This is a genomic window from Paenarthrobacter ilicis (assembly GCF_016907545.1).
Taxonomy (GTDB): Bacteria; Actinomycetota; Actinomycetes; order Actinomycetales; family Micrococcaceae; genus Arthrobacter; species Arthrobacter ilicis.
This window is the reverse complement of record NZ_JAFBCD010000001.1, coordinates 1,488,201-1,603,543: the sequence shown is the minus strand read 5'-3', so window position 1 is coordinate 1,603,543 and position 115,343 is coordinate 1,488,201. Positions and strand designations below refer to the sequence as shown.

Annotated in this window: 101 protein-coding genes, 1 tRNA gene, 3 rRNA genes and 1 pseudogene (1 of these 106 only partly in view); 25 read left to right on the top strand and 81 right to left on the bottom strand. The window is 63.1% G+C overall.

All coding sequences use genetic code 11. From position 1 onward, the window contains the following. Nucleotides 1–221, top strand: partial view of a MarR family winged helix-turn-helix transcriptional regulator gene (locus JOE60_RS07360; protein WP_167269466.1) — the 3' portion only. 226 nt of this gene lie to the left of the window's left edge; the window shows 221 of its 447 coding nt (coding positions 227–447); its start codon lies off the left edge, out of view; it ends in the stop codon at nt 219–221. Nucleotides 222–345: 124 nt separating this feature from the next. On the opposite strand, the gene JOE60_RS07355 is transcribed toward JOE60_RS07360, so the two are convergent. The 10 genes and pseudogenes from JOE60_RS07355 to JOE60_RS07310 all read right to left on the bottom strand — a co-directional run bounded on the left by JOE60_RS07355 (nt 346) and on the right by JOE60_RS07310 (nt 9,990). Next, nucleotides 346–422, bottom strand: a tRNA-Pro gene (locus tag JOE60_RS07355). Between the two features lie 140 nt (nt 423–562). Continuing rightward, nucleotides 563–2,113, bottom strand: coding sequence for a ribosome biogenesis GTPase Der (gene der, locus JOE60_RS07350; protein ID WP_167269357.1), 1,551 nt, complete (start codon nt 2,111–2,113; stop codon nt 563–565). Nucleotides 2,114–2,123: 10 nt separating this feature from the next. Then, nucleotides 2,124–2,859, bottom strand: a pseudogene (locus JOE60_RS07345) (lysophospholipid acyltransferase family protein). Beyond that, nucleotides 2,849–3,562: a (d)CMP kinase gene (gene cmk / locus JOE60_RS07340; RefSeq protein WP_167269355.1), complete on the bottom strand. Its 714-nt coding sequence runs from the start codon at nt 3,560–3,562 to the stop codon at nt 2,849–2,851. The pseudogene JOE60_RS07345 and the gene cmk overlap by 11 nt, the downstream one beginning before the upstream one ends. After that, nucleotides 3,562–4,668 (bottom strand): prephenate dehydrogenase, encoded by a 1,107-nt coding sequence (locus JOE60_RS07335; protein WP_167269353.1) that lies wholly within the window; start codon nt 4,666–4,668, stop codon nt 3,562–3,564. The genes cmk and JOE60_RS07335 overlap by 1 nt, the downstream gene beginning before the upstream one ends. 3 nt (nt 4,669–4,671) lie before the next feature. Continuing rightward, nucleotides 4,672–5,883: a pseudouridine synthase gene (locus JOE60_RS07330; protein ID WP_167269351.1), complete on the bottom strand. Its 1,212-nt coding sequence runs from the start codon at nt 5,881–5,883 to the stop codon at nt 4,672–4,674. 54 nt (nt 5,884–5,937) lie between these two features. Then, the gene (gene scpB, locus JOE60_RS07325; protein ID WP_167269348.1) at nt 5,938–6,594 is read right to left on the bottom strand and encodes an SMC-Scp complex subunit ScpB; all 657 of its coding nucleotides are present in this window, start codon (nt 6,592–6,594) and stop codon (nt 5,938–5,940) included. After that, nucleotides 6,587–7,492, bottom strand: coding sequence for a segregation and condensation protein A (locus tag JOE60_RS07320; RefSeq protein WP_167269464.1), 906 nt, complete (start codon nt 7,490–7,492; stop codon nt 6,587–6,589). Before JOE60_RS07320 ends, scpB begins: the two co-directional genes overlap by 8 nt. 1 nt (nt 7,493) lies before the next feature. Continuing rightward, nucleotides 7,494–8,393 (bottom strand): ParA family protein, encoded by a 900-nt coding sequence (locus tag JOE60_RS07315; protein ID WP_167269346.1) that lies wholly within the window; start codon nt 8,391–8,393, stop codon nt 7,494–7,496. Nucleotides 8,394–8,646: 253 nt separating this feature from the next. Next, nucleotides 8,647–9,990 (bottom strand): cation:dicarboxylate symporter family transporter, encoded by a 1,344-nt coding sequence (locus tag JOE60_RS07310; RefSeq protein WP_167269344.1) that lies wholly within the window; start codon nt 9,988–9,990, stop codon nt 8,647–8,649. Between the two features lie 139 nt (nt 9,991–10,129). Between JOE60_RS07310 and JOE60_RS07305 the strand changes: the two genes are divergently transcribed. From JOE60_RS07305 to JOE60_RS07280, 6 genes are all read left to right on the top strand, one after another. Then, on the top strand, nt 10,130–11,812 hold the full coding sequence (locus JOE60_RS07305) for an ATP-binding protein (protein ID WP_204814865.1): 1,683 nt from the start codon (nt 10,130–10,132) through the stop codon (nt 11,810–11,812). Continuing rightward, nucleotides 11,809–12,522: a response regulator gene (locus JOE60_RS07300; protein ID WP_167269340.1), complete on the top strand. Its 714-nt coding sequence runs from the start codon at nt 11,809–11,811 to the stop codon at nt 12,520–12,522. Before JOE60_RS07305 ends, JOE60_RS07300 begins: the two co-directional genes overlap by 4 nt. Nucleotides 12,523–12,618: 96 nt before the next feature. Then, nucleotides 12,619–13,260 carry a GntR family transcriptional regulator gene (locus tag JOE60_RS07295; protein ID WP_167269338.1) on the top strand — a complete coding sequence of 214 codons (642 nt, stop codon included), beginning with the start codon at nt 12,619–12,621 and terminating at the stop codon, nt 13,258–13,260. Between the two features lie 24 nt (nt 13,261–13,284). Continuing rightward, nucleotides 13,285–14,805: an MmgE/PrpD family protein gene (locus tag JOE60_RS07290; protein WP_167269336.1), complete on the top strand. Its 1,521-nt coding sequence runs from the start codon at nt 13,285–13,287 to the stop codon at nt 14,803–14,805. Next, nucleotides 14,806–15,711, top strand: coding sequence for a methylisocitrate lyase (gene prpB, locus JOE60_RS07285; RefSeq protein WP_167269334.1), 906 nt, complete (start codon nt 14,806–14,808; stop codon nt 15,709–15,711). A 77-nt stretch (nt 15,712–15,788) separates the two neighbouring features. Next, nucleotides 15,789–16,928: a bifunctional 2-methylcitrate synthase/citrate synthase gene (locus JOE60_RS07280; protein ID WP_167269332.1), complete on the top strand. Its 1,140-nt coding sequence runs from the start codon at nt 15,789–15,791 to the stop codon at nt 16,926–16,928. A gap of 76 nt (nt 16,929–17,004) precedes the next feature. Here JOE60_RS07280 and JOE60_RS07275 read toward each other — a convergent pair whose 3' ends face one another. Continuing rightward, nucleotides 17,005–17,517, bottom strand: coding sequence for an 8-oxo-dGTP diphosphatase (locus tag JOE60_RS07275; protein ID WP_167269330.1), 513 nt, complete (start codon nt 17,515–17,517; stop codon nt 17,005–17,007). Nucleotides 17,518–17,582: 65 nt separating this feature from the next. On the opposite strand from JOE60_RS07275, the gene JOE60_RS07270 reads away from it, so the two are divergent. Next, on the top strand, nt 17,583–18,344 hold the full coding sequence (locus JOE60_RS07270; protein WP_239528836.1) for a hypothetical protein: 762 nt from the start codon (nt 17,583–17,585) through the stop codon (nt 18,342–18,344). A gap of 39 nt (nt 18,345–18,383) precedes the next feature. Here the strand turns inward: JOE60_RS07270 and xerD are convergent, their stop codons facing one another. From xerD to JOE60_RS18320, 9 genes are all read right to left on the bottom strand, one after another. Then, nucleotides 18,384–19,343: a site-specific tyrosine recombinase XerD gene (xerD, locus tag JOE60_RS07265; RefSeq protein WP_167269328.1), complete on the bottom strand. Its 960-nt coding sequence runs from the start codon at nt 19,341–19,343 to the stop codon at nt 18,384–18,386. A 2-nt stretch (nt 19,344–19,345) separates the two neighbouring features. Next, nucleotides 19,346–20,008: an NUDIX domain-containing protein gene (locus JOE60_RS07260; protein WP_167269326.1), complete on the bottom strand. Its 663-nt coding sequence runs from the start codon at nt 20,006–20,008 to the stop codon at nt 19,346–19,348. Between the two features lie 26 nt (nt 20,009–20,034). Then, entirely contained in the window at nt 20,035–21,780 is a 1,746-nt protein-coding gene (locus tag JOE60_RS07255; RefSeq protein WP_167269324.1) for a CTP synthase, read from the bottom strand. Nucleotides 21,781–21,906: 126 nt separating this feature from the next. Next, nucleotides 21,907–23,646: a DNA repair protein RecN gene (gene recN, locus JOE60_RS07250; RefSeq protein WP_167269322.1), complete on the bottom strand. Its 1,740-nt coding sequence runs from the start codon at nt 23,644–23,646 to the stop codon at nt 21,907–21,909. Nucleotides 23,647–23,649: 3 nt separating this feature from the next. After that, nucleotides 23,650–24,687 carry an NAD kinase gene (locus tag JOE60_RS07245; protein ID WP_167269320.1) on the bottom strand — a complete coding sequence of 346 codons (1,038 nt, stop codon included), beginning with the start codon at nt 24,685–24,687 and terminating at the stop codon, nt 23,650–23,652. A gap of 13 nt (nt 24,688–24,700) precedes the next feature. Continuing rightward, nucleotides 24,701–25,513, bottom strand: coding sequence for a TlyA family RNA methyltransferase (locus JOE60_RS07240; protein ID WP_167269318.1), 813 nt, complete (start codon nt 25,511–25,513; stop codon nt 24,701–24,703). Nucleotides 25,514–25,516: 3 nt separating this feature from the next. Then, on the bottom strand, nt 25,517–25,780 hold the full coding sequence (locus tag JOE60_RS07235) for a hypothetical protein (protein ID WP_167269316.1): 264 nt from the start codon (nt 25,778–25,780) through the stop codon (nt 25,517–25,519). 9 nt (nt 25,781–25,789) lie between these two features. Continuing rightward, on the bottom strand, nt 25,790–26,827 hold the full coding sequence (locus JOE60_RS07230) for an HAD-IIA family hydrolase (RefSeq protein WP_167269314.1): 1,038 nt from the start codon (nt 26,825–26,827) through the stop codon (nt 25,790–25,792). Then, on the bottom strand, nt 26,820–27,653 hold the full coding sequence (locus JOE60_RS18320; RefSeq protein ID WP_167269311.1) for a tetratricopeptide repeat protein: 834 nt from the start codon (nt 27,651–27,653) through the stop codon (nt 26,820–26,822). Before JOE60_RS18320 ends, JOE60_RS07230 begins: the two co-directional genes overlap by 8 nt. A 6-nt stretch (nt 27,654–27,659) precedes the next feature. Here JOE60_RS18320 and JOE60_RS18315 point away from each other — a divergent pair, with 6 nt between their 5' ends. After that, nucleotides 27,660–28,670: a hypothetical protein gene (locus JOE60_RS18315; RefSeq protein WP_239528835.1), complete on the top strand. Its 1,011-nt coding sequence runs from the start codon at nt 27,660–27,662 to the stop codon at nt 28,668–28,670. A gap of 377 nt (nt 28,671–29,047) precedes the next feature. On the opposite strand, the gene rrf is transcribed toward JOE60_RS18315, so the two are convergent. The 6 genes from rrf to JOE60_RS07195 form a co-directional block, all read right to left on the bottom strand. Beyond that, nucleotides 29,048–29,164: ribosomal RNA gene (rrf, locus tag JOE60_RS07220) — 5S ribosomal RNA — on the bottom strand. Nucleotides 29,165–29,319: 155 nt separating this feature from the next. Then, nucleotides 29,320–32,459, bottom strand: a 23S ribosomal RNA gene (locus JOE60_RS07215). A 517-nt stretch (nt 32,460–32,976) separates the two neighbouring features. Continuing rightward, nucleotides 32,977–34,498 (bottom strand): 16S ribosomal RNA (locus JOE60_RS07210). The 16S, 23S and 5S rRNA genes sit together here, the layout of an rRNA operon. Before the next feature lie 773 nt (nt 34,499–35,271). Then, a complete protein-coding gene (gene tyrS / locus JOE60_RS07205) occupies nt 35,272–36,582 on the bottom strand; it encodes a tyrosine--tRNA ligase (protein WP_167264934.1) in 1,311 nt (436 codons plus the stop codon). Nucleotides 36,583–36,619: 37 nt separating this feature from the next. Continuing rightward, nucleotides 36,620–38,848, bottom strand: a complete 2,229-nt coding sequence (locus JOE60_RS07200; RefSeq protein ID WP_167264933.1) for a HelD family protein — start codon at nt 38,846–38,848, stop codon at nt 36,620–36,622. A gap of 39 nt (nt 38,849–38,887) precedes the next feature. After that, the gene (locus JOE60_RS07195) at nt 38,888–39,607 is read right to left on the bottom strand and encodes a DNA-3-methyladenine glycosylase (RefSeq protein ID WP_167264932.1); all 720 of its coding nucleotides are present in this window, start codon (nt 39,605–39,607) and stop codon (nt 38,888–38,890) included. Nucleotides 39,608–39,688: 81 nt separating this feature from the next. Here JOE60_RS07195 and JOE60_RS07190 point away from each other — a divergent pair, with 81 nt between their 5' ends. Then, nucleotides 39,689–41,206, top strand: coding sequence for an AlkA N-terminal domain-containing protein (locus JOE60_RS07190; protein WP_167264931.1), 1,518 nt, complete (start codon nt 39,689–39,691; stop codon nt 41,204–41,206). A gap of 42 nt (nt 41,207–41,248) precedes the next feature. On the opposite strand, the gene JOE60_RS07185 is transcribed toward JOE60_RS07190, so the two are convergent. The 9 genes from JOE60_RS07185 to argC all read right to left on the bottom strand — a co-directional run bounded on the left by JOE60_RS07185 (nt 41,249) and on the right by argC (nt 50,786). Next, a complete protein-coding gene (locus tag JOE60_RS07185; RefSeq protein WP_167264930.1) occupies nt 41,249–42,022 on the bottom strand; it encodes a maleylpyruvate isomerase family mycothiol-dependent enzyme in 774 nt (257 codons plus the stop codon). A 93-nt stretch (nt 42,023–42,115) separates the two neighbouring features. Next, nucleotides 42,116–43,531, bottom strand: coding sequence for an argininosuccinate lyase (argH, locus tag JOE60_RS07180; protein WP_167264929.1), 1,416 nt, complete (start codon nt 43,529–43,531; stop codon nt 42,116–42,118). Further along, nucleotides 43,528–44,733: an argininosuccinate synthase gene (locus JOE60_RS07175; protein WP_159734867.1), complete on the bottom strand. Its 1,206-nt coding sequence runs from the start codon at nt 44,731–44,733 to the stop codon at nt 43,528–43,530. The genes argH and JOE60_RS07175 overlap by 4 nt, the downstream gene beginning before the upstream one ends. Nucleotides 44,734–44,803: 70 nt before the next feature. Continuing rightward, on the bottom strand, nt 44,804–45,340 hold the full coding sequence (locus tag JOE60_RS07170) for an arginine repressor (RefSeq protein WP_167264928.1): 537 nt from the start codon (nt 45,338–45,340) through the stop codon (nt 44,804–44,806). After that, nucleotides 45,340–46,347, bottom strand: a complete 1,008-nt coding sequence (gene argF, locus JOE60_RS07165; RefSeq protein ID WP_167264927.1) for an ornithine carbamoyltransferase — start codon at nt 46,345–46,347, stop codon at nt 45,340–45,342. The genes JOE60_RS07170 and argF overlap by 1 nt, the downstream gene beginning before the upstream one ends. Then, nucleotides 46,344–47,603, bottom strand: a complete 1,260-nt coding sequence (locus JOE60_RS07160) for an acetylornithine transaminase (protein WP_167264926.1) — start codon at nt 47,601–47,603, stop codon at nt 46,344–46,346. Before JOE60_RS07160 ends, argF begins: the two co-directional genes overlap by 4 nt. Continuing rightward, complete coding sequence (gene argB / locus JOE60_RS07155; RefSeq protein WP_239528834.1) at nt 47,600–48,580, bottom strand: acetylglutamate kinase; 981 nt, start codon at nt 48,578–48,580, stop codon at nt 47,600–47,602. The genes JOE60_RS07160 and argB overlap by 4 nt, the downstream gene beginning before the upstream one ends. 11 nt (nt 48,581–48,591) lie before the next feature. Continuing rightward, nucleotides 48,592–49,758 (bottom strand): bifunctional glutamate N-acetyltransferase/amino-acid acetyltransferase ArgJ, encoded by a 1,167-nt coding sequence (gene argJ / locus JOE60_RS07150; protein ID WP_167264925.1) that lies wholly within the window; start codon nt 49,756–49,758, stop codon nt 48,592–48,594. Continuing rightward, nucleotides 49,755–50,786 (bottom strand): N-acetyl-gamma-glutamyl-phosphate reductase, encoded by a 1,032-nt coding sequence (gene argC, locus JOE60_RS07145; RefSeq protein ID WP_167264924.1) that lies wholly within the window; start codon nt 50,784–50,786, stop codon nt 49,755–49,757. The genes argJ and argC overlap by 4 nt, the downstream gene beginning before the upstream one ends. A gap of 165 nt (nt 50,787–50,951) precedes the next feature. Here argC and JOE60_RS07140 point away from each other — a divergent pair, with 165 nt between their 5' ends. The 4 genes from JOE60_RS07140 to JOE60_RS07125 all read left to right on the top strand — a co-directional run bounded on the left by JOE60_RS07140 (nt 50,952) and on the right by JOE60_RS07125 (nt 58,534). Continuing rightward, nucleotides 50,952–52,040: a fatty acid desaturase family protein gene (locus JOE60_RS07140; RefSeq protein ID WP_167264923.1), complete on the top strand. Its 1,089-nt coding sequence runs from the start codon at nt 50,952–50,954 to the stop codon at nt 52,038–52,040. A gap of 85 nt (nt 52,041–52,125) precedes the next feature. Next, entirely contained in the window at nt 52,126–53,091 is a 966-nt protein-coding gene (locus JOE60_RS07135) for a quinone oxidoreductase family protein (RefSeq protein WP_167264922.1), read from the top strand. A 118-nt stretch (nt 53,092–53,209) separates the two neighbouring features. Next, nucleotides 53,210–57,178: a Pls/PosA family non-ribosomal peptide synthetase gene (locus JOE60_RS07130; protein ID WP_204814863.1), complete on the top strand. Its 3,969-nt coding sequence runs from the start codon at nt 53,210–53,212 to the stop codon at nt 57,176–57,178. Nucleotides 57,179–57,190: 12 nt separating this feature from the next. Further along, nucleotides 57,191–58,534, top strand: a complete 1,344-nt coding sequence (locus JOE60_RS07125) for a M1 family metallopeptidase (protein ID WP_167264921.1) — start codon at nt 57,191–57,193, stop codon at nt 58,532–58,534. On the opposite strand, the gene JOE60_RS07120 is transcribed toward JOE60_RS07125, so the two are convergent. The 5 genes from JOE60_RS07120 to JOE60_RS07100 all read right to left on the bottom strand — a co-directional run bounded on the left by JOE60_RS07120 (nt 58,531) and on the right by JOE60_RS07100 (nt 65,020). Then, nucleotides 58,531–59,169 carry a 4'-phosphopantetheinyl transferase family protein gene (locus JOE60_RS07120; RefSeq protein WP_167264920.1) on the bottom strand — a complete coding sequence of 213 codons (639 nt, stop codon included), beginning with the start codon at nt 59,167–59,169 and terminating at the stop codon, nt 58,531–58,533. The two genes, JOE60_RS07125 and JOE60_RS07120, sit on opposite strands and share 4 nt — an antisense overlap. A gap of 227 nt (nt 59,170–59,396) precedes the next feature. Continuing rightward, nucleotides 59,397–60,263, bottom strand: a complete 867-nt coding sequence (locus tag JOE60_RS07115; protein ID WP_167264919.1) for a trypsin-like serine peptidase — start codon at nt 60,261–60,263, stop codon at nt 59,397–59,399. A 183-nt stretch (nt 60,264–60,446) separates the two neighbouring features. After that, on the bottom strand, nt 60,447–62,990 hold the full coding sequence (gene pheT, locus JOE60_RS07110; RefSeq protein WP_167264918.1) for a phenylalanine--tRNA ligase subunit beta: 2,544 nt from the start codon (nt 62,988–62,990) through the stop codon (nt 60,447–60,449). Between the two features lie 2 nt (nt 62,991–62,992). Further along, nucleotides 62,993–64,054: a phenylalanine--tRNA ligase subunit alpha gene (gene pheS / locus JOE60_RS07105; protein WP_167264917.1), complete on the bottom strand. Its 1,062-nt coding sequence runs from the start codon at nt 64,052–64,054 to the stop codon at nt 62,993–62,995. Nucleotides 64,055–64,174: 120 nt separating this feature from the next. Next, nucleotides 64,175–65,020, bottom strand: a complete 846-nt coding sequence (locus JOE60_RS07100; RefSeq protein WP_239528833.1) for an LppM family (lipo)protein — start codon at nt 65,018–65,020, stop codon at nt 64,175–64,177. A gap of 114 nt (nt 65,021–65,134) precedes the next feature. Here JOE60_RS07100 and JOE60_RS07095 point away from each other — a divergent pair, with 114 nt between their 5' ends. From JOE60_RS07095 to JOE60_RS07085, 3 genes are read left to right on the top strand one after another with little or no spacing between them, the layout of a single operon-like run. Further along, on the top strand, nt 65,135–65,575 hold the full coding sequence (locus JOE60_RS07095) for a hypothetical protein (RefSeq protein ID WP_167264916.1): 441 nt from the start codon (nt 65,135–65,137) through the stop codon (nt 65,573–65,575). A gap of 8 nt (nt 65,576–65,583) precedes the next feature. Beyond that, on the top strand, nt 65,584–66,213 hold the full coding sequence (locus tag JOE60_RS07090) for an SIMPL domain-containing protein (RefSeq protein ID WP_167264915.1): 630 nt from the start codon (nt 65,584–65,586) through the stop codon (nt 66,211–66,213). 43 nt (nt 66,214–66,256) lie between these two features. Further along, a complete protein-coding gene (locus JOE60_RS07085; protein ID WP_167264914.1) occupies nt 66,257–67,357 on the top strand; it encodes an Rv2578c family radical SAM protein in 1,101 nt (366 codons plus the stop codon). Between the two features lie 12 nt (nt 67,358–67,369). Here the strand turns inward: JOE60_RS07085 and JOE60_RS07080 are convergent, their stop codons facing one another. Then, complete coding sequence (locus JOE60_RS07080) at nt 67,370–67,810, bottom strand: (deoxy)nucleoside triphosphate pyrophosphohydrolase (protein ID WP_167264913.1); 441 nt, start codon at nt 67,808–67,810, stop codon at nt 67,370–67,372. 135 nt (nt 67,811–67,945) lie between these two features. Here JOE60_RS07080 and JOE60_RS07075 point away from each other — a divergent pair, with 135 nt between their 5' ends. Next, nucleotides 67,946–69,154, top strand: a complete 1,209-nt coding sequence (locus JOE60_RS07075) for an MFS transporter (protein WP_167264912.1) — start codon at nt 67,946–67,948, stop codon at nt 69,152–69,154. A 28-nt stretch (nt 69,155–69,182) separates the two neighbouring features. Here the strand turns inward: JOE60_RS07075 and JOE60_RS07070 are convergent, their stop codons facing one another. The 5 genes from JOE60_RS07070 to infC all read right to left on the bottom strand — a co-directional run bounded on the left by JOE60_RS07070 (nt 69,183) and on the right by infC (nt 73,214). Continuing rightward, complete coding sequence (locus JOE60_RS07070; RefSeq protein WP_167264911.1) at nt 69,183–70,109, bottom strand: cation diffusion facilitator family transporter; 927 nt, start codon at nt 70,107–70,109, stop codon at nt 69,183–69,185. 6 nt (nt 70,110–70,115) lie between these two features. After that, a complete protein-coding gene (locus tag JOE60_RS07065) occupies nt 70,116–71,039 on the bottom strand; it encodes a TrmH family RNA methyltransferase (protein WP_167264910.1) in 924 nt (307 codons plus the stop codon). Between the two features lie 25 nt (nt 71,040–71,064). Beyond that, nucleotides 71,065–71,736 (bottom strand): 50S ribosomal protein L20, sunset domain variant, encoded by a 672-nt coding sequence (gene rplT / locus JOE60_RS07060; protein ID WP_167264909.1) that lies wholly within the window; start codon nt 71,734–71,736, stop codon nt 71,065–71,067. A 119-nt stretch (nt 71,737–71,855) separates the two neighbouring features. Continuing rightward, nucleotides 71,856–72,050: a 50S ribosomal protein L35 gene (gene rpmI, locus JOE60_RS07055; RefSeq protein WP_059387794.1), complete on the bottom strand. Its 195-nt coding sequence runs from the start codon at nt 72,048–72,050 to the stop codon at nt 71,856–71,858. A gap of 117 nt (nt 72,051–72,167) precedes the next feature. Next, nucleotides 72,168–73,214, bottom strand: a complete 1,047-nt coding sequence (infC, locus tag JOE60_RS07050) for a translation initiation factor IF-3 (protein WP_405475432.1) — start codon at nt 73,212–73,214, stop codon at nt 72,168–72,170. Between the two features lie 416 nt (nt 73,215–73,630). Between infC and JOE60_RS07045 the strand changes: the two genes are divergently transcribed. Beyond that, the gene (locus JOE60_RS07045; protein WP_167264908.1) at nt 73,631–74,029 is read left to right on the top strand and encodes a DUF1844 domain-containing protein; all 399 of its coding nucleotides are present in this window, start codon (nt 73,631–73,633) and stop codon (nt 74,027–74,029) included. Nucleotides 74,030–74,125: 96 nt separating this feature from the next. On the opposite strand, the gene JOE60_RS07040 is transcribed toward JOE60_RS07045, so the two are convergent. The 8 genes from JOE60_RS07040 to JOE60_RS07005 form a co-directional block, all read right to left on the bottom strand. After that, nucleotides 74,126–75,430 (bottom strand): MFS transporter, encoded by a 1,305-nt coding sequence (locus tag JOE60_RS07040; protein WP_167264907.1) that lies wholly within the window; start codon nt 75,428–75,430, stop codon nt 74,126–74,128. A gap of 53 nt (nt 75,431–75,483) precedes the next feature. After that, the gene (locus tag JOE60_RS07035) at nt 75,484–76,371 is read right to left on the bottom strand and encodes an SseB family protein (RefSeq protein ID WP_167264906.1); all 888 of its coding nucleotides are present in this window, start codon (nt 76,369–76,371) and stop codon (nt 75,484–75,486) included. Next, on the bottom strand, nt 76,371–77,114 hold the full coding sequence (gene priA, locus JOE60_RS07030; RefSeq protein WP_167264905.1) for a bifunctional 1-(5-phosphoribosyl)-5-((5-phosphoribosylamino)methylideneamino)imidazole-4-carboxamide isomerase/phosphoribosylanthranilate isomerase PriA: 744 nt from the start codon (nt 77,112–77,114) through the stop codon (nt 76,371–76,373). The genes JOE60_RS07035 and priA overlap by 1 nt, the downstream gene beginning before the upstream one ends. A 28-nt stretch (nt 77,115–77,142) precedes the next feature. After that, nucleotides 77,143–77,301 (bottom strand): hypothetical protein, encoded by a 159-nt coding sequence (locus JOE60_RS07025; RefSeq protein ID WP_167264904.1) that lies wholly within the window; start codon nt 77,299–77,301, stop codon nt 77,143–77,145. Further along, nucleotides 77,302–78,051 carry an imidazole glycerol phosphate synthase subunit HisH gene (gene hisH / locus JOE60_RS07020; RefSeq protein WP_167264903.1) on the bottom strand — a complete coding sequence of 250 codons (750 nt, stop codon included), beginning with the start codon at nt 78,049–78,051 and terminating at the stop codon, nt 77,302–77,304. Further along, nucleotides 78,048–78,674, bottom strand: a complete 627-nt coding sequence (gene hisB / locus JOE60_RS07015) for an imidazoleglycerol-phosphate dehydratase HisB (protein ID WP_167264902.1) — start codon at nt 78,672–78,674, stop codon at nt 78,048–78,050. Before hisB ends, hisH begins: the two co-directional genes overlap by 4 nt. A 46-nt stretch (nt 78,675–78,720) precedes the next feature. Then, entirely contained in the window at nt 78,721–79,839 is a 1,119-nt protein-coding gene (locus tag JOE60_RS07010; RefSeq protein ID WP_167264901.1) for a histidinol-phosphate transaminase, read from the bottom strand. A 74-nt stretch (nt 79,840–79,913) separates the two neighbouring features. Further along, a complete protein-coding gene (locus JOE60_RS07005; protein WP_167264900.1) occupies nt 79,914–80,273 on the bottom strand; it encodes a LysM peptidoglycan-binding domain-containing protein in 360 nt (119 codons plus the stop codon). Between the two features lie 356 nt (nt 80,274–80,629). Here JOE60_RS07005 and lexA point away from each other — a divergent pair, with 356 nt between their 5' ends. Then, a complete protein-coding gene (lexA, locus tag JOE60_RS07000; RefSeq protein WP_167264899.1) occupies nt 80,630–81,373 on the top strand; it encodes a transcriptional repressor LexA in 744 nt (247 codons plus the stop codon). Between the two features lie 60 nt (nt 81,374–81,433). On the opposite strand, the gene JOE60_RS06995 is transcribed toward lexA, so the two are convergent. Both JOE60_RS06995 and hflX read right to left on the bottom strand, forming a co-directional pair. Beyond that, on the bottom strand, nt 81,434–83,494 hold the full coding sequence (locus JOE60_RS06995) for an ATP-dependent DNA helicase (protein ID WP_167264898.1): 2,061 nt from the start codon (nt 83,492–83,494) through the stop codon (nt 81,434–81,436). Then, nucleotides 83,487–85,049, bottom strand: a complete 1,563-nt coding sequence (gene hflX / locus JOE60_RS06990) for a GTPase HflX (RefSeq protein ID WP_167264897.1) — start codon at nt 85,047–85,049, stop codon at nt 83,487–83,489. The genes JOE60_RS06995 and hflX overlap by 8 nt, the downstream gene beginning before the upstream one ends. A 502-nt stretch (nt 85,050–85,551) precedes the next feature. Here hflX and JOE60_RS06985 point away from each other — a divergent pair. Beyond that, the gene (locus tag JOE60_RS06985) at nt 85,552–86,166 is read left to right on the top strand and encodes a class I SAM-dependent methyltransferase (RefSeq protein ID WP_167264896.1); all 615 of its coding nucleotides are present in this window, start codon (nt 85,552–85,554) and stop codon (nt 86,164–86,166) included. On the opposite strand, the gene dapF is transcribed toward JOE60_RS06985, so the two are convergent. The 6 genes from dapF to JOE60_RS06955 form a co-directional block, all read right to left on the bottom strand. Beyond that, nucleotides 86,147–87,115, bottom strand: a complete 969-nt coding sequence (gene dapF / locus JOE60_RS06980; RefSeq protein WP_239528832.1) for a diaminopimelate epimerase — start codon at nt 87,113–87,115, stop codon at nt 86,147–86,149. The two genes, JOE60_RS06985 and dapF, sit on opposite strands and share 20 nt — an antisense overlap. Nucleotides 87,116–87,148: 33 nt before the next feature. Next, a complete protein-coding gene (miaA, locus tag JOE60_RS06975; protein WP_167264895.1) occupies nt 87,149–88,120 on the bottom strand; it encodes a tRNA (adenosine(37)-N6)-dimethylallyltransferase MiaA in 972 nt (323 codons plus the stop codon). Between the two features lie 18 nt (nt 88,121–88,138). Continuing rightward, on the bottom strand, nt 88,139–89,668 hold the full coding sequence (gene miaB / locus JOE60_RS06970; protein WP_167264894.1) for a tRNA (N6-isopentenyl adenosine(37)-C2)-methylthiotransferase MiaB: 1,530 nt from the start codon (nt 89,666–89,668) through the stop codon (nt 88,139–88,141). Then, nucleotides 89,668–90,141 (bottom strand): regulatory protein RecX, encoded by a 474-nt coding sequence (locus JOE60_RS06965; protein ID WP_204814991.1) that lies wholly within the window; start codon nt 90,139–90,141, stop codon nt 89,668–89,670. Before JOE60_RS06965 ends, miaB begins: the two co-directional genes overlap by 1 nt. A gap of 58 nt (nt 90,142–90,199) precedes the next feature. Then, nucleotides 90,200–91,240, bottom strand: a complete 1,041-nt coding sequence (gene recA, locus JOE60_RS06960) for a recombinase RecA (RefSeq protein WP_167264892.1) — start codon at nt 91,238–91,240, stop codon at nt 90,200–90,202. Nucleotides 91,241–91,489: 249 nt separating this feature from the next. Further along, the gene (locus JOE60_RS06955) at nt 91,490–91,714 is read right to left on the bottom strand and encodes a DUF3046 domain-containing protein (protein WP_167264891.1); all 225 of its coding nucleotides are present in this window, start codon (nt 91,712–91,714) and stop codon (nt 91,490–91,492) included. Between the two features lie 41 nt (nt 91,715–91,755). On the opposite strand from JOE60_RS06955, the gene JOE60_RS06950 reads away from it, so the two are divergent. After that, nucleotides 91,756–92,319 (top strand): MarR family winged helix-turn-helix transcriptional regulator, encoded by a 564-nt coding sequence (locus JOE60_RS06950; protein ID WP_239528831.1) that lies wholly within the window; start codon nt 91,756–91,758, stop codon nt 92,317–92,319. 82 nt (nt 92,320–92,401) lie between these two features. Here JOE60_RS06950 and JOE60_RS06945 read toward each other — a convergent pair whose 3' ends face one another. The 8 genes from JOE60_RS06945 to JOE60_RS06910 form a co-directional block, all read right to left on the bottom strand. After that, on the bottom strand, nt 92,402–92,836 hold the full coding sequence (locus tag JOE60_RS06945; protein WP_167264890.1) for a helix-turn-helix domain-containing protein: 435 nt from the start codon (nt 92,834–92,836) through the stop codon (nt 92,402–92,404). Nucleotides 92,837–92,971: 135 nt separating this feature from the next. Further along, nucleotides 92,972–93,496 (bottom strand): CinA family protein, encoded by a 525-nt coding sequence (locus JOE60_RS06940; protein WP_167264889.1) that lies wholly within the window; start codon nt 93,494–93,496, stop codon nt 92,972–92,974. Continuing rightward, nucleotides 93,493–94,092 (bottom strand): CDP-diacylglycerol--glycerol-3-phosphate 3-phosphatidyltransferase, encoded by a 600-nt coding sequence (gene pgsA, locus JOE60_RS06935; RefSeq protein WP_167264888.1) that lies wholly within the window; start codon nt 94,090–94,092, stop codon nt 93,493–93,495. The genes JOE60_RS06940 and pgsA overlap by 4 nt, the downstream gene beginning before the upstream one ends. Nucleotides 94,093–94,138: 46 nt before the next feature. Next, entirely contained in the window at nt 94,139–97,024 is a 2,886-nt protein-coding gene (locus JOE60_RS06930; protein ID WP_167264887.1) for an FtsK/SpoIIIE family DNA translocase, read from the bottom strand. A gap of 82 nt (nt 97,025–97,106) precedes the next feature. Further along, the gene (locus tag JOE60_RS06925) at nt 97,107–98,798 is read right to left on the bottom strand and encodes a ribonuclease J (protein WP_167264886.1); all 1,692 of its coding nucleotides are present in this window, start codon (nt 98,796–98,798) and stop codon (nt 97,107–97,109) included. 26 nt (nt 98,799–98,824) lie between these two features. Continuing rightward, nucleotides 98,825–99,736 carry a 4-hydroxy-tetrahydrodipicolinate synthase gene (dapA, locus tag JOE60_RS06920; RefSeq protein WP_167264885.1) on the bottom strand — a complete coding sequence of 304 codons (912 nt, stop codon included), beginning with the start codon at nt 99,734–99,736 and terminating at the stop codon, nt 98,825–98,827. A 90-nt stretch (nt 99,737–99,826) separates the two neighbouring features. Further along, nucleotides 99,827–100,162, bottom strand: coding sequence for a hypothetical protein (locus tag JOE60_RS06915; protein ID WP_167264884.1), 336 nt, complete (start codon nt 100,160–100,162; stop codon nt 99,827–99,829). A 108-nt stretch (nt 100,163–100,270) separates the two neighbouring features. Continuing rightward, the gene (locus JOE60_RS06910) at nt 100,271–101,260 is read right to left on the bottom strand and encodes an SGNH/GDSL hydrolase family protein (protein ID WP_167264883.1); all 990 of its coding nucleotides are present in this window, start codon (nt 101,258–101,260) and stop codon (nt 100,271–100,273) included. A 51-nt stretch (nt 101,261–101,311) separates the two neighbouring features. Between JOE60_RS06910 and JOE60_RS06905 the strand changes: the two genes are divergently transcribed. Next, the gene (locus JOE60_RS06905) at nt 101,312–102,547 is read left to right on the top strand and encodes a heparan-alpha-glucosaminide N-acetyltransferase domain-containing protein (RefSeq protein WP_167264882.1); all 1,236 of its coding nucleotides are present in this window, start codon (nt 101,312–101,314) and stop codon (nt 102,545–102,547) included. Here JOE60_RS06905 and JOE60_RS06900 read toward each other — a convergent pair. The 9 genes from JOE60_RS06900 to JOE60_RS06860 form a co-directional block, all read right to left on the bottom strand. Continuing rightward, complete coding sequence (locus tag JOE60_RS06900; protein ID WP_167264881.1) at nt 102,523–103,011, bottom strand: hypothetical protein; 489 nt, start codon at nt 103,009–103,011, stop codon at nt 102,523–102,525. The genes JOE60_RS06905 and JOE60_RS06900 overlap by 25 nt on opposite strands. A 4-nt stretch (nt 103,012–103,015) precedes the next feature. Beyond that, nucleotides 103,016–103,774 (bottom strand): 4-hydroxy-tetrahydrodipicolinate reductase, encoded by a 759-nt coding sequence (gene dapB / locus JOE60_RS06895; RefSeq protein WP_167264880.1) that lies wholly within the window; start codon nt 103,772–103,774, stop codon nt 103,016–103,018. A 51-nt stretch (nt 103,775–103,825) separates the two neighbouring features. After that, nucleotides 103,826–104,281: a molybdenum cofactor biosynthesis protein MoaE gene (locus tag JOE60_RS06890; protein WP_167264879.1), complete on the bottom strand. Its 456-nt coding sequence runs from the start codon at nt 104,279–104,281 to the stop codon at nt 103,826–103,828. Next, on the bottom strand, nt 104,271–104,771 hold the full coding sequence (locus tag JOE60_RS06885) for a MogA/MoaB family molybdenum cofactor biosynthesis protein (RefSeq protein ID WP_167264878.1): 501 nt from the start codon (nt 104,769–104,771) through the stop codon (nt 104,271–104,273). The genes JOE60_RS06890 and JOE60_RS06885 overlap by 11 nt, the downstream gene beginning before the upstream one ends. Continuing rightward, nucleotides 104,768–105,340 (bottom strand): cyclic pyranopterin monophosphate synthase MoaC, encoded by a 573-nt coding sequence (gene moaC / locus JOE60_RS06880; protein ID WP_167264877.1) that lies wholly within the window; start codon nt 105,338–105,340, stop codon nt 104,768–104,770. The genes JOE60_RS06885 and moaC overlap by 4 nt, the downstream gene beginning before the upstream one ends. Next, nucleotides 105,328–106,548 carry a molybdenum cofactor synthesis domain-containing protein gene (locus tag JOE60_RS06875; protein ID WP_167264876.1) on the bottom strand — a complete coding sequence of 407 codons (1,221 nt, stop codon included), beginning with the start codon at nt 106,546–106,548 and terminating at the stop codon, nt 105,328–105,330. Before JOE60_RS06875 ends, moaC begins: the two co-directional genes overlap by 13 nt. A 79-nt stretch (nt 106,549–106,627) precedes the next feature. Then, the gene (locus JOE60_RS06870) at nt 106,628–108,208 is read right to left on the bottom strand and encodes a molybdopterin-dependent oxidoreductase (RefSeq protein ID WP_167264875.1); all 1,581 of its coding nucleotides are present in this window, start codon (nt 108,206–108,208) and stop codon (nt 106,628–106,630) included. Beyond that, nucleotides 108,205–109,368: a sensor histidine kinase gene (locus JOE60_RS06865; RefSeq protein WP_167264874.1), complete on the bottom strand. Its 1,164-nt coding sequence runs from the start codon at nt 109,366–109,368 to the stop codon at nt 108,205–108,207. The genes JOE60_RS06870 and JOE60_RS06865 overlap by 4 nt, the downstream gene beginning before the upstream one ends. Further along, nucleotides 109,355–110,077 carry a response regulator transcription factor gene (locus tag JOE60_RS06860; protein WP_167264977.1) on the bottom strand — a complete coding sequence of 241 codons (723 nt, stop codon included), beginning with the start codon at nt 110,075–110,077 and terminating at the stop codon, nt 109,355–109,357. The genes JOE60_RS06865 and JOE60_RS06860 overlap by 14 nt, the downstream gene beginning before the upstream one ends. A 145-nt stretch (nt 110,078–110,222) precedes the next feature. On the opposite strand from JOE60_RS06860, the gene moaA reads away from it, so the two are divergent. Next, nucleotides 110,223–111,344 (top strand): GTP 3',8-cyclase MoaA, encoded by a 1,122-nt coding sequence (moaA, locus tag JOE60_RS06855; protein WP_167264873.1) that lies wholly within the window; start codon nt 110,223–110,225, stop codon nt 111,342–111,344. Nucleotides 111,345–111,348: 4 nt separating this feature from the next. Continuing rightward, the gene (locus JOE60_RS06850; RefSeq protein WP_167264872.1) at nt 111,349–111,615 is read left to right on the top strand and encodes a MoaD/ThiS family protein; all 267 of its coding nucleotides are present in this window, start codon (nt 111,349–111,351) and stop codon (nt 111,613–111,615) included. A 13-nt stretch (nt 111,616–111,628) separates the two neighbouring features. Here the strand turns inward: JOE60_RS06850 and JOE60_RS06845 are convergent, their stop codons facing one another. Together JOE60_RS06845 and JOE60_RS06840 are read right to left on the bottom strand one after the other, a co-directional pair. After that, nucleotides 111,629–112,972 carry a M16 family metallopeptidase gene (locus tag JOE60_RS06845; RefSeq protein ID WP_167264871.1) on the bottom strand — a complete coding sequence of 448 codons (1,344 nt, stop codon included), beginning with the start codon at nt 112,970–112,972 and terminating at the stop codon, nt 111,629–111,631. Nucleotides 112,973–113,053: 81 nt separating this feature from the next. Next, on the bottom strand, nt 113,054–115,306 hold the full coding sequence (locus JOE60_RS06840; protein WP_167264870.1) for a polyribonucleotide nucleotidyltransferase: 2,253 nt from the start codon (nt 115,304–115,306) through the stop codon (nt 113,054–113,056). Between the last annotated feature and the right edge of the window lie 37 nt (nt 115,307–115,343).

The window sequence follows — 115,343 nt, the reverse complement described above, 5'->3', positions numbered from 1 at the left end:
GGCTGGTCAATCGCCTGGAAGATCGCGGCCTGCTGACGCGGATTCTCTGCGCGGACGACAGGCGTGGGATCTATACGGAGCTCACCACTGCGGGCCAGGAATTGCTCGAGGCAGCCAAGCCTGTGCATGATGCCACGCTGGCCGCAGCATTGGAGGCTGCGGAGGCCGTACCTGAACTCCAACCGCTGGTCAGGGCCCTCGGGGCCCTGCAGTCAGCCTGAGGAGCACTGCAGGGGCCCCGCTGCCATGCGGCTGCGGGGCGGCCCTTTCTTCTTAAGAATGAGCAAGACCGCGCTTAACGACCAAAGGCCGGAACCACGCGTTTCCGCGTGATTCCGGCCTTTATGGTCGGGCTGACAGGATTTGAACCTGCGACCCCTTGACCCCCAGTCAAGTGCGCTACCAAGCTGCGCTACAGCCCGCTGGTTCCACCGTTCTCCGCCCAGGTTTTCCTCCGAAGAGTCCCACCTAAGCAGTCCGGCCGAACCACCTCCAAAAGCTTACACGAAGTTGGAGGGTGCCAACGCCATCAGAGCCATTCCTGACTGTGATGCCCGTCTCATCAGCGCTTCTTGCCCCGCTTTTCGCGGACACGCATGTTGACCTCGATGGGCGTACCCTCGAAGCCGAACGTTTCGCGCAGGCGGCGGGTGATGAAGCGACGGTATCCGGGGTCCAGGAACCCGGTGGTGAAGAGGACAAACTTCGGCGGGCGGCTGGAGGCCTGTGTGCCGAAGAGAATACGTGGCTGCTTGCCGCCGCGCACGGGGTGCGGATGCGCTGCAACAAGTTCGCCGAGGAACGCGTTCAAGCGTCCCGTCGGAATACGGCGGTCCCAGCTCTCCAGGGCGATGTCCAGGGCAGGGACCAGGCGGTCCTTGTGCCAACCGGTTTTCGCCGAGATGTTCACCCGGGGCGCCCATTCAACGTGCGCCAGGTCCTGCTCGATCTCACGCTCAAGGTACTTGCGGCGCTCGTCGTCCAGCAGGTCCCATTTGTTGAAAGCAAGCACCAGTGCACGTCCGGACTCGATCGCCAGCTGGAGGATACGGACATCCTGTTCGCTCAGGACTTCGTCCACGGCGAGAAGCACGACGGCGACCTCCGCCTTCTCGAGCGCAGCCTGGGTACGGAGCGAGGCGTAGAAGTCCGCGCCCTGGGCCATGTGCTGGCGGCGGCGGATACCGGCAGTATCCACGAAACGCCAGGTACGGTCACCCAACTCGATGAATTCGTCAACGGGGTCACGCGTGGTCCCGGCCAGAGGATCCACCACCACACGTTCGGAACCCGCGAGCTTGTTCAGCAGCGAGGACTTGCCAACGTTCGGACGGCCGATCAGGGCGATCCGGCGCGGTCCGCCTGAGCGGTCCACACCTTCCACTTGCGAGTACTCCGGCAGGGTGTCCATGACGTGGTCCAGGAGATCGGCCACACCACGGCCGTGCAGGGCCGATACAGGGTACGGTTCGCCGAAACCAAGACCCCACAGGGCGGCGGAGTCGGCTTCCTGTGCGAAGTCGTCCACTTTGTTGGCCACCATGATGACCGGCTTCTTGCTCTTGCGGAGCATCTTCATGACGCCCTCGTCGGTTGCTGTCGCACCCACGGCGGAGTCCACCACAAAGAGCACTGCATCGGCGAGTTCAACAGCCATTTCAGCTTGTTCTGCCACGCGTGCGTGAATGCCCTTGGCATCATGTTCCCAGCCACCGGTGTCAACCAGGGTGAAGTTGCGGCCGTTCCAATCGGCCGAGTACATCACTCGGTCACGGGTGACACCCGGGGTGTCCTCCACCACAGCCTCGCGACGGCCAAGGATACGGTTCACCAAGGTGGACTTGCCCACGTTGGGGCGTCCAATGATGGCAAGGACCGGATCCAGCTTGAGCTCACCCTCGTCGCCCTCGTCGCCGTATTCACCGCTCAGGAGCGCGGCATCGTCCTCGTCGAGCTCGTAGTCATCCAGGCCCGCGCGGAGCGATGCGGCGCGGAGTTCGGCCTCATCATCATCAAGGGCAGCCAGGTTCTCCGCCACCTGGTCGGTGCCGGTGGGCGTGTATTCGTCGTCGCCGGCTCCATGGAGGCCGGATTTTTGAGTCGTATCGCTCATTGCACTTTCCTTAGTGGTGGTCTGCCGGCGTCCCGGCTACTGCTGATGGGCGGTGCTGCGTGGTCACCGGGCCCGGGCGCGTTGGGCAAGCCCTGGCCCGTTGCCCGGATGGCGCCCTGAACGTGTTCGGCCAGGGCATCGCGGATGTCCGCAGCCGCCCTGTCCATTGAAACACGCCCCGGTTCGCCTTTCCGGCGCTTCACCGTGACGGATTCGCCGAAGCTCACGTAGAGCGTCCGGCGCATCCTCGGAATATGGTCCCGATGCTCGTCTCCCTGGCGGGTGCCAAGGATGGCAACGGGTATGACTGTTGCCGCGGAGTTCAAGGCCAGCCAGGCTACTCCGCTGCTGATGTTTTCGGCTGAGCCGCTCCCCCGCGAACCTTCGGGGAGAATCCCGACGCAACGGCCGGCGTCGAGCAGTTTTTTGGCGGTGTGCAAAGCGGCACGGTCACCGCTGCGATCCACGGGTATCTGCCCCGAACCGGAGAGGACCCTGCCCAGGAAACCCTTGAACATCTCCTTCTTGACCAGAAGATGCATGGGCCTGGGAGAGGCTCCAAACAGGACGGGACCGTCAAGGAAGCTGATGTGGTTGGCGGCGAAAACCACCGGCCCCGCAGCCGGGACGTTGCTCTTGCCCGTCACCACGGTCCGGTAGAGGACGTGGTCCAGGATCCAGCCGACGGGCCTGGTCCACAGCCGGGACCACGCAGCGGGAAGGGAGACGGCATTGTCAATCGCCATAGATGACCTTGCTGACAATTGCCAAGGCAGTGTCCACGGTTTCGTCGAAATCAAGGTCCGAGGAATCCAGCGTCACTACGCCGTTGGCAGCCTGCATGAAGTTGACCACCGTGGAATCCTTCGCATCGCGTTGGGTTACCTGGGCGGCCAGTTGTTCTTTGGTCTGCGTCCCGCCGAGCTGGATTCCACGACGCCGCAGCCGCGCTTCCTCACTGGCGGTCAGGAGCATGCGTACCTCCGCATTGGGGACGACGACGGTGGTGATGTCGCGTCCTTCCACCACCATTCGGCGGTGGTGCTGGTCGATCAATTCACGCTGGCGCCTGATCAACTCGGTACGGGCTCCCAGAGTGGTGGCAACGGCACTCACGGAAGAAGAAATCCGGGGGTCCCGGATCTCCTCGGTGATGTCGGTCCCGTCAACAGCCACATACTCCGTGTCCGTCGATGTGCTGATTTCCAAGGGAATCTTCTTGGAGGCTTCCTCGACGGCGGCGCCGTCCTGCAGGTCCACTCCGGTTTTGAGGCAGTACCAAGTGAGGGCACGGTACATTGCACCGGTGTCCAGGTAGGCAAGCTTCAAGCGCCTGGCCACCTCCTTGCTGACGCTCGACTTGCCGGACCCGGACGGGCCATCAATGGCAATGACCAACGGCTTGCCGGGACGGGCGACCGTCTCAGGGCCAAAAAATTCACGTGTCATTACTGCAGTACCCGCCATCCACGGTCAGTCAAAGCTTCAACAAGGAGGTCGTGCTTACTGGGGAGAACCGACAATTCCACCATGCCCACGTTCTGGCCGGAGGAGTGGTCAAGACGCAGGTCTTCGACGTTGACGCCGATCTCACCGATCTCGGTCAGCAAGTGGGCGATCTGGCCGGGCCGGTCATCCACCAGGATGGTCAGCCACGAGTACGCCTGCGGTGGTCCGCCGTGCTTGCCCGGAATCCGCGCTTGCCCGGCATTTCCCTCACTGATGAGCTGTGCCAGATCAAGCCTCGCGCCGGGGGCCGTGGGTTCTTCCAGGGTGCCGATCAACCTGTTCAGGTCCTCGCGCACGCCGTGCAGGATCTGCACCACCTTCTCCGCGTTGCCGCCCAGGATCTGGACCCACAGGGTGGGATCGCTGGCTGCTATGCGCGTGGTGTCCCGCAGGCCGTTGCCGGCCAGCGAAAGAGCATGGAGTGGCGTTCCCTGCAGCCGGCTGGCCAGCAAGGAGGACATTACCTGCGGAAGGTGCGACACCAAAGCCACAGCCTCGTCGTGCTCGTCCGCGCTGAACTGGGAAACGATCGCACCCAGGTCACCGGCCAGTGAACGGGCAGTCTGCAGAGCCTCACTTCCGGTCTGCTCCGACGGGCAAACAACCCACGGCATGGACGTGAAAAGCTCTCCCCTGGCAGCAACCGGCCCGGACTTCTCCCTGCCGGCCATGGGGTGTGTGCCCACGTACCGGGTGAGGTCCACCCCGCGTTCGCGCAGTTGCGTACCGATAGTGGCCTTGACGCTGGCAATGTCCACCACCACGGCTGTGGGGTAGTCAGCCAGGGCCTTCTCCACGACGTCGGCAGTAACGTCCGGCGGGGCAGCCACCACTACCAGTTGCGGCTGCCCGTCCAATTCGGTCAGTGGCCGGCCCGCTCCGATATCCACCGCAACGGCTTGGTTGGTGGGGGAAGGATCGAACAAGAAGACAGGAACTCCCCTGCCTCGCAGGCCAAGGCCAATGCTGGCTCCGAGAAGACCCGTGCCCAGAACGACGACGGGGCCCATGAGGTGGCCCCGGCCGTGGGTACCGAAAGCGGACATGTCCTAGAGCCCTACTGATGCCAGAAGGTGCCCGACTTCCTGCCTGCCGAGGTTGCGGATGCTGCCCTGGCGCTGGTCGCCCAGGCCGATGGGACCAACCTTGACGCGGACCAGACGCTCCACGGGGAACCCGACAGCGTCAAACATGCGGCGCACAATGCGGTTCTTGCCGGAGTGCAGCACAACCTCAATGAGCACGTGGCCCGGAGTGGAGTCCACCAGTTTGAAGGAGTCCACTGCGGCAAAGCCGTCTTCGAGCTCCACACCGCTCTTGAGTTTCGCTCCCACGCCCTGGGGGAACGGGCCGCGCACCTGTACCAGGTACGTCTTGGGCACCTCATAGGAAGGGTGGGTAAGGCGGTTGGCAAGTTCGCCGTCGTTGGTCAGCAGCAGCAGACCCTCGGTGGCGACGTCGAGGCGGCCTACGTGGAACAGGCGTTCGCCCTTGTTCTTGTTGTTCTTGAGGAAGTCGCTGACGCAAGGACGGCCCTCGGGATCCTCCATGGTGGAAACAACACCCTTGGGCTTGTTGAAGACCATGTACACCAAGGTCTCGTCAAGCTGGATGCGGATGCCATCAACGTGGATCACAGCGGCCGTGGGATCCACGCGGACACCGAGCTCGGTGGTTACCTGTCCATCAACCTCGACGCGTCCTTCAAGGATCATTTCCTCGCACACGCGGCGGGAAGCCACGCCCGCCTGGGCCATGACTTTCTGGAGCCGCACGCCATCGGCGTCGTGGAGCTCGGACTGCGGGACATCCCGCTGCGGGCCGCGGTTGCGCGCCGGCTTCCGGATGGGTCCCAGACTCTGGCCAAAGCGTTCGCTGCCGAACGCCTTGGAACCGAACTGCTTGGTCTGCTTGGTTTTGGGCTTGATGGCCCCGGGAGTGCCGGGGGCCTTGCCGAAGCCGGGCTTGTTGGAGCCGGGTTTGCGGAAAGGCTTTGCGGACTGCGCGGCCTGTCGGCGCTCGAAATCCGAAGCTGATGTGGGGTTGTCGGGATCGAAGGGCGCTGCTTCGCGGGGCTTTGAAGCCTTGAAAGGGCGGCCCTCGCCCTGGGGGAAGGTGCGCTTTCCTGCGCCGGCACCTCCGCTGCGGCCCGAGAAGCCGCCGGCAGAGGAGCGGCCGCTGCCGCCCTTGCCTTCATTGCGCCCGGAGCCGTTGCGACCCGAACCGTTACGTGGTGAACTCTGGCGTCCCGCCTGTGTCATGACCCGTCCTTGTGTAGTAAATCAAAATTCTCTCTGCGCCGCTGCAGCCACTGGCTACATCCGGCTGGCGTCGTAGTACTCATCGATCCCCTCCAGGCCTGGAAGGTGGGGCGAAAGCTGTGGCAGTTCAGCCACTGAACCAATGCCCATCCGTTCCAGGAAATACGAGGTTGTCCTGTAGAGGACAGCCCCCGACTCGGGATCATTTCCGCAGTCTTCAATCAGCCCCCGTTGGATGAGGGTCCTGACCACGGAATCGACGTTGACGCCTCGAATTGCGGAAACCCGGGCCCTGGAGACCGGCTGCCTGTAGGCAACCACCGCCAGCGTCTCAAGCGCAGCCTGAGTCAACCTGGTGGTCTGCCCCTCAAGGACGAACCTCCCCACGATCCCGGCAAAATCGGACCGCGAATAGATGCGCCACCCGCCGGCAACGTTCCGCAATTCAAAACCCCGGGGTGCGGTGCTGGCATTGGCAAAGCCAACAGCATCCACGTCCGGGGCTTTAACAGTATAGCCGCTATACTCCCGCTGCAGGTCATGCAGCAAATTCTCGACGACGGCCACCGTCACGTTGAGCCCGGCCGCCAACTCCTCCGGGCTGGCCGGCTCGTCGATGACCATGAGCACAGCCTCCAGTGCGGCCTTGGCACCACCGGGCAGCGCCTCAAGTTCACTCAGGCCATCCTGCTCCGCTGCCTGCTCACTCATCGGTGGCTCTCCCGCCTTCATGTGCTTTAGTCTCCAGGGGTGTCTCCGGCGCCGTTTGGTACTCCTCGCTCAATTTCGAGCTGTCCCATTCCAGGTCATCGCCGGTCCAACGCACCACCAGTTCGGCCAGGGGTCCGGATTGGTCGAAGTCCACCACCCGGTCCCTGAACATCTCCAGCAGGGCCAGGAAGCGGGCCACCACCACCAAGGTGGTTCCGGCGTCGGCAATCAGTGCGTGGAAGGAAAGAGGCGGGCCCAGCCGCAACAGGTGGCCGATCAATTCGGCCTGCTCCTTGACGCTGACCGGAGGCGCGTGCAGGTGATCCAAGCCAACTTCCGCAGGCGAGGTGTCCTTGGGGGTGAGCGCTTTGGCAGCAAGTTCCGCAAATTGTTCGGGCGTGTGCCTCCACACCAGTTCCGGCAGGAGCGCCGCGAAGTGGCTCTCCAGGGATACCTGCCGGGGGTAGCGTTTGGCTTCCTCTTCCAGGGTTTGCCCCAGCATGCCCGCTACTTGCTTGAAGGCCTTGTATTGCAGCAGGCGGGCAAAGAGAAGGTCCCGCGCTTCCAACAGGGCAACATCTTCCGCGTCTTCCACTTCCCCGGCGGGAAGCAGCCTGGCCGCCTTGAGGTCCAGCAAGGTGGCAGCTATCACCAGGAACTCGCTGGCCTCATCCAGGGCCCAATCCCCGCCCAGTTTTTGCAGGCCGCGGATGTATTTGATGAATTCATCGGTGACAGTGGCCAACGCCACTTCGGTGATGTCCAGTTTGTGTTTGGAAATCAGGCCCAGCAGCAGATCAAAGGGGCCGGTGAAGTTGGCCAACCGGACCTCAAACCCCTGCTTGCGGGAATCGGAGGCAACGGCGTCGGATGCTGTTTCCAGGGGTGATGCCACCAGATCAGGGGGCGCCGCCGCGCGAGATCAGCTCCTTGGCCAAGCGGCGGTACGCATCAGCACCAATGTGGTTGCCGGCGTAGCTGGTGATCGGCTCCGCCGCAACGGTCGCGTCAGCAAATTTGATGGACCGCTTGATGACCGTTTCGAAGACCTTGTCCCCAAAAGCTTCCACCAGGCGGGTGATGACTTCGCGGCTGTGCAGGGTGCGGGCGTCGTACATGGTGGCCAGCACGCCATCCACCTGAAGGCGTGGGTTGAGGCGGTCCTGGACCTTCTCGATGGTTTCAACCAGAAGGGCCACTGCACGCAGGGCGAAGAACTCGCAGATCAGCGGGATGATCACGCCATGCGCTGCGGTCAGGGCATTGACGGTCAAAAGGCCCAGCGACGGCTGGCAGTCGATGAGGACGACGTCGTAATCGTCTTCAACGCTCTTCAGTGCGCGGTCCAGGACTTGCTCGCGAGCCACTTCATTGACCAACTGGACTTCGGCCGCGGAGAGATCGATGTTGGCGGGCAGCAGGTCCACGCCTTCAACGCCGGTGTGCTGGATGGCATCGCGGATGTCCACCTTGCGGTCCATCAGCACGTTGTAGACCGTGAGGTCCAGTTCATGGGGGTTGGCTCCCAGGCCGGCAGACAGTGCACCCTGGGGGTCGAAGTCCACCAACAGGACACGCCTGCCGAATTCAGCAAGCGCCGCTGCAAGGTTGATGGTTGATGTCGTTTTGCCCACTCCGCCTTTTTGGTTGACCATGGCGATGACCCTGGCCGGCCCGTGGGAAGCAAGCGGAGCAGGTTCCGGAAACTCGCGGTAAGGGCGGCCCGTGGGCCCCATGATGGCGTCTTCCAGATCGAGCCCGGTACCTTCCAGCGTTGCGGAACCCCGTTCGTTGCTCACGTATCTAACCACTCTTTCGACGACGATCTTCCCTGCCGCTGCGCCCCCGGCTGCAGCGCTGCTACCCCTTTAGGCTACAGGCCCCGACACGGTAATTCGGGGAACTTGACTTTGTCCCCCGAGTGAGCCTTGACCTTCTGGTTGAGGTCGAAGGTTGCTGCGGCGTTCCTTGCCCCCGGCCGCAGGACAGCGAAGGCCGGCACCTTGACGGTACCGGCCTTCGCTGAATCAGGACTGGGTGGAGAGTTTGCTGCTAGACAGTTGCCTTCTCGCGCGGCTCACCTTCGGCGGCAACCTCGTTGTCACCGTGGGCGATCATGGTCTGCTCGTCGAACGGTTCGTTTCCGGACAGAACCCGCTCAACCCGGCCGTTGTCGATTTCCTTGACCCAAGTACCGATCAGGACCGTAGCCACGGCGTTGCCCGTGAAGTTGGTCAAGGCGCGAGCCTCGGACATGAAGCGGTCGATTCCAACGATCATGCCCACGCCGCCCAGCAGTTCCGGCTTGTGGGCCTGGAGGCCTGCGGCCAGGGTTGCCAGGCCGGCACCGGTGACGCCGGCCGCACCCTTGGAGGCGATGATCATGAAGATCAGGAGTGAGATCTGGGCACCGAGGTCAAGCGGGGTGCCCATGGCGTTGGCCACGAACAGGGAAGCCATGGTCAGGTAGATGGCGGTTCCGTCAAGGTTGAACGAGTAACCCGTAGGTACCGTCACGCCAACCACCGGCTTGGAAACACCCAAGTGTTCCATCTTTGCAATGAGGCGGGGAAGCGCGGCCTCGGAGGACGAGGTGGAGAAGATGAGGAGGTACTCGCGGGCCAGGTACTTCATGAGCTTGAAGATGTTGACGCCGGCCACAACGCGGAGCAGCGTACCCAGGATGACCACGATGAAGAGTGCGCAGGTGATGTAGAAGGCCAGCATCAGGGTGAACATGCTGAAGATCGCCTGCGCGCCGGTGGCACCAACCACAGCGGCGATAGCGCCGAAGGCACCCACGGGGGCGAGCCACATGATCATGATGAGGATGCGGAAAACGAGTCGCTGGCCGTGGCCGATGGCCTTCAGGATGGGAGCGCCGTCCTTGCCCATCTTCTGGAGCGCGAAGCCCACCAGGATGGCCGCCAGGAGCGTGGGCAGTACAGGGATGTCGCTGGGGATGATTCCCAGGAGGAAGTCAGCGGTGCTGTCCGTTGCAGCCTTCTTGTTGGGGTCATAAGGCGTCAGTTTGAGTCCCTCACCCGGGTGGATGAGGTTTCCCACCACAAGGCCGATGGCCAAGGCGAAGGTGGACATCGCCACGAAGTAGCCAAGGGCCAGTCCGCCGACCTTGCCGACAGTTGCCGCCTTGGCGATGGAGCCAATACCAAGGACGATGGTGCAGAAGATCACTGGGGCGATCATCATCTTGATGAGCTTGATGAACCCGTCACCCAGGGGCTTCAGCGACTTGCCGACTTCGGGGAACAACAGGCCTACGACGGCACCCAGCACAACTGCCAGGATCACGGCGATGTACAGGTAGTGGGACTTATCAAGTCCCTTGCGGCCACGTTTGACAGCGACTGCCGACTCTCCACGTTGAGAGGTCATGGGATTCTCCTTCTGGATACTGTGTAAGGCGCTGCGGTCCTGCACTGATGTCCACTCCGCTGCCCTTGTGTGATATCCATCATTGAGCCGTTGGTGATATACATCACCGTTGCGGTCATATTGGTCATGGGAGGACCACGTGTTTCACAGTTGGAGTATTGCCCGACGCTTGTTTGCGGCGAATCTGCTCTTCGTGGTGCTGCTCACCGCCGCCTTTGGTGCGTTCTCAGTGCTGGAAGCCCGGGACCGTGCCTACGGTGATGCCGGAAGCCGCATGCTCGCCATCTCGACCTCCATTGCGGACAGCCCCATGGTGCTCCAAGCGGCCTCCGCGGCAGATCCCTCGGCCATACTTCAGCCCTACGCCCTCAAGGTAATGGGTGATGCAGATGCCGACTTCATCACCATCATGGCCCCGGACAGGACCCGATGGACCCACCCCCGGGCCGAAGAGCTGGGCAAGCCGTACATAGGAACCATCGATCCGGCGCTCAACGGTGAGACGTTCACGGAAGTCACTGCAGGCACCTTGGGCCCCTCCGTGAGGACCATTTCCCCCGTCAAAGACTCGAGTGGAGCTGTCAAAGCCTTGGTGGCAGCCGGCGTGACTGTCCGCACCGTGGACACCGACGTTGCAGAGCGTTTGGGAGTGATCGGCGGAATAGCCGTGGTGGTCCTGGCTTTCGGATCCTTGGCCTCCTGGCTTCTGGGCAGGTACCTGCGGTCCGTGACCAGGGGCTGGCGCCCGGAGCAACTGGCGCAGCTGTTCGCCTACTACGAATCCGTGCTGCACTCCGTCCGTGAAGGACTCATCCTCATCGACACCCACGGGCGGGCGGTGATGTACAACGACCAAGCCGCGGACCTCCTGGGCCTGGAGCCGTCCAATGCAGACCGCTCCCCCGCCGCTGCCCCCACCCTGGACCAGCTCCCTGTGGACGGAAGCCTCCGTGCCCTGTTCCAATCCGGCAGGCACGCACATGATGAAATCCACCTGACCGGATCACGCATCCTGGTGGTGAACCAGGCCCCCGCAGTGGGACCCGTGCCTGCGAGAAGCCGCCAGAAGCCTGCCGTCTACGGGACCGTGGCCACCATCCGGGACCGCACTGAAATTGAGTCCTTGGGCACGGAACTGCAAACAATGAAGACCCTCTCCGATGCCCTGCGCGCCCAAACACATGAACACGCCAACCGGCTGCACATGATTGTTTCCTTGCTGGAACTGGGACGCACCCCCCAGGCGTTGGAGTTCGCCACCAAGGACCTGGAGCTCAGCCAACAGCTCACCGATGACATGGTGTCCTCTGTTGATGAGCCGGTGATGAGTGCCCTGGTGATGGGCAAAGCCGCCGAAGCCCACGAGCGCGGTGTGGAATTGGTGGTGAGAACGTCCGGAAGCGGGGGTGTCCGGGGACTGGAAATACAGGACCTGGTAACCATCCTGGGAAACCTGCTGGACAACGCCATTGACGCCGCTGCGGCCGGCGACCACCCCCGGCTGGTGGAACTGGAAGTCGACGCCGGCGAAGCCGCCGTTGAATTTGTGGTGCGTGATTCCGGGGGCGGCATCGATCCAGGCTCCATCGACGACGTGCTGCAGTACGGTTTCAGCACCAAAACGCCCGACGGAACGGCCCGGGGCGCCCACGGGCGCGGCGTTGGCCTGGCCTTGGTGCGCCAGGCCGTCCAGCGCCTGAACGGTACTATGTCCATCAGCAACCCCGGGTCCACCAGCAACACTGGGTCCACCGGTAACACTGGTGGTGCACAGTTCCATGTGGTGTTGCCCGCGCCCGTTTTCAAGGAAGAGAAGGCATGACAGACATCCGTGTCCTGGTGGTGGAGGACGAACCGATCGCATCGGACGCCCACTCCGTGTACATCAGCCGACTGGAGGGCTTCGTGCTGGCAGGAACCGCGCCGGACGGCCAGTCCGCCCTGCGGATCCTGGGCGAATTCGCGGCTTCGGCCACACCGGTGGACCTGGTCCTCCTGGACATGAACCTGCCGGACCTGCACGGTTTGGACGTTGCCCGGCGGATGCGCTCCGCCGGGGTGTACGCAGACATCATTGCCATCACCGCCGTCCGCGAGCTGGGCATTGTGCGCAGTGCCGTGTCCATCGGCGTGGTGCAGTACCTCATCAAGCCCTTCACCTACGCCACCTTTGCGGACAAGCTCCGCAGCTACCGCACCTTCCGCGATCAATTGGCTGGTTCCCTGTCCGGCCTGTCCAAAGCGGGTGCCTCCCAGAGCGATGTGGACCAGGCGTTCGCAAGCCTGCGAGCGCCCACTGAGCTTCCGCTGCCCAAGGGTCTCTCGGCCTCCACCCTGGAGTCCGTGAAGGATTTGGTGCGGGGGCGCCACGAGCCGGTTTCGGCCAGCGAGGTCATGGACGCCTTGGGCATGTCCCGCGTGACGGCACGGCGGTATCTGGAGTACCTGGCCGACGCCGGAACTGTCACCAGGGCGCCGCGCTACGGAACGCCCGGCCGGCCGGAAAACGAATATGGGTGGAACCGGGCCTGACCGTTCGGAAACCCCTCCAGCCATCTTATGTATACATTGGCGAACATTTGCAACTGAAAGCTAGGCGCAAGAGGCCTCCGTGTATACACTGAGGGAATGCGCGCCAGTGACCGGGCTTACCAGGCTCTTCGTGAGGACATCATTGAGTGGCGCCTGCGTCCCGGTTCCATGCTGGCTGAAGTCGAGCAGTCCGAACGCCTGGGTGTATCCCGCACTCCCCTCCGGGAGGCACTGAGCCGCCTCACGGCGGAAGGACTGACGACGGCGGCGGGCGGGCGCGGCGTCGTCGTCACCGATATCTCGCTGGAGAGCATCGACGACCTGTTTGAGCTGCGCGAAACCCTGGAAGTCCGCGCGGCGGCCCTCGCCGCCGAACGGGGCGAGCCGGAAGTCTTCGCCGAATTGCACCGGCAACTGTTGCTGGCTCCAGAACTGCTGCACCACGATGATCCCGCCCGCCACGAGTACTACGCACTGGTAAGCCGGCTTGATGAAGCCATTGATGCCGCGGCGTCCAACTCCTACCTGGCCAACGCCATGCGAAGCCTGCGGGTCCATCTGGTCCGTGTCCGCCGCCTCGCAGCCGATGACACTGCCCGGCTTCGCGCCGCGGCCCAGGAGCACGCCGCCATTGCAGAGGCAATAGCAAGCGGCAACCCTCGGTTGGCGGAAGCCGCCACTACTGTCCACCTCCATAGAAGTCTTTCCCACGTCAAAGCTGCCCACAGGGCAGAGTGAAAACCCTCACCAGAAGGAGCACCATTGGTCAAGAACCATCACGTCCGTGTGTACAAGTCCGAAGAGAACCTGCCCCGTGAAGAGCAGCTGGCGCACAAGATTGCTGTGGTGGCGGCCGATCCCGTGGACGTGGCCCCCGAGGTCACGGACATGGTGATCAACCGCATCATCGACAACGCTTCGGTGGCCATCGCCTCCCTGAACAGGCCGCCGATCGTGGCGGCCCGGGCGCAGGCGTTGACGCATGCTCCCTCCGCGAACGGCAAGGGCGCCTCGGTGTTCGGTATCCAGGACCAGGTGTCGCCGGAGTGGGCTGCCTGGGCCAACGGTGTGGCCGTGCGCGAACTCGATTACCACGACACATTCCTGGCTGCTGACTACTCCCACCCCGGGGACAACATCCCGCCGATCCTTGCGGTGGCCCAGCACGTGGGTTCCCCCGGCGCTGACCTGGTCCGAGCCATCGCAACGGGCTATGAGATCCAGGTCAACCTGGTCAAGGCGATCTGCCTGCACAAGCACAAGATCGACCACGTGGCCCACTTGGGCCCGTCCGCCGCTGCCGGTATCGGGACGTTGTTGGGGTTGGACGTTGAGACGATCTTCCAGTCCGTGGGCCAGGCACTGCACACCACCACGGCCACCAGGCAGTCCCGCAAGGGCGAAATCTCCACGTGGAAGGCCCATGCCCCTGCATTCGCAGGCAAGATGGCTGTGGAAGCCGTGGACCGCTCCATGCGCGGTCAGACCTCCCCCGTACCGATCTACGAAGGCGAAGACGGTGTCATCGCCTGGATGCTGGACGGCCCGGAGGCCTCGTACGAGGTTCCCCTGCCACTGCCCGGCGAAGCCAAGCGCGCCATCCTGGACACCTACACCAAGGAACATTCCGCGGAATACCAGGCACAGGCCTGGATCGATCTGGCCCGCAAACTCCACCGTGAGCACCCCGAGACCACGGACCCGGCCAACGTAGCCTCCGTCCTGATCAAGACGAGCCACCACACCCACTATGTGATCGGCTCCGGCGCCAACGATCCCCAGAAGTACTCCCCCACAGCCTCACGCGAAACCCTGGACCACTCCATCCCCTACATTTTCACCGTGGCCCTCCAGGACGGCGCTTGGCACCACGTTGACTCCTACGCCCCCGAACGTGCCACCCGCCCGGACACCGTGGAACTCTGGCACAAAGTCAGCACGGTGGAGGACCCGGAGTGGACACGGCGCTACCACTCCCTGGACATCGCCGAGAAAGCCTTCGGCGGATCCGTGGAGATCACCCTCACCGATGGCACCGTGATCACCGATCAGATCGCCGTGGCAGACGCGCACCCGCTCGGCGCCCGGCCGTTCGCCCGCGCACAGTACATCAACAAATTCCGTACGCTCGCAGCAGGACTCGTTGAGGAGGCCGAGATCGAAAGGTTCCTGGCCGCCGTCGAGCGCGTTACCGAACTCGGCGCCGGTGAACTGGACCAACTCAACATCACCGCCGCCCCAGGAGTCATCAACCTGGACGCAGCACCGAAGGGATTGTTCTAAATGCTGTACTCAGCTGTCACTCCCGAACAGAAGCGGGTGAAGCTGCGGGAACTCCTGGCCTCAGGAACAGTGCAACAGTTCCCGGGCGCTTTCAACCCGCTCTCGGCCAGGCTGATCGAGGAAAAGGGCTTTGCCGGTGTGTACATTTCCGGTGCAGTCCTGGCCAACGATCTCGGCCTGCCGGACATCGGCCTGACCACCCTCACAGAAGTGGCAACCAGGGCGGGTCAGATCGCCCGCATGACGGACCTGCCGGCCCTGGTGGATGCCGACACCGGCTTCGGCGAGCCCATGAACGTGGCCCGGACAGTCCAGGAACTCGAAAACGCCGGACTGGCCGGAATGCACATCGAGGACCAGTTCAACCCGAAACGGTGTGGGCACCTGGACGGCAAGAACGTGGTGGACCTTGATACGGCCACCAAACGCATCCGCGCCGCAGCCGACGCCCGCCGGGACAAGAACTTCCTCATCATGGCCCGCACGGACATCCGCGCCGTGGACGGCCTTGATGCAGCCACAGATCGCGCCCGTGCACTGGTGGATGCCGGCGCTGACGCCATCTTCCCGGAAGCGATGCGGGACCTTGGCGAGTTTCAGGCCATCCGCGATGCAGTGGACGTGCCCATTCTGGCCAACATGACGGAGTTCGGCAAAAGCGAACTCTTCACCGTGGACCAACTCCAAAGCGTTGGCGTGAATATGGTCATCTACCCCGTGACGCTGCTCCGCATTGCCATGGGCGCTGCAGAGCGTACTCTGGAATCGATCAAGGCTGCGGGGACCCAGGAAGCGCATGTGGACACCATGCTCACACGTGCGCGTCTTTACGACCTCGTCGACTACGAGGCATACAACCAGTTCGATACCGGCGTTTTCAACTTCCAGGTGCCTGGCCTCCGCTAGGTCCCGGATCCATCAAGGGGAACGCAAGCCCGCCCGCCCAGTCCGGTGCGCTTGCCTTATGAACGAAGGAGTTCAGCATGACAGCTGAAGACATCAAAAAGGGCCTGGCCGGCGTCGTGGTGGACTACACCGCCGTTTCCAAGGTCAACCCGGAGACCAACTCACTTTTGTACCGCGGATATCCGGTCCAGGAATTGGCCGCCAAGTGCAGCTTCGAGGAAGTGGCATACCTGCTCTGGAACGGCGAACTGCCTGACGAAGCCCAACTGGCTGGGTTCAGCGCCCGCGAACGCGCCGGCCGCGCCTTGGACCCCGTGGTGAAATCAGTCATCGATGCCCTGCCCACCACGGCACACCCCATGGACGTCTGCCGCACGGCGACGTCCGTCCTGGGGGCCCGGCACGAACTGGCCGAAGACTCCTCGCCGGAAGCCAACATGAAGAAGGCGATCGATCTGTGGGCCGCCATGCCCGCAGTGGTGGCCTACGATCAGCGGCGCCGGCGGGGCGAGGACGTGGTGGAACCGCGCGAGGACCTGGACTACTCGGCGAACTTCCTGTGGATGACGTTCGGCGAAGATCCGGTGGACGAGGTCGTTGAGGCCTTCAACGTCTCCATGATCCTTTACGCCGAACACTCCTTCAACGCCTCCACGTTCACAGCCCGTGTGATCACCTCAACCCTCGCTGACCTCCACTCGGCCGTTACCGGGGCCATCGGCGCCCTCAAGGGTCCCCTGCACGGCGGCGCGAATGAGGCCGTGATGCACACCTTTGATGAGATCGGCATCCGCACGGAAGAGTCCCTCGACGAAGCGGCCAGCCGCGCGAAAACCTGGATGGAAGACGCACTCGCCCACAAAAAGAAGGTCATGGGCTTTGGACACCGTGTCTACAAGCACGGCGACTCGCGGGTGCCCACCATGAAGGCCGCCCTGGACAAGATGATTGCCCACTATGGCCGTCCCGAGCTCCTGGGCCTCTACAACGGGCTCGAACAAGCCATGGACGAAGCCAAGGCCATCAAGCCCAACCTCGACTACCCGGCCGGCCCCACGTACCACCTCATGGGCTTCGACACCCAGACGTTCACGCCGCTGTTCGTCGCAAGCCGCATCACCGGCTGGACAGCCCACGTCATGGAGCAGGTAGCCTCCAACTCACTGATCCGGCCCCTCAGCGAGTACAACGGACCAGACGAGCGGCACGTCCCGTAACGGCGCTGTTCCCTCCGCCTTAAGTACGACGGCGGCCCCGTCACCTTGGGTGACCGGGCCGCCGTCGACGTCTCTGCTACTGGGTGGGTTCATGCTGGGTGGGTTCCTGCCAGGAACCAGTGACGACGTCAGCCACGTTCTCGTTGTCCGCCGCAAGCTCCACCCGGACAGCGATCCGCTGCCCGGACATCATGGACGGCAGCCAGTGCTCGGCATCAGCCCACATGCGCTCCACTGGCAAAGCGGCTACAGGGAACCACTCCGGTGCTATTTCGTCGCTCTCCGACGGTTCCCCGTCCCAGACCCGGGTAAGGAAGACGGTAGTGGCCATGTCCCATTCCGGCCTGGCGGGAAAAACAAAATCCACGGTTCCGGCAGGAATCAGGTCCCCGGGTGAAACCACCACATTGATTTCTTCCATCACTTCCCTGCAGGCAGCCTGGACAGCAGTTTCACCGTCTTCCACGTGGCCACCCACGCCCACCACCTTCCCCAGGCCAAAGCCTGTTTTCTTGGTGCCCAGGAGCACTTGCCCGCCCTCCGGGCTGTCACGGAGAAGGAAGCACAACGTCACATGGGCTGCAGTCATGCTGACAACAGTAACTGCACGGGCCCACGTTCATTCGTGGGCAGCACCGTTGCTACAGTGAGCCCATGAATGAACGTGGGGGCGATGCGAGCGTGACGGCCGGCGGCGCAAGCGACGTGGATCAGGTTGCCTCCGAAAACGACCAGGCACGTGGCCAGGTTGCCAACACGCCAGCCAAAGCGGGGCAGGACGCGTGGATCCCATCCTGGCTGGTGGCCCACCCCCTCCTTGCCGGATGGGCCTGGACATTCCTGTGGGCAGGCCTGATCGTCCTCGATGAAGTGCTGGACCTTGCCGGATGGACCTGGTACCTGCTGGTCCTGGTGGCCGCGCTGCCGACCCTCGTATCAACGCTGGTGGTATTGCACGCCACTCCGCGAAGCCATTTGAAGGCCGTGGACGCCACCGTCCTGGGGCACTTCTTTGTCCGGTTCCTCGGTTTGGTGGCTGCGTTCATGGTGTGGGCAGTCTCTGTGGTGATGAGTGCTTCCATTTCCACCACCGTCCAGTCGGTGATTGGTGACTCCGAAAAAGAAGTCACGGCCCTGGGTTTCAACTTGATGGTGGCCGCCGTTCCCCTGGTCCTCACGGTGCTGTGGATGGCCTTCATCGTCCGCTGCGCCTGGTTCCTCCGGCGGCTCCGCGGCTGGCGGCAAATCCCGGTCAAGACCCGCGTGCCCAAGAAGTTCCTCCGTGGACGGCCCCGGCTTAAGCGCGTCGTGGTGGGCCTGGCACATCCGGGGCTCCTTTTGGTGGCCGGCCTGGGGACCTCGCTGCTGGGATTGTTTGTCGACGCAGCTGAACTGACCTTGGAAGTCCTCCGCTAGCAGTGTTGCTCCATCGACTCCGAGGGAACCGTGTGATTCTTATCCGAGGGCCCGTGGATGGGCTGCTGCGTAAACTTCACGCAGGGTGTCTGCAGTAACCAGCGTGTACACCTGGGTGGTGGTGACCGAGGCGTGTCCCAGAAGTTCCTGAACCACCCTTACGTCCGCTCCACCTTCCAAAAGATGCGTGGCAAAAGAGTGACGGAGGGTGTGCGGTGAAACATCCTTGGTGATGTTGGCCTTTTCGGCCGCTGTTTTGAGGATGGTCCACGCGCTTTGGCGGCTGATCCGTCCACCGCGGGCATTGAGGAACAGGGCCGGATTTCCTTTGCCCTTGGATGCCAGGAGGGGCCGGCCGCGGACGACGTAGGATTCAACTGCCCGCGCGCCGTAGGACCCCAGCGGCACCAATCGCTCCTTGGATCCCTTTCCGAACAACCTGACGATCGCCGGTCCCCCGCCGGTGTGGTCCAGGGAGACATCATCAACATCCAGTCCCACGGCCTCGCTGATGCGGGCACCGGTGGAGTAGAGGAATTCAAGCAGGGCGCGGTCCCGCAAGCCGGTGGCGGTATCGGATCCTGCTGCTTCCAGGATCCGCGTTACTTCATCCACGGTGATGGCCTTGGGCAGCCGCTTCCCCGGCATGGGCGGGTGGACATCGCCGGCGGGGTCCGCCGTCGTGGTTCCTTCCAAAGCCCAGAACTTATGCAGGCCCCGGACCGCCACCACTGTGCGTGCTGCCGATCGGACACCCAGGGCTGCTGCACCATCGCTGCCGTCCGATAGAGCCTGGGCAAATCCAGTGACGTGGTGCCGGGTGATGTCCCCCGGCCGCTCCACGCCGCTTGCTGCCAGGAAATTGGAATACCTGGCCAGATCGCGGCGGTAGGCAGCCAACGTGTTGGTAGCCAGGCCGCGCTCCACCCCCACGTGCTGCAGGTAATCGGTGACAGCGCGGTCAATCGGTGTGATATTCCGGGTGGCTGCCTCAGCCATGCTCAGCGCTGGCTCGGGTGCGCCGGCCACGGCGCGTTGGCCGGACGCAGCTTGGTGAAGCCATCAGCCTTGGCAGCGGCCGCGGCCAGGATACCCAACACAGCAGAAGGATTGTGCAGGCGGCCCTCCAAGACAGCCTTTACAGCATCGTCCAGGGACACCCATTCAAGCTCAATCTCTGCTTCCTCGTCGGTCCGGACATGCCGATCGGCCTCGGGCACGTCCGAGATACCACGGGCCAGGTAGATGCGAACTGCTTCGCTGGATGAACCCGGTGAATTGAAGAAGTCCACCAGGACGTTCCATGTAGCCGCTTGCAGGTCCGCTTCTTCAGCCAGTTCCCGCGCAGCACCCACCACGAAGTCTTCGCCTTCAACGTCCAGGAGCCCGGCCGGGATTTCCCAGAGATCCATGCCCACCGGATGCCTGTACTGCTTCAAAAGAAGAATCTCGCCATCGACGTTCATGGGAAGCACCGCTACGGCCCCCGGGTGGTCAATGTAGTCACGCACCAGAGTGCCAGTGTCCTCAGCGAGCTGGAAGGAATCACTCACCACGTCCCAGATGCGGCCCTCGTAAACCTTGCTGGTAGACAAAAGACGGCGCGGGCTCGGCACGTCCGAAACCTGCCTCGAAGTGCGTGGGGTTCCAGAAATACCGGGCATCGCGCCGTCCTTTTTCTCGTTTGGCTTTACTTGGCAGCCACTGCGCGGGCGCCGGTCTTGGTGTCGGCCGGGGCGCCTTCGCGACGCTCCAAGGCAGCCTTTACCAGACCTGCAAACAGCGGGTGCGGGCGCGTGGGCCGTGAGCTCAGCTCAGGGTGCGCCTGCGTTGCCACGTAGTACGGGTGCACATCGCGGGGAAGTTCAACGAACTCCACGAGCTTGCCATCAGGCGAAGTGCCGGAGAAGACCAGGCCTTCGGCCGCAATCTGCTCGCGGTACTTGTTGTTCACCTCGTAGCGGTGGCGGTGACGTTCGCTGACGGTGGTGGTGCCATAGGTCTCCGCAATCACGGAGCCCTCATCGAGCTTGGCTTCGTAAAGGCCCAGGCGCATGGTGCCACCGAGGTCTCCCTTGCCGTCCACAATGTCCAGCTGCTCTTCCATGGTGGCGATGACCGGGTACTTGGAGTCCGGCTCGAATTCGCTGGAGGACGCACCTTCCAGACCCACCACGTTGCGTGCATATTCGATCACCATGCACTGCAGGCCCAGGCACAGGCCCAGCACGGGGAGCTTGGATTCGCGGGCGAACTTCAGCGCGCCCAGCTTTCCTTCGAGTCCACGGATACCGAATCCACCCGGGACGCAGATGGCGTCAACACCGGACAGGGCCTTGGTGGCCCCGGCCAGGGTTTCGCACTCGTCCGACGGTACCCAGCGGATCTTAACCTTGGCTTCGTTGGCGAACCCACCTGCACGGAGCGCCTCCGTCACGGACAGGTAAGCGTCCGGAAGGTCTATGTACTTGCCTACCAGGGCAACCTCGACCTCGTGCTTTGGATTGTGGACAGCCTCGAGGAGCTTGTCCCACTTGGTCCAGTCCACGTCCTTGAACGGCAGGTCCAGGGCACGGACGATGTACGAGTCAAGCCCCTGGGAGTGCAGGGTCTTGGGGATGTCGTAGATGCTGGGGGCATCAGCGGCGTTGACCACGGCGTCGATGTCGACGTCGCACATGCGGCCGATCTTCTCGCGCATGGCGTCGGGAACTTCGCGGTCCGAACGGATCACGATTGCTTCGGGCTGGATGCCGATGGAACGGAGTGCCGCTACGGAGTGCTGCGTCGGCTTCGTCTTCAGTTCCTGTGACGGCCCGATGTAGGGAACCAGCGAAACGTGGAGGAAGAACACGTTGTTGCGGCCAACATCCTGGCGGACCTGGCGTGCGGACTCCAGGAAGGGCTGCGACTCGATGTCGCCTACGGTACCGCCGATTTCGGTGATGATGACGTCCGGAGCGTTCTTGCCCTCAGCAGGCAGTCGCATGCGGCGCTTGATCTCATCAGTGATGTGCGGGATGACCTGAACGGTGTCACCCAGGTACTCACCACGGCGTTCCTTGGCAATCACTGTGGAGTAGACCTGGCCGGTTGTTACGTTGGCCGACCCCTCGAGGTTCTCGTCCAGGAAGCGCTCATAGTGTCCGATGTCGAGATCGGTCTCTGCGCCGTCATCCGTCACGAATACTTCGCCGTGCTGGAAGGGATTCATCGTACCCGGATCCACATTCAAGTAGGGATCGAGCTTCTGCATAGTTACAGACAAACCGCGTGCCCGCAGCAGGTGGCCGAGGCTTGAAGCCGTCAGACCCTTACCGAGCGAGGACGCCACACCACCGGTGACGAAGATGTGTTTGGTCGTCTTGGACGAGCCCGGGAACCGGGAATTTACACGGGAATTTGATCGCTGCACCACGGAATTCGAGCTTATCATCAATTACGCCTTCCCAGCGTCTGTTCGGCTTCCCCAAATGGTCAATGGTTGCCCACTACGGCGTCCCAATCAAGAGCACAGCCGGATCCCGGGGACCCAATGTGATTGTGCTCATGCCACGCGCAGCTACGCCCGCTGGGGAAGCAACTTGGCGTCGTCCAGCAACTCCTGGGCGTGGGCCTGTGCGGATTCGGAATCTTCCTGTCCGGCCAGCATCCGGGCCAGTTCCTTCACCCGCTGATCCCCGTCAAGCAGCTGGACGTCGCTGGACGTGAATCCTGTGCTGGTTTTCCCATCGGAGCCCCTCACGGACGTCTTGGTCACCCGGATGTGCTGGTCGGCGAACGCCGCTACTTGGGGCAAGTGCGTCACCACCAGGACCTGGACGTGTTGTGCCAGCATCGCCAGCCTGCGGCCGATTTCGACGGCGGCCCGGCCACCCACGCCGGCGTCCACCTCGTCGAACACAAAGGTTGGGACGGGATCCACGGCAGCGAGCACCACTTCGATGGCCAACATGACCCGGGAGAGTTCACCGCCGGACGCGCCTTTGCCCAACGGCCGGGCAGGTGCGCCGGAGTGTGGCTGGAGCAGGAAGGCGATCTCATCGGTCCCCCACGGGCCCAAGGTCCCACTGCTGTCCAGTTCAATGACCAAGGTGGCGTCCGCCATGGCCAAGGCCTTCAACTCGGCACTCACGCGTGTGGACAGGTCCTTGGCTGCCTTGGAGCGGGCCTTGCTGATGGACGCCGCCTGCTTCCGGAGCGTCGCTTCGGTGGAAGCAACTTCGGCATCCAGTGACTCGATGCGGCTGGAGTCATCCTGCAGTTCATCCAAACGCACGCGCGCCTCCGCAGCCCAGTCCAGGACTTCGTTGATGCTGGGCGCGTACTTGCGGATCAACGTGGCCAATGCAGCCCTGCGTCCCTCAATTTCGGAAAGCCGTTCAGGGCCCTCTGTATCCAAGGAAGCCTGGTAGCTGGAGAGTTCCGCGGCAATGTCATTGAGAAGGAAGCCCACTTCAGCAAGCCTGGTGGCGGCGGAGCGCAGCTCTTCATCGTGCTCGGCCACGTGTTCCAAGGTCCGCTTTGCAGCGTCCACCATGGACGTCGCGTCCCCGGCATCCCCGAATTCCTCAGCTATCAGGGACTCGTGGGCCGCTGCAGCTGCAAGCCTTAGTTCTTCGACGTTGGCGAGCTTCACGGCTTCGGCCTTGAGGGTCTCGTCCTCGCCTGGCTGGGGATCCACGGCATCGATTTCCTGAAGGGCCGCATCCAGCGATTCGGCTTCACGGAGCCGCTCACGGGCTTCCCGCCGCAGGGTTTCCAGCTCAGTCTGGATGGCCTTCCAGTGGTTGTACAACTCTTGGTAACCGCCCAAAACCTTCGCCAGCGGTGCGCCGGCAAATCTATCCAGGGCCTGACGTTGCGCAGTGGCACTCTTGAGCCGGATTTGGTCCGACTGACCGTGCACCACAACAAGGCTTTCACCCAGCTCTGCCAAGACACCAACAGGTGCTGCCCGCCCACCCACGTAAGCCCGGCTTCGGCCGTCCGCGCCCACGGTGCGGGCCAGCAACAGTTCAGCAACGCCGTCGAACTCTTCGGCGTCCCCGCCGGCTTCCTTGGCACGTTCAATGGCGCTGTGATCCGGCGCGAGTTTCAACACGGCCTCGGCAGAGGCCGACTTCGCACCGCTGCGCACGGCACCGGCGTCGGAGCGGGCACCCAACAGCAGTCCGACGGCGGTCACCACCATGGTTTTACCGGCACCGGTTTCGCCGGTCACTACGCTGAGGCCTGGTCCCAACGGCAGGGCGGCATCGGTGATGACGCCCAGATCGCGGATCCGGAGTTCTTCAAGCATGTTTCACTTCGCCTTTGTGGAGTCGAAAGGTTCACCGTGCCCGGGTTCGGGCGCTGGCGCGTCCAGGGGGCTGGGCAAAGGTGCCGGCGCCAGGGTCCTGACCACCGGAATGGGGCCGGTGTGGACCTCACCTGTGCGTGGCGCCGGACCCCTCCAGCCGTGGATCGGCAACTCAAACTTGCGGACAAGCCTGGCAGAGAAAGGTGTTTTATGTGTCCGGGCCAACCGCACCGGCCTGCTGGAGCGTGTCACTTCAACGCGGGCACCCGGCGGCAGGTCAACGGACCGGCGGCCGTCGCACCACAGCACACCCAGGGCATCGGTCCGGTTCATGATCTCCACGGCAAGCTTGGACCGCGGCGAGACCACCAACGGCTTGGCAAACAGGGCATGGGCACTGATGGGGACGATCACCAGGGCCTCCACCTCGGGCCACACCACGGGGCCCCCGGACGAGAAAGCGTAAGCGGTGGAACCCGTGGGGGTAGCCATGACCACGCCATCGCAGCCGTAAGACGTCAACGGGCGTTCATCCACTTCCGTGACAACTTCCAGCATCCGCTCACGGTTGGCTTTTTCGATTGCGGCCTCGTTCAGCGCCCAGGTGTGCCAAATCTTCTGGCCCTTGACCCACACCTGCACATCGATGGTCATGCGCTCTTCCACCGTGTACTGGCGGCTGGCGATCCACTCCACCGTCTGGGCAAGGTCGGCGCGTTCACTCTCGGCCAAGAACCCCACATGACCCAGGTTCACGCCCAGGAGCGGGACGTCCACCTCACGGACAAGCTCGGCCGCGCGGAGGATGGTTCCGTCCCCGCCAAGGACCATCACCAGTTCCACATCCTCCAGGTTCACCTGGTCATTGAGGATTTCCACGGGTGTGTCCAAGGCGCCGAAGAAACGCTCAATATCGGCGAGCTCGGATTTTTGAAGTACTGGAACCAAGCCGGACGAATGCAGTTGCGTCACGGCATCCCACGCTGCGCGGAGCGATTCCTCCCGCCCTGTGTGGGCAAGGACAAGTACACGCCTGCTCATCGGGTTCTGCTTTCTACTGGTTTGGCCAGAGTTTGTTGATCAACGCAGCAACGTCCTCGTCCCGCTCTTCGATCTTAGGCAACAGCTCGGACATCCGGCGTCTCATCCACAGGAAGTATTCAACATTTCCGTCCTGGCCCGGCAGCGGACTCATGGCCAGATCCATCAGCTCAAGCCCGGCATCCACCGAAGCCCGGGCCACCTGCGCCACCGCCCGGCGTCGTTCCTGCTCCGAGGACACCACGCCAGTCCGGCTCAGACGGTCCTTCCCCACCTCGAACTGCGGTTTGACCATCAGGACCACATCTCCGCCGGGCTCAGTGCACTGGGCCAGGGAATAGGCCACCAGCGTCAGGGAGATGAAGGACAAATCCCCCACGGTCAGCTGAACGCGGCCGCCGATGTCTTCCGGTTTCATATACCGGACGTTGAGCCCCTCGTGCACCGAGACGTCGGGATGCCCGCGGAGTTGAGGCACCAGTTGTCCGTGGCCAACGTCAACTGCCACCACGTGCGAGGCTCCACGCCGCAACAGCACGTCGGTGAAGCCGCCCGTGGACGCTCCGGCGTCGAGGCACCGCTTCCCGGAAGGTTCGACGCCGGGGAAGGCTTCCAGCGCGCCGGCCAGTTTATGTCCGGCCCGGCTGACGTAAATGTCCTCAAGATGGGCCTCAACCGCCAGGTCCGTCGACTCGTCCACCTGAAGGGACGCCTTGGCCACCACCGCGCCGCCGGCGCTGACCTTGCCATCGCTGATGAGCTTCGCCGCGTGGGTGCGGGACCTCGCCAGCCCGCGGGTGACGAGTTCCTGATCAAGTCGTGTCATGCGTCAGCTGTTGCCTTCCGGGCTGATGGTGGCTGGTGCCGTGGGCATGCCCGGCTCCGTTTCAAGTGCTGCCAGCAAGGAATCATGAATGTCCGAATAGAGCCCGCCGTGATGGTGAACCGGAGAATCCGGGACGTCGTCCAGGGCCGCCATGGCGCCATCCACCAAGGCATCACCAGAGGCTGGCGGAGATCCGGGCCAGAGGGCGCCGGACCTGATCGGGGCCACGCCGGAATCGGGATCCAGTGGGTCATTCGGCTCGGTCATCGCACCAGTCTAGTGAGTTTGCCAGTGCTGGGGGTCTTCAGTAGTGGGGGTCTTCAGTGCTGGGGGGGTTTGCCAGTCAAGCTCCGGTGTCCGGGCCACGTCGGTCTCGGGCACTGCGGCCCACCAGGCCGCGCAAGCAGCCCGCCATGCGTCCAGATCGTTGCTGTCCCCTACCACCACCAGAAGACCGTCCTTGGCTGTTGCCTCGGCCTGCCCACAACGGAACGTCCCGCCCTCATCCACTATTTCGGGATAGGGGGCGTAGAGCCCTTCAAGATCCGCCAACAGATACGTGGGACGCTCAGCTGTCCTTGCCGCCAGAATGGAGTGGGTGGTATCCACCCCGGTGAGGACTGCCGCCGTCGCAAATCCTGCGCGGTTACCGCCCAGGATGTCCGTGTCCAGGCGATCGCCCACCACCAGTGGACGGTCTGAGCCAAGACGCTTCGCTGCTGTGTGGAACAACGGGGCCTCTGGCTTTCCCGCAACCATTGGCTTCTTGCCGGTGGCGGCCGCAACTGCGGCCACCAAGGTCCCGTTGCCCGGTGCGATGCCCCGGGCCTGGGGAATCGACATATCCGTATTCGTTGCGAACCAGCTGGCTCCCCCGGCCACCACATACGATGCCTCGGCCAGGTCCTTCCACCCGATTTCCGGGTTGAAGCCCTGAACCACAGCAACCGGGTTCTCCTCGGCGCTGTGGACAGGAGTCAAGCCGGCCAACTCGATTTCCTGGGCAAGCGCCGCACTGCCCGTGATGAGCACACGGGCACCGGACGGCAGCATGGAAGCCAGCAACTCACCCGCAGCTTGCGACGAGCTCACCACCTGGTGGTCCTCCGCCGGTGCGCCGAGTTCCCTGAGGTGCTCGGCCACCTGGGCGGGGGTCCTGGAGGCATTGTTGGTGACGTAACCCAACCCCACGCCAAAGGTGGAGAGCCTGCGCAGAGACTCAACAGCTCCAGGGATGGCGTGGGGTCCCGCGTAGACCACCCCGTCCAGATCGGACAGGACGGCATCGAAGGAGGAGATCAGAGCATCAGTCATTCCGGGAATCGGCATCCTGGTCTGCTGACTCTGCAGCAGCCTCTGCTGCTTCCTGACGGTCTGCGTCGTCCTCAACGGAATCCATGTCCGATTCCGCATCATCCGACTCGAAGAAGTCAGACTCGACGTCATCGAGTTCAACGTCGGCTTCGGCCTCGGCGTCTGACGCAGCAGCTTCAACGATCACGGTCTCGGTGTCCCGAGCCACCACAGCGGTGTCCCGGGCAGGCTTCTCAAAGCGTGGCTTGCGCGCGGCTTCCTCTTCCTGCTCGTCCCAGCCCAGATCCATGATCTCGGGCTCAGCGAAGTCACCCACGCCAAGGGCGTTTTCGGCAACCAGCGCCTGACGCGCCCACTTGTCAGCTTCCTCGGTGCGACCAACGGCGGAAAGAGCCTCGGCGTAGGCCCGGAAAAGGCGCGGGCTGTAGGAGAACGCCCGGTTCAAGTCCAACTGGGGAATCTCCAGCTCGGACACGGCAGCGTCGAACTGCTCCAGGTCAGAGCGTGCACCAGAGGCGACAATGGCCAATTCAACCTTGCCCGGTGCGTCCAGATCCTGGGCTTCCGGGGATCGAACCATGTCCAGCGCGCGGTCGGGGCGGCCCAGTCCACGCTCGCAGTCGGCCATGACCGGAAGATGGACATTCGAGCCACTGATGCGCCGGTATGTCCGGAATTCACGAAGAGCCTCGCCATAGTGGCCCGCGGCGTACGCGGTCAGGCCAACGGCTTCGCGAACCACCGAAAGACGGCCACCACGGCGGCTGGCAGCCAATGCGTGCTGGAAAGCCAGCTCAGGCTCAATGTCGATCAACCGGCCTGCCATCACGAGGTGCTTGGCTACCCAACCGGCACTCTGCTCCTCAAGCGTCTTGATCTGGTGGCCCGTGGCGCGGTCCAGCTCTTTACCCGTAACATCATCGTCGATCTCGGGCGAACGTTCGCGGTCAGGACGGTTGGAACTGCGGATGTCCTTGGCGTTCGGGACGCGCGCAGGGCGCTCTTCCCAGGAGTTGCCACGGTCGTTGTTGAAGGAGCGGCGGTCATCGCCGTCACGACGGGGACCATCGAAATTGCGGGGACCACGCTGCGGGCGGTCACCACGATCGTTCCGGTCACCGAACGGCTTACGGTCACCACGGTCGTTGTTGAACGGACGACGCTCACCATCACGAGCCGGACGATCATTCCGGTCGCCGAACGGCTTACGGTCACCACGGTCGTTGTTGAACGGACGACGCTCACCATCACGAGCCGGACGATCACCGAAGGAGCGGCGGTCATCGCCATCACGACGGGGACCATCGAAATTGCGGGGACCACGCTGCGGGCGGTCACCACGATCGTTCCGGTCGCCGAACGGCTTACGGTCACCACGGTCGTTGTTGAACGGACGACGCTCACCATCACGAGCCGGACGATCACCGAAGGAGCGGCGGTCATCGCCATCACGACGGGGACCATCGAAATTGCGGGGACCACGCTGCGGGCGGTCACCACGATCGTTCCGGTCACCGAACGGCTTGCGATCTCCGCGGTCGTTGTTGAACGGACGACGCTCACCATCACGAGCCGGACGATCACCGAAGGAGCGGCGGTCATCGCCATCACGACGGGGACCATCGAAATTGCGGGGACCGCGCTGCGGGCGGTCACCACGATCGTTCCGGTCGCCAAACGGCTTGCGATCTCCGCGGTCGTTGTTGAACGGACGACGCTCACCATCACGAGCCGGACGATCATTCCGGTCACCAAAAGGCTTACGGTCACCGCGGTCGTTGTTGAACGGACGACGCTCACCATCACGAGCCGGACGATCGCTGCCGCCGCGGCCCTCGTTTGAGCGGAACCCGCGTGAATCTCCGCTGGAGTTGTTGTTGGGACGGTACGAACCGCGATCATCGCGTCCCCCGCCGAAGTTGCCGCGATTACCGCCGCGGTTGCCGCCGTTGTGCTCAGCCATGGTGGATTCCTCCTGTTGCGAGCCGACCACTGGCGCGTGCGTAGTCGCTCATAACCCTTATTTCGTTGTCACGCCGCCACATGCTGAAAGCTCATGGCTCGTATATCTGATCCAATTCTATTCGACCCCATCACGGCCGCCGAACTGCAGCAATGAAATCGGGGCGTCCCGTGGCAAGTCTCACAGGCCGCTTGTTTTTGGTTGTTAAGTGCGGAAGGCCCCGAACCGGGTGGTTCGGGGCCTTCTCGTGAATGGTTGTCCGGCGGTGTCCTACTCTCCCACACCCTCCCGGGTGCAGTACCATCGGCGCTGTGGGTCTTAGCTTCCGGGTTCGGAATGGGACCGGGCGTTTCCCCCACGCTATGACCGCCGTAACTCTGTTACCCGTCCCGCCCCCGTGGTGGTGGGGGTGGGTGGGAAATCTTTGGTTACAACTGTGGTGCTTGGTTGTTATGTAGTTGTTTGTTGGTTCCTGGAACGGTTGTTGTTCGGGAACCACATAGTGGACGCGTGCAGTGTTTTTTTGTGTGTGGTGTAAGTTGTTGGCCTATTAGTACCGGTCAGCTTCACGAGTCTTTAGTCCTCGCTTCCACATCCGGCCTATCAACCCAGTGGTCTGGCTGGGGGCCTCTCACACAAATTGTGTATGGAAATCTCATCTTGAAGCGAGCTTCCCGCTTAGATGCTTTCAGCGGTTATCCCATCCGAACGTAGCTAATCAGCGATGCACTTGGCAGTACAACTGACACACCAGAGGTTCGTCCGTCCCGGTCCTCTCGTACTAAGGACAGCCCTTCTCAAATTTCCTGCGCGCGCAGCGGATAGGGACCGAACTGTCTCACGACGTTCTAAACCCAGCTCGCGTACCGCTTTAATGGGCGAACAGCCCAACCCTTGGGACCTACTCCAGCCCCAGGATGCGACGAGCCGACATCGAGGTGCCAAACCATGCCGTCGATATGGACTCTTGGGCAAGATCAGCCTGTTATCCCCGAGGTACCTTTTATCCGTTGAGCGACGGCCATTCCACAATGTACCGCCGGATCACTAGTCCCGACTTTCGTCCCTGCTTGAGATGTCTCTCTCACAGTCAAGCTCCCTTGTGCACTTACACTCGACACCTGATTGCCAACCAGGCTGAGGGAACCTTTGGGCGCCTCCGTTACTTTTTAGGAGGCAACCGCCCCAGTTAAACTACCCATCAGGCACTGTCCCTGACCCGGATCACGGGCCGAAGTTAGATGTCCAAAGTGACCAGAGTGGTATTTCAACGATGACTCCACCCGAACTGGCGTCCGGGTTTCAACGTCTCCCACCTATCCTACACAAGCCACTCCGAACACCAATACCAAACTATAGTAAAGGTCTCGGGGTCTTTCCGTCCTGCTGCGCGTAACGAGCATCTTTACTCGTACTGCAATTTCGCCGAGTTTATGGTTGAGACAGCGGGGAAGTCGTTACTCCATTCGTGCAGGTCGGAACTTACCCGACAAGGAATTTCGCTACCTTAGGATGGTTATAGTTACCACCGCCGTTTACTGGGGCTTAAATTCTCAGCTTCGCCCGTAAGGGCTAACCGGTCCTCTTAACCTTCCAGCACCGGGCAGGAGTCAGTCCGTATACATCGTCTTGCGACTTCGCACGGACCTGTGTTTTTAGTAAACAGTCGCTTCCCCCTGGTCTCTGCGGCCCACACCCGCTCCACAGAGCAAGTCTGTATCACGGGGCAGGCCCCCCTTCTCCCGAAGTTACGGGGGCATTTTGCCGAGTTCCTTAACCATAATTCTCTCGATCGCCTTGGTATTCTCTACCTGATCACCTGTGTCGGTTTGGGGTACGGGCAGCTAGAACCTCGCGTCGATGCTTTTCTCGGCAGCATAGGATCACCGGATCCCCCCTTACGGGAGTCCCATCAGATCTCAGGATCGTGCTCGAAGCACACAGGAACGGATTTGCCTATCCCTGACCCTACATCCTTAGACCGGGGCAACCATCGCCCGGCCCGGCTACCTTCCTGCGTCACACCTGTTAATACGCTTACCTCCCGGGATCAGGTCCCGCGCTCGGCCAAAACCCACACACCACAAGGGTGCTAGGGCAGGCTCCGGGCGGTTAGTATCCCCCGCTTGGCATGGGCGGTTCTTCGCCGGTACGGGAATATCAACCCGTTGTCCATCGACTACGCCTGTCGGCCTCGCCTTAGGTCCCGACTTACCCAGGGCAGATTAGCTTGACCCTGGAACCCTTGATCATTCGGCGGACGGGTTTCTCACCCGTCTTTCGCTACTCATGCCTGCATTCTCACTCGTGTAGGCTCCACCGCTGGTTTCCACCGCGACTTCACTGCCCACACGACGCTCCCCTACCACTCCACACCCCTGAACCACGAAGGCTAGGGTACTGTGTGAAATCCACAACTTCGGCGGTGTACTTGAGCCCCGCTACATTGTCGGCGCGGAATCACTTGACCAGTGAGCTATTACGCACTCTTTCAAGGATGGCTGCTTCTAAGCCAACCTCCTGGTTGTCTTCGCAACTCCACATCCTTTCCCACTTAGCACACGCTTAGGGGCCTTAGTTGGTGGTCTGGGCTGTTTCCCTCTCGACTATGAAGCTTATCCCCCACAGTCTCACTGCTGCGCTCTGACTTACCGGCATTCGGAGTTTGGCTGACGTCAGTAACCTTGTAGGGCCCATCGGCCATCCAGTAGCTCTACCTCCGGCAAGAAACACGCAACGCTGCACCTAAATGCATTTCGGGGAGAACCAGCTATCACGGAGTTTGATTGGCCTTTCACCCCTACCCACAGCTCATCCCCTCCATTTTCAACTGAAGTGGGTTCGGTCCTCCACGACGTCTTACCGTCGCTTCAACCTGGCCATGGGTAGATCACTCCGCTTCGGGTCTAGATCACGCCACTACACTCGCCCTATTCAGACTCGCTTTCGCTACGGCTACCCCACACGGGTTAACCTCGCGACGTAACACTAACTCGCAGGCTCATTCTTCAAAAGGCACGCCGTCACAGTAACCAAGACTGCTCCGACGGATTGTAAGCACACGGTTTCAGGTACTGTTTCACTCCCCTCCCGGGGTACTTTTCACCTTTCCCTCACGGTACTGGTCCGCTATCGGTCATTAGGAAGTATTTAGGCTTATCAGGTGGTCCTGACAGATTCGCACGGGATTTCTCGGGCCCCGTGCTACTTGGGATACTCTCCAGGCTGCACACAACATTACGGTTACGGGGCTCACACCCTCTCTGGCCGGCCTTTCAAGACCGTTCACCTATGCACGCACATCACCTCACTGGTCCGGCAGAACCAGAACGGAAAGTCCCACAACCCCGCCCATGCAACGCCCGCCGGCTATCACACATGAAACGGTTTAGCCTGATCCGCGTTCGCTCGCCACTACTAACGGAATCACTATTGTTTTCTCTTCCTGCGGGTACTGAGATGTTTCACTTCCCCGCGTTCCCCCCACGCACCCTATGTGTTCAGATGCGGGTCACACAATCACCTTGCAGCGTTGTGCGGGGTTTCCCCATTCGGACATCCTGGGATCAACGCTCGGTTATCAACTCCCCCAGGCTTATCGCAGATTCCTACGTCCTTCTTCGGCTCCTAATGCCAAGGCATCCACCGTGTGCCCTTAAAAACTTGACCACACAAAGATCAAAAACATACTCGAGAGAACCACGAGCCACTTGGGCCCAGGGTTCATTCATAAGAAATTGCTGTATAAGAACACCCACACCACAGGCATGTGTGTTCTTAGATGCTCGCGTCCACTATGTAGTTCTCAAACAACAACCCCATCAACCAGACCACCCCCACACACACGTGCAAGAACAGAACCAGAAGCAGGAAACACAGAAACAACCGTCCCATGCATTGCTGCACAAGGTCCTGTTGCCTCAGAACCCCAACAGTGCGCCAAACACAACCCCCACACACCACACCCCGGAACGCTTTCCCAACAACACCACACCCCCCACAAAGGAAGACGCACGTTGCCGTACTCACACCAGGACACAGCACAGAAGACCATGCCAAAAAAATGATTCGTTGATATTCCACCCATGAGCACCCACCGCAGAACAGACGCCTGCGCAATGGGCAACACTGACAACCACCACCACACCCATACAGGCACAGCAACCAGTTGCTAGCAGCTCCTTAGAAAGGAGGTGATCCAGCCGCACCTTCCGGTACGGCTACCTTGTTACGACTTAGTCCCAATCGCCGGTCCCACCTTCGACGGCTCCCCCCACAAGGGTTAGGCCACCGGCTTCGGGTGTTACCAACTTTCGTGACTTGACGGGCGGTGTGTACAAGGCCCGGGAACGTATTCACCGCAGCGTTGCTGATCTGCGATTACTAGCGACTCCGACTTCATGGGGTCGAGTTGCAGACCCCAATCCGAACTGAGACCGGCTTTTTGGGATTAGCTCCACCTCACAGTATCGCAACCCTTTGTACCGGCCATTGTAGCATGCGTGAAGCCCAAGACATAAGGGGCATGATGATTTGACGTCGTCCCCACCTTCCTCCGAGTTGACCCCGGCAGTCTCCTATGAGTCCCCGGCCGAACCGCTGGCAACATAGAACGAGGGTTGCGCTCGTTGCGGGACTTAACCCAACATCTCACGACACGAGCTGACGACAACCATGCACCACCTGTAAACCGACCGCAAGCGGGGCACCTGTTTCCAGGTATTACCGGTTCATGTCAAGCCTTGGTAAGGTTCTTCGCGTTGCATCGAATTAATCCGCATGCTCCGCCGCTTGTGCGGGCCCCCGTCAATTCCTTTGAGTTTTAGCCTTGCGGCCGTACTCCCCAGGCGGGGCACTTAATGCGTTAGCTACGGCGCGGAAAACGTGGAATGTCCCCCACACCTAGTGCCCAACGTTTACGGCATGGACTACCAGGGTATCTAATCCTGTTCGCTCCCCATGCTTTCGCTCCTCAGCGTCAGTTACAGCCCAGAGACCTGCCTTCGCCATCGGTGTTCCTCCTGATATCTGCGCATTTCACCGCTACACCAGGAATTCCAGTCTCCCCTACTGCACTCTAGTCTGCCCGTACCCACTGCAGAACCGGAGTTGAGCCCCGGTCTTTCACAGCAGACGCGACAAACCGCCTACGAGCTCTTTACGCCCAATAATTCCGGATAACGCTTGCGCCCTACGTATTACCGCGGCTGCTGGCACGTAGTTAGCCGGCGCTTCTTCTGCAGGTACCGTCACCTTACGGCTTCTTCCCTACTGAAAGAGGTTTACAACCCGAAGGCCGTCATCCCTCACGCGGCGTCGCTGCATCAGGCTTGCGCCCATTGTGCAATATTCCCCACTGCTGCCTCCCGTAGGAGTCTGGGCCGTGTCTCAGTCCCAGTGTGGCCGGTCACCCTCTCAGGCCGGCTACCCGTCGTCGCCTTGGTAGGCCATTACCCCACCAACAAGCTGATAGGCCGCGAGTCCATCCAAAACCACAAAAGCTTTCCACCACCATGACATGCGCCAGATGGTCGTATCCGGTATTAGACCCAGTTTCCCAGGCTTATCCCAGAGTCAAGGGCAGGTTACTCACGTGTTACTCACCCGTTCGCCACTAATCCCCCAGCAAGCTGGGATCATCGTTCGACTTGCATGTGTTAAGCACGCCGCCAGCGTTCATCCTGAGCCAGGATCAAACTCTCCGTTGAAAAATAACAGACACAACCACACCCACCGGAAATAACGGCAAAACGCGGCTGCACAAAATTCGAAACCAGCTGAAAACCAGACCACCACACACGGGGGTGCGCAATGATCCAGCCATAATTTCAACCAATCAATAAAACAATCGGTATCAACAAACTTGGCACACTATTGAGTTCTCAAACAACAGACACTAACCGGCACCACCCACACCCAACAGGGTCCAAGATCGCTCCGGAGCAACTTTTCAAACTTACCCGAACCAGCCGCACAAAGCAAACCAGAACCCGGGCCCCCACACCACCCAGCAGCACACAAAAGCACCACCGAAACCGGCAATTTGAAAGGGAGTCTGTCACCATTTCCCCGCAACAGCGGCGGCAACTCGAATAACTTTACACGCGCACCAGCCACCCACCAAATCCACCCCAACACCACCCAAAAACCCCGCAAACACAAGCCAAACACCACCACCCACCCACCAAAACACCCCCAAAACCCCACAACCACCACCCGTGAACCCCATCACACCACCCAACCCACCGCCGTCGAACACCGACAGGACGTGAGAGAGCAACCCCCGAAACCCCGCGGGACGTGAGAGAGCAACCCCCGAAACCCGGCAGGACGTGAGAGAGCAACCCCAGAAACCCCGCGGGACGTGAGAGAGCAACCCCCGAAACCCCGACAGGACGTGAGAGAGGGACGCAAAGGGGGTGGGGTCAAACGCAGAAAGGCCGGCAACCGTAACGGTTGCCGGCCCTTCCTTCAGCAAAATTCAGGCTGAGACCTTAATGGTGGCCAGGTTCTTCTTGCCGCGACGGAGCAGCAGGTACTTCCCGTGCAGAAGATCGTCCTGGGCAATCACGGCGTCGGGATCGGTGACCTTGGCGTTGTTCACGTAGGCGCCGCCTTCGCCGACAGTCCGCCTGGCAGCGGATTTGCTGTCCGAAAGGCCGGAAGCAACCAGAAGATCGATGATTCCAAGACCGTCGGAGCCAACGGTGGCGGAGGGCAGCTCGGACGTTGCGGCTTCCAGTGTGCGTTCATCCAGCACGGAAAGATCGCCATTGCCGAACAACGCAGCCGATGCCGCTATGACTTTCTCGGTCGCTTCCTCACCGTGCACCAGCGATGTCACTTCGAAGGCGAGCCTCTTTTGGCCTTCGCGGGCGAACGGGCGCTCGGCAACGGACTGTCCGATTTCCTCGATCTCAGCACGCGAAAGGAAGGTGAAGACCTTCAAACGATCAACCACGTCAGCGTCGGCGGTGTTCAGCCAGAACTGGTAGAAGGCGTACGGGCTGCACATCTCCGGGTCCAGCCAAATGGCGTTGCCCTCGCTCTTGCCGAACTTGGTTCCGTCGGAGTTGGTGATCAGCGGAGTACCCAACGCGTGAACGCTCTTGCCCTCAACCTTCCGGATCAGCTCGGTGCCGCTGGTGAGGTTGCCCCACTGGTCCGATCCCCCGGTCTGCAGGGCACAGCCGTAGTCGCGGAACAGCTGCAGGTAATCCATGCCCTGGAGGATCTGGTAGCTGAATTCCGTGTAGCTGATGCCCTCGTCGGAGTTCAAGCGCGAGGCCACTGCGTCCTTGCGGAGCATGGTGCCCACACGGAAATGCTTACCGATCTCACGCAGGAAATCGATGGCGCTGAGCGGAGCGGTCCAATCAAGGTTGTTGACCATCCGGGCAGGGTTGCCACCCTCAAAGCTGAGGAAGCGCCGCACCTGTCCCTGAAGGTAGCCGACCCACTCGGCGACGGTGTCCTTGGTGTTCAAGGTGCGTTCCGCCGTCGGACGTGGATCACCGATCAGGCCCGTGGAGCCGCCCACCAGACCCAGCGGGTGGTGGCCGGCAAGTTGCAGGCGCCGCATCACCAGCAACTGGACCAGGTTGCCCAAGTGCAGCGACGGAGCCGTCGGATCGAAGCCACAGTAATACGTGATCGGGTCCCCGGCGAGCAGTTTTTCCAGTTCCGTTTCATCAGTGGAAACGTGAACCAGACCGCGCCATTTGAGCTCCTGCCAGACGTTGGCAAAGGCGGGATCGTTGTGTTGGGACTCGAGGTTGTTTACGTGTGACACGAGATCTAAGTTAGCAGGATTGCAGCCCGGGAATTTCCTAACGCTCAATACCGGCCGGAACCGGCGCCGCCGCAATCAGCCGGAGGCGTTGCGTGGCACGGGTCATGGCCACGTAGAGATCGCCCACCTTGCCGTGCTCGTGGTTCAGCATGTCTGCCGGCTCGAGCACCACCACACCGTCGAATTCCAAGCCCTTGGCTTCCTTCGGGCTGATCACCACAATGTCCTGCTCGTAACTTCCGGCACCGCTGCCAATACGTTTGCCGTAGATTTCCCGAAGGGCAGCCGTGGCCTGGGGAAGCAAGGCGCCATCGGCAATTACTGCCAGCAGGCCGCCGTCGAGCGCGTCCACTTCCTCCGGCAGCACCTCAACCAGACGACGCACAATGCCGCCCTCCTCAACACGGTCCACCACCGGCGACCATTTGCCTTCACGGACCGCCTTGGGCGCGGACACCACCAGGCCGGCCCGGTTGGCCATGCGCACGGCAGCCTCAGCGATCTGTGACGGCGTGCGGTAATTGACCGTCAGTTCCTCAAGGGTCCAGCGGTCACCGAACGACGGCGCCAGGGCACTTTGCCACGAATTCGCACCGGCCGCGGCACTGGTTTGAGCGATGTCGCCCACGATGGTGAAGGACTTCAGGGGGCAACGCCGCACCAGAAGCCGCCACTGCATGGGCGAAAGTTCCTGGGCCTCGTCCACCACGATGTGCCCGAAAGCCCACGAGCGATCACTGGTGGCACGCTCTGCCGCACTCAGGCGGGCCTCGCGTTCCTGGTTTTGGTCCGCCAACTCCTCGGCCGTCATGAGGACGTCGACGCCCATCGATTCCATATTGGCCAAGGTCTGCTTGGCGTTGGCGACGTCGCGGGCGCGATCCGCTTCCTGCTGGGCCAGTCCCCTGCCCGCTGCGGCGTCAAGCTCGCCCAGCAACTCGGCAGCCTCGTCCAGGAGCGGCACGTCGGCTTCGGTCCACGGGGCATCCACAGGGCGCTGCAGGAGCGCGCGCTGATCCGGGGTGAGGTGCGGCGTGCACGCCTCCAGGATGGCCGGCTTGCTGAAGAGCTCCGAAATGAGCTTTTCAGGGGTCATGGGCATCCAGCACAGGTTGAGCGCAATACGGACATCCCTGGCGGAACGGACGTCTTCCGCCAGATAGGCGCGATCGGCGTTGTTGCCGATATTGGCTTCCTCCACCATGTCCGTCAACTGCTCCGTGAGCTCCCGGAGAAGGATCTTGACGAATGTCAGCCGTGCCTCATTGTGAGGCTTCCCCGTTGCCCGGGCCTTTTCACGTGCACGGCGCACCTGACGGACCGTCAACGTCAGCTTCCTCGAGTCAACTTCCAGCACACGGTCCTCGGCGGGAGTACGTTGGCGGTTGGCTACGGCGTTGGCCACCACCTTGGCCATGTCCAGCTTGCCCTTGAGCGCCGCAACATCGGCGTTGTCCTCAGGGATCGCATGGATGCCCGGCATCAGGCGTCCCAGGCTGGCCATGACCACACCTGTTTCACCCAGAGACGGCAACACGCGTTCGATGTAGTGCATGAACGAGGACGAAGGACCCACCAAAAGGACGCCGGCGCTCTTGAGCCGTTCCCTGTGCGTATACAGCAGGTAGGCAGCGCGGTGCAGGGCGACTGCCGTCTTGCCGGTACCTGGACCACCCTGAACCACCAGTGCCCCGGAAATCGAGGAACGGATGATCCTGTCCTGCTCCGACTGGATGGTTCCCACGATGTCGGACATGCGGCCCGTGCGCTTGGAGTTCAGCGCTGCCAGAAGAGCGCCCTCGCCCTGGAGGGATTCGTCATCGGCCAGGAGACCGGCGTCCAGGACGTCGTCCTCGATCGCCTTGACGTCACGGCCCTGCAGGATCAGGTGGCGACGGCGGCGCACACCTTGACGGTCGAACGCGGTGGCCTGGTAGAAGTGGCCTGCTTCCGGGGCGCGCCAATCGACCATGAGCCTCTGGAGGTCAGCCGTGGACAGGCCAATGCGGCCAATGTACTGGGCTTCCCCTGAGTCGAGATCCAGGCGGCCGAACACCAAGCGGTCGTCGACGGCGTCGAGTTGGGCGAGGCGGTCTTCGTACAGTGCCGCGAACGCGTCACGTTCGGAAACGTTCTGCATGGTTCCGACCGCACCGGACTTGCGCACCTGGGCCAACTGGGCGCGCTTCTCTGCGCGCAGCTCATCCAGCCGGGCATACAGCCCCGCCACATATTCCTGCTCGTGGACCAAATCAGCGTCGTGCATCGAACCATTACCCCTATCGCAAAAGACAGACCTACCATTCTACAGCGATTTTGGTGAACTGGTGGGGTGGGGGTCATCTGCCGGGAAGGCTTGGACGGCGGGATCGCGTTTCCGTGGTTTTGCTGCTTTGTACCGGGAGACGGTCGGGTCATCTTCAACCCAGAATCTCCAGGGATAGTCCGTGCTGCCGCCGGGGCCGGCTACCCCCACCCGCGGGCCGCTTGCTACAGCGGGCGCGGGCCGCTGGGGCAACCACAAACTGAAGGGTTCTGCGAGCGCGTCACGGCCGGTGTCCGCCGTCGTGAGCCCCAACGCGGAAGCGAGCTTGGCCGGACCGCTTGCCAGGTCCTTGCTGGTTTTCGCAGCCGGCCTCCGCAGTGCCGCGAGTCCTTCGCCCTCCAGAATTTTGCCCGCACGCAGAAGGAGGGCCGATGCCGAACCTGCGGGGCCGCAAACGATGTTGGCGCAGTAATGCATCCCGTAGGTGAAGTACACGTAGAGGTATCCCGGCGGTCCGAACATGGGCGCATTGCGCGGCGTAGGGCCGCCGTAGGTGTGCGAACCCGGATCCGGCGTGACGGAGTCGCGGGGTCCCATGTACGCCTCAACCTCTGTGAGCCGCACCGACACCGTGCCTGCTGCAGAATGGTGGGTCAACACAGCACCAAGGAAAGCAGGGCCCAGGATCCTCGGATCGCCGGACAGGTACTCACGGATTTCCCCGGGTTCCCGGATGTAGTCCCCTTCGATCAGATCCATGACCCCGACCCTAACAAAAGCCCTGACGGCGATGTCCGATTTCCGCTAGAAGCGCCTCTGTCCTGCTGCAAGGATAGGGAGATGGACTTTTTGCAGCGGTACCGGGCGATCGATGCGCGCGACACCCGCTTTGACGGGCAGTTCTTCACGGCCGTGAGTTCAACAGGGATTTACTGCCGGCCGTCATGTCCGGCGCGGACCCCGAAAGCTGCGAATGTCACCTTTTACGAGACCTCGGCGGCTGCCCACGAAGCAGGGTACCGGGCGTGCAAGCGGTGTTTGCCAGAGGCGGTCCCAGGGACGCCGGCCTGGAACATCCGGTCCGATGTGGCCGGGCGTGCCATGAGGCTCATCAACGACGGAGTCATTAACCGGGAGGGCGTGGCGGGACTTGCGCAACGGCTGGGATATTCCGTCCGGCAGATCAACCGCATCCTGACGCAGGAGGTGGGAGCCAGTCCCCTGTCATTGGCACGGGCCGGGAGGGCGCAGACGGCCAGGACACTCCTGGTATCCACCAATATGCTCCTGGCCGACGTCGCGTTCGCGGCGGGCTTCAACAGCGTCCGGCAATTCAACGAAACCATTGGCGGGGTATTTGCCATGACGCCCAGCGCGGTGCGCGCCACGGCAGCGCGACGAAGCGGGGATGCGGACCACCGGGGCGGGCAACCTGCAACCCTGACGTTGAGCCTGCCATACCGCGAGCCTTTCGACCCGGGAATCTTCGACTTCCTTACCGTCCGGGCGGTACCCGGTATCGAGGCCGGCACCGCCGGCGCAGACGGATCGCGGAGCTACGCCCGCACACTTCGCCTCCCGAGCGGCGACTCGGTCTTCGCTGTGACGTACACGCCGGGAGCGGCAGGCAAGCCACTGCTGTTGAAGGCGACCATGACCGATCTTCAGGATCTTCCCGCACTCTTGAGCCGCGTCCGGCGACTGCTCGACCTCGACGCCGATCCCCAGGCAATCGATGCCGCGCTTGGAGCTGACCCCCGGCTCAGTGACAGCGTTGCCGCCCTCCCCGGGATGCGGTTGCCCGGCGCCATGGACCCCCAGGAATTGCTGATCCGCGCAATGATCGGCCAGCAGATCACCGTGGCAGCAGCTCGAACGGCCCTGACGCAGCTCTCTGCGGCCGGTTCCGCGTCGGAAGTCGATGGAGATCTGCGGCGCCGCTTCCCGACGCCGGCAGAAATTGCCTCCAACGGGGGCGGGCTGCTTCGCGGCCCGCGGCGAAGGATCGAATCCATTCTCTCCGCGGCCGAAGCCATGGCCACAGGCGCCCTGGACTTTGGCTACGGCGACGACGTCAGGCACCTCGAGGAGAAACTACTGCCCCTGCCCGGAGTGGGGCCCTGGACGGTGGGGTACGTTGCCATGCGCGTCCTGGGTGCGCCGGATGTCTACCTGGCCAACGATGCCGCTGTCCGGAACGGGCTGAAAGAACTCCCCTCCGGCATGGAGCTGAATTCCGATTTCCGGGAAGTCAGCCCATGGCGCTCCTATGCCACCATGCACCTGTGGCGTGCGGCCACCCGCCGCCAAAGGCAGCGGGATGTGAGAGAGAAACCCGCAGGAAGCAGCGGGATGTGAGAGAGGAACCTGCAGGAAGCATCGGGATGTGAGAGAGGGACGTTAGCGGGTGGTGGTGGGTTGGTTCGTGGTGGTGGGTTGGTTCGTGGTGGGTTGTGCGGCGGGCCAGGGCAGGAGCGCGGGGAGCTCCACGCCGTCGGCAGCTGCGGTGGCCCGGAGGCTGCCCAGGCTGGGTTCGCGTCCCGCGAGCCAGGCAGCAATGTCGGTAAGCATGCCCGTGATGGCGATGGATGTTCCCCCGGTCCCCACGGTCATCTGGGGAAGACCTGTCGGCTGCAGAACAAGCTTGTACGGCCCGGGAACCCGCGCCGCAAGGAACGAGATCAGGTGCTCACAGAAAGGGCGGCTCCATGTCTCGGCTCCAAAACCCACATCCAGGTCCGAGCCATGGATGGTGAGCTCGCGCCAGAGTGCCAGCCCGCCGTCGAACACCGTACCGTCGCGGTAGGCGATGGGAGCCTGCCAGTCGCCACCGGACACTTCGTCCACTGCGGCGAGGGCCCTGGCGACCGCAGCGCCCAGGTCTTCGCGGTGCTCGGCGAGGCTGTGCCCGGCGGCCAGTTCGATTGCCTTGGTACGGCCTTCCATGCCGCCGTCGTAGAGTTCCACCGTTTCGCCACGCCTCGCGTACTCGAGCTGGCGGGCCATGGCATGGGAGATTCCTTCGATGTGGGCGAGGACGTGACCGCGGGTCCAGCCGGGCAGCGTTGACTGGTCCTTGACGGTGGTTTCGTCCAGTTTGGCCAGGAGGCGTGTGAGAGTGCCGGCGGCTTTGTGAAGCTCTGCGGGCAGCGTCCCAGGGGTGATCTGAGTCATATCGCCATGCTAACGCACGGCTGGGACCCGCAACCGTGGCTTAAAGCACTGCGGGACGGCACGTGTGTGCCGTCCCGCAGTTGCCCGAGGAACTCAGCCGGCGTAGTGACGCGCCGACTCAAGTTCCGCTTCGAGCGCTGCCATTTGGCGTTCGACGGCGGCCGGTGCGGTGCCGCCCTGCGAATTGCGGCTGTTCAGCGAACCTTCGGTGCTGAGTACACTCCGGACCGCTGGAGTCAGGTGCTCCGAGATAGCTGCGTACTCTTCGTCGGTCAGATCCCACAGCTCCACGCCACGGCTTTCGGCCTGCTTGACGGCAGCGCCGGAAAGCTCGTGGGCTTCGCGGAAGGGAACGCCTTGGCGGACAAGCCACTCGGCAATGTCCGTTGCCAACGCGAAGCCCTGCGGCGCCAACGACTCCATGCGTTCCGTGTTGAACGTCAGCGTGGCGATCATCCCTGACACGGCCGGAAGAAGGACTTCCAGGGTGTCTGCTGCGTCGAAGACCGGCTCCTTGTCTTCCTGAAGGTCCCGGTTATATGCAAGCGGGAGGCCCTTCAGGGTTGCCAGGAGGCCGGTGAGGTTGCCGATGAGGCGGCCGGCCTTGCCGCGGGCAAGCTCGGCAACGTCCGGGTTCTTCTTCTGCGGCATGATGGATGACCCTGTGGAGTAGGAGTCATGGAGGGTCACGAAGGAGAACTCCTTGGTGGCCCAGAAGATGACTTCCTCGGAGATCCGGGACAGGTCCACGCCGATCATGGAGCAAACCCAGGCGAACTCGGCGAAAACATCGCGCGAGGCGGTGCCGTCGATCGAGTTGTGCACGGCCGAGTAGAAGCCAAGATCCGCAGCAACGGCCTCAGGATCAAGGCCCAGCGATGAACCCGCCAGCGCACCCGAACCATACGGCGAAACACCGGCGCGCTTGTCCCAGTCCTGGAGCCTCTGCACATCGCGGAGCAAGGCCCACGCGTGTGCCAGCAAGTGATGGCTCAGAAGGACCGGCTGGGCGTGCTGCAAGTGGGTGCGCCCTGGCATGGCAACGCCGTGATGGGCCTTTGCCTGGTCCAGGAGGGCATCAACGGTTGCCAGGACACCCTTGGCAATGATGCGCGCGTGGTCCCGCAGGAACATGCGCCCCAGGGTTGCCACTTGGTCGTTCCGTGAACGGCCGGCGCGGAGCTTTCCACCCAGTTGGGTTCCAGCCCGCTCGATCAGCCCACGTTCCAAGGAGCCGTGGACGTCCTCGTCGCTCTCTGCAGGCAGGTAGGCGCCACTGGCGACGTCCTCGTCCAATTGCGTGAGGGCGGCGAGCATGCCTTCCAACTCAGCATCGTCAAGCAGCCCGGCTTTGGCCAGCACGCGTGCGTGCGCCATGGAACCGGCGATGTCGTAGCGGGCCAGGCGCCAGTCAAAGTGCGTCGACTTACTGAGCGCGGCCAGCGCGTCTGCGGGGCCGCCGGCGAACCGGCCGCCCCACAGAGCGCCTTCGTTTGTATCGCTGGTCATTCGCCGGCAACCCGCAGGTCGCGACCGGAAGCAACCTTGGACGACATGCCCCACAGCTCGATGAAGCCGCGTGCCATGGACTGGTCGAAAGTATCGCCGGTGTCGTAGGTGGCGAGATCGAAGTCGTAGAGCGAAGTCTCGGAGCGGCGGCCGTTGACGATCGCCTGGCCACCATGGAGAACCATGCGGATGTCGCCGGACACGTACTGCTGGGTGTCCTCGATGAAGGCGTCCAGGGAGCGCTTCAGCGGGGAGAACCACTGGCCGTCGTACACCAGTTCGGACCAGCGCTGGCCAACGGTTGCCTTGAAACGGGCCTGCTCGCGCTCGATGGTGATGTCTTCGAGGTGCTTGTGTGCGGTGATCAGCGCCATGGCGCCCGGAGCTTCGTAGATCTCGCGGGACTTGATGCCCACCAGGCGGTCTTCAACGACGTCGATGCGGCCAACACCCTGCGCGCCTGCACGGCGGTTCAGTTCCTGGATGGCCTGCAGCGGGGTGACCTTGACGCCGTCGATTGCTACCGGCACGCCGGCCTGGAAGGAAATGGTGACCTCGTCCGGCGCCGGCGGGAATTCCGGGGTGGCGGTGTAGTCGTAGATGTCCTTGGTGGGAGCGTTCCAGATGTCCTCGAGGTAACCGGTTTCGACGGCGCGTCCCCAGACGTTCTGGTCGATCGAGTACGGGTTCTTCTTGGTGGTCTCGATCGGCAGACCCTTTTCCTCGGCGAAGGCAATGGCCTTGTCGCGGGTCAGGGCGAGGTCACGGACGGGTGCGATGCACTTCAGGTCCGGACCAAGGGTCTGGATGCCGACCTCGAAGCGAACCTGGTCGTTGCCCTTGCCGGTGCAGCCATGGGCAACGGTGGTGGCACCGAATTCGCGGGCAGCCTTGACCAGGTGCTTGACGATCACCGGACGCGAGATCGCGGAAACCAAGGGGTAGTGGCCCTGGTAGAGGGCGTTGGCCTTCAGGGTGGGCATGGCGTATTCGTTGGCGAATTCATCGCGGGCGTCAGCCACGTAAGCCTCGACCGCGCCGCAACCGAGTGCGCGCTGGCGGATGGTCTCCAGGGACTCGCCGCCCTGTCCGACGTCGACGGCCACAGCGATGACCTCGGCGCCGGTGGCTTCACCGATCCAGCCGATGGCTACGGACGTATCAAGGCCACCGGAGTAGGCCAGAACAATGCGCTCAGTCACGAGAGTGCTCCTTAGTTGTTGCTTGGTTCATTTCGAATCAATGCTGTCTGTCAAAATTTTTGTAAAGCGTTCAGTTACCGGGGCCGGCTTCCTCGGCCATGCGCAGGAACCGCGCTGCCAATTCCGCTCCGCCATCAGGATCCCGGGCGACCAGCAGCAATGTGTCGTCGCCTGCGATCGTACCCAATACCGAGGGCATCACGGAGTGGTCCACGGCAAGTGCCAGGAAGTTGGCAGCACCTGGCGGGGTCCTCAGCACCGCGATGTTGCCCGACGCCTCCGCGGTGACCAGGAGTTCACCGCACAACCGGGTGAGCCTGGCATCGAGGATTTCCTGGGTCACGCCGCTCTTGGCGTTGCGGTCTCCACCTTCGCCGGGGACCGCATAAACCAACGCGCCGTCCTTGCCACGGACCCTGACTGCGCCGAGTTCCACGAGATCGCGGGACAGCGTCGCTTGGGTGACCATGACGCCGTCGTCCGCCAGCAGGGCCGCAAGCTCTGCCTGGGAACGCACGGACTCACCGGTCAGGATCGCGGTGATGCGGGCCTGGCGGGCAGTCTTGGTGGCCGGGCTGGCGCCCGGCACGGACGGGTTGGTGGACACTAGAAGGTGCTCTCGCCGGTTCCCTCGACGGGCGAAAGCCCCTCCACGAATGCCAGACCGGAGCGGTGCATCAACCAGGCCATAAGTGCCTTCTGGGCGTGCAGGCGGTTCTCGGCCTCGTCCCAGACGATCGACTGCGGCCCGTCAATGACACCGGCGGAAATTTCGTAGCCACGGTACGCAGGGAGGCAGTGAAGCACCACGGCATCAGGAGCAGCCTGTGCCATCGCTGCCTCATCCACGGAGTACTCGCGGAACAACTGCATCCGCGCTTCCTTCTCGGACTCCTGGCCCATGGACACCCACGTATCCGTCGCCACCACGTCGGCACCCTTGAGTGCTTCGCCGGCATCGGCCGTGACCAGCACAGACCCACCCGTCTCCGCGGCACGTTCTTCAGCAGCAGCCACGATGTGGGCGGCAGGAAGGTAACCCTCCGGACCCGAGATGCGGACATGCATGCCGGCAGTGACACCGGCCAGCAGGTAGGAGTTGGCCATGTTGTTGGCCGAGTCCCCCAGGTAAGCCATGGTCAGTCCCGCCAGTTCGCCCTTGTGCTCCTTCACCGTGAGGAGGTCGGCAAGGAGTTGGCAGGGATGGTAATCGTCGCACAAGGCGTTGATCACGGGGACCTTGGAGTTCTCCGCCATGGCCACCAGGCCCGAGTGCGCACCTGTCCTCCACACAATGGTGGACACCATGCGTTCCAGGACCTTCGCGGTGTCCTCCACGGATTCCTTGTGGCCGATCTGCGCCTCACCGGGATTGATGATCAGGGCGTTGCCGCCCATGTCCGCGATGCCCGTGGCGAACGAGACGCGTGTCCTCGTGGAGGTCTTATCGAAAATCACGGCCACAGTTTTGCGGCCGTTGCCCTCGGCAGCGAAGGGCTGCACGCTGTACGGCGAGGCCTTCATCCGGGCGGCGAGCGCCAGGACTTCGGCCTGTTCAGCAGGGCTCAGGTCCGTGTCCTTCAGGAAGTGACGGGTGGTGGTGGAGGTGGTCACTGTGCATCCTTAGCGGTATTGGCGGTAGCCGTGGCGATCAAGGCGGGAAGGGCGCCCAGGAAGCGGTCTGCCTGGTCATGGGTCAGAATCAGCGGCGGAGCCAGGCGGATGGTCCGCGGCCCCGGGCTGTTAATGATGAAACCGGCGTCCAAAGCGGCGGACACCATGGCGGGGGCAAGATCGGCGTCAACGTCGAAACCGATCAGAAGGCCCTCGCCACGGACCTCCGTGACGTGATCGACGGCGGCAATCCCCTGGCGCAGGTACTCCCCCACGGCCTGGACGTTCTGGAGCACGCCCTGGCTTTCGATCGCGTGCAGCGTGGCCAGTGCAGCGGCTGTCGCCACCGGGTTTCCGCCGAAGGTGGTGCCGTGCTGTCCAGCGGTGAGCAGGGCCGACGTCGTGCTGCCGAAAGTGATCAGCGCCCCCACGGGGAAGCCGCCACCGAGTCCCTTGGCCAGCGTGACAGCGTCGGGAACGATGCCCGCATCCTCGGTGGCCAACCACTTGCCGGTACGGCCAATACCGGTCTGGACCTCGTCAAGAATCAACAGCGCACCGGCAGCTGTGGTCACCTCGCGGGCCGCCTGCAGGTATTCGGCGCTGAGCGGCCGCACGCCTGCCTCGCCCTGGATCGGTTCCAGGAACACTGCCGCTGTGGAATCGTCGACGGCGGACCGGAGGGCTTCGATGTCACCGAAAGGAATGTGGACCACACCACCGGGCAGTGGTTCGAACGGCGCACGGTAAGCCTGTTTGGCGGTGAGCGCCAAGGCCCCCATGGTGCGGCCGTGGAAGGCCCCTTCCAGCGCGATGATTTTGGTGCGCTTGCCATCACCGTTGTTGCGGCGCGCCAGCTTGAAAGCGGCCTCGTTGGCTTCCGTGCCGGAGTTGGCGAAGAACACCTTGGAACCGGAGGGGGCATTGGAGATGGCCAGCAGTTTCTCGGCGAGCGCGATCTGCGTGGGGCTGGTGAAAAAGTTGGAGACGTGCCCCAGGGTGGCCAGCTGGCTGGAGATCACCGAGGTGACGAACGGGTGGGCATGGCCCAGCGCGTTAACGGCAATGCCGCCCAGCAGATCCAGGTATTCCTTGCCGTCGGCGTCCCACACGAGGCAGCCGGCGCCGCGAACCAACACCCGCTGCGGCGTGCCGAAGACACCCATGAGCGAGGACGAGTAACGGGCAAGCCAGTCAGCACCCGAACTCTGGGTGACCAGTGCGGTTGCGGCGTTGTTGCTTAGTTCGGTGCTCATGCGTTCACTTCCTCGTCGGGGACAACCTGGGTTCCGATGCCCGCCGTCGTAAAGGTTTCCAGCAGCATGGAGTGGGCCAGGCGGCCGTCCACGATGTGGGCGCGTTCCACGCCCTCGTCGATGGCTTTGAGGCATGCCGCCATCTTGGGGATCATGCCTGATTGGAGCTTGGGCAGCATGGTCCGCAGCTCGTTGGCAGTCAGTGAGGAAATCAGCGACGACTTGTCCGGCCAGTTGGCGTACAAGCCCTCGACGTCGGTGAGGATGACGAGCTTGCTGGCGCCCAAGGCTGATGCGACCGCAGCCGCTGCGGTGTCCGCGTTGACGTTGAGGACCTGGCCCGTGGTGGGACCGGACCCTGTGCCGTCGTCGAGGATCTCCGGGGCCACGGTTGAGATCACGGGGATGCGACCGGCGTCGAGGATGTCCGTAATGCCTGCGGGGTCCACGCCCACGACCTCGCCCACCAGGCCGAGGTCCACGTCCTCGCCATCCACCACGGTTCCGGTGCGGACGGCGCGCAGGAGGCCACCGTCTTCCCCGGACATTCCCACAGCGTAGGGACCGTGCGAATTGATGAGGCCCACCAGTTCGCGGCCCACCTGGCCCGTGAGCACCATGCGGACCACGTCCATGGCCTCAGGGGTGGTGACGCGGAGGCCACCCTTGAATTCGGACTCGATGCCGAGCCTGCCCAGCATCGCGTTGATTTGCGGTCCACCGCCGTGCACCACCACGGGGTGGATGCCCACGTGGTGAAGGAACACGATGTCCTCGGCAAAAGCGCGCCGGAGGTCATCGTTGACCATGGCGTTGCCGCCGTACTTGATCACCATGGTGGTTCCGGCGAAACGTTGGATCCAGGGAAGGGCCTCTATCAGCGTGCCGGCCTTGTCCTGGGCTGTCTCCGCGGAGACATGGGCCGTTTCGACGGAGACCCGGCCGCCAGCGGCGGTGTCGGTGGTGTTCGCAGTCATTGTGGGTCCGCTCAGCTTGAGTAGGCGCTGTTCTCGTGCACGTAATCGTGCGTGAGATCGTTGGTCCAGATGGTGGCTTCGGCGTCGCCTGCCTGCAGGTCGATTTCCACCAGCACTTCGCGTGGTTCCAGGTCCACCAGGTTGCGGTCGTCACCGATGGCACCGTTCCGGCAGATCTGCACACCGTTCATGGCGACGTTGAGCTGGTCCGCTTCGAACACGGCATCCGTGGTTCCCACGGCTGAGAGCACGCGGCCCCAGTTGGGATCCTTGCCGAAGATGGCAGCTTTGAAGAGGTTGGAGCGGGCCACGCTGCGGCTGACGATTTCGGCATCGCGTTCGCTGGCGGCGTTGAAGGTGCGGATGGCGATGTCGTGGCTGGCGCCCTCGGCATCGCCAATGAGCTTGCGGGCCAGTTCGGCGCAAACGCGTGTGACGGCCTCGCCCAATTGTTGGGTGGACGGCAGAGCCTCCGAGGCGCCCGATGCCATCAGCACCACGGTGTCGTTGGTGGACATGCAACCGTCCGAGTCTGCCCGGTCAAAGGTGACGCGGGTGGCGTCACGGAGAACCACGTCCAACTCATTGGCGGGAACTTCGGCGTCGGTGGTCAGGACCACCAGCATGGTGGCCAGGCCTGGGGCCAGCATGCCGGCCCCTTTGGCGATGCCGCCTACCGTGAACTGCTTGCCTTCGGCATCGGTTCCGGTGAAGACGGCTTCCTTGGACACGCTGTCCGTGGTCATGATCGCGGTTGCCGCTGCGGAGCCGCCGTCGGCTGAAAGCTGTTTGAAGGCGGCGTCAACGCCCGGAAGGATTTTGTCCATGGGCAGCTGTTCGCCGATGAGCCCGGTGGAACACACCACGACGTCGGACGCGGAGACTCCCAGCACTTCGGCAACTTTCTCGGCCGTTGCGTGGGTGTTTTGGAAGCCCTGCGGGCCCGTGCACGCGTTGGCTCCGCCGGAGTTCAGGACGATCGCATCCACCCGCCCGTCGCTGACCACCTGGCGGGACCAGTGGACGGGGGCAGCAGCCACGCGGTTGGAGGTAAACACCGCAGCGGCGGCTTTGGAGGGGCCGTCGTTGACCACCAAGGCCATGTCCGGGTTGCCTGATGCCTTGATGCCGGCTTTGATTCCGGCGGCGCGGAATCCTTGGGGTGCGGTAATGGTCACGGTGCTACTCCCTGCAGGTTCAGGCCGGCGGTTTCGTCCAGGCCAAGGGCAATGTTCATGGACTGCACGGCTCCGCCGGCAGTTCCTTTGGTGAGGTTGTCGATCACGCTGGTGATCACCACGCGTCCGGTGTGCTGGTCGAACGCCAACTGCATCACCGCGTGGTTGGAGCCCTGCACCGACTTGGTGGTGGGCCACTGCCCCTCGGGGAGGAGGTGCACGAACGGCTCGTCGTCGTACGCGTCGGCCCAGGCCTGCCGGAGGTCTGCTTCCGTGACGCCTGCTTTGACCTTGGCAGTTGCCGTGGTGAGGATTCCCCGGCTCATCGGCGCCAGCGTGGGTGTGAAGGACACCGTCACGGGCTCTCCGGCGGCGTTGGAGAGACCTTGCTCGATTTCCGGGGTATGCCGGTGTCCACCGCCCACACCATAGGGGCTCATGGAGCCCATGACCTCGGAGCCGATCAGGTTGACCTTCGCGGCTTTGCCCGCGCCGGAGGTTCCGGAGGCAGAAACAATCACGACGTCGTCAGCGTGGAGGAGCTTGTTGGCGAACCCGGGCGTCAAGGCCAGCAGGGCCGACGTCGGGTAGCACCCGGGTACGGCGATGCGGGTGGCACCCTTGAGGATTTCGCGCTGGCCGGGCAGTTCCGGGAGCCCGTAGGGCCACGTACCGGCGTGGGCCGAGCCGTAGAACTTCTCCCATGCGGCGGGATCCTGCAGGCGGTGGTCCGCGCCGGCGTCGATGACCACTGTGCCCTCGGGGAGCTGGGCTGCAATCTCCGCCGAGGCACCGTGCGGGAGGGCCAGGAACACGACATCGTGGCCTGACAGGTTGTCCACCGTGGTGTCCTCAAGAATCCTGCTTGCCAAACCATGGAGATGCGGCTGCAACTCCCCTAGCCTGGAACCGGCGTTGCTGTGCGCGGTGATCGCGCCGATGGTGACGTTCGGGTGGTTTGCGAGCAGCCGCAGCACTTCTCCCCCGGCGTAGCCACTGGCTCCGGATACGGCAACAGAAATAGTCATGGCTTTACTATACAGCAATAATATTCATGCAAGCCGATATTTATGCATGCACTGGTGATGTCATCCATATTCGGGGTATGGCACGTATACTTAGTAAAGGGTGATCCAGACCGTGCAGTCCGAACGTCGGCTGCAGCGTTGCCCGTTAGCGATACGGGACACACCATGTCACCCACGCCCACCGCTGAACGCGCCACAGTCCGCGCCATCAGACCGAATCCCGTTGTCCAAAGCTATTCCGAGCTCCTCAAGTGCGTAAAAGCTGCTGGACTCCTTGAACGCCGGAGCGGCTTCTATATCTGGGTCTTCGTGGCCTTGGCGCTCCTCATGGCAGGCACATGGCTCGGCTTCGCCTTGATTGGACAATCCTGGTACCAACTCCTGATCGCCGCAGCCGTGGGCATTCTCTGTACACAGCTGAGCTTCCTGGCCCACGAGGCCGGGCACAAGCAGATCTTCGCCTCGCGCCGCTGCAACGATTGGTCAGCCAGGCTCCTGGCCACCGGCGTCGCCGGCATCAGCTACTCCTGGTGGGAACAGAAACACGGCGCCCACCACAACAACCCCAACGTCATCTCCAAGGACCCGGACATCAAGAACAATGCCCTGGTGTTCTACGAAGAGGCGGCTGCAGAGCGCAAGGGCCGCCTGGCGTTCCTGACCAGGAAACAGGGCTGGTTTTTCTTCCCGCTGCTGACGCTCCTGGGCCTGAGCCTGCAGTTTGATTCGCTTCGCTTTGTTTTCGGCAAGCAGAAGGTGCATCACCGGTGGGTCGAGACGCCCATTCTCTTGGTACGGCTTGCTGCCCTTCCAGTACTCGCCTTCACTTTCCTTCCCCTCGGCATGGCATTCGCCTTCCTTGGGGTGCAGATTGTGGTCTACGGGTTCTACATGGGCGCCTCCTTTGCACCCAACCACAAGGGCATGCCCGTCCTCCCCAAGGACAGCCGCGTGGACTTCCTCAACCGGCAGATCCGCACCTCGCGCAACATCTCCGGGGGTATCTTCATGGACTTCCTCCTGGGTGGACTCAACCGCCAGGTTGAGCACCACTTGTTCCCGGATATGGCCCGGCCCCACTTGCATAAGGCCACCAAGATCGTGCGCGGATTCTGCGCCAAGCACTCGATTCCGTACACGGAAACAACACTGATGCAGTCCTACGGGATCGTGGTCAGCTACCTCAACGAGGTGGGCTTGGCAGCAGGCCGCGGCTTCGAATGCCCTGTCGCGTCGACTCACGGACGCCGCTGAACGTTCTACACGGGAGCCTCCAACGTCCCTAGGATAGGTTCTGGAACCGGGCGCCGGAAGGACCGCCCCGGAGTGAGGAGCCAGCATGACCAACGCAATAGTTGCCCGGCAGCCAGGCGGACCCGAGGTCCTGGAGTACTCATCGGTGGAGCCGCCGCAGCCTGGGCCCGGCCAATTGCTCATCAAGGTTGCCGCCGCGGGCGTCAACTTCATCGAGACCTACCAGCGAAGCGGCATCTATGCCGTCGATTACCCCTTCACCCCCGGCGCCGAAGCGGCGGGAACCATCGAAGCCATCGGTGAAGGCGTTGAAGAATTTTCCGTAGGGGATCGCGTTGCCACGGCCGAAGGCGTCCGGACCTACGCGGAGTACGCCGTGGTGGACTCCGCCAAGGCACTTCCCGTACCCGCCGGCGTCGACGACAAAACCGCCGCTGCACTTCCGCTGCAAGGCATCACTGCGCACTACCTGATGAATTCATCGTTCCGCGTGGAGCCCGGGCACACTGTGTTGCTGCACGCCGGAGCCGGCGGTGTGGGTCTGTTGCTGACGCAACTGCTCAAGGCCCGGGGTGCCCGTGTGATCACCACGGTGTCCTCGGACGAAAAGGCGGCCCTGTCCACCCAGGCCGGCGCCGATGAGGTGCTCCGCTATGAGGGCTTCGCGGACAAGGTACGTGAACTGACGGACGGCGACGGCGTCAACGTGGTGTACGACGGCGTTGGCAAGGACACGTTCGACGATTCCCTCAGAAGCCTGCGGATCAGGGGATCACTGGTTCTCTTCGGAGCCGCTTCAGGTCCCGTGCCGCCGTTTGATCCACAGCGACTGAACGCGGCCGGATCGCTGTCCCTGACCAGGCCCACCATGGCCCACTTCGTTCAGAACTCCCACGAGCGCAGGTGGCGGTCAGCTGAGATCTTTGATGCTGCCGCCAAGGGAACCCTCTCGGTCCGGGTCGGAGCAACGTATCCGCTTGCGGAAGCGGCACAGGCACACCGTGACCTGGAAGGACGCCGCACCACCGGCAAAGTCCTTCTGGTTCCCTAGATGAAAACGCCCGGACCGCACCACAAGATGTCCAGCACACAAACGGCCCCGCAACACCATGTGACGGACACGCACAATCCGACACCTTTTGTTCACCTTTCTCCGGAAAGGTAATGCCGTGAGCACAGAACATCCCGTGGGGGCCGGGCCGACGCCTGCCCTGACCACATACCGCCCCCAGCTGCCCGGCGGCGACGCAGCACCCGCAGAGCGAACGCTCTTGGACATCCTGATGGACACGGCGGAGTCCTACCCGGAGGCTTCGGCCCTGGACGATGGCCAGAAATCCCTGAGTTACACCGAACTGCTCACAGCTGTGCGCTCGTTTGCGCTCCGGCTCAATGAGTCCGGCCTGGGCCATGGGGACAAAATCGGAGTCCGGATACCGTCAGGGACAAACCACCTCTATGTTGCGATCCTCGGTATCCTTGCCGCGGGTGCCGCCTACGTTCCGGTGGATGCCGACGACCCCGAGGAGCGGGCGCGGCTGGTCTTCGGTGAAGCCAAGGTGGCAGCGGTCATCGGCGCCGGCCTGGCCATCCAGACCACTGGCTCCCTCCGGCCGTCCGTTTCCCCTGAATCCCCCGGCCTGGAGGACGATTCCTGGATCATCTTCACTTCCGGCTCCACGGGAACACCCAAGGGTGTAGCCGTCAAACACCGGTCCTCCGCTGCCTTCGTTGACGCCGAAGCCCGGATCTTCCTCCAAGCCGAACCGATCGGCCCACAGGACCGCGTGCTGGCGGGCCTCTCGGTGGCTTTTGATGCCTCCTGCGAGGAGATGTGGCTCGCTTGGCGGCACGGTGCCTGCCTGGTTCCCGCACCGCGGGCGCTGGTCCGGACCGGGATGGACCTGGGTCCCTGGCTCATCAACCACGGCATCACCGTGGTTTCCACCGTTCCCACCCTTGCAGCGCTGTGGCCTGCAGAGGCCCTTGAGAACGTCCGCCTCCTGATCTTCGGCGGTGAAGCCTGCCCACCCGAACTGGCTGAGCGCCTGGCCGTTGACGGACGCGAAGTGTGGAACACCTACGGTCCCACCGAAGCAACGGTGGTGGCCTGCGCTGCCCCATTGGGCGGCCCGGGTCCCGTCAGGATCGGCCTGCCCCTGGACGGGTGGGACCTGGCGGTGGTTGATTCCGACGGCGTGCCGGTGGCCGAAGGCGGGATTGGCGAATTGATCATTGGCGGAGTTGGCCTGGCCCGCTACCTGGACCCGGCCAAGGACGCAGAGAAATACGCCCCCATGGCCACGCTCGGCTGGGACCGCGCCTACCGCTCCGGTGATCTTGTCCGCTTCGAAGCTGAAGGCCTTGTGTTCATGGGCCGTGCCGATGAACAAGTGAAACTGGGTGGCCGCCGCATAGAACTGGGCGAAATTGATGCGGCCCTGCAGTCCCTCCCCGGCGTGGCCGGCGCAGCAGCGGCCGTTCAGACAACCGCTGCCGGCAACCAGATCCTGGTGGGATACCTGGCCCCGGCCGACAGCGCAGGACTGGACGGCACCGGACTGGATTTGGAGGAAGCGCGCCGCCGACTCGGCGAGAGCCTGCCGGCTGCGCTCATTCCCCTGCTCACGACGGTTGAGTCGCTGCCCACCAAAACCAGCGGCAAGGTGGACCGGCACGCCCTCCCCTGGCCGTTGGCCGGGGGCTCGGCCAAAGAGACAGACGGCGCGCCGCTGAACGTGGCAGATGACGCCCGCTGGATTGTTGACCAGTGGGAAGCAGTCCTGGGCAGCCCGGTCAGCTCCCTGGATGCCGACTTCTTCGCTTATGGGGGTGGCTCCCTGGCAGCAGCCCAACTCGTGTCGGCGCTGCGGGTCCGCTACCCCACCATCACCGTTGCCGACATTTATGCGACGCCACGGATTGGTGCGCTGATCGAGGCAGCACGACTGTCACTTCCCGAGGGGGTGCTCCCGGGTCCGGCCGCAGAACGTACCGTGCGGCCCACCGCATTGAAGTCCCGGGTTTTCCAAGTCCTCATGGGCGTGCCGTTGCACATCCTGGTGGGGATGCGGTGGCTGACCTATCTCATGGCAGCGAACAATCTGCTGGCAGCCCTTGCCGGGTTTAGCGCTGCACCCGTGATCTCCTGGTGGTGGGTGGCCGCGTCCTGGTTGATCTTTGTCAGCCCACTGGGCCGGATGGCGATTTCGGTTCTTGCCGCGCGGATGCTTCTTGGCCGGATCACGCCTGGAACCTACCCCCGCTCCGGCAAGACCCACCTGCGGCTGTGGCTCGCCGAACAGATCCAGGACCTCTCGGGCGCAATTGGCCTCGCCAGCGCCCCGTTCGTTCCGTACTACGCCAGGGCGTTGGGTGCCCGGATCGGGCGGGACGTGCATTTGCATTCCCTGCCGCCTGTCACAGGTTTGCTCTCCTTGGGCAGCGGAGCGAACATCGAGCCCGAGGTTGACCTTTCCGGCTGGTGGGTGGACGGCGACTCGGTGCACATTGGCGCTATCCACGTGGGCGCCGGGGCGATTGTGGGCGCCCGAAGCACGCTGATGCCGGGTGCGACCATCGGCGCAGGAGCGCACGTCGAAGCAGGGTCCGCCGTCCTCGGAAAGGTCAAGTCCGGCCACATGGTGGCAGGTTCTCCTGCGGAACGGCGCGGCAAAGCCAAGCACGACTGGCCAGAATCAGTGCCCCAACGCACCATGGTGGACAGGCTGTGGTTGTGGGCCTTCGCCAGCGCCTCCGGCCTGCTGGGTCTGATCCCCTTTGCCTCGGCGGCGGTGGCAGCCTTGGTGGTCCTGGCATTCATCCGGGGACACGACTCGCTGGGGTCCGCTGCTCCACAGATTGCCATGGCGGTTCCGCTGGCTGCCTTGGTGTGGTTCTTTGGGAACCTGGTGCTCATCCTTGTAGTCGCAAGGCTTCTTGGGCTGGGCCTGAAAGAGGGCTATTACAGGGTGCGCAGCAGGGTTGGTTGGCAGGTCTGGGCCACCGAACGGCTGCTGGACATGGCAAGGGATCTGCTCTTCCCGGTCTATGCGAGTCTGTTCACTCCCGTGTGGCTCCGGTTGCTGGGCGCGAAGGTAGGCAAGAACGTGGAAGCATCAACCGTTCTCCTGGTCCCCAAGATGACCACCATTGGCGATGGCGCCTTCCTGGCCGACGACACCATGGTGGCCTCCTATGAGCTGGGCGGTGGGTGGATGAAGATCGCACCGGCCAAGATCGGCAAAAGGTCTTTTTTGGGCAACTCCGGTATGACCGCTGCCGGTCGCAATGTACCCAAGAATTCTTTGGTGGCCGTGCTTTCCGCCACGCCGGCCAAAGCAAAGTCGGGCACCTCCTGGCTGGGCAGCCCGCCGGTCAGGTTGCGCCGCACCGCCGTCGACGCCGACCAAAGCCGCACGTTCCGGCCGCCGCTTAAGCTCAAGGTGGCCCGCGCCCTGTGGGAATTATGCCGCCTTGTACCGGTGGTCCTTACGGTGTCCATCGCCGTAGGCGTGATGCTGGTCCTGGATGCGGTGGCCCATGGATGGGGTTACTGGGCGGCGGCACTCCTGGGTGGAGTGGTGATGCTGGGTGCCGGAGCCGTAGCAGCGCTGAGCTCAGTGATCGCCAAATGGGTTTTGGTAGGAACCATCAAAGCCGGAGAGCACCCCCTGTGGAGCTCGTTCATTTGGCGCAACGAGGTAGTGGATACCTTCATTGAGATGGTCAGCGCCCCGTGGTTTGCCCGATCAGCTGCCGGTACGCCGGCGTTGGTGTGGTGGCTCCGCGGACTGGGAGCCAAGATCGGTCGCGGTACCTGGTGCGAAAGCTACTGGCTCCCTGAGGCCGACCTGGTGACGTTGGGCGAAAATTCAACAGTCAACAGGGGATGCGTGGTCCAAACCCACCTGTTCCACGATCGCGTCATGAGCCTGGACACCGTGACGCTCGGAAACGGTGCCACCATGGGCCCGCACGGCGTCATCCTGCCCGCCGCAACCATCGCCGACGGCGGAACAGTTGGACCGGCTTCGTTGGTAATGCGCGGCGAAACCGTACCCGCCGGTACCTACTGGATGGGAAACCCGGTCAGCCCCTGGGCGGGACCGTCAGCACAGGCGCCCCGTCTGAAGTAGATTGGACGGACCATGACCCTCCCCACCTCCCCTCCCGTGACCTTTGCAGACCCCTACACCCTGAATCATGGAAGTACCAGCTACCGCGTTGACCGGTACGAGCTTGAGCTGGATGTCAGATTGGGCAGCAACAAGCTGATCGGCAAAGCAGTCCTGCGGTGCACGGCCCTGGAAGCCATGACGCAGGTGGTGTTGGACCTGGTGGGACTGCGGGCAACCAAAGTGCAGCTGGACGGAAAGAAGGTCCAGAAGTTCAGCCACCGTGCTGAACACCTGGTCCTCAGCCCTGGTTCTGCCCTCCGGGCCGGCCAGGAGTTCGTGGTGGAGATCCGTTACGACGGCAACCCGGGCCCGCGCCGCGGCCTGTGGGGTGACGTGGGGTGGGAAGAGCTCACGGACGGCGTACTCGTTGCAGGCCAACCCAACGGCGCTGCGTCCTGGTTCCCCTGCAACGACCATCCGCGGTTCAAGTCGAGCTACCTGATCTCGGTCACGACGGATGACGACTACCGCCCGGTGTGCAACGGGAAGCTGCTCTCCCATTCACGCAAATCCAGCCGTGAAACCTGGGTGTATGAGCAGACCGAGCCGATGGCCACTTACTTGGCCACGGTTCAGATCGGCCGGTACTCGCGGGTTGCTTTGAACACAGAAGGAGCCCATCACCGGGTCCCGCAGTATGTTGCCGTTACTCCGGGCATGGCGATCGAGGCCCTGGAGGGCCTGGAACGCCAGCCGGATATGATGCGCACTTTTGAGGACTGCTTTGGACCGTACCCCTTTGGCGACTACACCTCCGTGGTCACTGAGGACGACCTGGAAATTCCGCTGGAGGCCCAGACGGTCTCAATCTTCGGCCGCAACCACATGCGCGCGTCCTGGGAAGCCCAGCGCCTGATCGCCCACGAGCTGTCCCACCAGTGGTTTGGCAATTCGCTGACGGTCAGCACCTGGAAGGACATCTGGCTGCACGAGGGATTCGCTTGCTACGCGGAGTGGCTGTGGTCCGAGGAATCCAGGACCATGACAGTGCAGGCCCGCGCCACTGCGGCTTGGAAGAGGCTCGACGCCGGACCGCAGGATCTTCTGGTAGGCGATCCCGGCCCCGAGCTGATGTTCGATGACCGTGTCTACAAGCGTGGAGCCCTTGCCGTCCATGCCGTGCGCCTCGCCGCCGGAGACGAAGCGTTCTTCGCCTTCCTGCACCATTGGACTGCCACCAACCGATTCGGTTCGGTGTCCACGCACGCCTTCATCAAGGCCATGGATTCGTTCATTGCGGGCTTTGACGCCGGCGCGATCCTGCGTCCGTGGCTCTACGAGGCAACTTTGCCGCCCTTGCCTGCAGCCCGCTAGCCGACAGCCAGGGCGGCAACCAGACCGTCGGGCAGCTCTTTCTCAGTGACATCCCGCAGGCCGGGCAGGTCCAGCACGTCCACCCCGGACGGCTTGGTGCGGAGGCCCTCCCCTGTCATCTTGAGCCATGCCTCTTTGCGCGCCCACAAGCCAGCGCGGTGGGACAGTGCGTCCCGGTCCGGAACCGTCGCCAGGAATCTCTTCTCGTTGTCAGTCAGGGCAACGTCGTCAAAGCCATCGAAGCCAACCCGGGATATGGCTTCCAGGTCCACTCCCAGCCGTAGGCCGTCCGCTGGATGGACGACGCCGGCCAGCAACACCCAGCCCGACGCACGGGACGCACTGAGCGCCAAGGGCGCCGGGCCGCCGTCGAGCAGGAACCCTGGGCGGCCATGGTCCTGGCCGGTGCCGCACTGCGGGCAGTGAAAGTCCGGCGTGAGCCGGGCCGGCTCTATATCAAGAAGGGATGCGGCGAAGTGCCACAAGGCGATCCGCCCCGAGACGAACTCGTCCGTGTCTTTGGGATTGGCGAAGCGGAGGGCCCGTCGATGGGCGGCCACTCCAACGTCCAGGAGTCCTTCCCGCAGCTCCGGAACGCTGTCCAGCCCGCGCAGCTCAAGCACCGGGCTATCCATCGCGACCTCCCCCGTTCTACTTTGGAACCATCATCGCTGTTCACGACGGTCACGGCCAAGTAACCTCAACGTCTGATGATGACACACCGGGAACGTTTGGCTGCCCTTCTGTCCATTATGAATGACAGCGACATGGAGGCCTCCTTCGACAGGAAGCGCCGTTCCCCGCAGCCATGTGGGCTGCGGGGAACGCGAGGGATAGCTTTTGTCTGGCTACTAACAGCTGGCTACTTAACAGAGGTCAGGTAGTTGGCCAGCGTGGGTGTGATGCGGGTGCCTGAATTAGAGCTGCCGCCGTTGGTGTGGATGGCCACGATGGTGTTGGAGCTGTTGTAGACAGGGGCGCCGCTTTGGCCACCATAGGTGTCCATTTTGTAAAAGACCTTCTCCGCCTGGGTGCTATCGATTGCGCCCGTCATTGACCACATGGTGCCAAATGCCTTATCCCCCGGGTAGCCGCGGACCGTGGTGCTGGTTCCGTTCAGGCTGGCGGTTGTTCCTGCATAGCTCAACCAACCGGTGGTGTTGCCGATGGTGCAGTCCAGCTTGATGACGCCCCAGTCGGCGTTGGTGTTGGCCGAATCGATCCATCGCTGATCGGTCAGGAGCTGGGTGGCACCGCACGTCCCGTAGGGGTCAGTGGAACCGTTCCGTCCGGGTGCCACTTTTACGCCCCAGGAGTAGTCTGCGGTTGAACCGGTGCCCCCTTCGTGAACGCAGTGCCCCGCCGTCAGAACGGTGTCAGCGGAGATGAGTGCGCCGGAGCAGATGTAGCCGCCATTGAATTCAATCTGAACGATGGAACGGTTGGGGGCGGCGGTGGTGTTGGTGATGCGGACCCGACCATCAGCGCCGATGACCGAGTCTGTGGAAGCGCCGCCATTCTTGGTGGGCGCGGCAATGGTGTACCTGTCAGCCAGTGGGGATGCAGCCGATCCCGACGTCTGCGTCTTGTCCACTGTGTGGGATACGGGCTGGACCTCCGCACTAACTGCTTGGGGCGACGACTCTGACGCCATGGCAGCTCCACCGAGCGAGGACGTCAGGGCCATTACTGCTGCCCCGACAAGCACAGCGACGTTCTGCTTCTTCATGGATACCTTTCAAAGGACGGTTCCGGGAACCGCGCGATAGATGTGATACACATGCTTCACATGTGTATGACAAAACTGTCATACACATGTGAATAGTATGTCAATATGCCGGGAGTCCAATATCAACAAAAAAGAAGATCCCCGGAACCTGGTGGTTCCGGGGATCTTCAATCACAAGCCAGGTCAGCGCTGGACAGCTCCGAAGCGCTCGGCTGCAACAGCTACGGCCGCCGCACGGGCTTCTGATGCTTCATCCGCCGTCAGTGTCCGGTCGTTGGCACGGAAACGCAGGCCGAACGCCAGGGACTTCTTGCCGTCCTCGATTCCAGCTCCCGAGTACACGTCAAACAGGGCAACGTCTTCAAGGAGTTCTCCGGCCCCTTCGCGAAGGGCCGCCAGGACCTGATCCGCTGGCACATCCTGCGGGACTACCAACGCAACGTCCTGGGTTGCCACGGGGAAACCCGAGATGTTCTTGGCGACGATCACATCTGCGGACGCCTCGAAGAGGGCCTCCACGTCAAGCTCGACTGCCACCGAACGCGCCGGCATGTCATGGGAGGCGAGAAGCTTCGGGTGAAGCTCCCCCGCGAATCCAACGACGTCCCCGCTACGGAGTGCAAGCTGGGCGGCCCGGCCCGGGTGGAACGCCTGGTGGCTTCCCTGGCTCACCACAAGCTCCACGCCCAGTACATCTGCCACCAAGCGGGCGACATCCAGGGCATCCGCCCAATCCCAGGCTCGCGGCGTATGCGTCGCGGCTGCCGGGGAGTCATGGCCGGTCAGAACTGCTGCGATGTGCAGCGGCTGGTGAGGGACGCCGTCGTACAAGCCGTCAAGTACCTCATCAGAAGGCTTGACGCCCAGCGGCGGAATGGACTCCGTACCCAGCTTCTCCCCCGGCAGGAACACCGAACCGGCCTCGAACAGGGCCAGGTCACGGAACCCGCGGGAGTGGTTGCGGCGCGCTACTTCGATGAGTCCCGGAAGGACTGAGGTCCGGAGGTAACCGTGTTCCTCGCTGATCGGGTTGGCAAGCTTCAGCGCAGTGCGGGCAGCGCCCTCTTCCGCTACGCCGAAGGTGTCGTTGGCGGCCTTCGTCACGAACGGGTAGGACAGCACCTCGGTGAGGCCCGCATCCGCGAGCGCCTGGACAACCCGGCGCTTCTGCTGCTGGCTCCGGCTCAAACCGCGTCCCGGAGGGGCGACGGGCAGAGTGGAGGGGATCTGGTCGTAACCCACCAAACGGGCGACTTCCTCGGAGAGGTCTTCCTTGGTTTCCAGATCGTTGCGCCAACTGGGAGCCGTGACCTTGTAGCCCGAAGCGGATTTTTCCACTGCTGCCCCCAGGTCCTCAAGGGACGTGGTGATCTGCTGCTCAGTGAAGTCGATGCCGATCCGGGCGGAGGCGAACTCTGCGGGGAGATCGATGGTTACAGGGGCAGGCGCGGTTCCGACGTCGGTTCCGGCGTCGTCTGCCGTTCCACCAGCGAGCTCCACCAGCAAGTCCACTACCCGCTGGGCAGCCTTGTGGGCGACGTGCCAGTCCACACCCCGCTCGAAGCGCTTGGACGCCTCGGATGGCAGCTTGTGGCGACGGCGCGAACGCGCAATCGACACCTCATCGAAGTGTGCCGCTTCCACCAGGATGTTGGTAGTGGAATCGGACACCTCGGTGTGGGCACCTCCCATGACGCCGGCAATGCCAATCGCGCCGGAATCATCAGTGATCAGCAAGTCCTCGACGTCGAGCTTCCGTTCCTTGTCATCAAGGGTGGTGATCTTCTCTCCGGGCACGGCGCGGCGGACCACGATGTCGCCCGAGAGCTTGTCCAGGTCATAGCAGTGGTTGGGCTGGCCCAGCTCAAGCATCACGTAGTTGGAAATATCCACCGGCAGGGAGATGCTCCGGATCCCGGCAAGGCGTAGACGGGAGGACATCCACGGCGGTGTGGGCCGCGAGGGATCCACGCCACGTACAGTGCGGACAACAAAGCGATCGCAACCCTGTTTGCCGTAGATCGGCGCGTCGTCGTTAAGCTTCACGCCGTAACCACCCTGGAGGGTGGACGGAGCGTTGACCTTCGACGCCGGATCGGTGAACCCGGTGCCGGTGGCGTGGGCGTACTCGCGGGCAACGCCACGGATGGAGAAGGCATAGCCCCGGTCCGGAGTGACGTTGATTTCCGCGGCCTGATCGTACAAACCCAGGAGTTCCATGGCGTCAGTGCCGATTTCCGGGTCCAGTCCGATGCGGGACAGGACAAGGATGCCGTCGTGGTCATCGCCGATGCCCAGTTCACGGACCGACGCAATCATGCCCGCGGAAAGGTGACCGTAGGTCTTGCGCGCCGAGATCTGGAAGTTGCCGGGCAGGACAGCTCCCGGAAGGGTGACAACCACTTTGTCGCCCTCAACAAAGTTGTGGGCGCCGCAAATGATGCCCTGCACACCGGAAGGATCAATGCCCTCGCCGGTGAGGGTCTGCTCCTGCCCTTCAGGAACAACCCGGACCTGGCACCAGTTGATGGTCTTGCCGTTGGTTTGCGGCTCCTTGACCAGGCTCAGGACCTGGCCAACCACCACCGGACCGGAAAGCTGGTCCGTGGGGCGGTGGACGTCCTCTTCTTCGAAGCCGACCTTGACCAGGTCCGCCATAACGTCTTCGGCCGTTGCATCGGCCGGTACCTGCGCGAATTCACGCAACCAGGAAAGTGGGATACGCACTGTTAGATCTCCATCCCGAAGTGCTCGCTGAAACGTACATCGCCTTCGATCATGTCGCGCATATCGCCGACCTCGTTGCGGAACATGAGCGTACGCTCAATGCCCATTCCGAAGGCAAAACCTGAATAGACGTCCGGGTCGATCCCGGCAGCCCGCAGAACGTTGGGGTTGACCATGCCGCAGCCGCCCCATTCGATCCAACGCGGCCCGCCCTTGGCACCCGGGTGCCAGATGTCCAGTTCCGCTGAGGGTTCCGTGAACGGGAAGTAGTTGGGGCGCAGGCGGATGGAGGCCTCATCGCCAAACATTTGCCGTGCGAAATGCTCCAGGGTGCCGCGGAGATCGGCCATGCTGAGGTTCTTGTCGATCGCAAGGCCCTCGAACTGGTGGAAGACAGGAGTGTGCGTGGCGTCCAGTTCATCGGTACGGAACACCTTGCCCGGGCACAGCACATAGATGGGAACTTCCCGCTCCAGCATGGAGCGCACCTGGACCGGTGAGGTGTGGGTGCGCATGAGCAGGTGCGCTTCGGGGGGCTCCACGAAGAAGGTGTCCTGCATTTCGCGGGCCGGGTGGTCAGGCTTGAAGTTCAGTGCATCGAAGTTGAACCATTCCGATTCCACTTCCGGGCCCTCGGCAATTTCCCAGCCCATGCCAACGAAAATGTCCGAGACACGGTCCTGCAGCGTGGACAGCGGGTGGCGCGCACCTGCACGGCGGCGACGCGGTGCGGCGGTGACATCCACGGTTTCTTCCAACAGAATCCGGGCATCGTTTTCGGCCTCAAGAACCACCGTCCGTGCTGCGAGCGCCTGGTTGACCCGCCCACGCGAGGAACCCATGAGCTTGCCGGCGGCCGCTTTGTGCTCTTTGGCCAGCCCACCTATTTCACGGTTTGCGAGGCTTAACGGCGACTTCTCGCCCGTGTGGGCGAGGCGCACGGCCTTGAGTTCTTCGAGGGAGGAAGCGGCCGCGATCGCGGCAACAGCGTCCTCGACGGCAGAATTTATGGCGGCTTCATCCAGCGGATTCGGGATGTCGGCGCCTGGCAAAGTGTCAGTCATCTACTGTTCTTAGCTACGAGTTGGGAGCGGCCGGCGGGGCAGGCTGCAAAACAAAGGAGTAGCACCCACCGCGAACGGCGGGCACTACTCCTCAGTCTAGTTGAAGCTCACAAGCCGCTCTTAACCCACGGGCGGGTTGCTGCGGTCCTGACCGTCGTCGCCCTTCGGACCTGGCTGCGTCCCACCCGGCTGCGCCGGCGGCGTGAACCCCTGCTGGGCCGGCGGAACATCGCCCGCCTGATCGGGGCCATAACCCTGCGGCGCGAGGGACCCGTCGCCTGCAACTGCAGGGGCTGCAGCCTTCTTCCTCCTGAGCAGGACGAGGAAGAGGACGAGAGCCGCGGCCACAACCACCAGGGCCACCAGGGCCCAGATGATCCACTGCGGAATTCCGGCATTGGCCTCTGCTTTGGCCATGACAGTGGTTTCCTTGATGGACAGCATGTCGAACGTAGCCGTGTTGCCATCAACCTTGGCGCCGTTGGCTTCCACCACCTTGCCGGGGAACGTAAAGGTGACGGAGGCTTCGTCGAACATGGACTTGGCCATGCTGGACGCCTGGGGATCACCGCTGTCCGCTCCCGTCACGCCGCCCATGGACAGGACGTAGAAATCGCCCTCCTTCTTCAGCGAGAAGGGATTCTCGGAACTGGATGACTCCGCCAGCTTGGCCGGATCAAGGTTGGCAGCAGTGATGCGCTTGCCCTTGTACTTCTCGTCTTCGTAGTCAACAACGGTTGCGCCCTCCGGGACGTCCATTTGCTGGCTGCCGCTGCCGTTGGATTCCATGAACTCGTCAAAGGACTTATCGCCCAATACTGACTTCTGGATCGCGTAAACAACCTCGTAGTCGACGCTTTTTTCATTATTGACCTTCACTGACATATTGAGCTTCACGCAGCCCGTCAGCGCGATCATGATGGCCAACAGGACACCCACGGTGCCCATCAGGCGTTTCGCTTTCATTCGTCTTCTTCCCCCATTGAGATTCCGGTCCCGCCGGAGCGCCGGGACCGTGTGCCCGAACAGCGTACCCCGCAACCTGCCCTGGGCCTCCGGCAGTAGGGTTAGCATGGCCACATGACTCCCCTCCAGCGCTTGCGGCAGATCATCAACATCGTGAATCTGTCCACGCCGCTGGGTTTGGCAGTGGCGGCGGCTGCGCGGACCACGGTGTCCAAGGGTCCCCGCGGGTTGCTGATCGCCGCGGGGTACCGCTGGAGATTCCCGGACGCAGGCGCTTTCACCGTTGGCAATGTGGTCATTTACAGGGCGCCGCATGAGGTGGCCGGAACCAGCGCCGTCCTGTTGGGCCACGAGGAACGGCACAGCACCCAGTACGCCTACTGCCTTGGCCTGCCATTTCTGGCTCTCTATGGGCTGGCCGCCCTGTGGTCGACTTTCCGAAGCGGCAATCCGGGAACATCGAACTTCTTTGAACGCCAGGCCGGCCTCTCAGCCGGCGGTTACCCCAGCCCTGCACACCGCCCCCCCGGCTCCGCCGCCCAACCTACAGAATGAGGCCTGACATGAACCGGACCATCACCGTCACTGGTACGGCCAGCGCAAGCGCTGCCCCCGATCTGGTCACCCTGACGTTGGGAGTGGAGACCCGGCGTGACACGGCAGCAGAAGCATACGCCGACGCCGGCACAGCAGCTGCCGCCGTCGCCGCAGCAGTCCGTGCTGCGGGAGTCAGCGACAGCGATCTGCGGACCAGCGGCCTCAACCTCAGGGCCGATCTGCTCTGGGTGGAAGGCCAAGGACAACGGGTGTCGGCCTATATTGCCACCTCAACCCTCCACGTTGCCGTCCGCAGGCAGGCTGACGCTCCCGCCGTCATCTCCGCTGCCGTGGCTGCAGGCGGGGATGACATCAGGATCAATGGGATTGAGCAGGGTTTTGCCGATCCCTCCCGTGTTGTCCTGCGAGCACAGGAGGCAGCCTGGGAGGACGCCGTTGCACGTGCGGAAAAGTATGCGGCACTGGCCGCCTCGACGCTGGGCACCGTGGTCTCCATATCGCAACAACCGGCGCATTCCTCACCGGTTCCGTTGGGCGGGATGGTCAGGGCCTCCATGGCCACCGAGTCACTTCCGGTGGAAGCCGGTGAGTCGTCGGTAGCTGCCAGCGTTGTGGTGGTGTGGGAACTGTCCTGATGGGATCTTGACAAAAATTCGAACATATATTCGAATGGAGTCCATGAGATGGGACGCACAAGCACTTTCGCCCAAGCGCGGACCGGAGGCCGGGACCAACGGCAGCGGAGCTCCAGGCCCTGCCCCGGCCGCGGATGCTCTGTTGCCCCTGGCCGGGCTTGTGCGTTCCATTTCAACTCCTGAGTTCTCCGGAGTCACCTTCCATGAGGTCACCGCCAAGTCAGTGCTCAACAAGGTGCCTGCGGGGTCTGCCATGCCCTTCGAATGGACCGTGAACCCTTACCGGGGATGCAGCCATGCTTGTGTTTACTGTTTTGCCCGTAAGAGCCACACGTATCTGGACTTCGATGCCGGCAGGGACTTCGATTCCCAAGTGGTGGTAAAGATCAACGCGGCCGATGTCCTGCGCAAGGAACTGGCCAAACCTTCGTGGACCCGGGCCCAAGTGGCACTGGGTACCAACACGGACCCTTACCAACGCGCGGAAGGCCGCTACTCGCTGATGCCCGGAATCATTGAGGCACTGGCCGATTCCGGAACGCCTTTCTCCATCCTTACCAAAGGGACGCTGCTGGGGCGGGACATTCCTCTGCTGAAGCATGCCGCTGCGCAGGTTTCCGTGGACCTTGGAATTTCTTTGGCCATGACCAACGAAGATCTCGCGCAGTTGATAGAACCGGGCACACCCTCGCCCAGGGCGCGCCTGAAGCTTATTTCCCGTCTTCGGGACGCCGGTCTGGGGTGCGGCGTCATGGCAATGCCCATCCTGCCGTGGCTGACCGACTCGGACGAGGCATTGGACTCCCTGTTTGCTGAGCTGGCCCAGGCTGGTGCCACGGGTATCAGCGCGGGTGCGCTCTATCTCAAACCAGGAACCAGGGAGTGGTTTATGACCTGGCTGGCTGCCGAACATCCCGAACTGGTGGGAAAGTACCGCCGCCTTTACGGGAAGGGCTCCTACGCGTCCAAGGAGTACGGCATCTGGCTGTCCGGCCGGGTGAACCATTTCAAAGCAAAGTACGGTTTTTCCGGCACCTCGGGTTTCAGCCACCGCAATGCCCCACGTCACGGCGCCTCGGCCCAGGCGTCCTCCCCTGCGGTGGCGGGCCCGACTCCGGCCCCGGGCCAGGAAACGCTCTTCTAGAAGAGCGCTCAATCACTCGTGGGCAAGAACGCCCACATGGGCCAGCAGCGCCCGGACAATGGGCAAGTCCGCGGGGATCCACCGAAGGCCAAAGACCTCGTCCGCGTCCTCCAGCGACACCCAACGCAGCTCATCGTGGTCTTCCAACGGCGCCGGATCTCCGGACAAAACTTCAGCGAACCACACCCTCATGGAAGCGCGATCGTTGAGCGTCCATCCCGTGGGGTTGCCTGATTCAAGTTCCGCGCCAAGGACAACACCGATTCCCAACTCCTCGGCGAGCTCACGGTGCAGCGCTGATTCCGCGGCCTCCCCGGCTTCAACCTTCCCTCCGGGAAATTCCCACATTCCAGCCAACTGCGGGGGCGCTGAGCGCCTCGCGGCGAGAAGGCGTGCGGGGGCTTCCAAGGAGTCGACGACGGCGGCGCCCACGACGTTGATCAGTGCAGTCACCCCGCCAGTGTATTGCGGATCAGGCATGGGCATGGTCACAAAGCCATGCCAGGGGACCCAACCGGGGACTAAGCTTGTTATCGGATTTTCTCGACTCTTCCCGGGCCCCCCCGGAACCCCTCACGAAGCAGGCTTATGACTACCACCATGTCCCAACCCGCCACGGCGAAGTCGGCCAAACGTCACCTTGGCCTGGCTATCCTGGCGCTGGCCATGGGTGGCTTTGCCATCGGCACCACGGAATTCGCCATGATGGGACTGCTCAAGGAAGTGGAACAGGGCCTGGGCATCAGTACCCCTGAGGCAGGCAACCTCATTTCGGCCTACGCCTTGGGCGTCGTCATAGGCGCTCCCCTGTTCGCAGCTTTCGGCGCCAAGCTGCCCAAGAAGCACCTGGCCCTGGGACTCATGCTTTTCCTGTCCCTGGCCAACCTCACGTCTTTCTTCGCTCCGGATTACGGCCTGATGCTGGTGTCCCGCTTCGCTTCAGGCCTCCCCCATGGTGCGTTCTTCGGCGTCGCTGCTGTTATTGCCGCAGGGCTGGTGGCCCCCACCAAGCGCGGGTGGGCCATCTCCATGGTCATGGCCGGCCTCACCGTCTCCAATGTGATCGGTGTGCCCGTTGCAACCTGGGTGGGGCAAACCTTCGGGTGGAGGCTCCTGTTCATCATTGTTGGCTCCATTGGCCTGGTGACAGTGGCGATGATCTGGAAGTTCGTTCCCTTTGAAGCTGCCCACCCGGATGCCAGCATCCGGCGGGAACTCGGAGCACTGAAACGGCTCCAGGTGTGGCTCGCATTGCTGATCGGAATCATCGGTTTCGGTGGCTTCTTTGCCGTCTACACGTATATCGCCCACACCATGACCTCCGTGGCCGGGATTTCCGAGAACCTCATACCGGCCGTTGTGGCGCTGTATGGCCTTGGCATGGTGGCCGGCAACATCATCGGTGGCCGCATAGCCGACAAGTCCGTGATGGGCACCATCTACTGGGTGATGCCCGGCATTGCTGTGGCCTTGGTGGTTTACGCCATCGCCGTGCACTGGGCGTGGGCTGCGTTCATCATGGCGTTCGTTGTGGGCGGAGTGGGTTCCATGCTCACGCCCGCCCTGCAAACCAGGCTTCTGGATGCCGCCCCGGGCGCCGCATCACTTGCCTCGTCCCTGAATCACTCAGCGCTCAATATCGCCAACGCCCTGGGCGCCTTCCTCGGCGGCACAGTAATCGCCTGGGGATGGGGTTACGTTGCTCCCGCACTGGTGGGCGCGGTCCTGGCTATCCTGGGCCTGGGCGTTGCGCTTATCAGCGGCCTCCTGGAACGCAAGAGGCCCTTGGTCCGTTAGGGCCTGCCGGGAGTTAAGCCGGGGGAAATCAGGGCGTCGGTGCCTGCGCGCGTTCGATATCCGGCTCCAGGTAGATGACCCGCGCGATCGGGACTGCCGCGCGGATCCTTTGCTCGGCGTCGTCAATTCCCTGCGCGATTTCCTGGCCCGTTTCCGAGGCGCCCATGGAAATTTTTGCCGCTACCAGCAACTCTTCCGGGCCCAGGTGCATGGTCTTGAGGTGGATGATGTGGGTGCCGTCCGCCTGGATGGCCTCGGTGATCCGCTGGACATCTTCCTTGGTTGCTGACTCCCCCAGGAGCAGCGACTTTGTTTCCATCGCCAAGACCACCGCGATGGCCACGAGCAGCAGGCCAATCATTGCAGTGCCGAAGGCGTCCCACACACCATTGCCGGTCACCAAGGTCATGCCCACGCCGAAGAGCGCAAAGAGCAGGCCAAGCAGTGCTCCGAAGTCCTCAAGGAGGATCACGGGCAACTCAGGCTGCTTGGCGTTTCGGACGAACTTGACCCAGGACTGCTTGCCCCGGATGTGGTTCGATTCGATGATTGCCGTCCGGAAAGAAAACCCTTCAGCCAGGATCGCGCCCGCCAGGACAGCCAGGGGCACCCACCAGAAATCCCCCTCAATGCCGTGGGGATCATGGAATTTCTCGTACGCCTCATAGAGGGCGAAGAGGCCACCCACACTGAAAAGAACGATCGAAACAATAAAGGCGTAGATATACCGTTCCCGGCCGTACCCGAAAGGGTGCTCAGGGCTTGCTGCGCGCTTGGAGCGTTTGCCACCGATCAGCAACAGGACCTGATTGCCTGAGTCCGCCACGGAGTGGATGGCCTCGGCGAGCATGGATGACGACGCCGTGAGGAAGAACGCAAGGAATTTCAGGACAGCAATGGTCAGGTTGGCGGCCAGGGCCGCCACAATCGCTTTGGAACCGCCACCAGCAGCCACGACAGGTCACCTCGTTGGATTTGAAAGAGTTGTGCTTGAATACTGCTGGGAACGTGCGCTGGCATAGAGGCACACCGTGGCCGCTGTTCCCAGGTTGAGGCTTTCGGCTGAACCATAAACCGGCACTGCCACCCTGTGGTCTGCAAGGGACAGCTCAGCATCCGATAATCCCTGCGCCTCATTGCCAAAAAGCCACGCTGTAGGTGCTTCCAAGGCGTACTCGGAGGTCACTGACGCGCCGCCCACCCTGCGCGCAGCGTTTTCGTCCTGGAGCTTATCGAGATTCAGCGTGCCGTAACCGTCAGCGGCCAGGACTCCAATACCCAGCTCTTTGCAGCGGGACACCAGATCCTCCACCTCGGCGCCCAGCACTACAGGCAAGTGGAAGAGTGACCCTGCGGTGGAGCGGACCGCTTTCGGATTGTAGATATCCACGCTGGAACCGGTCAGGACTACGGCATCCGCTCCTGCTGCATCTGCGGCGCGCAGGACCGTTCCGGCGTTCCCGGGATCCCTGACTTGGCACATCACAGCAATGAGCCGGGGACCGGCGTCGAGCACTGACTCCAAAGTGACATCCACAAAACTGCACACGGCAACAATCCCCTGGGGATTCACCGTGTCCGCCATGGCGGCCAACACTTCGTCGGTGGCGATCCTGAGCTGGGTCCCTACGGCGAGGTCGGCAAGTTCAGGAAGGCGGTCCAGGCACGCCTCACTGGCATAGACCTCATGCACGACGGCGGGCCAGCCGGCCGCTGTCCGCTCACGATGGAGAGTCAAAGCCTCGCGCACGGCCTGCGGACCCTCCGCCAAGAACCGTTCACGCTTTAAACGGGCCGGGCGCCCGGCAAGCTTGGCAACATCCCTCACCCGATCAGCTCGGGGGTTGGTCATCGTCAAGTCTTGCGGGCGCCCGGTTTCGTTCATATAAGAACTTTAGTGGCTGTTGCGACTAGTTCTTGATCTGCTGGCGGGCTTCGCCGCCTGCCGGCTCAAAGCCGGCCGCCTTTGCGGCCTCGACTGTGGCGAACCAGTACTCGGCAGCGGTGGTGTTGTACCAGGTGGAACCCGGAACGTGGTACTTCTTGGACTCGGCGTTGCCCTTGATGGCGTGGCCCTCGGGTGCTTCGTCGCCATCGGCAACAACAGCGCCATCGATGGCGGGCTTCTCGGAAACGGCAGCCTTGACAGCCGTGGCAGTCGCGGCGGCGGGAGCAACCTTGGCAGCCTTCGGAGCAGCTTCAGCCTTGGCCGGAGCGGAGGTGTCAGCCGGCAGTGCGCCCTTGGCAACGTTCACCAGAGCGGCGAAAGCGTTGGCATCGGAGACGGCGAGTTCGGCGAGCATACGGCGGTCAACCTCAACCTCAGCGGCCTTCAGGCCCTGGATCAAACGGTTGTAGGTGAGGCCGTTCGCGCGGGATGCAGCGTTGATGCGCTGGATCCAGAGGCGACGGAAATCGCCCTTCTTCTTGCGGCGGTCGCCGTAGCTGTACACAAACGAGTGCAGCAGCTGCTCTTTGGCCTTACGGTAAAGGCGCGAACGCTGACCGCGGTAACCCTTTGCGCGTTCGAGGACAACCCTGCGCTTCTTGTGGGCGTTTACCGCCCGCTTCACACGTGCCACGTGCGTACTCCTTCAGAAATCTTTATCCCAAGCTGCTACTGCCGATGAAACGGCCGGCCTGAGAAGGCTTGTGGTGTAGTCGGTAACTGCCGGATGGCAGAAACCACAGAACTTGGAACTTAGACGCCGAGCATCTTCTTGATGACCTTGGCATCGCCCTTGAAGACGATCTTGTCGCCGGCGAGGCGACGGGTCAGCGTGGAGGACTTGTGCTCCAGGTAGTGACGGCGGTTGGCCTGCTGACGCTTCAGCTTGCCGGTACCGGTCAGCTTGAAGCGCTTCTTAGCACCGCTGTGGGTCTTCATCTTCGGCATGGGAACCGATCTCCTTACGTATCCACGGACGAGTCCGCGATTCTTTCGTGCAGCCGGCCTGTGAGGACCGGCGTGCTGGTTGCTTGCCGGTGGAGGCGGAGCCTCCGCGGCGTTGAACTAGTTGGTCTTGCGTGCTGCAGGCTTGGGAGCGGCCTTGGGGGCAGCGGGCCGGGCAGCAGGCTTGGGTGCTGCAGGCTTTGCTACCGGCTTGGGAGCCGCGGGAACTGCAGGTTTGGGAGCGGCCGCCGGAACAACCGGCTTGGGAGCCGCAGGAGCGGGAGCCGCCTTTGCGGCCGGTGCAGCCTTTGCGGGAGCAGCCTTCGCCGGGGCAGCGGCTACAGGCGCAGCCTTCGCTTCGGGAGCCTTCTTTGCAGCAGGCTCTTCCTTGGCGACGGGAGCCGGAGCTTCCTCAGCTGCGGGAGCTTCCTCAACGGCCGGGACTTCCTCCGCTGCCGGGGTCTCCTCAACTGCAGGAGCCTCCTGGACTGCGGATTCTTCAGCCACGGGCGCTTCGGCCGATTCCTGCTGCTCCGTTGCTTCACTGACCTGGAAACCCTCAGGGAGAAGGTCCGCGAGGCTCTGCGTCAGCGGGGCCTGCTCCCCTGTGGTGTCCACCCGCGTGGCGGCCTTGGCTTCATTCTGCGCCTTGGCTTCTGCGCGCTGTGTTGCACGGCGGGCTTCAGCCTTGGCTTCTGCCTTGTTCTTCAGCGGACCGATCACCATGACCATGTTGCGGCCATCGATGCGGGGGCTGGACTCGATAACGCCCACCTCAGCTACGTCCTCTGCAAAACGCTGCAGAAGGCGGATACCCATTTCGGGGCGCTGCTGCTCGCGGCCGCGGAACTGGATCATGGCCTTGACCTTGTCACCGGCGCCGAGGAAGCGAAGCGCGTGTCCACGCTTGGTCTCGTAGTCGTGCTTGTCGATCTTGAGGCGGAAGCGGATTTCCTTGAGAACCGTGTTGGTCTGGTTCTTGCGGGCTTCGCGCGCCTTCACGGCAGCCTCGTACTTGTACTTGCCGAAGTCCATCAGCTTGCAAACAGGGGGCTTGGCCTGCGGCGCAACTTCAACGAGATCGAGATCGGATTCGGCAGCAAGACGCAGTGCGTCCTCGATGCGGACAATTCCTACCTGTTCGCCGGCAGGGCCGACCAACCGCACCTCGGGGACGCGGATACGCTCATTGATTCTTGGCTCGCTAATGTTAAAGCTCCTGTTGTTGTGGTGATGTCACCGGCAAATAGAGAAGGCCCCCAATTGCTGGTGCAATCGAAGGCCTCGAAGATCGGGAGCGCCCCCTCGAGGGGTAGCGCACACTCCCAGGGGCAATAAGCCTCCGGCGTGTCCGACCAGATACCCGGCAACCTCTTGTCCCCGAGGGGATCTTGTTCCCGAAGGGAAACGGCTGACGCGGGTGGGAGAGAACTCCGCTTGCAAACTGAAAGTCAATACTACAGAAAGAACCCGCCAAGCGCACATTGCGGACGGCGGGACGACTACCTTGGGCCACCGTATGAGGTGATTCAAGACATTTCGTGAATAACGACTTCCAGTCGGTCTGTGACAAGCTTACCAGTATGAGCACTGAAGACAGCAATTCCCGTAACTCCTTCGACGGAGATGCAGCTCCGGGCCAGGACGCAGGGGTATCCCAACAAATCCGCGACATCGCCGAAGTTCCGGCAGTGGAGGTCATCACCACGGGTGCCGTGCACCTCATGAGTGCCGCCGCCGTGAAAGTTGGCCTCGCTGATGACCCCAATGCCGAGGACCTCAAGGATCTGGACGAAGCCCGCAAGCTGATCACCGCCCTTGCAGGCCTGGTATCCGCGGCAGCACCGGAAATCGGCTCCCAGCACGCAGGACCGTTGCGTGACGGCCTGCGTTCCCTGCAGCTCGCCTTCCGCGAAGCGTCGCTCATCCCCGACGCACCGGGCAAGGGCCCGGGGGAAAAGTTCACCGGACCCGTGAACTGACTGCCTCTGACATAGCAAACGCCGACGGCGGGACCACCTTTAAGGGGTGTCCCGCCGTCGGCGTTTAAGAAGGTGCGGACTGTGCGGCCTGGCTGGTCAGACGCGCGCCGCCCGGCGTCGGAAGGAGGCCAGAACCAATCCAGCGCCACACAGAGCCACACCTGCCATCCCGATTGCAGCGAAGCCGGCCGAAGGACCCACGTTGTCAATGAAGACGCCGGCAAGGGGCGCCCCCAGCGCAACACCCGCGGTGAGGGCAGAGCCATACCAACCCATGGCTTCTCCACGCCGCTCTTCACTGACAAGATCGGCCACCATCTCCGAGGACGCCGACAGCACAGGGGCGCACAGCAAGCCGGGAAGCAACGAGAGGAATGCCAGCGTCCACGTATCCTGCGCGAAACCCATGGGTATGGTCAACGCAGCCATTCCCAACAGCAAAAGCCTGGGAGAGATGGTGCGTTTCATTGACCCGTAAATAAGCCCACCCACCACTGAGGCTGCGCACCAGAAGAAGAACACAATGCCGATCTGGTTCTGGTGACCGCCCCGTTCGAGCAACCCGACGATGCTCACATCCGAACCGCTCAGGACCATCCCGGAGCCGGCAGCCACCGTGAACAACGATGCAACGGATACGGTGAACCAGCTGAAGTTGCGGCTCACCCGGTTCCGGAAGCCGTTGGCCCCGGACGCAGACGGCGCCATTTCCGAAGCGGCTTCCTGGACATGGGCGGGCGCTGAAGCGACCATGGCGGACTCTGCTGCGGCGAGGTCGTCGGCAGCCCGCTCGGCGGATTCCCGGGGGCTGTCCGGAGCTTCACTGCGCGTGGGAGGGTTGAACCACATCAGGAACAGGCCCGCGACTGAAACGGATATGCCCACTGCCGTCAGCCCCAAGGCAGACCAGCCACTGGTGGCAACGATGGCCCCCACCGCCGGACCGATCATGAATACCAACTCAGTGGCAATCGAGTCCAGCGCATACGCGGAGCGCCGCTGGTCCCCGTCCACCATGACACCCAAGGATTGCCGCACAACACTGAAGATGGGCAAGGTGAACAAACCGCCCACAAAGACCAAGGGAAGCAGCCACTCGTAAGAGACGTGGGGAACAATCGACCAGATGACGGTCTCGGAGACCACTGAGGGAATGAGTGCCTTGCGCAGGCCGACGGTGTCTACCCGCCGCCCGCGCCAAGGAGCTCCCACAGCGATGCCGATGGTCATGACGGCCGCTGCTGCGCCTGCCGCAGCGTAGCCCTGTCCCAACGTCAGCACGATGTGCAGGGTGAGGAGAACGCCTGCGGCTGAGTGCGGGATACGGGCGATCATGCCCACCACCAACAACCGCCGCACCGGACGGATGGACAGCATCTCCTTGTAGAGAGCAAAATTCACGTGCTGAATCCTCTTGTTTCCCCAGGGCAGCCCCGGGGAAACCGGTACCGCCGTCAGTGCCGGCCAGGTCCCTGTGCCGCACGTTGCAATTTAATCTCGACAGAGTCGACGCTTTCGGCGAATGACTCCAGTTGCGCCCACGCCTGGTGCAAACTACCCACCAGGGACTGCACACCAGCCGCATCAAGCCCATCTTCCAGGTGGAGCACCACCTGCAGTTCAGGGCCAGGGCCACCACCGGAAACACTTCGACCGTCCGCCGTCAGCGACCTGACACCGGCTCCCGGACGGGTTTCCACAGCACGGACAGCCGGGAACTCCCGGGCCGCGCCTGCGAGATCAGACTCCAGTTGATCATTCAGGTAAGACGGCGTCCAGTCCTGCTGCTGGGCCAGCGCCCACATGGCAGGCCGTCTGACCACAAAGGTGAAGGCCGAACCCGGATCCAGCACCAGCAGCTGCGCATCCTCGGACACTGCCGAGAGGGCAGCACGCGCCGCATATACAGCAACCGGACGGGCCCCGCTGTGCCATGCCTCCAGCGTGGCCGCTGACGTGAACACTGGCATCGCCGTACGTCCGTCGGGGGCCTTCAGGGTGACAAGCGCCATATCCGCCTGCTTGTCGGCGTGCAGGCCGTGCGCACCCTCCGCTTCCTCAGCCAGTTGGGCTACTACGGGCACGAAAACCCGGGCCGTGGCCAGCGAAGCAACAACTTCGGCCTCCGAGCCTGTCCCGGCCTGCAAGGCAGCGATCGCGGCGAGGTAGCCTGCATCCGCAGTGCCGTCGTCGTCCTCAAAATTGTGGATTTTGGCGTCATCGCCAGTCAGGCTGCGACCGGCCCACGGCTGGCCGGCAGAGTCAGCTGCTCCACCGGCGCCGGCCAATGCTGCGGCTATGTGTCCGGGCAATTCACGCCGGTGGGCTTGGTCCTCACCCATCAGCGGCGACCGGCGACGTCCAACGCTTCGGGAAGCGTGAAGGCACCTGCGTACAGCGCCTTGCCAACAATGGCTCCTTCAACGCCCAGCGGCACAAGCTCCCGGAGGACACGGAGGTCCTCCAAGCTGGAAATTCCGCCGGACGCCACAACGGGCTTACCCGTCTTTTCCACCATCTGGCGCAGGAGTTCCACGTTGGGGCCCTGAAGAGTTCCGTCCTTGGTCACGTCAGTGACCACGTAACGGGAGCAACCGGCGTCTTCCAACCGGGAGAGAACATCCCACAGATCGCCACCCTCTTTGGTCCATCCGCGGCCGGCAAGGGTAGTGCCCCTGACATCGAGGCCGACGGCGATCTTGTCGCCAAAGCGGTCGATCGCCCGCTTGGTCCACTCGGGGTTCTCCAGCGCAGCAGTACCCAGGTTCACCCGGGCGACACCCAACTCCAGGGCGCGCTCCAGGGACTCGTCATCCCGCAGGCCACCGGACAGTTCCACCTTGACGTTCAGCTGCGATACCACCTCGGAGATGAGCTCCGCATTGTTTCCGCGGCCGAAAGCTGCGTCAAGGTCAACCATATGCACCCACTCGGCGCCGGCATCCTGCCAATTCAAGGCAGCCTCAAGCGGCGTCCCGTAACTGGTTTCCGAGCCCGCTTCGCCTTGCAGCAAACGGACGGCCTGGCCGTCAACAATGTCTACCGCCGGCAGAAGTTCCAGGATGGACTGGTCAGGGTTGCTCATGTGGGTCCTTGGAGTCGAGGGGACGCAGTCAGTTGCCTGGCAGCGTCAGGAGGTAGGCGGCCAGCAGGGACATTCCTGCAAGCACGTAAAAAGAGATGGAAACCCAGCGGGGCTTCTTTTGCTGGTGGAAGGAGATTCCCCCGCCCACCAGGATTCCGGCAAGTCCCATGAGGATGACAGACCACATTCAGGCAGCACCGCTCCCGGGTACCGGCGTCGCGGAGCCGGGCTTCCGGAGGCTGTCCACCCAGTTATGCAGCAGCCGGGCTCCGGCATCCCCGGACTTCTCCGGGTGGAACTGCGTGGCGCACAGAGGACCGTTCTCGACGGCGGCAATGAAGCGGGCACCGTGCTCGGACCACGTAACCTTCGGAGGAGTCATGCGGGGCTGCACCACATCGAAATTCCAGTCCTGCACGCCGTAGGAGTGAACAAAGTAGAAACGCTCTTGTTCGACTCCCTCAAAAAGGATGGAACCCTCCGCAACGTCCACGGTGTTCCAGCCCATGTGCGGAACCACGGGAGCCGGAAGCAGCTCTACCTTGCCGGGCCACTCGGCCATGCCCTCGGATTCCGTGCCGTGTTCGACGCCTGCTTCAAAGAGGACCTGAAGTCCTACGCAGATGGCCAGCACCGGGCGACCGCCGGCTACCCGGCGTCCGATCATCCGGATGCCGTCCACGGCTTTGAGTTCCTTCATGACAGTCTCGAAGGCGCCCACACCGGGAACCACCAGGCCGTCGGCGTTCAGCACGTCCTCACGCTTGGAACTCAGCACCACATGGGCACCCGCGCGCTCCAACGCACGGACGGCGGAGCGGACGTTTCCGGAACCGTAATCCAACACTGTGACAGTCGGCTTGCCTTCCGGGGACTCCGGCTTCAATAACGCCGCACCATCCGTGATGGCTCCATCCTTGAGGATCTGGCCGCTCACAGCGCACCCTTGGTGGACGGAATGCCTTCCACACGGGGATCCGATTCGACGGCAGCCCGCAGGGCACGGGCGAAAGCCTTGAACTGCGCTTCCACAATGTGGTGCGGATCCCGGCCGGCCAAGACGTTCATGTGCAGGCAGATGCCCGCGTGCAGCGTGATGGCCTCAAAGACGTGCCGCGTCAGCGAACCTGTGAAGTGGCCTCCGATGAGGTGGTATTCCTGGCCGGCCGGCTCTCCGCCGTGCACCAGGTACGGCCGCCCGGACACATCCACGACAGCATGGGCGAGGGCTTCATCCAACGGAACCGTCGCTTCGCCGAATCGTCGGATACCCGCCTTGTTGCCCAATGCTGTGCGGAGAACTTCGCCGAAAGTAATCGCGACGTCTTCCACCGTATGGTGCGCGTCAATGTGGGTGTCGCCGGTTGCCTTGACAGTCATGTCGATCAAGGAGTGCTTGCACAATGCCGTCAGCATATGGTCGTAGAAGGGTACCGAAGTGCTGATGTCGGAGACACCGGTGCCATCCAGGTTGATCTCCACCAGGACCGAAGATTCACTGGTGGTGCGCTCCATGCGCGCGGTGCGGGCAGCGGACGGCGCAGCGCCGGTTTCGCTCATTGGGATGTCCTTATACACGGAAGGTGGATGGGGTCTACAAACAAGTTTAGGCGTGCGCGGATGCCGGCCCGTCCAGGAGCGCCTCAAGGGCTTCCAGGAAGGCCGTGGTTTCCCGCTCGGTACCGGCGGTGACGCGAAGGTGTCCCGGGATACCGACGTCGCGGATCAACACACCGGCGTCAAGCAGTCCCTGCCACACGGCGTGCGGGTTGTCCAGGCCCCCGAAGAAGACGTAGTTGGAGTCCGACGCCGCCGGCTTGAGCCCCATGCGCAGCAGTTCGGTGACTATCCGGTCCCGCTGCACTTTGATGTCCTCGACGTCCGCCATCAGGGCTTCGCGGTGGTTCAGCGCCGCCAACGCGGTGGCCTGGGTGACAGCTGACAGGTGGTAAGGCAGACGGACCAGCCGGATGGCATCGGTCACTTCGGGGGCTGCGGCCATGTATCCCAGCCGGGCCCCGGCCAAAGCAAAGGCTTTGCTCATGGTGCGTGAGACGATCAGGCGCTGGCGGCCGGGCAACAGTGTCAGGGCACTGGGCGTATTGTCGTGCGCGAACTCGTGGTAGGCCTCATCCACGATCACGATTGCCTGGTTGTCCTCACCGGCCGCGTAGACGGCCTCGACTACATCAAGGCCCAAGCCGGTCCCGGTGGGATTGTTCGGTGAGCAGAGGAAGACGATATTGGCGCCCGTCTCACGGACCTGGGCGGCCGCCGATTCGGCGTCCAGCCCATAGTCATCCGCCCGGACTCCCCGCACATACTCGGTGTCGGTGCCACTGGCCAGCAAGGGGTACATGGAATACGTGGGCGGGAAACCCAAGGCCTTGCGTCCGGGCCCGCCGAAGGCCTGCAGGATTTGTTGGAGAACCTCGTTGGAGCCGTTGGCGGCCCAGATCTGATCCGGGCCGAGTCCGTGCCCCAGGTATTCAGCCAGGGCTTGCCGCAACTCCGTGAACTCGCGGTCGGGATAGCGGTTCAGCCCCGTCGCTGCGGCGGCAACGGCCTTGGTAATGGCGGCCTGTACATCCTGGGGAACCCCATGGGTGTTTTCGTTCACGTTGAGCAGGACGGGAACATCCAGCTGCGGCGCACCATAGGGGCTCAGACCGCGCAGGTTGGTCCGGAGGGGTAGTTGGTCAAGTCGCTCAAGCTGGTCACTCACCACGACAGTTTAAGCGGAGGGTGGGACTCCAGACTAACTGTGACGCCGGCGCCCACCCGAATCCGCCCGTCCTCCTAGGCTGCTGGTACAAACAGTTGCTGGCCGGGCTGGATCCGGCCACCCCGGAGGTCGTTCAGTTGAATGATTTCCGCGATGACGTCGCGGGGGTCACGCTCCGGCGCAGCGGCCCCGGCAATTCCCCACAGCGACTGCCCCTGCTGCACGGTGACGGTGACGGCAACGGGTGGCCTGAGCTGCGACTGCGAGTCGGAGGCCTTCGCCGGAGAGGTGATGAATCCGGCGAGGCTCAGGAGAGCAGCTGCCAACAGCATGGCGGGAATGCCGAAGAAGACCATCCGACCACGACGGGTCAGGCGGAGCCGCGGGGATGCCTTGGAGGCGCGGTAATCATTGAGGTTGGTGACGACGGACATGAGCTGAGCCCTTCTGAGCTATTGCCTGGCGCCGATACTTCGCCGCCTGGCTGCCAATTCTTAGTGCCTCCCCCGCGACGCCGATCCCTGGATGGGATGTTCGAACCGGATGTTCGATTTTCGGTACCTCGCGAAGATTTATAGAACACATGTTCGAACCTTGCTATGACATTTTTAGCACTTATCAACGAACGGTGTCGAGACTCGCTAGAACAAATGTTTGATAAACGCCTGCGCCTGCCCTACGTTTGAGTGAAGAAACAGGCACTGTTTCAGTGGACCAGGAGGGTCTGACATTTTTAGGACTCTCCCCATAGGGACGTACCTTGCGGGCGAAATGGAAGGCATTGGCGAACATGGCAGCGAAAGCCACAGGCGGCGCGGCACCACTGCGGAGCCAACAGCCCCAGAAGAGCCCCAAAAGCCTGACTGTCCGGCAAAAGAAAATCCTGGAGACCATCCAGAGGTCGGTGAACGACAACGGCTACCCGCCCAGCATGCGCGAAATCGGAGACACCGTGGGGCTGGCCAGCCTGTCCAGTGTCACGCACCAACTCTCACAGCTGGAGAAATTGGGATACCTCCGTAGGGATCCCAAGCGCCCCCGCGCCATGGAAGTCCTGATGCCCCTGACACTGGACGCGGGTTCCGTGCCCGGCGTCGAAGGTCCCGCCACCCTGCGCAGCACGGGCGGACTTGCGGTGACGGAACTTTCCAGCGCCAGCGACACCGCCATGGTTCCCTTGGTGGGCCGCATCGCCGCCGGCGGACCGATCCTGGCGGACCAGACTGTGGAGGACGTTCTTCCCCTGCCCCGCCAGCTCGTGGGGCACGGCGAGCTGTTCATGTTGAAGGTTGCCGGCGACTCGATGATCGACGCCGCGATCTGCGACGGCGACTGGGTAGTGGTGCGCCGCCAAAACGATGCCATCAATGGCGACATCGTTGCGGCCCTGTTGGACGATGAAGCCACCGTCAAGACCTTCCGTCAGCGTGACGGCCACACGTGGCTGCTGCCGCAAAACACGCAGTACGAGCCCATTCTGGGAGACCAAGCCACCATCATGGGCAAGGTTGTCTCAGTTCTGCGGTCGCTCTAGCAAACCCGATTCAGCTATCCTGGCCGGCAGTCCCGGCGAAATTCCCAACCAGGAAGCCATCTACGGCGTTGTAGCGGAGCCAAGCCGTTCCAGGACACCTCTGACCACTGTGCGGTCTGCAGTCGCCCAGAAGGGCGGCAGGGCAGCGCGCAGGAATGCTCCATAGCGCTCGGTGGAAAGTCGCGAGTCGAGCACCGCCACCACTCCCCTGTCACCGGTGGAGCGGATAAGCCTGCCTGCTCCCTGAGCCAGGCGAATCGCAGCGTGGGTAGCGGAAACAGCCATGAAGCCGTTGCCGCCGGACTGGGCTACTGCGCGGGACCGCGCAGTCATCAGCGGGTCATCGGGCCGGGGAAACGGTATGCGGTCGATGACCACCAACCGGCATGAGCCGCCGGGAACATCAACACCCTGCCACAGCGACATCGTGCCGAAAAGGCAAGTGTCGGGCTCATCCGCGAACTGCTTCACCAACGCGGACATGGTGGACTCGCCTTGGCAAAGAATGCTGACATCCAGGCGCTGACGCATCGCATCTGCGGCGTCTTCCGCGGCACGGCGTGAGGAGAACAAGCACAATGCTCCCCCGCCGGAAGCCCGGATGAGGTCTTCCAGCTCGTCCAAGGCCTCAGGAGAGGTTCCCCGCGACGGTTTGGGCAGATGCTTGGCCACGTACAACACACCCTGCTTGGGATAGTCGAAGGGCGAACCTACGTCGATCCCCGTCCAGCTGGGAGCTCCGTCCCCTATCAGCCCCAATCCCCCGGCTGCCGGTTCAAAAGCCGAACCGATGGCCAGCGTCGCTGACGTCAGTACCACCGTATGGTCGGCGAAGAGCCCTTCCCGCAGCCTTCCGGCCACGCTGAGCGGTGCGATGTTGATCAATGCCGGTGCGGTCTCGTCAGGCTGGGAGTACCCCTGCTGGGGGTCGAAAGTGCTGTTCCGGGAAAACCACACCACTTCCCGGTTTTCCTTGGCGGCGAGCATACGCTCGCACAGTTCAAGGATGAGCATCAGCCGCGACCGGGCCAGTTGCCGGCCACCGTCGACGGCCGTCGAGGAGTCGGTTTTGGAGTCCGAAAGGGCCGCCCGGGTGGCGTCGCGCAATTGATCGAGGCAGTCCAGCTGCTCATCATTGAGGCCGTTGGGAAGCAAACCGTCGGGAACACCGGCGATTGCCATGTCGAGGCGGTCCGCAGCGGCGTTGAGCGCATCCACAGTAATGGCCGTGTGCTTGCGTGCGCTGGAGGCGGCAGCATGGACCATCGCCACTGACAACTGGCCGGATACTGCTCCCGTAACCCTGTCCTGCAGCTCATGCGCTTCGTCTACCACCACGACGTCGTATTCCGGCAGCACTGCCAGGCCTTCGAAAGCGCTGACGGCCAACATGGCATGGTTGGTGACCACAACATCGGCCTCAGCCGCACGGGCGCGTGCCAGTTCACTGAAGCACTCCTCGGCAACGGGACATTTTTGGGCCCCGAGGCATTCCATGGAGGTGACGGATACTTGCCGCCATGCCCTGTCCGTCACGCCGGGCATCAGTTCGTCACGGTCTCCCGTGGCGGTCTTTTCGGCCCATTCGCGGAGACGGACGACTTCCTTGCCAAGCTGCGACTGCGGGCCACCCATGGACGCCGCGAAATGCGGCACGGCCGTATCCTCACCCAGGGAAAACAACTGGCCTTCTGACGGCTCCTCGCTGGGGAAGCCGCCTTCCAGCTTTTGCAGGCAAACATAGTTTGCCCGCCCCTTCACCAACGCCACGTTGACCGGGCGTTCAAGGTGGGGGGTGATTGTGTCCAGGAGCCTGGGAAGGTCCCTGCCTACAATCTGGGTCTGCAAAGCCAAGGTGGCGGTGGACACAAGCGTGGGCTTGTTGCTCTCCATGGAGTGGGCGATCAACGGAATCAGGTACGCCAGGGACTTACCTGTTCCCGTTCCCGCCTGGACCAGGAGATGTTCTCCCGTCTCAATGGCACGGGTGACATGCTTGGCCATCTCATGCTGGCCTTCCCTGCTTTGTCCCCCCATGCCTGAGACGGCACGATCCAACAATTCAAGGGTTGCTTTCTCACCCTCGGATGCGGCTCCGTCCGCCGCCACCTTCTTAGCCATGAGCGATGAATGACTCCAGTTCAGCGGCCAGGCCCTCACGGACCATTGCCACTACGCGCGTGCCGTTTTCCTGGTGGTCGAGGCTGAGAATTTCGGAGTCCGAGCTGTGCAGCTTGCTGATCAGCTCGCCACGGTCGTAAGGGATCAACAGCTCCAAGCGGACACCGGGCCGCGGGATGGATCGGCTGATGTCCTCAAGAAGCTCCGCGATTCCCTCGCCTGTACGTGTGGAAACCACTGCATTCCTGGGCTCCTTTTGCTTCAGTCGCTCCACAACGAAAGGATCTGCGACGTCCACCTTGTTGAGCACGATGATCTCCGGCACTTTTCGTGCATCCACTTCGGAGAAAACAGCCCTGACTGCGGCAATCTGCCCTTCAGGATCCGGGTGGGAAGCATCCACCACGTGGAGGATCAGGTCAGCATCCGCGACCTCCTCCAGCGTGGAGCGGAAAGCCTCCACCAATTGCGTTGGCAAGGACCGGACAAAGCCCACGGTGTCGGCAAGGGTGTAGCCGATGCCGTCCGGAGTCTGCGCCTTGCGGACGGTGGGGTCCAGCGTGGCGAAGAGTGCGTTCTGCACCAGGACCCCGGCATCGGTCAGGCGGTTGAGCAAGGAGGACTTGCCCGCGTTGGTGTAGCCGGCAATGGCCACGGACGGAACGTCGTTACGACGGCGGTTGGCCCGCTTGGTCTCGCGCGCCGGCTTCATGGCCGCAATCTCACGCCGAAGCTTGGCCATCCGGGTACGGATGCGCCGGCGGTCGAGTTCAATCTTGGTTTCACCCGGACCACGCGAACCCATGCCGGCGCCTGCGCCACCCACCTGGCCACCTGCCTGGCGGGACATTGAGTCACCCCAACCACGGAGCCTTGGCAACAAGTATTCGAGCTGCGCCAGCTCAACTTGTGCCTTGCCTTCACGGCTCTTGGCATGCTGGGCGAAAATGTCCAGGATCAACGTTGTGCGGTCCACCACCTTGACCTTGACAATGTCCTCAAGCCCACGGCGCTGGGAGGGCGCAAGCTCGGTGTCCACCACCACCGTGTCCGCGCCGGTGGCGGCCACGATGTCCTTGAGTTCCTGGGCCTTGCCGGAGCCAAGGAAGGTACCGGGATCGGGCTTTGTACGCCGCTGGACGAGTCCGTCCAGGACCTCGGAACCTGCCGTCTCGGCCAGGGCTGCCAGTTCACGGAGGGAATTCTCCGCATCAGCCAAGGTACCTTCGGTCCACAGACCAGCGAGGACAACGCGCTCAAGGCGCAACTGCCGGTATTCAACCTCGGTGACGTCTTCGAGTTCAGTGGACAGCCCTGCGGTGCGGCGCAATGCGCGGCGCTCGGCCAGGTCTTCCTGGTCACCGTCGTAAATACTGTGCTCTTGGTCGAGCGAAGAGATTGCCTGCGCCTTGCCGAGGACACCACCGGCGTCGCTGTCAGCAGACGGCCGGGCTGGTGCATCCTTGGAAAGAATCCGGTCGATGACGGCCTGGATTTGGTCAGGACTCATGTCCTGGGCGTCGGAATCGGATCCGGAGTGCTTCTGGGTGGTCATGGTCTCCTTAGACTGTTCGGCTATTCCAGAATAGTGCTGTTTACTGCTCGATGGTGCGCTCTTCGCGCTGGGCTGACGGGCTTGGGCCATGGAGGCTCCTGTGGGCCGGGCAGAATCCACACCTCGGGGGTGGAAGCTGCAGGTAACAGTGGTTCGAATGGATCCGCGGGGAGGCAGCCGGCCCGGAGGATGTCCTGACGCCCGGGCCGGACCGCACGTTGGGAACGCAGCATGATGCTGCCTCCACTGCGGAGGGACTGGGAGCGTTGATCTCTCGGGGATGCCGGTAGCAACCTGCCGGGCGGAAAGGGCGGCAACCGGGCAATAGTGCCGGGCCGCTCTGCGTCGCGGGCGAGGCCTCCAGGGCCTGCTGAAGCAGGCCGGGAGGTTTTGGCTACTCAAAGATCAAGAACATGGACTAAACAATAGCACCGCACGTCAACCCACCCTGCTCCCCCGGCAGTTTCCCAAGTCCACCATTGGGCCACTAATCTGGCTCCTTATGGAGTCTGCACACTATTTCACTGCCCAACCTGCCGGTCCGTTCACCCGGAAGCCGCTGACCGTGGAATTGGACGGCAAAACACGTCACCTGCAGACCTCCAGCGGTATCTTCAGCCCCGACGCCGTGGACAAAGGAACGGCCATCCTGTTTTCGGACGTTCCGCCACCCCCTGCCGAAGGAACGTTCCTGGACATCGGGTGCGGATGGGGTCCCATTGCGCTGACACTGGGGCTGAAGTCCCCGGAGGCCACCGTTGTTGCGGTGGACGTGAACGAACGCTGCGTGACGCTTACCAACGAGAATGCTGCGGCGCTGGGCCTGGGCAATGTCCATGCCAGTCTCCCGGACGACGTAGACCCCGGCGTCGAGTTCACCACTATCTGGTCCAATCCGCCCATCCGCATCGGCAAGGCTGAACTGCACGCGCTGCTGCTCCGGTGGCTTCCGCGCCTCGCCCCGGGCGGCGAGGCCTGGCTCGTGGTGCAGAAGAACCTCGGCGCCGATTCACTCCAGAAGTGGCTCGCCGGAGAACTGGGCAGCGGTTACGCGGTGGGCCGGGAAAGCACGTCCAAGTCGTTCCGCATCATCAAGGTCAGGAAAGCGTCCCTGTAGCCACGATGACCGCCGGGCCGCTGAGTTCAACGTGCTCACGGCCGCCGGCTCCGGGGAAGAACTTTACGCCTACGACACCGCCTGGAACCTTGACGTGCCAATCGTTGGGTGCCGCGCTGCCGGCCCAGTGACGAATGGCCACGGCAGCCGCGCACGCGCCCGTGCCGCAGGATTGCGTCTCACCGACCCCGCGCTCGTGGACGCGCATGGAAATGGTGCCCACTCCGTCCTCCACCAGGGGTTCGGCGGGAACAACGAATTCAACGTTGGTGCCGTGTTCCGGTTTGGGATCCACCACCGGTGCTTTGAACAACTGGGTAGCAGACAACTCGGCCAGCTCGGCAAGGGCCACAACAGTGTGGGGATTGCCCATGCTCACGGAGAGCCCGGGCCGGGCTACTTCCAGGCCATCGGCACTGACCAGGGCGTCCATGGCCTTGCTGGTGGCTTCTTTGGGGAAGATAAACTCCCACGGCCCCATGTCAACGGCGTAACCGTTGACTGTGCGGACTACTTTTTTGACGCCGCCGCGGGTTCCAATGGTGAGCGTTTCCCCTGTTCCAAGGTCTACCAGGCCCTGCTCGATGAGGAAGTGGACGAAGACGCGGACCCCATTGCCACACATCTCAGACAATGAACCATCGCCGTTGCGGTAATCCATGAACCATTCGGCGCCGCTGTCCTGTTCAAGCGCAGCGCGGCCCTCGGGCAGGAAGCGCGACGGCACCGCGCGGATGAGTCCGTCACCTCCGATGCCTGTGTGACGGTCGCACAGCTGGGCTACCTGCTCGGGAGTGATCTCATGCGCGTCGCCCGGGTCCGCGATCAGGACAAAGTCATTTCCCGTCCCATGCCCCTTGGAAAAGGGCAATCCAGCCAAGCTGGGTGCGGGCACGGCTGCCTCGGCGGAGGGTGCCTGCGGGGCAGTGGCTACGGCGGTTTCTTCCATGGAGTCAAGGCTACCCGCCCCGCTTGACTGGCCCTAAATTGCGGGGGTGTTCCGGCTTCCCACTTCCGAGAGCGCCTTGCCTGCCAGGTCCGGGTCACGCCAATCCAGCCAGGTGATCCGGGGGTCGGCACGGAACCACGTCAGCTGCCGCCGGGCGAACTGCCTGGTGGCCACAATGGTCTCTTCGATGGCGGTGGCCTGGTCCATGACGCCATCCAGCACCTTCAGGAATTGCGCATAGCCCAACGCCCGTCCTGCCGTTTTGCCGGTTCGCAGGCCGATCGCATCAAGCCGGCGCACTTCGTCCACCAATCCAGACTCAACCATCCCGTGGACACGCTCAGCCAACCGACCACGCAGCTCTTCGCGATCAACTGCAAGACCTATCTGGACTGCCGGCTGAAAGTAGCGCCGCTCGGGCATGAAGGAACTGAACGGGCGCCCCGTCAGCCCATGGACTTCCAAGGCACGGATCACCCGCCGGGCATCACCGAGGCGGCCTGCGGCCACTGGATCCACCGCGGCCAAGCGTTCCCGGAGGGGCGCCAGCCCTGTGGCGGCCACCTCCTCCTCCAACCGTTGTCGAAGGGCGGGGTCGGTTCCCGGGAACTCCAGGACGTCCAACGCCGCCCGGACGTACAAGCCGGAGCCGCCCACCAGGATTGCCCTCTTGCCGCGTGAGTGGATGTCGCGGATCGCGTCGCGGCACTCCTGCTGAAAGTCGGCCACGCTGGCCTCGTCAGTGACGTCCAGGGTATCCAGGAGGTGGTGGCGGACGCCCTTGCGCTCCTCCATGGTGATCTTTGCCGTGCCGATGTCCATGCCCCGGTAGAACTGCAGGGCATCGGCGTTGATGACCTCGCCGTCGAGGTCCAATGCGAGCTTGACCCCCAGGTCCGATTTTCCCGAACCAGTGGGACCGACAATCGATATGACAGGCGGGGCGCCCGCAGTCACTCCGGGCGTTGCGGGGTTGTTTGGGGACTCATCCGGGGTTTCCGACATGCTGCAGCGCCGCCGGGATCAGGATCGCCGGGCAGGCAGGGACGGCATCCCCAGGGAAACACCCGACGTGCCGGTGCCTGTGCCAGCTGCCGGGACGCCGCAGGAGTCTGCCTGAGCCCTGTCCCAAGCCTCCCCGGCACGTGAACGCCGTAAGACATAGTCATCCGTGGTGGCAGGGTCTGCCACCAGGTGGAACGCAGCTGCCTCCGTGATGGTCACAGTGACGAAATCCCCCGGGCGCGGAGCCTGGGCTCCCGCGGGAACGGAGAAATGTACAAGCCGCTGGTCCTTGGAACGTCCGGAAAGCCGGTGCGTCTCTTCGGCCTTTCGCCCGGACTGCGCCGTCACCAAAACCTCAACAGTGCGTCCAAGCTGCTTGGCGTTCTCCTCGGCGGCAATACGGTCCTGCAGGGCGGTGAGCCTCTCGAAGCGTTCCTGGACCACGGCCTTGGGCAACTGATCCGGCAGCTCGGCCGCGGGTGTGCCGGGCCGCTTCGAATACTGGAAAGTGAAGGCGGTGGCAAACCGGGACTTCTCCACAACGTCCAACGTGGCCTGGAAGTCTTCCTCGGTCTCCCCCGGGAAACCAACAATGATGTCTGTGGAAATTGCCGCACCCGGGATCTTGTCCCGCACCTTGTCCAGAATGCCGAGGAACTTGCTGGAACGGTAGGAGCGACGCATGTCCTTGAGGACCTTGTCCGATCCTGACTGGAGCGGCATGTGCAATTGGGGCATCACATTGGCGGTTTCCGCCATCGCGTCAATCACATCGTCGGTGAACGCAGCCGGGTGCGGGCTCGTGAATCGAACCCGTTCGAGGCCTTCAATGGTGCCGCAGGCACGAAGTAGTTTGGAGAACGCCAAACGGTCGCCGAACTCGACGCCGTAGGAGTTAACGTTTTGCCCCAAAAGGGTGACCTCCACAGCTCCGTCATCCACGAGGGCCTGGATTTCAGCCAGGATCTCCCCCGGACGCCGATCCCTTTCCTTACCTCGAAGCGACGGAACGATGCAGAAGGTGCAGGTGTTGTTGCAGCCCACGGAGATGGAGACCCAGCCCGAGTAGACGGAGTCCCGCTTGGTGGGAAGGGTGGAAGGGAAGACGTCCAAAGACTCCAGGATCTCCAGCTGGGCTTCGTTGTTGTGGCGTGCCCGGCTCAGCAGGGCCGGGAGGGCTCCCACGTTGTGCGTACCGAAGACCGCATCAACCCAAGGCGCCTTTTTGACGATGGTTTCCCGGTCCTTCTGCGCCAGGCAACCGCCCACGGCAATTTGCATTCCGGGATTCTGTTCTTTGGCCTGCCGGAGTTGTCCCAGGTTTCCGTAGAGCTTGTTGTCCGCGTTCTCCCGCACCGCGCAGGTGTTGAAGACCACGACGTCGGCCAAGGCACCTTCCGCAGGCACGTACCCGGCGTCTTCAAGAAGTCCGGCCATCCTTTCGGAATCGTGGACATTCATCTGGCAGCCGAAGGTACGGACCTGATAGGTCCTGGGTTCGGCTGTCTGTGCGACAGAATCTGCTGGGGAAGAAATGGTCAAACTCACTACTCAAGGGTACCGGCTTCCGCCAACACCTCGCCGACAATCCTGAACGCCATGGAGGGCGCATAGCCCTTGCGGGCCAGCATGGCTGCCAGCCTCCGCGTGTGCTTATCGCGCTCGGCCCGATCCGCCAGATTCATCCCTGGCCGGACCTTACGCTCAACGAGTTCACGTGCAGCACGCTCCTCATCGTCATCGCTGAGCTGGGACAACGCTTCCTCCGCCGCCTCCAGCTCAATGCCCTTCTCCGTCAACTCTCGTCGAAGGGCACCCTTGGCGAGCTTCTTGCTCTGGGAACGGCTCCTGACCCACATCGTGGCAAACTCCGGGTCATCGATGAGCTGTACCTCTTCAAAGCGGTCCAGCACTGCCTCTGCCACGTGTTCAGGAACGTTCCGCTCAGCGAGCTTCCGCGCCAACTGCAACCGGCTCCGGGGCGCCATGGTCAACTGCCGCAGAACGATGGCACGGGCCACGGACTCCGGGTCCGGTTCAGGGTCTGCGGCGACGGAGGATTCCGGGTCCGGTCCCCGTCTAACCTTCAACGGCCTTCAGCTTCGGGGACTCTTCCTCAGCCTTCACGCCTACGCCAAGCTTTTCCTTGATGAGGCGCTCCAGTTCCTGCGCCAACTCAGGGTTATCACGCAGGAAGCGGCGGGAATTCTCCATGCCTTGGCCCAGCTGGTCGCCATCGTAGGTAAACCAGGAGCCGGACTTCTTGATGATGCCGTGCTCTACGCCCATGTCAATGATCCCGCCTTCACGGGAGATGCCCTGGCCGTAGATGATGTCGAATTCCGCGATCTTGAAGGGCGGGGCCATCTTGTTCTTGACGATCTTCGCCTTGGTGCGGTTACCCACCGAGTCTGCGCCTTCTTTGAGGGTCTGGATTCGACGGACATCGATACGGACGGAGGCGTAGAACTTCAGCGCCTTACCACCGGTGGTGGTTTCGGGCGATCCGAAGAAGACACCGATCTTCTCGCGCAACTGGTTGATGAAGATCGCCGTGGTCTTGGTCTGGCTCAAGCGGCCGGTGATCTTTCGAAGTGCCTGGCTCATCAAGCGGGCCTGCAGGCCAACGTGGGAGTCACCCATTTCGCCTTCGATTTCAGCGCGGGGGACCAACGCGGCCACGGAGTCAATGACGATGATGTCCAGTGAACCTGATCCGACCAGCATGTCCATGATCTCCAAGGCTTGCTCACCGGTATCCGGCTGGGAAACCAAAAGAGCGTCCGTATCCACGCCGAGCTTGGCGGCGTAGTCCGGATCCAACGCATGCTCGGCGTCGATGAAGGCTGCGATGCCGCCGGCGCGCTGGGCGTTGGCCACCGCGTGCAGTGCCACGGTGGTTTTACCGGAGGACTCCGGGCCGTAGATCTCCACGACGCGTCCACGCGGCAGGCCTCCAATTCCCAGAGCGACGTCCAGTGCAATGGAACCCGTGGGAATTGTCTCGATGGGGGCGCGGGTGTCATCACCCAAACGCATGATCGAGCCTTTGCCGAACTGCTTGTCGATCTGGGCAAGCGCTGCTTCAAGCGCCTTCTCACGATCCGGGGCTGCCGCCATGGTTCACACCTCTGATGCTTTCTCGCTGTGGAGTGGCCCGAAGGCCGCTTTCCTGTCATGTCAGACGCTATTACGGTGCCCTGACATTTTTACAAGCCGTTCCCCGCTATGTGGATAAACGGGGCTGCCGGATGCCTTGGAACGCGTCTTTCAAGATCAAACTGTCCTTGTTAGGAGCATATCCCCATCCGAACAGATATTCGAATAACGCTCCGGCGTGTCCGGCCGACGCGGGCCGGGATTCCCGGGTCAGTTGGAAGACGGCTTGATGTCCCGCCCAAGCCTTCGTTCCGGGGGAACATCCTGGACTTCACAGACCGCCAACCATACGTCCCGGGGATGGCGTCCGGCGGCCAGGGCCTCTACTGCGGTACGTCCCCCCACCCCGGCCAAGACCAGTGAGTTGGCCAGCACGCGGGAGTACCCGGACCCGAATTCATCGTCCATCAATCGCCAAAAGTCACTTGCCCTCACCGATAGAGTCTCTCACGGCACCGGACTCTAGAATGGTTGCCATGAGCAATCCTCTCCAGAGCACGCCCGGTCCCGTCGCATCAGGCGACGCCGTGGACGACGCCCTCCAGCAGGTGGAACACCAGCTGAGCCTGCTCTGGCGGAGGGCACGATCCATCTCCTACCAGCTCTCGCGCCAGGTCCATCCCGATATGGAACCTGCAGCCTACGGCTTGCTGACCGTCATCCGCCGCGAAGGTCCCATCAGGCTCACGGACCTGGCCACTTCCATCGGCGTGGGAAAACCTTCGGTGAGCCGGCAGATTGCCTTTTTGGAGAGCATCGGGCTCGTCTTCAAGGAGGCAGACCCCCAGGATGGCCGGGCACAGTCGATCCGGCTGACCGAAAAGGGCGAGGAGAAGATGCACCAGGTCCAGGACGCACGCCGGCAGGTTTTCCGGGAACGCCTGGGCGAATGGCCGCTTGAGGATGTGCAGATCCTGGCCGACTACATGGGACGCCTCAATGTCATCTACGGCGACGGCGTCCTGAAAGATGTCGCCGTCTCCAAGGAAGCCGCCGTCTCCGAGGAAGCCACCGTCTGCAAGGAACCCACAGACCCGTAATGCCGCCCCTCCCCGCACGGAGGGGCACAAAAAAGTCCCCAGCCATCCGGCCGGGGACTCTTTCTTAATTCCTTGGTGAAGCTTACCGGGCGCCGGAGAGCATCCCCTGCGGGAAGTCGTCCGTGAGGTCCAAATCACGGCCGTAGCGCTGGGAGAACTCCTGCGGAACGGTATCCGGTACTGACACACCTTCCGCGACGGCCACGCGATCGCTGACTTCGCGAAGCATGTGGGACAACGGAACATCCAGGGCTGTGCAGATAGAGGACAGGAGCTCGGAAGAAGCCTCCTTCTGGCCGCGTTCTACCTCGCTCAGGTAACCGAGCGAAACGCGGGCACTGTGCGAAACCTCGCGGAGGGTACGGCCCTGACGCTGGCGGACATCGCGCAGAACATCACCGATCTCGTGACGCAGTACAACCATTTTGCGCTCCTTCTGTTCGCTCTGTGTCTTATCAGCCAAGCCCACATCCTTCCAGCGGACAACGCCGTTCACGGACACGGGCTGCTTTACCATCTGTATCGCCTTGCTCCTCGTTCTTCCGGCCCGCTGCTGGCGAACCGGGTGGGTGTCTACATCCTAGGCGCCCCGGCTCTTCCGAGGCGACACAATGACACAACTATCGGCAAACAGTTTTTGTTCCCGGCAACTTTACAAGCGGTAACCAGTTGAGGTCAGCGCTTCAAAAAGCCTGGCCAATGCAGCATCAGAGGCCTGCCGGCGAATGGACGGCCTGCCGCCGTCGAAACCGTATTCAAAGGCTGTGCTGCCATCGGCCGTGCTCACGCCGATGAACACTGTCCCCACAGCTTTGCCATCATGAGGCTCGGGGCCGGCCACCCCCGTCGTGGAAATTCCGACGTCGGCCCCGCAAGCAAGCCTGGCGCCATCAGCCATGGCGGCCGCCACGGCCCCGTCGACTGATCCGACTGCGGCGAGCAGGTCCCCGGACACTCCGAGTACCTTGGCTTTGACCGAGTTCTGGTAGGCCACCACGCCGCCTTGGAGCATTCCTGACGCCCCGGGAGTATCTGCCAGCGCGGCGGCCACCATACCGGCCGTCAGCGATTCCGCCGTGGCAACAGTGAGGTGTTTCTCCAGGGCCAATGCCACCACCGATGACGCTGTCCCCTCCTCCGGCGTCGTGTCGGCCGGCGTCCCGGCGGTCGGGCTCATGCGCGGCGTCCTGCAGCGCGGAGCTTAAGGGCCTGGACAACATATTCGACGCCGGTCCACAGCGTGATGGCGGCGGCGAGCATCATGACCCAGAAAGCAAGGCCATCCAGCCACGGCACGGAGGCCTTGAGGGGCAACAGATACAGGAAGATCGCCAACGTCTGCACCACGGTCTTCAGCTTTCCGCCCCGGGATGCCGGCATGACGCCGTACTTGATGACAACGAACCTCAGGGCCGTTATGCCCCACTCGCGGACCAGGATGAGGATGGTGACCCACCACGGCAGTTCCGCCAGGATGGACAGGAGCACCAAGGCCGAGCCGATCAGGAGCTTATCCGCGATGGGGTCCGCGATCTTGCCGAAGTTGGTGATGAGGCCGCGCGCCCGGGCGATGTCGCCGTCGAGCTTGTCGGTGTAGATCGCCACCGCGAAGGCTACCAGCGCTGCCCAGCGCCAGATTCCGAACTCATGGTTGTCCTCCAGGAGGAACCATACAAAGAACGGGACCAGGGCGATGCGGAGCATCGTGAGGATATTGGGCAGGTTCCAAATATCGGATCTGCTGGACGCTGTATCACCCTCGGCTCTAGTCACCCCTCTAGGCTACCGTCTTTGGGCCTGCCGTCAGGGCTGCGACGGCCTAGCGTCCGGTCAGTGACCAGGCGTCTTCGCCGCCCTCGTCATCCTTCGGCCCGTCCGCGCCGTCGTAATACTCGATGGCCTGCGTCCTGTTGTCCAAGTCCGCCGCGACGAGGTCCTCCGCGTAGCCTCCGACGGCGATGTTCGAGTTCGCGTTGTCGCTCAAAGCCGCGGTCTGCGAGTCGGGGGCAGCGGGTGCCTCCTGTCCCTTCATGGCTGCCAGTACAGCAGCCAGGTCATCCGGCTTGACCAGGACGTCACGGGCCTTGGATCCCTCCGAAGGACCCACCACGCCGCGGGATTCCAACAAGTCCATCAAGCGGCCCGCCTTGGCGAAACCGACGCGAAGCTTGCGCTGAAGCATGGAGGTTGAGCCAAACTGCGTGGTGACCACAAGCTCGGTGGCCTGCAGCAGCACCTCGAGGTCGTCCCCGATGTCATCGTCGATCTGCTTCTTCGGCGCTTCGGCAGCCACATCGTCCCGGTAGACGGCCTGCAGCTGCCCCTTTACGTGCTCCACAACCTTGTGGATTTCGGATTCAGTGACCCAAGCGCCCTGGACACGCATGGCCTTGGAGGCGCCCATGGGGAGGAACAAGGCGTCGCCCTGTCCGATCAGTTTTTCCGCGCCGGGCTGATCAAGCACCACGCGGGAGTCGGTGACCGACGACGTCGCAAAGGCCATGCGGGAAGGAACGTTGGCCTTGATGAGGCCCGTGACCACGTCAACGGAGGGGCGTTGGGTTGCCAGGACCAGGTGGATGCCTGCCGCGCGGGCAAGCTGCGTGATGCGGACAATGGAGTCTTCCACGTCCCGCGGAGCCACCATCATGAGGTCGGCGAGCTCGTCCACGATGACCAGAAGGTACGGGTAAGGCTTGATGACACGCTTGGAGTCAACCGGAGGAACCACCTTGCCGGCCCGGACTGCCTTGTTGAAATCGTCAATGTGCTTGAAGCCGTAGTTGGCGAGGTCGTCGTAGCGTGCGTCCATCTCCCGCACCACCCATTGCAGTGCTTCTGCTGCCTTTTTGGGGTTGGTGATGATGGGCGTAATCAGGTGCGGAACGCCTTCGTAGGCCGTGAGTTCCACGCGCTTGGGATCCACCATGACCATGCGGACCTCATCCGGCGTTGCACGCATCAGGATGGAAGTGATCATGGAGTTGACGAAGCTGGATTTACCGGCGCCCGTGGCACCGGCCACCAACAGGTGGGGCATCTTGGCGAGGTTGGCCACGACGTAGCCGCCCTCGACGTCCTTGCCCACACCCATCACCATGGGGTGGTCCGTGCGGCGGGCGTTCTGGCTGCGCAGGACGTCGCCCAGGGACACCGTTTCGCGGTCCGTGTTGGGAATTTCGATACCGATGGCCGACTTCCCCGGAATAGGGCTGAGGATACGGACATCACTGGAGGCCACGGCGTAGGAAATGTTTTTGGACAACGCAGTGACGCGCTCCACCTTGGTGCCGGGGGAAAGCTCGATTTCGTACCGGGTGACCGTGGGACCACGGCTGAAGCCGGTCACCGCTGCCTCTACGTTGAATTGCGTCAAGGTGTCCGTCAGGGCAGCAACAACGGCATCGTTGGCCTCGGTGCGCTCCTTCGGGATTGACCCGGGGGTCAGGTAATCAGACGCGGGGAGGGTGTAGGTGACGTCGCCGGCGAGCGACAACTGCTCCGTGCGTTGGGGAATGGGTGCCTGCGGAAGCGGAGCGCCGGCCGGCTTGGCCGGGACCTGGGCAACCGGGGCGGGCTGGGCGGCAGCCACTGCCTGGCCGGACAGCTCGGGGGTCAGGACGGGAATGGCTTCAGTGGGGTTGTCGATGCCCGGCGTTGCGCCGGCAAGCCCCTGCGCTGCCTTGATCTTTCCGACGGCGATCTCAGCCTGGGTGGGCCGCCGTACGCCCGGCGGTACCCGCGGTTCGGACGAACGTGGCGCCTCGTCGTCGTCCACTATGGCGTGCTCGAAGGCCTCGTCACCGACGTACCCTTCGATCCCGCCGTCGGGATTTTCATCTTTGCCGAACAGCCGCATCCGCTTCTTTTTGCGGGGCTTGGACGGCGAATCATTCTCGTACAGGTAGCTGCGGTCGTGACCGTCCTTGGCCCCGCCATCCACCAGGTCCACACCCATCAGGTGCTCGTAGGCTCCCCTGATCCTGGACGGGATGGACCCGAACGGCGTGGCCGTGACAATAAGGACCGAAACGAACGCAAGCAGGCTGTAGATGATCACCGGGATGGCCGGGTGGATGGCCGCGAAGGGAGCCGCAGCCAGGAAACCGAGCATGCCCCCGGCCTTGCGGAGACCGTCAAAACCATCAGCCACAGTGGGAAGTCCGCCGATGACGTGCGCCAGGGCAGAACCGGCCAGGGTCATCACCAGGAAACCGATGCCGACGCGGTTGTTCCCCCGGCCGTCCTGCGGCTTGCGGAACAACCTGAAGGCGCACACGAACAACATCAGCGGAAGCAGCAATGACATCCATCCGAACGTCCCGTTGACGACGCTGTAGACGGCGTCGGGAAGCCAGCCGGTCAGACCCCACCAGGCGAACGTGGCGATCCCTGCGCCCAGGACCAGGTTGAAGAGGGCTGCGCCGTCGCGGCGGTCTTCCGGATCAAGGTCACTGACGTCCTGGCCGATGCGCCGTACTCCGGCGCCCACCACGTGTCCGATGCCTTGCCAAGCGGACGCCACCATGCGAAGGGGCAGCGGGGCCTGGGGCTCCACGGCAGCAATCTGCTTGGTGCGGGCCGTACTCCCCCGGCCATTCTTGCTTGCCGACGTGGTGCTTTTGGATGCAGCAGCACCCCGGCCTGTTCCGCCGGTTTTACTGCTGGAGCTGCCTCGTGGCGTGGAGGTAGTACGGGTCGCCATAACAGCCACGGTACCCCAAGGGGGCCTGTAATCCGCGGATTTCAGGCCCCCTTGGGCATGCATGTTGCTGTTGTCCTGCTGCCTATGCCTCCAGGACCACCGGAATGATCATGGGACGGCGGCGGAGCTTGCGGTTCACCCAGGTGCCGATGATCCGTCGCACCACCTGCTGCAGCTGGTGGTTGGTGTGGTCCGCATGGTTGAGCACTGCATCTTCCAGCGCAGCATTGATCTTGGGAATGATCTCATCGAACACAGAGTCGTCCTCTGCCACGCCGCGGGCGTGGATCTCCGGACCGGAGACGATCTTGCCCGTGGTGCGGTTGATGACGGTGATGATGGAGATAAAGCCCTCATCGCCCAGGATGCGGCGATCCTTCAAATCGGCATCCGTGATTTCGCCGACGCTGGAGCCGTCAACGTAGACGAAGCCGACCTCCACCTGCCCCACCACTGTGGCCTTGTGGTTCTTGAGGTCAATGACTGTTCCGTTGTCGCTGAGGATGATGCCCTCCGAAGGAACTCCGGATTCCAAAGCGATGTTGCCGTTGGCGATGAGGTGGCGGGTTTCGCCGTGCACCGGCATGGCGTTCAGCGGTTCAAGGATGTTGTAGCAGTACAGCAGTTCGCCGGCGGCAGCGTGACCAGACACGTGGACTTTTGCGGTGCCCTTGTGGATGACGTCTGCACCCAGCTTCAGCAGGCCGTTGATGATGCGGAACACCGCATTCTCGTTGCCGGGAATCAGGCTGGAGGCCAGGATGACGGTATCGCCCTTGCCCACGATCACGCGGTGATCGCCATTGGCCATCCGGGACAGGGCAGCCATGGGCTCACCCTGGGAACCGGTGGACATCAGGACCACCCGGTCATCCGGCATGTTGTCGATGTTCTTGATGTCCACCAGGATGTTGTCCGGAACATCGAGGTAACCGAGTTTTGCCGCTATGGCCATGTTGCGGACCATGGACCGGCCCACGAAGGCCACTTTGCGTCCGTGCTTTTCAGCCGCATCCAGGACCTGCTGCACCCTGTGGACGTGGGAAGAGAAGGACGCGACGATGAGGCGCTTCTTTGCCTGCCCGAACAGACGGTCCAAGGTGGGCCCGATTTCTTTTTCGGCCGTGGTGAAGCCGGGCACGTCGGCGTTGGTGGAATCGGCCATGAAGAGATCCACGCCTTCTTCGCCAAGCCGCGCGAAGTGCCGGAGATCGGTGATGCGGCCATCAAGCGGCAGCTGGTCCATCTTGAAGTCGCCGGTGTGCAGGACGTTTCCGCCGTCTGTACGGATGAAGACAGCCAGCGCGTCCGGAATGGAGTGGTTGACGGCCACGAATTCGCACTCGAATGGTCCGAACTGCTCCACCTGGCCCTCTTTGACCGTGAGGGTGTAGGGCTTGATCCGGTGTTCCTGGAGCTTCGCTTCCACCAGGGCAAGGGTGAGCTGCGAGCCAATCAGGGGGATGTCCGCCTTCAGGCGCAACAGGTAGGGAACTGCACCAATGTGGTCCTCGTGGCCGTGGGTCAGCACTACGCCCACCACGTCATCCAACCGATCCTCGATGTACGAGAAATCGGGAAGAATCAAATCCACGCCAGGCTGGGTTTCCTCCGGGAACAGTACCCCGCAGTCAACAACCAGCAATTTGCCGTCGATTTCGAAGACCGCCATGTTGCGGCCGATCTCCCCCAGTCCGCCGAGCGGAACGATCCGCAGAGTGCCTTTGGGCAATTTAGGCGGAGTAACCAATCCGGGAAGGGCGGTTTGGGTCATGTTTTGCTACTTTCCGGCGAAGCGTCCTAGACGGTGAAGTCCATTCCGGCTTCTGCCAAGTCCCCGCGGATGGTGTCGATCTCGGCCGCGTCCGGCTCCACGAGGGGCAAACGGACAACCGAGTTGGGCAGGACTCCCTGCCACTTGAGAATCTGCTTGGCGGCAACAGCGCCTTGGACCCGGGTCATGGTTCCACGCACCACGGGTTCCAGTTCAAAATTGATGGACCGCGCGGTAGCGAGGTCATTGGCATTGACGGCGTCCACCAACTGGCGGAAGCGCCGCGTGGCAACGTGGGTGGTGACGCCCACCAGGCCAACAGCACCCAGGGCCATCCACTGGAGCGTCAGTCCGTCGTCACCGGAGTAGAAGAGCAGGTCTGTCTCCGCCATGACGCGCGTGGCAGCCGCGAAGTCGGCTTTGGCGTCTTTGACGGCAACAATGTTCCGGTGCTTGGCCAGGCTGATCATGGTTTCCGGAGCGATGGCGATGGAGGAACGTCCCGGAATGTCATAGAGCATGACGGGGAGGTCAGTGGCCGAGGCAATGGTTTCGAAGTGTGCGCGGACACCTGCCTGGCTGGGCTTGTTGTAGTACGGCGTGACGATGAGGAGACCGTCCACCCCTACCTCGGCCGCACGCTGCGAAAGGTGCACTGAGTGGGCGGTGTCGTTGGTGCCGGTGCCCGCGATGATGGCAGCCTTGCCGCCAACGGCTTCTTTGACAGCGCGGAACATTCCGACGTTTTCGTCATCGGTGAGCGTGGACGTTTCGCCGGTAGTGCCAGTGACAACCAGCCCGTCACAACCGTCCTGGACGAGCTTTTCCGCCAACGCTGCCGCCTGGTCATAGTCAACCTTGCCGTCTTCAGTGAAGGGGGTGACCATGGCGGTCAACAAGGTACCAAGTGCAGGAGAGGGCGCGCGCAAGTCAGACATAGGAAAAACGTTACCCTGTGACGGCCGTGTTACAAGAATGGGTCTCGAGTGATGGTCCTCGCATCCAGCACTACGTGAGCACTTGCGCGACTACTGGGCCTTTTGCGCGCGCGTGGGCTGGTCAGCGCAGTACCGGGCCACAGCACTGTCCTTAAGTTGCCCCGCCCAAGCAACCAAGCGCTGCGAGGCCCTGACGTATTCGAACAACTCCATGGGCGTCAGTGAGTCCAGGTCCGCATCGGAGAGCCTGCGTGCCAGCTCAGGCCCGGGTGGCTGTTCGGCCAACACCTTTCCTTCGCTGCGCCACTGCGTATCCTCGGGAGGCTCTCCGGCCACCAGCTGCCGGAAGAGGAAATCAACAACGCCCGGGCTCATCGCCTTCATGGGGCCATTGGGCCCTTCCAGCGGCGTGGGGAGATCGTTCATGCATTCATGGTATTCGAACATATATTCGAAGACAAGGCTGGGGCTCCCCACCGGTCACCTGGTAGTGGCGGGTCACCTGGTAGTGGCGGGTCACCTGCTAACGCCGGGTCACCTGGTATTGGCGACCAGGGCTTCCAGCCGGGGCCCAACCCTGTCAGCCATCAGCCGGTAGCCGTGGTTGTTGGGATGCAAAGTGTCCGGCATCAGGTCCGCTGCTTCCCGGGCAGTAAGGATGGTTTCCCCGTCAATGAGGAACGTCAGCGCGTCACCGCGCCCACGAATCGCCTGCACGGCATCCCCCACCGCCTTCCTGTAATCCGCCAACGTCCACCCCACGGCGTTCGGGACGTCCTCGCGCGGCAAGGACAACACTGGTGAGATCACGGCGAGCGGAATACCTGGATGGGCCTTCCTGACGCTTCGGATGAAGCCCAGGGCCTGGCTGGCGAAAGTCCTGGCGGAGAAGGTGGCCGCGTTGTAGACGTTGATGCCCAGGCACAAGGAAATGACGTCAGCGGGAACCTGGGAAAACGTCTCCAGCACTGCGGGATCCAGATGGCATTCGCTGCCGAAACCCAAGGACCGCAACTGCCACCCATGACGCCTGGCAACCAGCGCCGTCCACGCTTCCGACGGGCCGTCAGCCTGCCGGCACTGGGTGATGGAACTACCGTAGGCAACCCAGCGCTTGCCGCCTGCAGGAGCGGTGGCCACCCCCGGTCCCCGGAGCGAGATCTCCAGGACCCGGAGGAAGCCATACTGCGGCAGCCACACCTGGACGGTGGAGCCAGCGGGGATGCGGCCAAGGTCAACGTCATGGCTGACCCGCCCCCGGCCATCAAGTCGATGTGCCAGTGCACCATTGACCAGGACGTCGAAAGGTGAGCCGTCCCCTTGCCCCTCTGCTTCGATGACCAGCCTGCCGCCTGATGCTGTCCACGTCGCATGGATGCCGGCGCACATCTTTGCGCGTTCCTCCAGCCCGTCCGTTGCCGGCGGCATGAACAGCGTGCTGTCCAGCCGGCGGAACTGCTGCCAGCCATCGGCGTCGTGGACAATGTCAAATACCCCGGCCCACCGGGCCATCACGGAATCCATGACTCAGGACTCTACAGGGGACTCCCCGGAGGCCTGTGAGACGATCACACCATGACTTCGCATGAGACGGCGCGCCACGGGGATCCGTCCCCAGCCGCTGCCGCCTCGCCCCGCTTGATTGGCATTGACGCCGCCCGCGGCGCAGCATTGCTGGGCATGATGGCCACCCACCTGATGCCCACTTTCGGCCCGCCACCCGCGTGGGACCCCACCTTTGTGGGACTGGTTTTTTCAGGCAGGTCTGCGGCGTTGTTTGCTGTGCTGGCCGGTATTGGCCTGGCACTGAGCACGGGAAAGCAGGAGCCGCGAACAGGGGCCGCGCTGTGGGCTGCCAGGCGCGGAGTGGCAGCGCGCGCCCTGGTGATTGCCGTCGTCGGATTCATGCTGGGCGGCCTGGACGTCAACATCGCGGTGATCCTGGTCCACTACGCCTTCCTCTTCCTCTGCGTACTCCCGTTCCTTGGCATGCGGCTCCGTGCCCTGTGCTGGTGGGCGCTCGCGTGGGTCCTTGCGTCGCCGCTGGCAGCTTTCCTCATCCGTCCCGTCCTGTTGGACGCAAACCCGCCCCTGCGCCTGGGGCACAATCCCGGAACCGATGATTTTGAAACGCCCGGACGCTTGCTGGGAGACATCTTCATCACTGGCTACTACCCGGTGATCCAGTGGCTCTCCTATGTCCTGGTGGGACTGGTGGTGGGGAGGCTGGCGTTGACGTCCACGAAGATCCAGGTGTTGCTGGTGGCCTGCGGAGTGGTCACCGCTGTTCTGTCCAAGATCATGGGCTTTGTTGCCATGGAACTTTGGGGTGGCCGGGAAGCATTGGAGGCGCTGCCCGTGACCAGGGGATACCCGCTGCAGAGCATGCTCCAGGTCAATCTCACCGGCCTGCAACAAACTGATTCGTGGTGGTGGCTGGCCACGGCGTCACCCCACGCGGGCAGCACCCTGGACCTGCTGCACACCAGCGGTACAGCGTCCGCCGTGGTGGGTTCGATGTTGCTGCTGGCCGGGGCGGTCCAGCGCGCCGGAGCCAACATCCTGCTGATCCTCAGCGGGCCGGGTTCCATGACGCTGACGCTGTATTCAGCGCATGTGTGGGTGGTGTCCGGGTTCACCAACCAGCCGCTTCCCGTCGGGTGGACCCCGGAAGGAATGTACTGGGCCCAAGCGCTATGCGCAGTGGGCATCGGGGTGTGCTTTGGATTGTTGGGACGCAGGGGGCCGTTGGAATGGGTAGCCCACCAGGCGTCCCGGCTGGCGCGTTACCGGCCGGCCGTCGTGGGCTGAGTCCGGAACAGCTTCACGGCATCCCGCATGGACGCGCGGGCTCTCTTGCGGTCCCCGGCGGCGTCGTAGGCGCAGCTCAGGCGGAACCATGAGCGCCAATCCTCCGGCGCTGCTTCGGCTTCCACCCGGTACTTTTCAAACTCGGCATCAGCGGCGGCACGCACAATCCGGCCACCGGGAGTGCGGGGCAGCGTGTCCACCGGCAGTCCGCCCTCGGCCTCGAGGACCTTGGCCATCTGCTCTGTGCGGGCCCCGAACAGAAGTTCGCGGATGAGCGCCCACGCTCCGATCACCGGGAGGACCAGGTAGGCGGCACCTATGCCCTTGGCCACCAGGTTGGGATCGCCCAGCAGAAGGAACGAACGCTGCACGGAGACCACCAGGTACAGCACCAGCAACAAGGTGATGGCACCGACCCAGATTTTGGTCCGGTTGTTCTTGAAAGCTGTCCACAGATTCGCCACGGCGCTAGAGCCCCAGGTCCAAGTAGCCGTCCAGGCCCACCGTGAGGCCGGGATGGTGGGCGACCTTCCGCAGTCCCAGCAGCACCCCCGGCATGAAGGAGGCGCGATCGAACGAGTCGTGCCGCAGCGTCAATTGCTCGCCCGGTCCGCCGAACAGCACTTCCTGGTGGGCCACCAGGCCCCGGAGGCGGACACTGTGGACGCGAACGCCGTCAACATCGCAGCCGCGGGCACCATCCATGGAGGTCTCGGTAGCGTCGGGGCTGGCCGGGATCCCTGCTTCCTGGCGGGCTTCTGCAATGAGCTGGGCAGTTCGCACTGCGGTTCCGGAGGGAGCATCCACCTTGTTGGGGTGGTGAAGCTCGATGATCTCCACGGATTCAAAGTATTGCGACGCTTTGGCAGCGAATGCGGAGGCGAGGACGGACCCGAGGGCAAAGTTGGGAGCAATGAGGACACCAGTGTCCGGTTGCTGGTCCAAAAGCTCCTTCAAGGATTCGAGACGGCCTGCGTTCCACCCGGTGGTGCCCACCACAGCGTGGATGCCGTGCTGGACCGCGAAGCGGACGTTGGTCTCAGTGATGTCGGGAACAGTCAGGTCCACGACGTAGCGGGCTCCGGCGTCGAGCAGTTCGTCCAGGGAGTCGCCCCGACCAAGGGCGGCCACCAGCTTCATGTCCGCAGCTGCTTCCACGGCCTTCACGGCCTCGATTCCCATGCGCCCGTTGGCGCCCAGCACTGCAACAGCGAGTTGTTCGGTCATGGCATCAACCCTACCGCCGGGCGGCCCTGCGGCAGGAACCGTGACCAGTGGCTACTCCCCTGCCCCTACCCACTCCACGGTGCCGTCCACGAAGAATTGTTCCTTCCAGATGGGCACTTGGGCTTTGATCCTGTCCACGAGTTCGCTGCAGACCGCGAAAGCCTGTCCCCGGTGGGCGGCGGCCACGGCACAAACCAGTGCGGGATCGCCAATTTCCAACGTCCCGATCCGGTGCGCAGCCCAGATCCGGACGGGCTGTTGTGCCTCGCCGGAGTGCTCCGCCACCAAGCGGGCCACGACGTCGGACATGACCTGGTGCGCTGTGGGGTGGGCACTGTAGCTCAACCGGGTTACAGCCTTGCCGCCGTCGTGGTTCCTGACGACGCCGCTGAAGCTGACCACCGCGCCCGCGGTGTCCGACTCCACGGCACGGATGGCCTGGTCAACGGAGATCGGCTGGGAGCTCAGGACCGCGTTAACAACCTCAAAGTCCGTTTCAGTGCCCATGGTTTCCTTCCAATTGATCGCACAGGTGCCCAATCACGGGGTCCAGGACGGCCAAGCCGTCCATCACGCCTTTGGGAGAACCCGGGAGGTTGATGATGAACGTTGTGCCGGCAGCTCCCGCGTGGCCACGGCTCAGCATGGCCAGCGGAGTCTTGGCAGCGCCGGCACGCCGGATGCCTTCCATCAGGCCAGGGATCTCGCGGTCCAGAAGTGGGAGGGTCATCTCCGGCGTATGGTCGTCAGGGCTGAGGCCCGTTCCGCCGCTGGTGATGATCACGGCCGGCTCCTGCGTCAACAGGGCCCGCAGGGCTGCGCCCACCGGCTCACCGTCAGGGACCACCATGGCGGGAAAGGTATCGAAGCCGTGTTCCGTGAGCCAGTCGGCAATGATCGGGCCGGTCTCGTCCGCGTAGACCCCGGCAGCGGCACGTGTTGAGGCAATGACGACGCCGGCTTTGCGGGGTCCGTGCCCGGGTTCACAAGCGCTCATGCGTCGGAGCCTTCCTGATTGGATGAGGGGCTGGACTGATTGGATGACTGGCTGGATGAGGGGCTGATGGACCAGTCACCGCTCTTGCCACCACTTTTAGCCAGGACACGGATGTCGGTGATCACGGCATTCTTGTCTACTGCCTTGATCATGTCGTAGACGCCCAACGCGGCAACGGAAGCAGCCGTCAGGGCTTCCATCTCGACGCCGGTGACTCCCCTGGTTTTGACCGTGGCCACAACACCGATGGTGTCCTCCCCCAGGTCAAAATCCACCGTGACTTTGGAAATCGGCAAGGGATGGCAGAGCGGGATCAGGTCCGGGGTCTTCTTGGCCGCCATGATCCCTGCCACCCGCGCCACGGCGAGCGCGTCGCCTTTGGGGAGCTCTCCGGCCCCGAGCAGGGCCAGGACTTCCTTGGTGCTGTGCAGCGTGGCAGTCGCAGTGGCCACACGGGTGGTGACCGCTTTGTCCGAGACGTCCACCATTTGTGCTGTGCCGTCCTGGCGCAGATGGGTCAAGCCACCTGCGTTGGGCTGGGTGCCGGTTATGTCATTCACAGCATCCATACTTCCACCTCAGCACCGGCCGGGAGTTCCGTGACGTCAGCGGGGATGTGTACCAGGGCATTGGCGCGGGCCAGGGCATGGACCAAGTGCGAGCCTGCTCCCCCCTCCATGCGGACCGTTCCGTCCCCGTCCACCCTGCCCCGGCGGATCTGGTGCTTCCCATCCGGAGAAGTCAGGCGTTCGGCCAGGACCACGTTGCGTGCGTGCCGGGGGGACGGGGTGCCCAGAAGGTCCCTGAGAACCGGCCGCAGGAACATCTCGAAGGAAACGAGGCAGCTGACCGGGTTCCCGGGGAAACCAAGGAAGGGTACTCCCTGGAAACTGCCCAGCCCCTGCGGGCCTCCCGGCTGCATGGCTACGGGAAGAAAGTCCACCGGGTGGCCGGCCATGGCTTGCCGGACAACCTCGTACGCGCCTTTGCTCACCCCGCCCGTGGTGATGATCAGGTCCACAGGGTTGGTGGCCCGGGACGTATGCCTTTCCAGCACCTCCAGCAAGGTGGCCGGATTGTCGTTGGAGATTCCGGCGCGAACCACCCCAAGGCCCGCTTCCTGCAAAGACGCTTCCAGCAACGTGCCGTTGGAGTCGTAGATCTTGCCTGGGGTCAGATGCTCCCCCGGTTCCAGCACTTCGTCGCCCGTAGTGACCAGCAGGACCCGCAGCGCTTTCCGGACCTCCACGGTGTTGAGTCCCAACGCGGCTGCCAGGCCCAGTTGCGCCGGACCAAGCCGGGTACCCGCCGGCAGGGCCAACTGGCCGGCTTCTATGTCGCTGCCCTGGTTCCGGATGTAGGTTCCTGCTGCAACAGCGGGCAACGTAACGGTCGCGTCGGTGGACGCGGGATCCGGAAAGGAATCCGGCACGGCCTTTTCGATGGGAACGACGGCGTCAGCACCTTCGGGGATGAGGGCGCCGGTCATGATGGGCGCGGCGAAGCCCGGTGCAAGGGCCGCGGGCGCCTTGCCCGCCGGCACCGGAGGGGCCACCCGTAGCCGGGCACCGCCGTCGGGGATGTCCGCGGACCTCACCGCGAAACCGTCCATCTGGGAGTTCGCGAAGGGCGGCAGCGAAATGGGTGCATGCAGGTGGTTGGCCAGTGCCTTTCCCAGTGCGTCGCGCAGCGGAAGATGCTCGACACCTTTGGCCGCAGCGGGAGCGGCCAGCAGCTCAAGCACCGCGTGACGGTGGGCTGCAACGGATCTGGGCACGGCGGTCCTCCTGTGATGAATCGTTCAGTAGTGAATCGTTGGCGGCCGGAAAAGTACCGGACGTACCCAGACTAGGTCCTCAATCAACCTTGACGTTGATGGTGTGGAAACCCGTGGCGCCGTCGGGTGCAACAGGCGCTTTATCCTCGGTCTGCGGCGTACCCGTGGCGTCGGTGGCCCGGACCTGGACTTCGTAGTCGCCGGGGGTGAGTTCCACGCCGAGTTGCCACTGGTACCACGTGTCCGTTGAGATTCCGGTGCCCAGTTCCGCCTGCTTCCAGGTTCCCCGGTTGATCCTCACCTCCACCCGCTGGACTCCGCGGTGTTGCGCCCACGCCACGCCTCCAAAACGCACGGTCCCGGCTTTGACGGTCCTGCCGCTGCGGGGCACATCTATCCGCGACTGGGTTTTGATGGGCCCATGATCGCTCCAGCCACGCGGTGTCCAGTATGCGACGTCGTCGGCAAAACGGGTCACTTTCAACTCCGTGAGCCATTTGGTGGCGGACACAAAGCCGTAGAGTCCGGGCACAATCATCCGGACGGGGAATCCGTGTTCCAAAGGCAGCGGTTCTCCATTCATTCCCACAGCCAGGAGCGCGTCACGATCATCGGTCAGTGCTTCCAACGGCGTGCTGGCCGTCCACCCGTCGTTACTGGTGGAGAACACCATGTCCGCCCCCGCTGTGGGCCCGGCCATGGCCAGCAATTCGCGGACCGGCCAACCAAGCCACAGCGCGTTGCCAATCAACTCGCCGCCCACGTTGTTGGAAACGCAGGCGATGGTGATGTGGCGTTCGGTCATGGGCTTAGCCAGCAGCGTGGCGAAATCAATCTCGATCTCGCGTTCCACCATCCCCGTGACCTTGAGCTTCCATGAGGGAGGATCAATGGCGGGCACGGTCAACGCAGTGTCTATCCGGTAGAAGTCGGCATTGGGGGTCACCAGCGGGCTGATCCCGTCCAAGCCAAGGGTGGAACCGGCGGGAATGGCTTGTGGGGTTGTGACCGGGGCGGGCAGGGTCAGGGAACCGCGGAAGCCCGATGCGACGGCGGTTGCCCGGGTAAGGATGCTGGACACAGTCCCTGCCACGACAGCCGCGATTGAGGTACCGGCGAGCGCATTCAGGAAACTGCGGCGGGCCAGCGGAGCCCGGTCCGCCTGAGGGTCGGCGCCAGGGGGTACCCATGCGCCCAGCCGCCGGACCAAGGTCCTCAGGAGCACCATGGTGATGGCTGCGGCGATGATGGGGGCCAGGGCCGCTTGCGGACCGGCTTGCGCCCGCGTCACGACGGCGGTCAGTCCCGCTGCGCCCGCAAGTGCGGCAAGTGCCAGGCCCAGCCCTGCCCGCCGACGCTCAAGCAGCCCGGCCATGGCGGCAAGGCAAGCTGCCACCACCATGATGGAGGCCACCAGCACAACCTTGTCCGAGGTTCCAAAGAGCTGGATCGCCGCATCCTTGAGCCACGGCGGCACGGCGTCAATCACGGCGCCGCCCAGGGCCGTCACCGGTGATACCAGCGGGCTGAGGAACGCGGCAGCGAGTTCCCCGCCGGCGATTCCCGCTGCGCCCGCCGCAAGGCCTGCCAAAGCGGCCCAGGTGCCGGGCCGGGCAGGCCGCCGCTGCGGCAGGGGGGTCGTGGTGGTTTGTGTGCTCATGCTGTGCCTCCAGCCGGTAGTGTGAGCGCGAAGCGGCATCCGCCGTCGATGTTTTCCACGGTGATTGATCCGCCGTGGGCCTTGACGATTCCGGCAACCATGCTCAGGCCAATGCCGGCGCCGCTGTATTCGCCGTGGGACCCATGGGTGCCTTGTCGTGCGCGGTCCTTTTGCCAGCCGGTTTCGAACAGGTGCGGGAGATCTTCCGCCGGGATGCCACCGCAGTGATCGTCCACCGAAATGACGGCATCCCCGTTGTTGCTGCCCACGCTGACATGCACGTCCGTGCCGGGCAGGGTGTAGATGATGGCGTTCAGCACAATGTTCCGCACGGCCCGGGCCATGCTGGGTCCGTCAGCCACCGCCATGCACTCGCGGTCCCCGCCGCCGTCGAGCACGACTCCCCGACGCGCGGCCAACGGGGCGAGATCGGACAAGGCGTCGCTGACGAGGTCGTACAGGTCCAAGGGCTCCGAGCGGAGGCGCAGGGTGCCGGCCTGGATTTTGGACAGTTCCAGGAGGTCGTTGACCATGGCCGTCATTTGTTCGGTCTGTCCGATGATCTTCCGGTAATAGCCCTGGACGTCTGCTGCCATGCCGTCTTCCAAGGCCTCGGTCATGGCCCGCATGCTGGCCAAGGGGGTGCGGAGGTCGTGGGAGATCCAGGACACCAGCTCCCTTCGGGCAGTCTCAACAGCTGCTTCGCGCTCGCGGGACTCGGCCAGGCTGCGGCTGCTCGCTTCGAGCTCCTGCGCCAGCGCCGCCAGTTCGGACGTCATGGCCGGGGCAGCAGCCCTGGCCGCTCCGGCGTGGTGGCCCAGCGTTTCACCCCGCCCGATCCTGCGGGCGGAGTCCACCAACGTGGCCGCGTTCCTGGAGACTCCCGCGCCCAGCATCAGGGAAAGGGCAACGGCCACAGCGGATGCCATGGCCAGGATGTACCACATGACCTCAAGGTCCCGGGCGGAAATGAACATGGCATTGAATGCGCTGACCATGCCCGCAACCAAGACGGCAACGGTGGCCACCACCACCAGGCAGATCTGCGCCAGGAGCGACGCGCGGCGGAGCACACGCAGCAGCAGGGATGTTGCGGCGCCGATCAGGACGGCCCAGAAAAGTACCCATGCCAGGATGGTCCAGAGCTCACTGCCCTCCATCGCGGTCCTCCGGGAGGTCGAACCGGTACCCGACGCCCCACACTGTCTTCAGCAACAGGGGTTTGGTGGGATTGGCCTCGATTTTTTCGCGAAGCCGGCGGACGTGGACCGTCACCGTGGACAGGTCTCCGAAATCCCAGGCCCAGACCGCTTTGATGAGTTCTTCGCGGCTGAACACCTGGTTGGGGTGTCGCATCAGGAAGGCCAGGAGGTCGAATTCGCGGACAGTGAGCGCCAGGGCGGTTCCGTGGTGGGTCACTGTGCGGGACCCGGGATCAAGGGCGATCCCGGCGGCCTCCACCGGCGGCTCGGGAGTGAACTCCCGGACGCTGCGCCGCAGGACGGACTTCACCCGGAGCACCAGTTCCCTGGGCGAGAAGGGTTTGGTGACGTAATCGTCAGCCCCGGTTTCCAGGCCAAGGATCCGGTCATCCTCGGTGCCCAGGGCGGTCACCATGATCACGGGGACGCTCATGGTTTCCCGCAGGCGGCGGCATACCTCCACGCCATCCAACCCCGGGAGCATGCGGTCCAGGATGACCAGGTCCGGGGTACGCTCAGAGGCCAGCTGCAGCGCAGTGAAGCCGTCGGCGGCCATGTCCACCTGGAACCCGGCCTGCACCAAATAGTCGCGCACCACATCGGCGATGGTCTGTTCGTCTTCGACCAGGAGTATGCGGCGGTTGCCCGGTTCCGGGGCTGCTGCCATGAATGAGCTCACGCTCCCAGCATAGGTTTGTGGACGTGCCCGGACACCCAGGTTGGCCGCACCGGCGGTGATTGTACGGATTCCGTAAGAACTGGACAGTGTCATGGGTGTCACTGTTGTTGCCGCGGTGGCGTAGCCTGATTTTATGAGTGTTCAGCTGGGCATGCCTTCCGCCAGCGGCGCAGGCAACGATGCGTCCGTGCCACCGCCGCGCCCGGACGGCACGCCCGCCGGGCTGTGGGACCGTTACGGGCGCCGCGCCACGGATATGCGGCTCTCGCTGACGGACAAGTGCAATCTGCGATGTACCTACTGCATGCCTGCCGAGGGCTTGGAATGGCTGTCCAAGCAGGCAGTGATGACCCGGGAAGAAATCGTCCGGATCGTTGGTATAGGTGTGGCCGCACTGGGTGTGCGGGAGCTGCGGCTCACAGGCGGTGAGCCCTTGGTGCGCGCCGATCTGGCGGACATCATTGCCGATATCCGCGGCAACCACCCGGACCTTCCCATTTCCATGACCACCAACGGTGTTGGCCTGGACAAGAAGGCCGCGAAGCTCAAGGCTGCCGGCTTGACCCGCATCAATGTTTCCCTGGACTCCCTTCACGAGGAGACGTTCACGCAGTTGACGCGCCGTCCCTTCCTCGACCGGGTCCTGGCCGGCGTCGACGCCGCGTGGGCTGCAGGCCTGGGACCGGTCAAGATCAACGCCGTCCTCATGCGCGGTATCAACGACGCCGAGTCGCCGGATCTGTTGTCCTGGGCCCTGGACCGCGGCTACGAACTCCGTTTCATCGAACAGATGCCCTTGGATGCGGACCACGGGTGGACCCGCCGGGACATGATCACTGCCGCGGAAATCAGGGAGCTCCTCTCCCGCGACTTCGTGTTGAGCCCCGACGCGCGTGAACGGGACGGCGCACCGGCCGAACGCTTTGATGTCCGACGGCGGGATGATGCTACCGGCGCTGCGTCAGGTCCGGTTCTGGGTACCGTAGGCATTATTGCCTCCGTGACTGAACCGTTTTGTGCGGACTGCCGCCGGACACGCATCACTGCTGAAGGCAAGATCATGAGTTGCCTGTTCTCGCGCCAGGAGTTCGATCTCCTGGGGCTGTTGCGTGATGGCGCCACGGACGAACAGATTGCCGGGCGATGGCAGGACGCCATGTGGATCAAGCCCAAGGCGCACGGTATGGACCACACAGGTCTCGGCGCGGAGGACTTCGTCCAGCCGGACCGCAGCATGAGCGCAATCGGAGGCTGAACCTTTGCTTGTCCGTTACTTCGCTGCCGCACGCGCGGCTGCAGGTGTTGAGGAAGAGATTCACCGCCTGCCGGAAGGCACCAGTTTGACGACCCTTCTGGAGGCAGCCCTGGCAATCGAGCGGCCTTCGCCGCCGGACGGAACCCCGGAACTTTCACGGATCATGTCCCGCAGCAGTTTCCTTCGGAACGAAGTGGCCGTACGGGACCATTCCGTGCCGCTGGGCGCGGAGGACGTCATCGACGTCCTCCCGCCTTTCGCCGGCGGCTGAGGCCGCGAAAGCCCTAAAGGCCGAACGTTTCCGTTTCTTCGAACGGTCCCACAACGGTGATGGTCCGTGGCGCGGCCGCGAGTTCCCGGGCCAGTTCACGCACGTCATCCACGGTGACTGCCTGGATGCGGGCCAGGGTCTCGTCAATGTCCTGGAACTCGCCCGAGACCAGCTCGGCACGGCCCAACCGCGACATGCGCGAGCCCGTGTCCTCCAGGGCAAGGACGATACCGCCGCTGAGCTGACCCACGGCTTTCCTGAGTTCTTCTTCGGTGATCCCATCCTGGGCAAGCTTGTCCAGCTCGACTCCCAGAAGTTCGAGGACCTGGCGGACCTTGGATGGCGTGCAGCCTGCGTACATGCCAAAGTAGCCGGCGTCCGCATAGGCAGCAGTGAAGGAGTACGTGGAGTACACCAGCCCGCGCTTCTCCCGGATCTCCTGGAAGAGCCTGGAGGACATTCCGCCACCCAGGACCGCGTTCAGGACGCTCATGACAAAACGCCGGTCGTCGGTGGCAACTATCGTGGGGCAGCCCACGATGATGTTGGCCTGCTCAACAGGCCGTTTCACCACGTGGAGTCCTGAAGTGCCGGTGATGACGGCCCGGTCCGTTTGCCGGCGGTTCACGGGTTCCGCATCGGCGTCCAGGTTCCAGCCGGCGGCAGTCAAGGCGTCAAGCACCTGCCGGCAGACGTCGTCGTGGTCCAGTCCGCCTGCGGCAGTGATCACCAGCTCTTCCGGCCGGTAATACCGTTGGTAGTGCTCCCAGACAGAATCCCTGGCAACAGCCTTGATCGCGGCAGGGGTTCCGCCGATGGGACGGGCCAGGGGGTGGTCTCCCAGCACAGCGGCAACGAACTTCTCGTGTGCAACATCAGTGGGGTCGTCGCTGTCCATGGCGATTTCCTCCAGGATCACGTCCCGCTCCTGCTCCAGCTCCTGGGGATCCAGGACGGCGCCGGTGATCATGTCAGCAATCACGTCAATCGCCATGGGCAGATCGGTATCAAGCACCCGGGCAAAGTAGCAGGTGCTCTCCTTGGCCGTTGCAGCGTTGGACTCGCCGCCTACCTCGTCAAATGCGGACGCGATTTCCAGTGCCGTACGCCGTTTGGTGCCCTTGAACAGCAGGTGCTCCAGGAAGTGCGTGGAGCCGTGCTGGCCGTCGGCCTCGTCACGGGAACCAACAGCAACCCAGAATCCGATGGTCGCAGAGCGCTGGCCCGGCATCGCTTCGGTGAGCACACGTACGCCGCCAGGCAGGACGGAGCGTCGAACTACGGAGCCGCCCTCGGCGCCGTGGATCAATTCGCCACCGGGCAGGGTCTGCTTCAACGGCAAGGGTACGACAGTCATTAAGGCCTTTCGGGTTAAGGCCGGAAGGGCCGGTGGAGCTTTTTCAAGCCCACCGGCCCCGCCGGGTGTACTGCTGACAGACTACTCTGCGGACTCTTCCGCGGCCTCGGCCGGAGCGTCCTGGTCGGCTGCGCCTTCTTCCTCGGCCACTACCGGGGAGAGGGAGAGCTTGCCGCGGTCATCGATCTTGGTGATCTCGACCTGGACCTTCTGGCCCACGGAAACGACGTCATCAACGTTGTCCACGCGCTTGCCATTGGCCAGCTTGCGGAGCTCGGAGATGTGCAGCAGGCCATCCTTGCCCGGGGTGAGGGAAACGAAAGCACCGAAGGTGGTGGTCTTGACGACCGTACCCAAGTAACGCTCGCCGATTTCCGGAACCTGCGGGTTGGCAATGGCGTTGATCGCGGAGCGTGCGGCATCGGCAGACGGACCGTTGGTGGCGCCAATGTAGACAGTGCCGTCATCTTCGATGGAGATGTCCGCGCCAGTGTCTTCCTGGATCTGGTTGATCATTTTGCCCTTGGGGCCAATGACCTCGCCGATCTTGTCCACGGGGATCTTGACTGCGATGACGCGCGGAGCGAACTCGGAGAGCTCATCCGGAGTGTCGATTGCAGAGTTGATGACCTCGAGGATGTGCAGGCGTGCTTCGCGGGCCTGCTTCAGTGCTGCTGCCAGCACGGAGGCGGGAATACCGTCGAGCTTGGTGTCCAGCTGTATGGCTGTGACGAACTCGGACGTACCGGCGACCTTGAAGTCCATGTCACCGAAGGCGTCTTCGGCACCGAGGATGTCGGTGAGCGCTGCGTAGCGGGTCTGGCCGTCAACCTGGTCGGAAACCAGGCCCATGGCGATACCGGCAACAGCTGCCTTCAGCGGCACACCGGCGTTCAGCATGGACAGCGTGGATGCACACACGGAACCCATGGACGTGGAGCCGTTGGAGCTCAGTGCCTCGGATACCTGGCGGATGGCGTACGGGAATTCTTCACGGGTGGGCAGAACCGGCACCAGGGCGCGTTCTGCGAGGGCACCGTGTCCGATTTCGCGGCGCTTGGGGGAACCAACGCGGCCGGTCTCACCGGTGGAGTACGGCGGGAAGTTGTAGTTGTGCATGTAGCGCTTGCGCGTTACCGGCGACAACGAGTCGATCTGCTGCTCCATCTTGAGCATGTTCAGCGTGGTGACACCCATGATCTGGGTTTCGCCGCGCTCGAAGATCGCGGAACCGTGAACGCGCGGCAGAACCTCTACCTCGGCGGTCAGCTGGCGGATGTCCGTCAGGCCACGGCCGTCGATGCGGACCTGGTCCTTCAGGATGCGCTGGCGGACAACGTGCTTGGTGACGGAGCGGAAGGCTGCGGAAAGCTCCTTCTCGCGTCCCTCGAACTGCCCGGCGAGCGAGCTAAGGACTTCGTCCTTGAGCTGATCGGAGGCGTTGTCGCGGTCCTGCTTGTCAGCAATCTGGAAGACTGCTGCCAGCTTGTCTGCTGCTGCGGCTTCCACTGCTGCGTAGACGTCATCCTGGTAATCAAGGAAGACGGGGAATTCAACCGTCGGCTTGGCTGCGCGGCCGGCCAGGTCTGCCTGTGCATCGCAGAGAGCCTTGATGAACGGCTTGGCGGCCTCGAGGCCCTCGGAGACAACCTCTTCGGTGGGAGCGGTGGCGCCCTGTTCCTTGATGAGGTTCCAGGAGTTGTCCGTGGCTTCGGCTTCAACCATCATGATGGCGACGTCGTCACCGGTAACGCGGCCGGCAACGACCATGTTGAAGACGGCGTTTTCCAGCTGGGAGTGCTTGGGGAAAGCAACCCACTGCGAACCGTGCTCATCAGCGATGAGGGCAACGCGGACGCCGCCGATGGGGCCGGAGAACGGAAGACCGGAAAGCTGGGTGGACATGGACGAAGCGTTGATGGCAACGACGTCGTACAGTTCGTCCGGGTTGATCGCAAGAACGGTCACGACGATCTGGACCTCGTTGCGCAGGCCCTTGACGAAGGCGGGGCGCAGCGGGCGGTCCATCAGGCGGCAAGCCAGGATGGCTTCCGTCGAGGGACGGCCTTCGCGGCGGAAGAACGAGCCCGGGATGCGTCCGGCAGCGTACATGCGCTCTTCGACGTCAACCGTCAGCGGGAAGAAGTCGAAACCTTCGCGCGGCTGCTTGCCTGCGGTGGTTGCGGAGAGCAGTGCGGTGTCGTCATCGATGTAAACCATCGAGGCGCCGGCTGCCTGCTTGGCAAGGCGGCCGGTTTCGAAGCGAATGACGCGCTTGCCGAAACGACCGTTGTCGATAATGGCTTCGGAGAACTGGATTTCGGGACCCTCCATAGAGAGTCACCTCCGTTTCTGTTAGCGGAGATCCGCC

Excerpts from the sequence above, each read along its gene's own strand:
- der (WP_167269357.1), bottom strand. The coding sequence starts at position 2,113 with ATGAGCGATACGACTCAAAAATCCGGCCTCCATGGAGCCGGCGACGAC.
- cmk (WP_167269355.1), bottom strand. The coding sequence starts at position 3,562 with ATGACACGTGAATTTTTTGGCCCTGAGACGGTCGCCCGTCCCGGCAAG.
- JOE60_RS07335 (WP_167269353.1), bottom strand. The coding sequence starts at position 4,668 with ATGTCCGCTTTCGGTACCCACGGCCGGGGCCACCTCATGGGCCCCGTC.
- JOE60_RS07330 (WP_167269351.1), bottom strand. The coding sequence starts at position 5,883 with ATGACACAGGCGGGACGCCAGAGTTCACCACGTAACGGTTCGGGTCGC.
- scpB (WP_167269348.1), bottom strand. The coding sequence starts at position 6,594 with ATGAGTGAGCAGGCAGCGGAGCAGGATGGCCTGAGTGAACTTGAGGCG.
- JOE60_RS07310 (WP_167269344.1), bottom strand. The coding sequence starts at position 9,990 with ATGACCTCTCAACGTGGAGAGTCGGCAGTCGCTGTCAAACGTGGCCGC.
- JOE60_RS07300 (WP_167269340.1), top strand. The coding sequence starts at position 11,809 with ATGACAGACATCCGTGTCCTGGTGGTGGAGGACGAACCGATCGCATCG.
- JOE60_RS07295 (WP_167269338.1), top strand. The coding sequence starts at position 12,619 with ATGCGCGCCAGTGACCGGGCTTACCAGGCTCTTCGTGAGGACATCATT.
- prpB (WP_167269334.1), top strand. The coding sequence starts at position 14,806 with ATGCTGTACTCAGCTGTCACTCCCGAACAGAAGCGGGTGAAGCTGCGG.
- JOE60_RS07280 (WP_167269332.1), top strand. The coding sequence starts at position 15,789 with ATGACAGCTGAAGACATCAAAAAGGGCCTGGCCGGCGTCGTGGTGGAC.
- JOE60_RS07275 (WP_167269330.1), bottom strand. The coding sequence starts at position 17,517 with ATGACTGCAGCCCATGTGACGTTGTGCTTCCTTCTCCGTGACAGCCCG.
- JOE60_RS07270 (WP_239528836.1), top strand. The coding sequence starts at position 17,583 with ATGAATGAACGTGGGGGCGATGCGAGCGTGACGGCCGGCGGCGCAAGC.
- xerD (WP_167269328.1), bottom strand. The coding sequence starts at position 19,343 with ATGGCTGAGGCAGCCACCCGGAATATCACACCGATTGACCGCGCTGTC.
- JOE60_RS07260 (WP_167269326.1), bottom strand. The coding sequence starts at position 20,008 with ATGCCCGGTATTTCTGGAACCCCACGCACTTCGAGGCAGGTTTCGGAC.
- JOE60_RS07255 (WP_167269324.1), bottom strand. The coding sequence starts at position 21,780 with ATGATAAGCTCGAATTCCGTGGTGCAGCGATCAAATTCCCGTGTAAAT.
- recN (WP_167269322.1), bottom strand. The coding sequence starts at position 23,646 with ATGCTTGAAGAACTCCGGATCCGCGATCTGGGCGTCATCACCGATGCC.
- JOE60_RS07245 (WP_167269320.1), bottom strand. The coding sequence starts at position 24,687 with ATGAGCAGGCGTGTACTTGTCCTTGCCCACACAGGGCGGGAGGAATCG.
- JOE60_RS07240 (WP_167269318.1), bottom strand. The coding sequence starts at position 25,513 with ATGACACGACTTGATCAGGAACTCGTCACCCGCGGGCTGGCGAGGTCC.
- JOE60_RS07235 (WP_167269316.1), bottom strand. The coding sequence starts at position 25,780 with ATGACCGAGCCGAATGACCCACTGGATCCCGATTCCGGCGTGGCCCCG.
- JOE60_RS07230 (WP_167269314.1), bottom strand. The coding sequence starts at position 26,827 with ATGACTGATGCTCTGATCTCCTCCTTCGATGCCGTCCTGTCCGATCTG.
- JOE60_RS18320 (WP_167269311.1), bottom strand. The coding sequence starts at position 27,653 with ATGGCAGGCCGGTTGATCGACATTGAGCCTGAGCTGGCTTTCCAGCAC.
- JOE60_RS07200 (WP_167264933.1), bottom strand. The coding sequence starts at position 38,848 with ATGCACGACGCTGATTTGGTCCACGAGCAGGAATATGTGGCGGGGCTG.
- JOE60_RS07195 (WP_167264932.1), bottom strand. The coding sequence starts at position 39,607 with ATGGATCTGATCGAAGGGGACTACATCCGGGAACCCGGGGAAATCCGT.
- JOE60_RS07190 (WP_167264931.1), top strand. The coding sequence starts at position 39,689 with ATGGACTTTTTGCAGCGGTACCGGGCGATCGATGCGCGCGACACCCGC.
- JOE60_RS07185 (WP_167264930.1), bottom strand. The coding sequence starts at position 42,022 with ATGACTCAGATCACCCCTGGGACGCTGCCCGCAGAGCTTCACAAAGCC.
- argH (WP_167264929.1), bottom strand. The coding sequence starts at position 43,531 with ATGACCAGCGATACAAACGAAGGCGCTCTGTGGGGCGGCCGGTTCGCC.
- JOE60_RS07160 (WP_167264926.1), bottom strand. The coding sequence starts at position 47,603 with ATGAGCACCGAACTAAGCAACAACGCCGCAACCGCACTGGTCACCCAG.
- argB (WP_239528834.1), bottom strand. The coding sequence starts at position 48,580 with ATGACTGCGAACACCACCGACACCGCCGCTGGCGGCCGGGTCTCCGTC.
- argC (WP_167264924.1), bottom strand. The coding sequence starts at position 50,786 with ATGACTATTTCTGTTGCCGTATCCGGAGCCAGTGGCTACGCCGGGGGA.
- JOE60_RS07140 (WP_167264923.1), top strand. The coding sequence starts at position 50,952 with ATGTCACCCACGCCCACCGCTGAACGCGCCACAGTCCGCGCCATCAGA.
- JOE60_RS07135 (WP_167264922.1), top strand. The coding sequence starts at position 52,126 with ATGACCAACGCAATAGTTGCCCGGCAGCCAGGCGGACCCGAGGTCCTG.
- JOE60_RS07125 (WP_167264921.1), top strand. The coding sequence starts at position 57,191 with ATGACCCTCCCCACCTCCCCTCCCGTGACCTTTGCAGACCCCTACACC.
- JOE60_RS07120 (WP_167264920.1), bottom strand. The coding sequence starts at position 59,169 with ATGGATAGCCCGGTGCTTGAGCTGCGCGGGCTGGACAGCGTTCCGGAG.
- JOE60_RS07115 (WP_167264919.1), bottom strand. The coding sequence starts at position 60,263 with ATGAAGAAGCAGAACGTCGCTGTGCTTGTCGGGGCAGCAGTAATGGCC.
- pheS (WP_167264917.1), bottom strand. The coding sequence starts at position 64,054 with ATGACTGACACTTTGCCAGGCGCCGACATCCCGAATCCGCTGGATGAA.
- JOE60_RS07100 (WP_239528833.1), bottom strand. The coding sequence starts at position 65,020 with ATGAAAGCGAAACGCCTGATGGGCACCGTGGGTGTCCTGTTGGCCATC.
- JOE60_RS07095 (WP_167264916.1), top strand. The coding sequence starts at position 65,135 with ATGACTCCCCTCCAGCGCTTGCGGCAGATCATCAACATCGTGAATCTG.
- JOE60_RS07090 (WP_167264915.1), top strand. The coding sequence starts at position 65,584 with ATGAACCGGACCATCACCGTCACTGGTACGGCCAGCGCAAGCGCTGCC.
- JOE60_RS07085 (WP_167264914.1), top strand. The coding sequence starts at position 66,257 with ATGAGATGGGACGCACAAGCACTTTCGCCCAAGCGCGGACCGGAGGCC.
- JOE60_RS07075 (WP_167264912.1), top strand. The coding sequence starts at position 67,946 with ATGACTACCACCATGTCCCAACCCGCCACGGCGAAGTCGGCCAAACGT.
- JOE60_RS07065 (WP_167264910.1), bottom strand. The coding sequence starts at position 71,039 with ATGAACGAAACCGGGCGCCCGCAAGACTTGACGATGACCAACCCCCGA.
- rpmI (WP_059387794.1), bottom strand. The coding sequence starts at position 72,050 with ATGCCGAAGATGAAGACCCACAGCGGTGCTAAGAAGCGCTTCAAGCTG.
- JOE60_RS07045 (WP_167264908.1), top strand. The coding sequence starts at position 73,631 with ATGAGCACTGAAGACAGCAATTCCCGTAACTCCTTCGACGGAGATGCA.
- JOE60_RS07035 (WP_167264906.1), bottom strand. The coding sequence starts at position 76,371 with ATGGGTGAGGACCAAGCCCACCGGCGTGAATTGCCCGGACACATAGCC.
- priA (WP_167264905.1), bottom strand. The coding sequence starts at position 77,114 with ATGAGCAACCCTGACCAGTCCATCCTGGAACTTCTGCCGGCGGTAGAC.
- JOE60_RS07025 (WP_167264904.1), bottom strand. The coding sequence starts at position 77,301 with ATGTGGTCTGTCATCCTCATGGGACTTGCCGGAATCCTGGTGGGCGGG.
- hisB (WP_167264902.1), bottom strand. The coding sequence starts at position 78,674 with ATGAGCGAAACCGGCGCTGCGCCGTCCGCTGCCCGCACCGCGCGCATG.
- JOE60_RS07005 (WP_167264900.1), bottom strand. The coding sequence starts at position 80,273 with ATGTCCGTCGTCACCAACCTCAATGATTACCGCGCCTCCAAGGCATCC.
- lexA (WP_167264899.1), top strand. The coding sequence starts at position 80,630 with ATGGCAGCGAAAGCCACAGGCGGCGCGGCACCACTGCGGAGCCAACAG.
- JOE60_RS06995 (WP_167264898.1), bottom strand. The coding sequence starts at position 83,494 with ATGGCTAAGAAGGTGGCGGCGGACGGAGCCGCATCCGAGGGTGAGAAA.
- hflX (WP_167264897.1), bottom strand. The coding sequence starts at position 85,049 with ATGACCACCCAGAAGCACTCCGGATCCGATTCCGACGCCCAGGACATG.
- JOE60_RS06985 (WP_167264896.1), top strand. The coding sequence starts at position 85,552 with ATGGAGTCTGCACACTATTTCACTGCCCAACCTGCCGGTCCGTTCACC.
- dapF (WP_239528832.1), bottom strand. The coding sequence starts at position 87,115 with ATGGAAGAAACCGCCGTAGCCACTGCCCCGCAGGCACCCTCCGCCGAG.
- miaA (WP_167264895.1), bottom strand. The coding sequence starts at position 88,120 with ATGTCGGAAACCCCGGATGAGTCCCCAAACAACCCCGCAACGCCCGGA.
- recA (WP_167264892.1), bottom strand. The coding sequence starts at position 91,240 with ATGGCGGCAGCCCCGGATCGTGAGAAGGCGCTTGAAGCAGCGCTTGCC.
- JOE60_RS06950 (WP_239528831.1), top strand. The coding sequence starts at position 91,756 with ATGAGCAATCCTCTCCAGAGCACGCCCGGTCCCGTCGCATCAGGCGAC.
- JOE60_RS06945 (WP_167264890.1), bottom strand. The coding sequence starts at position 92,836 with ATGGTAAAGCAGCCCGTGTCCGTGAACGGCGTTGTCCGCTGGAAGGAT.
- JOE60_RS06940 (WP_167264889.1), bottom strand. The coding sequence starts at position 93,496 with ATGAGCCCGACCGCCGGGACGCCGGCCGACACGACGCCGGAGGAGGGG.
- JOE60_RS06930 (WP_167264887.1), bottom strand. The coding sequence starts at position 97,024 with ATGGCGACCCGTACTACCTCCACGCCACGAGGCAGCTCCAGCAGTAAA.
- JOE60_RS06925 (WP_167264886.1), bottom strand. The coding sequence starts at position 98,798 with ATGACCCAAACCGCCCTTCCCGGATTGGTTACTCCGCCTAAATTGCCC.
- dapA (WP_167264885.1), bottom strand. The coding sequence starts at position 99,736 with ATGTCTGACTTGCGCGCGCCCTCTCCTGCACTTGGTACCTTGTTGACC.
- JOE60_RS06915 (WP_167264884.1), bottom strand. The coding sequence starts at position 100,162 with ATGAACGATCTCCCCACGCCGCTGGAAGGGCCCAATGGCCCCATGAAG.
- JOE60_RS06910 (WP_167264883.1), bottom strand. The coding sequence starts at position 101,260 with ATGGATTCCGTGATGGCCCGGTGGGCCGGGGTATTTGACATTGTCCAC.
- JOE60_RS06905 (WP_167264882.1), top strand. The coding sequence starts at position 101,312 with ATGACTTCGCATGAGACGGCGCGCCACGGGGATCCGTCCCCAGCCGCT.
- dapB (WP_167264880.1), bottom strand. The coding sequence starts at position 103,774 with ATGACCGAACAACTCGCTGTTGCAGTGCTGGGCGCCAACGGGCGCATG.
- JOE60_RS06890 (WP_167264879.1), bottom strand. The coding sequence starts at position 104,281 with ATGGGCACTGAAACGGACTTTGAGGTTGTTAACGCGGTCCTGAGCTCC.
- JOE60_RS06885 (WP_167264878.1), bottom strand. The coding sequence starts at position 104,771 with ATGAGCGCTTGTGAACCCGGGCACGGACCCCGCAAAGCCGGCGTCGTC.
- moaC (WP_167264877.1), bottom strand. The coding sequence starts at position 105,340 with ATGGATGCTGTGAATGACATAACCGGCACCCAGCCCAACGCAGGTGGC.
- JOE60_RS06870 (WP_167264875.1), bottom strand. The coding sequence starts at position 108,208 with ATGAGCACACAAACCACCACGACCCCCCTGCCGCAGCGGCGGCCTGCC.
- JOE60_RS06865 (WP_167264874.1), bottom strand. The coding sequence starts at position 109,368 with ATGGAGGGCAGTGAGCTCTGGACCATCCTGGCATGGGTACTTTTCTGG.
- JOE60_RS06860 (WP_167264977.1), bottom strand. The coding sequence starts at position 110,077 with ATGGCAGCAGCCCCGGAACCGGGCAACCGCCGCATACTCCTGGTCGAA.
- moaA (WP_167264873.1), top strand. The coding sequence starts at position 110,223 with ATGAGTGTTCAGCTGGGCATGCCTTCCGCCAGCGGCGCAGGCAACGAT.
- JOE60_RS06845 (WP_167264871.1), bottom strand. The coding sequence starts at position 112,972 with ATGACTGTCGTACCCTTGCCGTTGAAGCAGACCCTGCCCGGTGGCGAA.
- JOE60_RS06840 (WP_167264870.1), bottom strand. The coding sequence starts at position 115,306 with ATGGAGGGTCCCGAAATCCAGTTCTCCGAAGCCATTATCGACAACGGT.